The following is a 115,343-nucleotide window of genomic DNA, read 5'->3' as shown; positions in this document are numbered from 1 at the left end:
TCATTTTTAATTTGCCTAAATAATGATGGCGCGCTTCCTAATGAAGGTTGAACTGGCTGTGGATTTCGAAAACGTTCTAAAAGCGAAGGCCTACGCGTAGCCGCTTCAGAGACTGGGGGATGCTTGATAACCCATTCTTGTATTAGATCTTGCAAATTGCGGTTTGGAATAAGAGCTGTATTTTTTAATTCTACTCCGGTTGCAGGATCAGTTATCGGTCTACCGGCTGTTTTGCATCGAGAAAACCACTCCTCGATGGCTTCCCGCTCATAAGTTTGCCCTGTAACTGTTGTAACGGGATCTTTCATGAGTTCACCCGTATTTATCATGCAATAAAACTCTTCTGGTGGATTTTCTACCCTGCTCCGATTTTGTTGTGCATTTTTTTTCACTTTCAAGATGGAGCCTTGGACAGAACCCAGTTGAGAACCAAGAAAACTATTACCTTGATTTAGATGAGGTAGAGGATAAAATTTAATACCGTCTGCTTTAAAAGGGCTGTAGAGGCCAATTTCCACCTGTTCGAATTGGCTCAAATCAATTGGCTCACCCTTTTGAGGTATGGAAGCAGTAGGATCCGTGATTTTATATACCACATAGCCTTCATGCTTCTTAAGTGTCACATTTCTTCCATAGAAAAGATCAGCAATCTTATCTTCTTCTTGGACAATACCGATAATCTCTTTAGGGTTTAAGGGATTCATCTCCTCTTTTGAGCGAGTAACTATATAAAAAGCAGGGGTTTGTCTGCCTAAGGCCGAATTGACAAGGTTCATTTTCAGATCGAAAGATAAGTCATAGGCTTCACGAATTATGGCAAGATCTGCATCACCACCAACATTGGTCATGTCCCCATAGAAAGAGGATAAATCAAAAGGAACAATCGAATCAAAAGCAATGCCGCTTCTTCGCTCACCGTCAAGTTCCTGCAATAGCTCTAATTTGTGTGCCCTTTTGTTAATGGAATAGATAGTTGCACCAAAGCTACCCTTTCCCATCGGTTGATACTTAATATAAAGGTTTCCTAATTTTACACCCATCTCAATTCTGCCACTCTCGTAAGGATCGCCAGTAACATTGACTGTAAAATCTTCACTATCATAAAGATGCTCTTCCAAGTCCTTGAAAGGAATTTTTTGTAATTGTCGAATGTTAAAATTATTGTATTGCTCATCAAAGACTTCTATAGCAAATTTAGCAGGATGGTTTGCTTGAGTGGGAACTGTTACTCCACTCGGCTGGGAACGGGGCAAAGGGGTTTTAAAAATTATCATTGGGCATAAATAAAAAATCATATGCCGTTCTTTCTCAGTTACTTCACTAGTGTCAGCCCCTGCCTTAACAAGTTTATTAAGAATCGTGTAATAGCTGCGTAACTTATTGCGATCGTTCTCTTTTAATATACGTTCTTTTACAAGAGTGAAGGGTGTTTTTCCCTTTTCTTGCGCATTGACATTTGTGTCGCTCAATAGTCGATCAACAGCTGAAGGATAACCCAGACTCACAGCCTCATGTAAGCTGCTAACCTTATTTTCTAGCTCTTTTCGAGCTTGCTCCTGGTTCTGAATCAAAGCGGCACGTTCTCTTCTTGCTTTTAGCCGCATCTGGTCATTCGGTACTCTTCGCTCTCTCATGGATCCACCATTATGTCTAAATTATGTACGGATAATAATTATAGCAAACTTAATAGGCCATTATATTAAGGGAAAATTAAGGAAGAACCTTGGTTAGGCAGTTGATCTGATTGAATTCGTCATCTCAATTTCCTGACTTAAGAGATTTTTACTATCCGAGGAAAATAACTGAAAAAAGCGACCATATTGCGACATATTCGATGCCATCCTATTGGGTGCCAACCGGCAAAGCAGTGCAGTCAATAAGCAGATAGCCAAACTGACATTGACCTTACGACTCATTAGAAAGGAAAGGAAACCCGTTAACATCCCTAGTACAATACAAGCAGAAGCACTCGTTTTGATAGATTTAGCGGAGCTCTGCTCCTGCCTAACTAGACTTGACTCTGTAGACTGTTGCCGATGAGGCTGGCCAATTAAATAACTCAGGCTGATGGCCATTAAGGGGCTAGGTACCGTTTTTATTTCCCAATCAAAGTTATTATTTTTTAATCCAGAGATAATTTTTCTTAAATCCTTCTCGGAATAAGTGCGTAAATTGGAGACCAAACCATCCCAAAAATAAATAATTGGCACCACAGGAATGGCATAAGTCCAAAATAATCGGGTGAAAGAAAAAGGTTTAATAAAGGGAGTGACGGCCAATAAATGTAAGGTACCTGGGAACATGCAAAATACCCTAAACCAAGTTCGCTCGGTAAATTCCAGGGCTGCGATTGGCTGATTATCATCCAAAGCATTTTGGAGGATTGCCTGGACTTGTTGAGGTTTGAAATGATGTAAAGACGCAAATAAAGTTCTTAAGCCCTTTAATTCTTCTGGAAGCTCAGTTGCATCGATAGATTCAGTTAAATAGCTTACTTCAGCTAAGTTTTTATTTACTTTTTCTGCATTAGCTTGATGAGGAAATTTATCCGTTAAAACCAGAGGAATAGGATAGCCCTTCTCTTTTAGATACTCCCTTAACAAGATCGCTGGCACCCCACTACCGGTACAGAGATCAATGATTTTTTTACAGTTATGGTTCTCTATAACGTCCTTAATGATAGAAAAACTAGGATTATAAATACCCATCTTAGCAATAAAACCTAAATAATCTCTCATGAGATCGTGAAATATATCAGGAATAGCTAAATCGCCGAACTCAAATAAATCAAGACGTGGGATGGAGATATAATCCTCAAATTTGCTTCGCATGTATTTTTCTCTCTGTGATTTGGTATGAGAGAAAAAATACAAAAAATAAGCAAGGAGCAATTAGGGGAATTATCCCCCTATTTCAACTTAGGATTCAAAGATTTTTTCTTTCAGCTGAGCGAGTGAATGACAATCTAATTTTTCGCGAACAGCTTCAAGATAATGTTCAACGGTGCGAGGAGAAAGATGTAAGACTCTAGCGATCTGTTTGATAGACAGTCCCTTCGATAAATAAAAAACACATTCTTTTTGACGTTTTGTAAGCTGGGAAATATGAATTGAATGAGTCAATGAATCCGTCGGAATTTCCATTTGATTAAACTCGATGGCGATCCCTATAATCCCTGTCACTTCGTGGGTTGATGCTGAGCGCAAGGGCAATTTATAACTAATTGCTTTACCTAGATCGCCATTCATTAATTTACCCGTTTCGATAATTATTTTAGGTTTTTCATTTTTAATAACCTGTAAATCATTTAAACGAAAAATTGAGGCAGAATCGGCCCAACATAAATCAAAATCGGTGCATCCAAGAATCTTTTGGCTCTTATCAAAGCCTACACGCTCAGCGAAGGAATCATTGCATCCTAAATATTCCCCTTTTTTGTCCTTCCAAAAAAAGAGAGTAGAGAAATTGGCTAGCCCCTCATACTTCCAATCATAAAGTTGTTCTGGATCAACGACTGTCATGAATTGTTGAAACAGCATTAACATAGTATCTATCTCCTTATAGCGAAGGTCTAAATTTTTAAGTTAAAACTGACGAATTTGCCAGCAAATAGGATTATTATAATTCTAGACTAAGACCCAAATACACAAGCTTTTTTTTATGTTATTATGCGCTTTTTTTAACCTATTGGACCTTAAAATGCATGCTAAATTTGAAATTAGAACTCCTTCACATCGGCTCCCAGCCCTTTCTTCCTCTAAGCAAGTTGATAGAGATAATTTTTATTTAGCTAGATATGGTGCAGGAGAAAAAACCCATTTACTTATCAGGAGGTCGACTTCTTTCAATCAAATTAGAGAGCTCCCTGAATCGCAAACAACCGTTGACCTAAGTTATACTGTGCCTCAGAACAAAGTAAGGGAGTTACCTAAAAATATCACTTGTGTAGGTTTTGCAACTAACTATTTCGGTAGAAATATTAATAAACCAGAATTTTGGGAGATTTTGCTTGATACTATCCAAGCTTTACCCAAATCGGTTAAATGGATTGATTTCGGTTTCATCCATCTTTCACAGGAACAGGCAATAGAAATGGAAAAGGTTATTAAACAGATACCAGAACATATAAAAGCTTACTGGCTGGTACTACCGATGTATGAGGCTTCCTGCTCAATTCCAGAATCAACAAAAGAATGTTATGAAATGATTTCAAGAACTTCTCCATTCTCTAATAATAATCCCACAGTGGAAATGGATGAGCGCGTAAGTGTTGAAGAACCTGAGACTCGTGAAAAAGAACCAGAGATTGATGAAAGAGAAGCCAGAATAGTAAGACATCATATGGGTTTCACTTTCTTGCTTTCAAACACTCCCAAGGGTCCCAAGCCTAAAAGGAAAATTGATGAGATTTTATTAAATGGTGAAAAAGAAGTTGAGACTCATGAAAAAGAGGTTGAAATGGGTGAAACAAACACTAAAAAAGCAAAACTCATTGCGCCAATTGGCTCAGAATTAGGTTTAGAGGGCTGTTCTCCCAATGGATGTCCAAGTTCTTTCTTTTATAACAATCAAGGTAAGGAAAATGAGACAACAATCCCAACCATTCCTTTTAGCTTCTCTTAAGTTCGTTTAGAGTATTAGCAAGCCTAGTCTACGTTCTCCTGGGACATAGACTAGGCTCGAAATGACATGTTGTGGTCATGACGCAAAGACTCACGAACTCAAGACAGTCGTTGCGCTAAAAGATAAGCTCATTATTTTTTAAAAATAATCATCTTTTCTTGAGACATGTCTCTCATAGTCCAGGGTATTCCTCCGGTACGATAGCCAGATTGTTTTTGTCCAGCAAAAGGCATCCAATCAGTACGGAAGGCGGTGTGATCGTTAATAAGAACAGTTGAAGCATTGAGATATTCTGCAGCTCTCAGTGCCGGTGTCAAATTCTCAGAAAAGACGCTGGCTTGAAAGGCCGTGGGCAAAGAATTTGCAATTTCAATGGCCTTATCAATCTCTTCAAATTCATAAACACAGGTTACAGGGCCAAAGATTTCCAATTGTGAGACCTTGGCATCAATAGGTGGATTTAGTAATACAGCAGGGATTAAAGTCGTTTCAGAAAGGCGGCCGCCACCAAACAGCTTTGCCCCACCTGCTACTGCCTCATCAATCCACGCACTAACGCGCCCTGCTTCTCGTGGATGAATCAGGGGGCCAACTTCCGTTTCTTTTAAGAGTGGATCACCGACCTGTAGGGCTTTCACCCGTTTAACATATTCCTCCATAAAGTGAGCGGCAATCTTTTTATGAACAAAGACCCGCTGGACTGAAACACAGACTTGCCCTGCATGGTAATAACCACCTTTGACAATGGATGGAATAGTTTTAGATAAATCGACGCTTTGGTCGACAATCACTGGCGCTGCACCACCATGTTCAAGGGCGCAACGAGTGCCTGGAGCCAGTTTAGAGCGTAAATACCAGCCAACCTTAGCAGAGCCAATAAAACTCAAGAAAGCGATACGGCTATCAGTTGCGAGCTGCTCAGCCAAGGCATTGTCCTCTGTAATAAGAGTTTGACACCAACCTTCTGCTAAACCTGCCTGCCGGAGTAATTTAACGAGTTCTATGCAAGATAAAGGAGTGACTGGCGCAGGCTTAATAATCACCGGACATCCTACAGCAATTGCTGGAGCTATTTGATGAGTAATTAAATTCAATGGATGGTTAAAGGCCGAAATAGCTGCCACAACGCCAATGGGTTCTTTAATAGTAAAAGCCCAACGCCGCTCACTTGCAGCGGTCAGTCCCATTGGAATTTCTTTGCCGGCAAATTGGCGTAATTCCTCGGCCGCATCATTTAAGCTATCTATAGCTCGAGTTACCTCAATTGCCGCATCAGTGTAAGGTTTTCCGCCTTCTCTAGCTATAAGCTTAACAAATTTGTCTTGGTCATCTGTTAATAATTGAGCAGCACGTTTAAGAATGGCCATACGCTCATGAGGCTTAAGCCAGTTCGCTCGATCTCCAAGAGTTAGGCTAGCTGCCTTTAGCTTTTCTTCCAGTGCTTTAACATCATCAGCAGGGATTTCTGCAATCAAAGTGCGATCAAAAGCTTGTACAACTTGCAGTTTTTTTTCCATCATTCCCCCTTCCTTGGCGGTAATCGCTGTTGCAATTCATCGACAAGAACACGTTTGTTTTCTGAATAATCAATTGGGAAAATAACAAGATGAACTCCCCCAGCATTGAAAGCGTTTTCCAGAATAGGTCGAAAGCTTTCAATCGTTTCAACCCTTACACCCTGTGCGCCATAAGCTTCAGCATATTTTATGAAATCAGGGTTAGTAAACGTCATACCAAAGTCTGGGAAATGATCAACTGCCTGTTTCCACCGTATCATTCCGAAAGCATTATCCTCGATAATAAGTATTACCAAATTTAGTTTTAATCTAACCGCAGTTTCTAATTCTTGGCTATTCATCATAAAACCCCCATCCCCACAAATCGCCATTACTCGACGATCAGGATATAGCAAGGCAGCCATATTGGCTGAAGGGAGGCCGGCACCCATGGTGGCAAGCGCATTATCAAGCAACAACGTATTAGCCATTTGGGTCCGATAATTTCGAGCAAACCAAATTTTATACATGCCGTTATCAAGCGCGAGAATTCCATCGGCTGGCATCACTTGTCGAACGTCATGAACTAAACGTTGTGGCGTAAAACGATCTTCAGTAGCCCTAGCCGTAATTTTACTCAAAATACCCTCTCTTAAATGAAGGAGAGCACCGGCACGAGGAAGCTTGCCCTCAAGCTTATCAGCAAGCAATTGTAATGAAGGGCCCAAATCACCAATAACTTCTGCTTGGGGAAAATAAATTTGCTCTACCGTAGCAGAGACATATCCGACATGTACCACTTTTAGTTTGGATGTGCTCATGATAAACGGTGGTTTTTCTACCGTACTATGGCCAATAGTTATAATGAGATCGGCTTTTTCGATCGCTTCATGAACATAATCTCGAGCTGAGAGTGCTGCCGTTCCCATATAATATTCGGTTGCTCCAGAAATAGTTCCCTTACCCATCTGAGTCGTAAAATACGGAAGTTTTGTACGTAAAATAAATTCGGAAAGATGATTAGTGGCTCTTGGCCGCGATGCTGCGGCACCTAGCATAACTAAGGGGCGCTTAGCTTTTTTAATCAGGTCGGCGGCATAATTTAAAGCTTGCTCACTGGCTATGGGGTATTCAATTGAATGCGATGGAATAAGTGCAACTTTTTTATTTTTCTCAGCGGCTATATCTTCAGGCAATTCCAAATGAACGGGTCCAGGATTTTCTTCTTGTGCGAGATGGAAAGCCTCTCGCACTATAGTCGGGATCATTGCAGGCGAAACAATTTGGCGCGACATTTTGGTGAGAGGCTGCATGGTAGCAACCGTATTGACCATCTGAAATCTCGCCTGATGCGATGATAAAACTCCCTTCTGGCCGGTAATCATGATGAGAGGCATTGCTCCAAGAAGCGCATAAGCAGCACCAGTGGTAAGATTAAGCGCGCCAGGGCCTAGTGTTGTAATACAAACCCCCGGTTTACCAGTCAATCGACCATAAGTAGCAGCCATAAAAGCCGCCGCTTGCTCATGTCGAGTTAACACTAGTTCGATTGATGAGTTGCGAATTGCTTCGATAACATCAAGATTTTCTTCACCGGGAATACCAAAAATGTGGTTGACGCCTTCATTTTCCAAAGCAGCAACCAAGAGTTCAGCGCCTTTCATTGCTTGTCCCTCACCTATGTTAGAATAGCTCTCCTTCTTTCAATTATAATCAAAACTTGCTTAGATTGTTTGTCTTAAATGGAGATTGGGAAGGCTTAACTTCAATCAGACGATGTTCAAGCTGCACAATTGTAGAGGAGCAACTGTCATTTATTTAGCATAATACTGACGCATAATGGTCAGTGCGTGCTTGAGGCGCTCCATTCGTGGCTCAGCGTTAATAGTCGGTTCTGCATGGGGATCAGTAATGGTAATATCCCCGGATACTTGTAAAGTGGTCAGACGATCTTGCTCAACCACGCCCATATTTATATAACTGCCTGAGATAAAAAATGGCAACCGTCCTTTTTCAACCAATAAATCTTGGCCAATACTGTAGTCATGCACCGAATTATCACAATTAAACAAATGCTGCACTAAAGTTGGAACAATATCATAGCTTGTTGTCAGGTATTCAATTGACCGTGATGACTGGCCAGGCCAATGAATAAAAAGTGGCACATGAATTTGTGCTTGGGTGAAGTTTCCAGCATGGCCCCAATAGTTTTGTTTATTATCGTTAAATTCCTGTCCATGGTCAGCAGTGAAAATAACGACACTATTTTCTAAATACCCTTGCTGTTCAATAGTATCTAATACCTTCGCAATCTCCTGGTCGTCAAAATTAACCGCGTTCAAATAACGATTGTAAAATGGCATAGGGTCAATGTCATTAGTTAGGTTTATACGCGAACACTCCTCTTCGATTGGCTGATAAGGTGCTGCGAACTTTTGTTGGCGACAAAAACCATGAGGTGCATCATAGAAAAGATAAAGAAAAAACGGCGTTTTATGATTTTTATTGTTTAAAAAATCAATCGCTTTTTGCGTGATATCTCTATCTTTATCCCCAACATTATCTTTATGTGAACCATTGATATCGAGGTCATTAAACCCAGTAAAAATGGTCTTATCAAAAGGAGGATTGTATAAAACACTCGACCAAAAAACTTGGGTTGAATACCCGTATTTAATTAGTAAATCCGTCAAAACTGCTGGAACTTGTTGCTTTAAGGCAGCGGTCCAATAGCTGCTCGGTATCGAATAAAATATTGAAAACAACCCTGGTTGTGTGGAATTTCCACCACTCATATGGTTTTGGAACTGCCAAGTTTTTTTAGCAAATCGAGCGACATTTGGCATATATCCTTTTTCTAAACTATCAAAACGGAGTGAGTCCACCATGATTAAAATAATATTATAAGGATGAGCCTGTTTATCACAACTCAATGGGTGGAGGGGGTAATTTAATTTGTCATTAGAAAAAATAGGTTGCGCAAAGTTACTTTCACTGTAACGATTTAAAATTTGCTTGGCATTTTTATCGGGAATTATAGAACTAATAATTTGATTGTAAAGCGGTAAATTAGGGATTTGCTGACTAAAAAGATTATTATAATTCGAGATAGATAACACCAAAGTAAAGTAGCTAAATAAAAAACTGCCCAACCAAATATAAGCAATTGAATAGCCAATCTTTAAACGTTCAGCCAAAACGATTTTCTTCCACACCAACCAGGCGAGACAAATTTCTATAAGACAAAATCCAGCAATGAGCAACCCACAAGAAGTTAATTCTTGTGCAGAAAAATCAAAAACTTCAGTCCATTGGGTATGAAAAACCAACGACAGGATCAAGAAGTTAAGATGAAATTTGAACATCAAGTAGATACGCGTATCTGCAATCAAAAACACAATACTCGCTGTACCGAGTAAGATACTTAAAGACCAGATAAGCCATCTATTTGGTAAAAAATAAGCAATCAAAAATAAAACAATAGCAGGAATAAATGCTAGTAACATCATGTAGCTTAAGTAATTTATGATCGCGAAAAAAATGACGAAGCTTTTACCGCCTATACCAGTAAAATTTGCCACTGTATTAATAAATAAGGTTTTTGATAATAAAATAGCTTTTAGATATTCAGATCCTAACAACCAAAAAAGGAGTGTATTAACGAGAAAAAACCAACCTATAAAACGAAAAATCGCTTTTCTATTATTACAATTCATGAGCAAAATTATTAAAGTATTTTAAAAATAATATGTGATTATCAAGAATCTTGCAAAGTTGAGTGGTCATTTCCATCAAATTATTTGCCCCACCCACTTTCCGTTCGTTAATAGCAACTTCATTATTTTAGTTTAATATATATAAAAAAAACATAAAGTTAACATCAATCGATCATGCATCCTCAAATTAAAATAAAACTGATCGACCTCTATTTAAGGTACAAATTTGGTGGAGCCTATAACCAGTCTTGGTTAGCCAATGAGCAAGACCATGTCCTCATTGATGAGGCTATCGAGCGCATTCATGATTGGGGACCTGAATTCTTAAATTTAGAGCAAATTGAGCCTACAACACCAGAGCTTAGAGTTTTTCTTGCTATTTTGGATAAGGCGTTGCGTTTTTCAAAGAAAATACCACCTGTCTGTACCCATTATGATGAGTCTAAATTAGACGAGCATATGGAATTAGAAGACAAGCTTTGGCATGGGCTCCCTAATGCTAACTACAGTCAACGAGTGGTAGATTTTCCAATAGATGTAGATGCTGAATTTCAACAATTAAAAGAAGATGGGTTAGGAAAATTACTCAATCTTGTAAGAAAACAAATGCCTTCTCTTAAGCTAGTATCACTGTCTGATCTGGCCCAGGCTATTCAAGAACATGAAAATCAGTTAAAGAAAGGAAAAGATCCAGTCATACAAAAGAAACTCCGTGCCGAATTAAACTTATTAATTGACCTCAACAAAATTGTCCGTCTCAGATTTTCTGACCAAACTACCGGAACAAAGCGCAATCCATTTTAACTCTCAAACCAATATCCATTCTTTCTTCTCTAGAGAGCTAGCTGCTGATTAAGGACAGGCTGACCTGCCTTCATCCGGCCACATTCTGAACTGAATGATTGCCACACATTTTTTCTTTCCAATACGCTCTTCAAGGGTATTGGAGAGAAAAAAGTGCTAACAAAATTTCTCCCTTAATCTAAAATTTGCTAGACTTGATTTTTTACTTAAATGATGAGGCATTAATGGACCAATTGCTACATACTATCGATGCGGATAACTTGAATTCATTAAGCGCAGACAGCAAAAAACTTGCGCTAGCCTCATTAGAATTAGGAAAAGTTCTATATTTGCCCTCCTACCCTTTTCATTTAGAAGCCAATGAAAAAACTGAATTACTTTCCGATAAAATTCTTGACGGCAAACATAAAAATGTCAGTTTCGACTATCGCACTAATCGTTTAGGTGGTTTTCAAACTAACGCTAATTTAGAGCACACCCTGAAAGCCTTCATGCTGCGCTATGCCGAATTTGCGAGAGAACTAATTGACAGCGTTTTACCACAATATCAAGATGGTTTACTTTGGGGTAGGACCAGTTATCGCCCTGCAGAAATCAAAGGGCGTGTAAGCTCAAAACGTAAAGATGATACGCGTCTTCATGTTGACTCTTTTCCAGCAACGCCTGTGAATGGAAGACGGATTCTACGTGTTTTTTCTAATGTTAATCCTTTTAATGAGCCTCGAGTTTGGCATTTAGGAGAACCTTTTCATCAGGTACTCCAACGCTTTGCTCCCGGCATTCCAAGCTATAACTATGCCCGTGCAAAATTATTACATTTAATTAAAGCCACGAAAACACTGCGTTCTGCTTATGACCATTATCAACTCAATTTACACGACAATATGAAATTGAGTGATGACTATCAACAAACTGTCAAAAAGCAACGCATTGATTTTCCAGCTCAATGTACTTGGATTGTATTTACTGACCAAGTCTCGCATGCTGCTTTAAGCGGGCAATTTCTTATGGAGCAAACTTTTTATTTACCCGTTAATGCTATGGCTAATCCCGAGTTTTCGCCTTTAAAACAGTGGGAACAGGAGAGATTGGCCACGTTACCAATCTAAAACCCAACTATAATTTAGCTAAATGTAGTTATCCATGGAAGGCTTGAATAGGTGTTAGATGAAAACCGAAGATCTCATTGATGCATATAAAACAGTGCGTCAGCAAACTGAAAGCTTATGTAAACCATTGGCGACGGAAGACTATGTCATTCAAAGTATTGAAGATGTAAGCCCACCGAAATGGCATCTAGCACACAGTAGTTGGTTTTTTGAAACGTTCATACTTTCTCATTATTTAAAAAGCTACAAACCATTTCACGTTTCTTTTCATCATTTATTTAACTCTTACTACCAGGGAATAGGCAATCCTTATCCACGTGCGAAACGAGGTCTGTTGTCACGCCCAACAGTCGAAGAAATTTATGCCTATCGCAAGCATATTGATAGTTGTATGCAGGATTTGTTGAGTGAAGTTGCCGAAACTCAATTTGAGGCAATAAACACGCTCCTAACACTCGGGCTCCATCACGAACAGCAACATCAAGAACTCTTGCTAATGGATATTAAACATAATTTTTCCTTCAACCCCAATTTTCCGCTCTATAAGACTCAAACCATAGAAACACCTTCTGCGCTTGCATCAGAATTAACTTTTATCGATGTGGAAGGCGGCGTTGTGGAAATCGGTTACCGAGGTAAAGACTTTTGTTTTGATAATGAGTTACCAAACCATAAAAAATTTCTAATTCCTTATGCAATCGCCTCGCGCTTAGTCACCAATGCAGAATATTTAGAATTTATCGAAGCCGGTGGCTACAAAGAACCTTGCTGGTGGCTTGCAGATGGTTGGGACTGCGTGCTTAAGAATAATTGGCAAGCTCCACTCTACTGGCAAAATCAAAATAATGAATGGCACATTTTTAGCTTACACGGACTAATACCATTAAGTCCCACAGAACCTGTTAGCCATATTAGTTTTTATGAAGCAGATGCCTATGCAAGATGGCGTGGGGCACGATTAGCTTCGGAAGAAGAGTGGGAGCATTTTGTCGTTACCACAGGGCTAACACCTAACGGCAATTTTATGGAGAAAGGTCTACACCATCCTGAACCCGCTTCGACTCAAAACTCGCTACAGCCGCAACAATTTTTTGGCGATCTTTGGGAATGGACGGCTAGTCCTTATACGCCCTATCCGGGATTTAGGCCGCTTAAAGGCGCATTAGGTGAGTACAATGGAAAATTTATGACGAATCAAATGGTGCTTCGAGGCGGCTGTTGCGCCACTCCGAAATCACATATTAGAACAAGTTATCGTAATTTTTTTCAACCAGAAAAGCGCTGGCAGTTTAGCGGAATTCGCTTAGCGAGAACCAATTAAGAGGGGAAGGAATCATGGCTGCAAAATTTAAGACTCCAGCATTAGATAAGGTCAAGGTTAGCTCTGATGAAAAACAGGAATTTATTAGCGATATTCTTCATGGTCTTTCTAAAACAAATAAAGAGGTTAACTCGAAGTATTTCTATGATGAATATGGTAGTGAATTGTTTAATCGAATTACTCGTCATCCAGATTACTATCTGACGGGTTGTGAGTTAGAAATTTTAGATCATTATAAAAAGGACTTGGCCGATTTACTAAAAGATGAAAATTTTAATCTCATTGAACTGGGTCCAGGTGAAGGGATAAAAACGCGACTACTTATTGATCATTTTTTGGATGATAATTTATCATTTAGTTATTATACAATTGATATTTCGAGAAAATATCTTACCCAAATTATTGATCAATTTAATGAACAATTACCCAATCTCGAAACCGTTGCTTTAAATGTAGATTATTTAAACGGCATAAAATGGATAGGGTCGACTTCTAAAAAACGTAATTTCGTTATGTTTTTAGGCTCAAGTATTGGCAATTTTGATTTAAATTCTACTAAAGAATTTCTAGGAATGATGAAAAGTTTTCTTCATCCAGGGGATTATTTATTTATAGGTTTTGATTTGCTCAAAAATATAGATGTATTAATGAGGGCTTATAATGACCGAGATGGAATTACCCGTGAATTCAATTTAAATCTTCTAAGGCGCATGAATAATGAGCTAGGAGCCAATTTCAATATTGATTCCTTTTATCATTACGGAACTTACAATGTGTATTTGAAGGCAATGGAAAGTTATTTGATTAGTAATAAAGCTCAAATTATCTATATTGATGCGTTGAAAAAATCATTCAACTTTAAAGAATTCGAAGCAATTCATGCCGAATCATCACATAAATATACTTTTTCCCAAGTCGCCCAATTGGCACAGGCGACCGGTTTTGAGATTGTCAGGAATTTTACCGATTCGAAGCAATATTTTCTCGATTCTTTATGGCGTGTGGTTTAGAAATTTTATTTCACCCAGGGCATGGTTGAATTGTGGGTTTCCGTTCGGGTTCCGAGATATCCCCACGAAATGAGCATCGAAGGAATTTGTATTAACTTTATCCCGTTCAGCCTGGGGAGCACGCATCGCATGCGTCTCGAAGGCCTGTCCTGAGGCTCCCGAAGGGCCTGTCCTGACGCTCTCGAAGGAAGCTTTTTGCGACACTTCGAGACAGCGCTGCGCGTCCTGAGTACGGACGGGATAAATATAACGATCAGAGACTTAGAGAATTATCTCTTCTTCCGGCTCCGGCAATTCAAACTGAATTTGATCCATGTGAACAGCCACTTTTTCAAAAAAAGATTGTTCTGCGCTTGGTTTTAGATTGATCTCAATTTCTGAGTTTCGTAAATACCTTTTTGCATCCGATTTTTCTGACAACGACATATAAAAAGTTTCCTTGGATTATTAAAATACACTACTATAACATATTTAGTGCATTTTGTTCATTTAACCAACATAAAACTTAGCTTATCCACTTGTAAATCCTATTATCTCCTACAGTTCATACTGAAATCGCTCTACATAACTGGTACTTACGCAAAGACGTTGCATTTTAATTTAATTCACAATGCGCAAAAATAAAAAGTAGCAATCGATCTAACTAAACACACTCAAGATTGAATGCTCAGCTTTGACTGTGATTCTCTATCGATTAGGTAGCATGAATTTATACTATCAAAGGCTAATCTTTTAGGGCCGAAAATAAGTTCATTAACAATTGCTTTAAAGATCTGAGCTGCAACCTGAGAACCAGGGCATTTTCTTGTATGCCCTGGTACGGAAAAATTACTTGAGAAAGCGACATCCTTTTCTTCTGCTGCTGCACTTCCTAATTCAAAAAATAGAAATGAATTCGCTGGAATCTCAACCTCATCACCGGTTTTCTTGTTTTTTAGCCTAACTGGGTTTTTATTATAACGGCCTATTACATTAGAAGTAGCAAGTGCTTTTAGTGCTTGGTGATAATAAGTATCCAAGTTTTGCAACTCTCTCAGTTCTTTTCTAGTTAAATTGCTTCCTTCTCTTACTTTATCAGGAAATTTCATTTCACCCTCTTGTTGAATAGCCCCTAGCATAGAAGGTTGTGATTTCGCTGATGCTGTTGTGAGGTATAACTTTTTTATAAATTCAACCACAACCGCCGAAACGTTATCAGCTAATATTAAAATGGATGGGAAAGAAGTCATATCATCTAAATAATGAATAATTTCTTGCTCATCTAAATTTTTTAAATAACGCTTTAATGCTTTCTTGTCTTTAGCTAAAGAGGGGTAGTTTTCTTTAACCTGCTGTATTATCAGATCAACAAATAGATTTTCTCCCTTAAGCTCTGGATCAAAACAATCGGATTGGAATCTGTCAAAAATCAAATGAACCTGGGTACTCATTAATTCTTTAGCAAATTTTTTATACTGTTGTTTTGCCTTTCGATGTTTACTATCAAAAAAAGATAATTGAGAGCAGGTAGAAAAAGAGAGACTAAACGCCGTAGAGGCGAACAATTTCATTATTTCAATTGTATCTTCAGGTAATTGATCACTAGCAAAAAAAAGTTTCATCAATATTTTAAGAATAATTGTTCGTATAAATTGTTCAGGGCTCATTTTTGTTGTATCAGTCTTTTCCCTAGTTTCCGTGAGAACTTGTTGAGTAATTTTATCAATATGTTCTAAGTCTTTTAAATAATAGATAAGCAAGCTTCGAATTTTTATTGCATCAGGACTAGTATCAGCTAATAAGTGCGTACCATCTGTTAGCGTATTAAATTTACTATAAGCTTTTCGTCCCTCGTGTTGCTGATCTAATTCATCCAATATGGGCCCAATGTCATAAGCAAAATCATGCGGTTTACTTTCTCTACTAGGGTTTGGATTAATTTTATAGACCTTACCAGTTAATAATTTTTTAATACCGGGATCAACTTCAGTCACACCCGGAGCAAGTACCCGAGTCTTCTCTTGCCAACTATTAGAAATATAGCCACTAATCCTTTGCCAGTAGCTATTAAGCATAGTTTGTAAATTATAAAAAGCTTCGTTTTTTTCTTTCATTTTAACTCAAATATTTAACAAAATGTTTCGTATTATAACTACCAATTCTTACCAAAAACTTAGGAACTCAACCCTCTTAAGAGGGCGACAAGAAATAACGCTTGCTGCAAAGCAATCTGTGCTAAAAAGATAAAACAATTATAGAAATACTGATATTCTTTGCGTTTCGAAATTAGCATTATCAAGGATTTTTATGACTTCAAATAAAACCTATTCCTTTCTACAAGGAATTTGTTTTCTTATTCTTGCACAAACGATGGTAGGCCTTAACATTGTTTTTTCCAAATGCCTAGTCTCCTCGCTGCCACTTTTATTTATGCTAACTCTTCGTTTTGGTTTAGCCGCTTTAATTCTGCTCCCTTTGCATTGGCTCACTCCGGCAAAACAATTTAGTCTACGTCATTATTTCTTAGAACTCACCCAACGCGATTGGTATTTTATTATTGCTCAAGCTCTCACTGCCGGTGTTTTATTCAATTGTCTTATGCTTTTAGGATTGCATTACACGGATGCCAATGTGGCAGGTATTATTACGAGCGCCTTGCCTGCCATTATTGCTCTGATGTCTTGGGTGATTCTTAGAGAGAAAATCTCCAAGAAAAAAGGACTTTGTATCCTTTTTGCGACTCTCGGGCTGGTGGTGATAGCCTGGGACAAATGGCAGGGCCTTGGCGCCAGTCATTCCTTTTTTGGTGATGTGATTGTTTTATTATCACTACTCCCAGAAGCAACTTACTATATTTTATGTAAACTCCATTCAAACAAACTGCCGGTCTTTTTAATCTCTTCTTTAATTAATGGGATCAATGCCTTAATTCTGCTTCCTTTTAATAATTTTGCCTCTTTAAATTCTTTAACACTAACCCCTTGGATATGGTTAATATTAGTGACTTTGGGACTAAGCTCAGGCTTATTTTATGTGTTTTGGTATTTTGGTGTACGGCAAGTTGATGGGATCATGGCGTCACTTTCAACAGCGGTCATGCCAGTAGCGACTGTCATTCTAGCTTGGTTAATTCTCGGAGAACAACTCTCAGCGTTGCAATGCACCGGTATGGGGCTTGTTATTTTATCGATTGCTATTTATGCGAGACGCGCGTAGAAAACCCTAAGGTAGTTGTTGGGTCTCGGCCTACTATTTTTCATGTGCGTTAAAAATAAAAAACCCGCCAACAGGCGGGTTTTTTTGAACAGCGGGGAAAGGCTTACATCATGCCCATACCGCCCATGCCGCCCATTCCACCCATGCCGCCCATGTCGCCAGCGCCAGCCATACCTTCATCTTTCTTAGGTAGGTCAGCAACCATGCACTCAGTGGTCAACATTAAGCTAGCAACAGACGCCGCATTTTGTAATGCAGTACGAGTTACTTTAGTTGGATCAAGAATACCCATGTCAACCATGTCACCGTATTCGCCAGTAGCTGCGTTGAAACCAAAGTTATCTTTGTTTTCAGAAACTTTATTAACGATTACAGAAGACTCATAACCAGCGTTAGCTACGATTTGACGGAGTGGAGACTCGATCGCACGACGTAGGATATTAATACCCATGTCTTGGTCAGCGTTGTCGCCTTTCAAACCATCTAAGGCTTTTTGAGCACGGATTAGCGCAACACCACCACCAGCAACGATACCTTCTTCAACTGCAGCACGAGTTGCGTGAAGAGCATCTTCTACACGAGCTTTTTTCTCTTTCATTTCGATTTCAGTAGCAGCACCCACTTTGATTACTGCAACACCACCAGCTAGTTTAGCAACACGCTCTTGTAGTTTTTCACGATCATAATCAGAAGTTGTTTCTTCCATTTGCGCGCGAATTTGTGCAATACGTGAGTTGATTTCAGTTGCTTTACCTTCACCATCGATAATTGTGGTGTTTTCTTTGGTAACAACAACGCGTTTTGCAGTACCTAAACTATCCAGAGTAGCGCCTTCTAAGCTAGTACCTACTTCTTCAGAAATCACTTCACCGTTAGTAAGGATAGCGATATCTTGTAGCATTGCTTTACGACGATCGCCGAAACCAGGTGCTTTAACAGCACATACTTTCACGATTCCGCGCATATTGTTAACCACTAGAGTCGCTAACGCTTCGCCTTCAACGTCTTCAGCAATAATTAATAAAGGACGGCCTGATTTAGCAACCGCTTCTAGAACAGTTAACATGTCACGAATTGTAGCAATCTTTTTGTCAACCAAGAGGATGAAAGGATGCTCAAGCTCGGCACTCATGTTTTGTTGGTTGTTGATGAAGTATGGGGAAATGTAACCACGATCAAATTGCATACCTTCAACAACAGATAATTCGTTTTCAAGACCATTACCATCTTCAACAGTGATAACGCCTTCTTTACCTACTTTTTCCATCGCTTCAGCAATGATAGAACCGATTGCTTCGTCAGAGTTAGCAGAAATAGTACCAACTTGTGCAATTGATTTACCATCTTTGCAAGGCTTAGACATTGATTGCAATTTCTTAGTCACCGCAGCAACCGCTTTATCAATACCGCGTTTCAAGTCCATTGGATTCATGCCAGCAGCAACTGCTTTGTGGCCTTCAACAACAATAGAACGAGCTAGGACAGTAGCAGTAGTAGTACCATCACCCGCAGTGTCAGAAGTTTTAGCAGCAACTTCTTTAACCATTTGTGCGCCCATGTTTTTGAAGCGGTTTTCAAATTCAATTTCTTTTGCTACAGAAACACCATCTTTAGTTACAGTGGGTGCACCAAAAGATCGTTCTAGAACAACGTTACGTCCACTTGGACCCATCGTTGCTTTCACTGCATCAGCTAATGCATTCACACCAGCAAGCATTTGTTGGCGAGCATCGTCACCAAAACGTAATTCTTTAGCCATTCTCACTATCTCCTTTAATCTAAATTACTTCTCAATAACGCCCATGATGTCGTCTTCACGCATCACAACTAATTCTTGGCCTGCTATCTTAACTTCTGTACCTGAGTACTTACCAAACAGAACCACATCACCTATTTTAACTGCTAAGGCACGAACATCACCATTATCTAACACTTTACCAGCGCCAACCGCAATAATTTCACCACGCATTGGCTTTTCAGTAGCGCTATCTGGAATCACAATACCACCTGCTGTGGTACGTTCCTCTTCCAAACGACGAACAACCACACGATCGTGTAAAGGACGAATTTTCATACTCTTCTCTCCTGATTTAATTAATCGCCTATAATTTTCAGAGTAAGCTCTGACTTTTTTAGCCCTGCATAATCTCAAGACGATGCATTGCTGATGACTGACAGATGGGGACAACAAAAAAACTTTCAAGGGTAAAAGCAAAAAAAATTTTGGCTTTTTTTGGACTAGAACTTACAATGGTCTACAATTTTACAGACGAGATGGGCATAGCATGAAGAAATGTTTTTTATTTACAATATTATGGCTTGCATCCTTCATGAGCTTTGCCATTCCGTTGCCAGCATCTGAAATCTTTCAGGTAGGAACAAAACAAGTCGATCCCAATACTTTTGTTATCAATTGGCAAGTCAAACCTGGTTATTATCTTTACAGTGATCGCATCAAATTATCCGAACCCTCCAATAACAATCTCCGCTTGGGGACCATTCTTTTCCCTCCGGCAACAAAAAAAACAGATAAGCAAGGGCGGCTCTATTCCGTTTATCGCGACCACTTAGCTCTCCCCGTCGCTATTCTCGGCGAAGAACCAGGAGAAAGTTTGCTTGACGTCCAATTTCAGGGCTGTTCTGATGATGGTTTTTGCTACCCACCTGAAACTCGACAAATTAAGTTAACCATTGACAAGAATTTGGCCTTAAGCGAAGTCAATATGGAGACAAAAACACCAGACACAGCTCCACTAGCAGTGCAGGAACAACAGGAAAAACCAGTTGATAAAGTCGAAGCCGTTTTTGTTAATCACCATTGGGCCATGGTCATTCTCAGTTTCTTTGGTTTTGGCCTACTACTCTCCTTTACCCCCTGTATCTTGCCTATGGTTCCTGTGTTATCTGGAATTATTGTTGGCCATGGAAAAAATCTTTCTACCCGGAAAGCATTTTTCCTTTCCTTAAGTTATGTTTTGAGTATGTCTATTACTTATGCCCTCGTCGGCGCATTGGTGGCTAAAGTGGGCAGCAATTTGCAAGTTCTTATGCAAACACCCTGGGTAATCGGATTTTTTAGCTTTATTTTTGTCCTATTAGCGCTATCCATGTTCGGCTTTTATGAATTACGCTTACCTACATCTTGGCAAGCAAAACTAGCTAATGCCAATCGAAGTCAAGCCAGCGGGCACTATCTGAGTGCAGCAATTATGGGTTGCTTATCCACACTTATTTTATCTCCTTGTGTGACCGCCCCCTTAATCGGTGCCTTAGGTTATATCGCCCATACCGGCAATATTGCTTTAGGCAGCTCGGCCTTATTTTTCCTAGGTCTAGGCATGGGAACCCCCTTGATTCTCATTGGCATGTCGGCTGGAAAATGGTTACCGAAAGCCGGGAAATGGATGAACGTAGTCAAAGCTTTTTTCGGTGTCTTACTCCTGGCAGTGGCTATTTTCCTCTTAGAACGAATTTTACCAGGCCCCTTAGTGATGGCCTTATGGGCAAGTTTACTGATTTTCTCTGGCGTGTATTGTGGAGCCTTAACTTGTTCACTCAATAATATCGATAAATTTCGCCAAGGTTTTGGCATTATTTTGCTGGTCTATGGTTTATTGGTTTTAATCGGTGCGAGTATGGGAACCACTAATCCTTTACAACCGCTTGCTGCCTTACAGATAGTCAAATCCACAACACCAACCGAAGAAAAAACGGTTAAAACACTCCGCGGTCTACAAAGAGTAATAGCCAATGCTAAAGGTAAGCCGGTTATGTTGGATTTTTATGCGGATTGGTGTACTTCTTGTAAGTTTATGGAGGCAACGGTGTTTAAAGATCCCCGAGTCACAGAAGCACTTAAAGATTTTGTCGTTGTAAAAGTGGATATCACTGGCAATAAAGCGCAGGAAAGAGCCCTTCTAAGCCAATTTAATGTTGTTGCGCCGCCTACCTTTTTATTTCTCGACAAGCTGGGGGATGAGCAAACTCACTTACGCTTAGTGGGGGAAACGTCAACTAAGGAATTTTTAAACCAATTAGAGCAAGCTACGGGAATAACCGCTGTTACGAATTAGACAGGGTCATAATCGACTTCCAAGATGACTTTCTGGCACCATACTCTGATGCAGAATAGCAATAACTATTATTAGGTCAGGCAGAGTAAGGCAATAGATTGTATGGCTGCCATATAAAAACCGGTAAATGTCTTTCCCTAAATCATCAGCGCAATTTTTTCCCATTAGTGGCATTGCTGAAAGTAGCTCCACTGTTTTTTTTAATTCTTTCAAATAAATTAGGGACTGTTTAGATCCCCACTGCTTTAGAGTAAAACGTCGAATCTGAATGAGATCTTGATGTGCCTGAGATGTAAATTGATACCGGCTCATTATTAATCAAATTTTCCCTTTAATAAATCATCAAAAAATACATCTCCATCAGCAATTCGGCCAGAGGCAATATCTTCTTTTGCTTGTTCTACACGTTTTTTTAGATATTGCATTTTAAGAGACTCTAAATTTAAATAGTCATCAACAGACAATACGACTGCAACAGCTTTGCCATTTCGATTAATTTGAACTGGTTCACGTTGTACTTTAAGAAGCAACTCTCCAAAATGCGTTTTTGCTTCATTAGCTGATAATGATTCCATAATAAAACTCCAATCATTTCGTTCGATACAACCATTGTAGTCGAATTAATCAATGATTTCACGTCATAAAAAATACCGCTTTGATATCTTGCTCTGAATTAGACAACTTAACCCCAGAAGCGTTATAATTCGCCCACTTTTTTTACAGATAAGAGATTATGAATCATAGAGTGGGCTTTGTCAGCTTGGGGTGTCCTAAAGCGTTAGTTGATTCGGAGCGAATCATTACCCAATTACGAGCGCAAGGGTACGATTTAGTATCAAGCTATCAAGATGCGGGTATTGTTGTAGTCAACACTTGTGGTTTTATTGATGCTGCAGTGACCGAATCATTAGATACGATTAAAGAAGCGATGGCTGAAAATGGTCGTGTTATTGTGACGGGCTGTTTGGGTGCAAAGGCAGATCTTATCCGCGAAGCCTGCCCTGAGGTTTTACATATTAGTGGCGCTCATGCTTACGAAGAAGTGGTGCGAGCCGTCCATCAACATCTACCGCCACCAGCCAATCCCTTTACGCAACTTGTCCCTCCTCAAGGAATTAAATTAACACCCAGACACTATGCCTATTTAAAAATTTCTGAGGGATGTAATCAAAAATGTACTTTCTGCATCATCCCTACCATGCGCGGTAAACTACAAAGTTATCCGCTTGCACAAGTCTTAACTGAGGCGAAACGCTTGAAAGAGGCAGGCGTCCAAGAATTATTAGTTATCTCGCAAGATACCAGCGCTTATGGCGTCGATACACGTTATCAACCCGTTGAATGGCAAGGTAAAACCATCAAAACGCAATTTTATGATCTTTGCCAACAGCTAGGAGAACTTGGCATTTGGGTCCGTTTACATTATGTCTATCCCTATCCTCATGTTGATGAAATCATTCCATTGATGCGTGACGAACTTATCCTTCCTTATCTGGATATCCCCTTACAACATGCTAATTCAAGAGTTTTAAAAGCAATGAAACGTCCTGCAAGCAGCGAAAATACCTTAGCTCGTATTGCGGAGTGGCGGGAAATCTGTCCAGATATTACCCTCCGCTCTACCTTCATTGTTGGTTTTCCGGGTGAAACGGAAGAAGAGTTTGAAGAGCTACTTGATTTTCTGCAAGACGCCCGCTTAGATCGAGTAGGTTGTTTTCAGTATTCTCCTGTTGCAGGGGCTAAAGCCAATGAATTAGCTGATCCAGTTCCTGAAGCAGTAAAGGAAGAACGTTATCATCGCTTTATGCAAATTCAAGCCGAAATTAGTCGTGATAAATTAGCAGCAAAAATTGGCTCCCGACAAACTGTTCTCATTGATGAAATTAATAATGAGCAAATTATTGCACGCAGCAAAAGTGACGCACCAGAAATAGATGGTTTAGTCTTTTTGCCTCCCACTAAAAATATTAAAGTAGGAGAGCGAATTGAAGTTGTCATTACAGATAGTGATGATTATGATTTATATGCCGAGATCGAAAATTAATTGAGCCTTGGCTTAACAAACCCTGTAATTAGGGGATAAGACCTCATGCTGCTACCTAAGGATAAAAATCCCTTCCCCCTTAGTCCCGACCTATCCCCAAAAATAACACCATGACATTGATGAGATTTCCATTAAAATCGCAGCATTGGAAATCTCAAAATGAAAAAACGTTACAGCGACCCTCTATTAACCCGGCTTGTTGAAATTGATAAACTATTCAGGAAAATATTTTTCAAATACGACTTTTTTAAAGCTCTGTTTAATCCGACTGAGACTTGCATGGTGAGGAGGTTTATAGCGGATGGTTTATCCACCAAACCAACGATAGACAATATTGTAACAAATTTCATCAATTAGATTTCTTATAGATTTTATCGAATACAGATAACTCAAAAGAATCATCCTAAAATACAATTCTGGGACAATCGATAGCCGACCATTGTTAGGACAATATAAGCCTTCCGTTATTCTAGTTATAAAAGTTAGCTCAACTACTTTATTAACTTTCTTTAGAAAATGTTCTTCAGGAATTAGCGCCTCTAAGCTGAAATAATTAGCATTGTTTTCTTTAGGATAGAGTCAATAATAGTTTTTTTTGTAAACAAATTTACCATCTTTTACAACAGGCCGGTACGTTATCTATCTCAAAATAATAATTTTCAATCTGACTCTGTTTCTTATTGAGAGTCAGAAAATTTAAAAATTAGGGCAGCATTAATGCGAGCAATAGTAAAATATATTGCTGATAAAAATTGACGCAATCTCAAGCAGCAAAATTAACGCATGTATCACAGCCGCGAATCAGTGATTTGATTCTTGGTAAAATTCATCTTTTTACTATTGATATGCTCGTGAACATGCTGGCATGTACCCATGCATCCATTTTACTTGTTGTTAATGAACAAGTAGCCGCATGAATGGGAGCGATCAAAACCGTGAGGACTTCAAACCCCGAAGCCGGTTTTTGAAGCAGAATTTGACGGTTGTCCAAGAGCTGAGAACCACTTCTCCCTTCTGTTAAAGGGTCTATAATTAAAATATTACTATTGAAAGGTTGTTTATATGCTAAACATAGAGCCGCAAAAAATTAGACATATCCTTACCAAAATATCTAGTTTCAAGGGAAAAATTGATAAATATCCCAAAATAACTAAAGAAAAGGACACACCTTACATTTTATCTGACCCTAAGTATAAAAATATTCTTTCTACTATAAATAACTTGCCATCTGAGCAACAAGCAATTTTAGTTGCATTAATGTATTTAGGTCACGGCGATTTTAAAAAAAATGAATGGGATCAAGCTCTTAATATTGCCGAAGGCCAGCTGACAAAACACATTGGGGAATACTTATTATCGCGACCTAATGTAGTAAATTGTATTGAAAATGGACTCAATATTTTAGGTTTCACAAAAAAAGACTCCGTTGCAAAAACAAAAAGTAGATAATAATGGGTTAAATTACCGATCGAGAGCATCATAAAAATATAAGTTATGCTTTACTTAAATAACATTGATTAATATTATCAACTGCTATGTAGTTTATAAAGCAGATGCCAGATGAATGAAATCGATATCTTAAAATTTTTTTATGACGAAATAAAAGCACGTGGTAAAACTCGCGAGGATGTTTTTCTAAGTATTGATGAAGATGCCACTGAAGTCCTTTCACTCAAATTAGGGCAACCTATTAGTCTAGAACAAGCCCAAAAATTAACTGATATTTGCATCGCTAACGAATGGATTGAACGGACCACGGCCGACCCAAATTACCATTACCTTTCTTTAACTGAAGCGGGACTGCAAGTCGTTTTAGGCAATTTATATTCTTAGAAATTGCTTCGATTCCTAGCCAGATTCTCGACAACCGCGTCTGCCTGTTCTGAGCGCTTCACAATCCGAACTGCACCCGGTCTTAATGATTGAGAGAAAAAGCGATGACTCATCATCTGACTGTTTTGCTTTTTACTGTAATCCTCAAAAAAATCATTCCAGAGTAATTTATACAGATTATTGGAAATTTTAATAGCACAGGATGAAGCGGGGCCCTCACCCGTTTTTTCAAGCCTTACCCCTGGCATTTGAACTCTCCCTCCAAGGTATTTTTTAAACGCTTCAAACCAAGTTTGTACTTCTTTGTTTGTGCCTTTAATTTCTAGTGGCTCCAACATTCTGATTCTATCTTGTACCCTTGATAAAGCGCTTCGTACTGCAAGAGCAAGAGCATAGGCATTATGCCGCTGCACAAAAAGATTAAAAAGACTATAAAGTTCATGCCCTAAAAAAATCTTTTGCCAGCTTTTTAGTGTAAAAGCTGGGCAGCTCCCCTCTTCCTGTATAAAGCCTCTTTGATTGTAGACAACACGCTGATAGCAGAACTGAAGATTAATAGGATCACGAACATAATATTTAACGGGTAAAGAATAGGAGAAACCACTGAGAAGCTTTCTTAACCCAAATAGCCTAGACCATTCATCAGCTTCTTTCTTATTTTGAGGCGAGGTAGTGTCATCCCGTCCCTCTAGACGATAAAATATAATTTCTCGCTCAACTCTAATTAATTCGCGTATAGCCACTTCCATAGCAGCTTGATAATACACAGGCTGAGTAAAGGGATTTACATTTAAAGGAACCAGGTTCCTCTTAGAATCATAGGTAAAGGGAGTTAATTTAGTCACAAAAGTCCCCCAGCCTGTTTTTGTTGCCATATCGATGCCAGGACATTGAGAACCTAGGTTATATTCTACTTTGTAATAATCATAATGATGGGGTATATCATCGGGCCCCGCCGCTTGACCATTTTCGAGAGTCGCCACTTTTATAATACTAAATAAAGCAAAATGACCTCTATGCACACCTCCTCGAATTAAGATCTCGTCAGTCTCAAGATGATGATTTTGCTGATTGGGAAGAAAACATAAGCTAACAAACTTATGCTTTTTATTCAGCACTGCATCAGGATTACCTTCGAGCAGATCCCCAATATTATTCTGAATTAACTCTGGTATCTGCTTGTCAAAAGGCGGAGGTAGTTCATGAAACAAAGGATTCTCATCCTTATTATCTGGTATTTCCAGTCTAGCTTGCGTATAAAGCTGATTTCTAATGTAATCAGAAAATTCAAGCTCGGTAATAAGACTTTGATGATAAACGCCCTGCTCATCACGCGCTACTAAAAATTTTGAGGCGGCTAATAAGGCTTGATAATCTGCTGTTGATAAATTATCACGATTGATCTCTGCAAAAACTCTTAAGGCGAGTGCATAAGCTTCACAAGCCTGACGATTAGTAAGTATAAGATCGCCGGTATTATCATAATCCAATGATAATTTATTAATCCCATTCAAAATAAATCTATTTCGACTAATTTCTTGTAATAATTGTTTTAGAGCTGCTTCTTGTGCTTTTAATTGAGCAAGATCAGTAGTGCAGTGAATTTCTGCGAAAAAGCTTTGATAATAAGATACATATAAATCATCCAAAAAATAGAAAGGCATTTCAACAACATTAGTTTTCGTTAGGGGATCTAACTTTAATTGGGGGTTATATTTTGCGAAATGATTGGTAAATACTATTCTCAGAAACTCATTGCTAAAAGTTAATTGGATATTAGAAGGTTGTTTATATTTGACTGACTTTTTATTATCTAATCCCCGTCTAGATAGATAAATATCTCTAAATTTTTCGAAATTATATGGAGTAATAATTTCAGTATATTCTGAATAAATCTGAGAAATCAAATGATCATAATTTTCCTTAGAAATAACCAAACCAAGAATATTATTAAGCGTAATTAGATAACCATTATTATTGGCAACAAACTCTGGATTTATTGTGCGATAAATGAGTGGAATAAATACTCTGTTTAGTGTTTTAGCTTCTAAAAAATTTACAATTCCATATTGGCTCAAACACCAATCTTTAAAATGCATGTTTACCTCGTTTTACTCTATATTTAGCTTTTCAGAGCTGATATATACTCATGATTTGTTGTCATCCCCTGCGCAGGCAGGGTAACAAGGGGTAAATGTAGGTTCATCTAAACGTACCGCTCAGAGAGCCTCGCTCCTCTGGTTGCTTCGCAATAGGAAGGGAACGCGGGACCATAAATGAAGAGAAAAAGCGATTCGCATTCATCAGATTATCCCGACTTGTGCCTTTAATTTCTAGTGGGTCCAACTCTCTTATTCTACCCTGTACCCTCGATAAAGCGGCTTGTAATGCTCTAGCCTGCTCATTTGCATTATGTTGTTGCATAAAATGATTAAGAAGACTATTGAGACTATGCCCAAGAGTACTCGCTAACCAACTTTTTAGTGTGAAAGCTGGACAACTCCCATCTTCTTGGACAAAACCTCTCTGATTAGAGACAAAACGCTCATGTTGTTTGTGTGAATTAATAGGATCTTGGACATAATACTTAACGGATAATGGGTAAAAATAGCCGCTCAGACGCTGTCTTAACTCAAATAACCTTACCCATTCATCAGCTTCTTTAGTATTTTGAGGCTCTTTCGAGTTGAGAACATCGCGTCCATTTTGGCGATAAAATACAATTTCTCGCTCAACTCTAATTAATTCTCGCAAAGTAATTTCCATAGAAGCTTGATAAAGCTCCGGCTGAGTAAAGGGGCCCACATTGGAAGCAGCTAGGTTCCCTTGAGAATCGTAGGTAAAAGGAGTTAATTTAGTTATAAAAGTTCCCCAGCCTGTTTTGGTTTTTACATCCACACCAGGGCACATAAAACCTAGATTATTCTCTACTTTGTAATACTCATAATGGTGAGGCTTCTCACCCGGCTCAGCCATCTGGCCATTTTCGAGAAGACCCACTTTTATAATTCTAAACAAAGCAAAATGATGTTTTTGTGCTCCACCCCGGATTAAGATCTCATCAGTGCCAGTTTGAGAAGGATTTTGTTGATCAGGAAGAAAACGCCGGCTAATAAATTTAGAATACCTGTTCATGAGTGCCCAAGAATTACCCTCAAGTAGATCTCGAACATTATTCTTGATTAATTCGGGGATACGCTTGTCATAAGGCGGAGGTAGTTCATGAAATAAAGGATTCTCATCCTTAACCCCTGGTATTTGCGTCCTTGCATGCTCATAAAGCTGATCTCTGATGTAACTCGCAAACTCTAGCTCAGCACCAAGACTTTGGCAGATCTTTCCGAATTCATCACGCGCCACTAAAAATGTCGAGGCATTTATTAAGGCTTGATAATTTGCTGTTGATAAATTATCACGATTTGCTTCTGCAAACACCCTTAAAGAGAGCGCATAAGCCTCACAAGCTTGGCGATTGGAAAGTGGATGATCGCCGAAATTATCATAATCCAATGTTAATTTATTAATGCTATCCAAAATTAACTTATTTTGATTAACTTCTTGTAATAATTTTTTTAGCGTTGCCTCTTGTGCTTTTAATTGAGCAAGATCCGTAGTACGACTAATTTCTGCAGCAGGACTTTGATAATACAACTGATATATATCACCCATAAAATAGGGAGGCATTTCGACAACTTGGGCATAGGTTAAAGGATCTAATTTTAATTGCGGATTATATTTTACGAATTGCTTAGTAAATGCTGTTTTTAGAGAGTCATCGCTGAAAGTCACGCGAATATTAGAAGGTTGCTTGTATTTAGTTAACCCTCTACGATTTAGCCCCAGTTTAAATAAAGAAATATCGCTAAATTTTTCGAAATCATTTGGATCATTAACACCAGGATAGGTCTGCTGAAATTCTAAATAGATACGGAAAATCAACAGATCATAATTTTCTTTAGGAATAACTAAACCAAGGTGATTATTATGAGTAGTTAGATAGCCATTGTGCTCAGCAACAAATTGCGCATCAATACTGGAATAGATAAGCGGAATAAACACTCTATTTAGTGTTTTAGCTTCTAAAAAATTTACAATACCATATTGACTCAAACACCAATCTTTAAAATGCATTATTGCCTCATTCTCTACATTTAAATGCCTATACCGCATGCTAAATGGCATTTACTCTCTGAGATTAGAATGGGCGCTTATTATACATAGTGATTTTATTTTTTCAATTGCCTGGCGGATTTGGGTCTTGACTGGATTAATGCAGCAGCAACAATTTACGATACTTAGCCTATCTAATTGACAATAAATAAACATTTTAGTTAAATACAAAAATACAAAATACGAGATTCAAAATGATGTTCTCCTTTTTCGAAAGCAGTTCACCTATAGGCTTACAAACTCATCGTATTACCAATCAATTATTGCAAATAAAAAGTCAATTATTAGAAAAAGAAAGTAGCGCCAAGAGTTATTATGCGAAAGCAAGCCGTGATATCGATTATGTAGTCGATTACTATACTTATAAACTCATCTCCTCCAATAATATTGCTTTCAAAAAAACCTTGGTTGAAGAATACGAAACGCTCGTTCAGCATCTTGAGCGGCTGGTAAACAATACCAGTTCGGATAAATTTGATCAGCCTTTTAGTTCAGAACTATTAAAACTGAATTACCGCAAACATGGAATCTCAACCTTAATCTGGGGATGTATCTTATTTGTGGTTTCAGCACTTTCGCTTTTGCTGAGTACAGCTACTTCTATCGTCAATCCCTTCGTTGGCGTCCCTTTACTGCTAGCTATCATTTTCACGGGGTTAAAACTACTCGATAAGGCAATGCAATGGTGGGAACATAGAAAATATATTAACGAGCAAAACGTTGCACTTAGAGGCGAAGTTAATTCTTTGATTTTAAACCTTAAAAATGCTTTTTCTATTGAACATGATGAACATTACGAACCAGAAACTTTGGTCTATCATCCAATAGGTTCGACAGATCCCCAGACTCCCTGCTCTTACACCTTAGCCTCAGTATCCATGTAATTAGTTTTCCCTTTTAATCAAATTTCATTGATGCTTCTGTTTGATTTTCCCATTGACTTTGAGTTGAATAAGATTCGTTTTTATCATGCGACGATAATTGGCTTTTTCCTTTTTTTAATTCTTTCAGTAGTTGCCGTCGAAAAGAAGGATAATCCACCTCTAAGGCATGCCTAACATTTGCTTTAAATCGTGAGCGAGATTTCTTAATTTCTTTTTTGATTTTATTAGCTAAGTTGGGTGGGCGCTCTAAATCACCTGCAATGATCTTAGCAGCAATTTTAGCCTGAAAATCAGCAAGGGGCCAAATACAACCCTGCGGCTGAAACAAACCAATAAAATAGAGATTTTTAAAATCAGCATGCATCATCTTGCGATACAGAGGTACATTAACGAGCGAGCTGAAATCAATGAGTTTTTTATCAAAAAATGGAAAGCTTATTTGATATCCTGTGGCTAAGATAATAACATCAAACTCATCTTGACGACCATCCACAAAATGCACGGTGTTACCTTCTAAGCGATCAATACCTCTACGCGGTAAAATTTTACCGTGCCTTATAAAATAAAGGAGTTCGGAATTAATCGTTGGATGAATTTCCTGAGGTCTACATTTGGGTTTTTCCAGATGATATTTGGGATATCGGCCTTGAATTATTCGGATGATTGCTGCTGCCAATAGCTGCTTCGGCCAGTAAGGCATCCAATTGACTAATGCAAACATAATATCGGTAGGTTTCCCAAAAATAAATTTTGGAAAAATATGTTGGCCGCGACGCATACTGACACAAGTTTTCGGCGAGAGGCGTGAAGTTTCTACAGCAATATCACAGGCTGAATTCCCCCCCCCCACTACAAGTACTCTTTTATCCTTAAAGGGTGTCGCTTTTTTGTATTGATGAGAGTGAATTATTTGACCTTTAAATTCCCCACTAAATTTGGGGATTATTGGGTCCCAATGATGGCCATTGGCAACTAAAACATAGTTAAAAATTTCTTCGTGCCGACCTGTTTCATTTTCATAAATCACTTGCCATTCATCGTCGGATAGGGGGACGACTTGTTCAACATGAGTATTAAATTGAATATACTCATTCACTCCAAAATGCTGTGCATAATCTTCAAAATAGCTGAGTATTTTTGCGTGAGACGGATAATCAGGATACTCAAAAGGCATCGGATAATCTTCGTACTGTGATAGGCGTTTAGAGCTAATAATATGCGTTGTTTCATAAACACTGGAATGTTCATTATTTTCATCAAAAACCCAATTACCACCTAAACGATGATTTTTTTCAAATACCTTAAAGTTGGTTAATCCTTGTTGTAATAAATTTTTTGCTGTAGTGATGCCGCAGGGACCAGCACCAATAACACAAATTTTTGGCGAATAATTAGGGGATTTTTTCATAATAAATACACTTTTACCTGAACCTAAACAGATTTTCTTAGAAAATTTTATTGCTTTTATCAACGCTCGCTTTTCAATTAAGATACTGTTTCTCTGAATTACTTATAGCAGCCAATGAGCGATTAACCATTAAATCCTGAACTTCTTCGTTTTTATCAATAGTGAAATGATTTACAGCGACTCTTTTAAAGCGGTCTACATTAATATTTTCAATGGTTGTCCGACGCGGATCGACAGCCTTTACTCGCAAACCACTAAACATTGGCACAAAAGATGGTTTGTAGATATTAAGCACATGCCTGACATTAGAAGGCACTTCGAGAGGCGAAACTGCATCAATAGTAATTAATAGCTCCACAGGAATATTCACTTTAGCAAGGTTTTTAGCGACTTTTATCTGTTCATTAGCCCCTAATGAATGCCCTGCTAAAATAATTGGCCCAGGTAATTCTTTGGTACCATAGTTCTTGACAATATATTTAGTTAATTGATCAACTTTATACCAAACAGTGCTTTCTGCCCTAATTCTATATTTTCTTTCTAGGGTACTTTGCAACTGGTTCATACCCGTACTAAAGACCCCCCCTAAGCCGCCTCTCATGACGAAAACTCGTGCATGACTTTTAAATAAGTAATTTTTATCTTTAGAAAGACTTTGGGTCGCGGCTAGGTCAATGCATCCGCTGAGATGCATGCTGGAGAGCAACAAGAACAAATAAAAAATTGGCTTGCAGAATTTATTAGAGCAGCGAGATCGCATGTTTCACTTGTTTCCTTTTTTATTATTCGGCTGATTTTACATAAAATCTGTAAGGGATAAAACCCAATTAATTAGATCTAATCCAAGTTTATTGAGAACATCTACTAGATTCTGCGAATGGGAAGTACGACTGGAAGAATTTTCGCTCTTTTGTTGTTCTTGCTGCGCTTTGGTTGCCTGTCATCCTCTGCTTTCGTAGGGATTGACAGACAACATTGCAAAAAAACCACTTATCTTCCGCCACTTCCACCCGCACCACCACCGCCGTGGCCGCCACCACTTCCACCGGCACCACCATAGCCTTTACCCTTGTGGATTGAGGTATCATCTGCATTTTTTTGGCATGCGCTTAATAGACCGACGGTACCAACCGCAACTAATAGAGCAAGAATTGTGGCTATCCCTGTTTTCATTAAAAGACTCCTTTTTTTCAATACGTACTTTCAAGACTATCATAAGATTTTGAGGGATATCCAGTTATAAATCGCATAAATAAACTTATAAATCATAGATCTATTTAAGGGATGGGAAATTTAGTTCTATATTTAAATCGCGGTAAATTTTTTTTGAGCAATTGCCATCTAAACTTAAACCCAGTTTGACAGATAAATAATCGTCTACTAGCTTAATAATTACCAGCTAAATTTCATCTAAATTCAAACGATTAGTTGCTTAATTCTAATACAAGGAGGTTATTATGTATTTAAGCAAACTCGGTTTTTTTAGGGAAAAAACAAGTATTGAACAACAGCAACTGATTAAATATTTAAATTTTTTCACCAACAACCTAAAAAATAACAGTCTAAAACTCCAAATTTGCTATTGGCAACAAGAGCTTAGTCTTCTTAATTTATTAAATATATCGCGGCAAAAAGCAAAAAGACAACAATTTTCAGGAAAATTAAAATCCATTGTGCGCAAACGTAGAGCAAAAAAATATTTCCTTTTAAAGAAAACTCGAGTACAATCATTACATCTTAAACAGCAAAAGCTAAAAATTACGCCGCAATTTCCAGCATTTCCAGAACTTATGATCAATAAGAGCCCTTCAAATAAATTAAAAGGTAATGCTAGTATAAAATTGCATTAAAATTTGTCCTTAATTGTTACTGGTTTTTTCAATGTGGTATTACAAACTTCTTTGTGCCTTGCTTTTTAAAGTTGAAAAAAAGGAACGCTTGGCAGCCAACTCTTTTTTAATCACTATTCTTTCAGAAGTTGACGATATTTTTGAAGCCTCGCGAACAGAACCAGTGCCTCCACAAGTATACTTGGCACTGGTTGATAAAATGTATAAAAAATTTAAGGAAGTTGCAGATGGGTCTGTAACGCTTATAGAATTTGCTCGCGAGTTATTTACTTTAGCCCTCATTTTATCTAAAGCCGCCGATGACGAGCATATCTATCTTGATAATTTTGAAAACATTATCAAAGACCGAAATAAATTAGGTGCCCTTGGAATTTTCACAATTGAGCCTATGGCTATGCTTAATAGTTTAGAAAAAGAACAACTAATGAAAATGAATTACAATGTTTCCCCTGATTTGGATCATATATTAAGAATTTTGCATCAGCAAAAAGATTTAAATATACATTTGGGACTCATTAATTATTATGAACCACTAGCCTCTATAAGCGATCTATTTGATGATTTTATAAACAAGGTTAATGTGCAATATCAGATAAAATCAAAAGCAGCTATCCCAGCAGCCTGCCCAACCGAAAATAGAAAACGAAAAGCCTTCGCTTTGGAGAATAAACCTAAACAGGAAAGAGAAGAACCGAAAGAGCAGCTACGCAAAGAAGTTTGCTTACTCAAAAAACCGCGGCTCTCGATTGTTGGGGTAAATTCTCAATCAACACCCATCCAATATGAGCAAGAACCACACAAGCATTATTTATCCAAAGCAGAATTTATCCAACTTTCCCCCTTTGGTTTTTTTGCGTCACAGTTTCATGGCCAGAATCAAATATCTCAAGTCTCTTTTGAGTGCTTAACGAGAAAATGTTAGGAGTTAACTCGCTCTAGTTCTTTTAATGCTCCCTGAGATTGATGGAGATTCTCCATTGGAGTTCGGCCAAAGCGCATAGCCGTCGGTTAAGAGGATTTATCTGCCCCGTTCGAGCTGAGTCTTTCGAGATCCCTCAGGACAGGCTTCGAGACGCACGCCATGCGTGCCCCTCAGGCTGAACGGAATAAAATGAATGCAAATTCCTTAAGGGTTCCCAAAATATCTCTTAGCGTCACCTACCGATAAGAATAAAGATTGCGGCAAGCAAGGCAACTATTCCGGTCAGAACTGATGGGATAGGAACCCCAGGAACAAGTGCAGAAATTGCAATTAAGATTAAAAAAATAGCTAGAAGAATAAATCCAATGTTATTAGTCAAGCGCATAGTAATAATCCTTAAAATAACTCATTAAGAGAGCATCCCAGAAGCAAGGTAACCTAAATGTTTAGCCCAAGCTTACCAAGCTTACCAAGCTTACCGATTTCACCGATTTCACCGATTTCACCGATTTCACCGATTTCACCGATTTCACCGATTTCACCGATTTCACCGATTTCAGCTTATCCTGTTTTAAATGGCGGTGTAAAGGGTTAGTTAAAGAGTATCAAAGCCTTGATAATCTTCCCAAGGCAAATCGGTACGCGTAGACTCAGTTACGTTTGCTAATGCCGGTCCTTGTTTTAGCCAATCATAAAAAAGCTGTAGCTGCCCTTCATCGCCGCAAGCAAAAACCTCCACCCTTCCATCAGCTAAATTTCGTGCCCATCCATTGACTCCAAGATGATTTGCTTGCTCCTTTGCCGAAGCTCTAAACCAAACACCCTGAACTTTTCCTGAAACATAACAGCGCATACATAGTTGCTTAACCATAAATTTCCAATTTATTGGTGAACTAATTAAGTCTATCTCTAAGATTTATTAAAAGCACGGGTTGTTTAGCGAATCTATCCTAAAGTATACTTTTTTTGATATCGCTAAAAAGGAATAAGCATGAATAACCGAAACAAGTACAAGAGTTTTGTGTTTATTTTAGGTTTAGTTCTAGGCTCTGCTTGCGTCGCTTGGGAAGGAGGCGGACGGGTAACCAATAAGAATGGCTATCCTATGGGTGACTCTTTTGGAAATTCTGAAGAAATGTATAGTGGCGCCAGTTGCCGTCCTGATGTAACCGTCGTAGGAAGCGCGAAAATTTATGTTAGGAGTTGTCAGGATAGTAATGTATGCCCAGGATGGTTCCGACGATACATCATCAATCCAATTCACGGCGCATTGCGTACCACTTTTGATTAATGTTGCCTCGCTTAACTCCATCACTACGTCCCGCGACTTGTTCGCGGGATCCAGAAATCTCAATAAGAAGAAAGATCATGGGTACCACAGACAAGCCACGGCACCTAGGCTACGAAAGTATCTGCAACTACTCTGGACCTAGGGAGGGGGTACATCTAGTCAAAAAATTCTTAATGCAGCGCCATTAGGCCTTGGTCCAATCTATTCCCTGCAACTTGAAGGACGATATTGTTTTTTTAGCGTCCCAGTATTACAAGTCCAAGTTAATTCACCACTTGTCTGTAAAGTTGGAACAAGTAGGAAGGTCCCATCTCCAGCAAGTTTGGTAAAGCTGATAGTAATAACACCTTGAGGTCCAATGACAATGGATTGAACATTTTCGGTGGGTGCGGGACTTTTATAACCTGTCGCTTCTTGCGAAGAAGGCAAAGCATGGTTATCGATTGTGAATTCAGTGACAGCAAGTTTCGCCGTTTGAGCTAACTGTAACCCCTCTGCCACCCGAGCTCTTACGGTATAATCTTGATAAGCCGGAATGGCAATTGAAATAAAAATACCTAAGATCGCGACAACGATCATTAATTCGATTAGAGTTAATCCTTTCTGTTTCATACTCATCTCCCGAGGCTCAAGAGACGGAAGTATGCCATAAAATTCAGTCTAGACCTAAGGAAACTTGTAAAGGCTGAACTACACTTAAGCTATTAAGGAGCAGATTATGGCAATTATTACCGGTTTATCTGGCAACGAAATCTTTTGCTTAGCTGAAAAAGGCTACGAACCTGGCAATATTATTGTTGGTAATAGCGTCCATTCGCTTGGCATCATTGGTAATGTCGGTTCAGGATTAAAATCCTTACTGGGTGGAGAATTAAAACAAATTACGCAGCTCATTGCTGACGGTAGGGAAACGGCCTATCAGCGTATGCTGCAAGAAGCAAACTCACTCAATGCAACAGGAATTACTGGTGTTGATAGCCAACTCATTTTTCATGGTGGAAACGTTGAGTTTTTAGCCCTCGGCTCAGCCATACATGCTGGCCGATCTACGCCTTTAAATAAATTTTCAACCTCTGCTGATGGACAGGAATTGTACGCCCAATTGGATGCAGGTTATCGACCTATTTGTTTTGCCTTTGGCAATGTCGCTTATGCCATGGGCGTAGGTCGCGGGATTCTTGGTGGTTTGAAAACGTTAAAACGAGGTGAAATCAAAGAATACTCTAGTATTTTTAATCAAACTCGCCATTTAGCATTAAGCCGCATCGTCGCCCATGCAAGCTCCCATAATGCAAATGCTGTATTAGGAATTCGCACCACTATTCTCCCCTTTAGCGGGGTCAATGAAATGTTAATGATTGGTACTGCTTCTCACAATCCTCAACTTTCTGCTGATAATGTGAATGGTCCTTATACAGGGATTGTTAGTAGCGATATGACCAATATTGAGATGTGGAATATGGCGAGTTTGGGTTACTCACCCTTACGCTTATTGTTAGGCACTTCCGTCTATTCTTTAGGTTTTGTTGGTGGCGTTACTTCGGTAATAAAATCCTTTGTCCGTGGTGAAATTAATGAATTAACAAAGCTAATTTATGATGCTCGCGAAAATGCTTTAGCCATCATTAATGATGAAGCAAAAGCAATTGGTGCTGACGATGTCGTTGGCGTCAAAACTTATATTTACCAATTAGGGAACGGTTTGATTGAGTTTTTAGCGATTGGTACTGCAGTTAAAAAAACAACTGCTATAAAAACGGCCTCATCCCAACTACCTCCACAAGCCATTATTGTTGATCGCGATACGTTTTATGACTCTATTATTCCTAATAACGTTAATGTCGATGTTAATAAAGGTGAAAAACCGATTAGTCAAGGCTTCGTATCTTGGGTGGTCATTATTTTCATCTTTTTTATTTTTTATCAGGTACTTAAACGTATTTTCTTTTAATACAAGCTGGATCATGTTCCAACGAATTCTTTAACTTTGTTTAGCTTTTTAGTCTAAAAATTAACCGTTCTGGCTCTGAGGTATCCCCACAAAATGAGTATCTAAGGAATTTGTATTCATTTTATGCCGTTCAACCTGAGGAGCACGCATGGCGTCTGTCTCGAAGCTTGTCTTGAGGCTCTCAAAGGCCTGTCCTGAGGTTCTCGAAGGTGAGGGGCCTTTTGCGACACTTCGCGACAGCGCTGCGCGCTGCCTCAGTGCGAACGGGATAAACAAAACAATCAATGAATTAAATAGGCTATTTAATTTCGTGGGGATAACTCAGCTCGGGCTGAGGAAGCCGGAGGCTGTCTCGAAACCTCTCCCGCTCCTTCTCTCTCCGTGCAATATCCCCTTTGCCCAAAAAATATCGCCTAATCAATTTTTAGTAAATGAATTCCCATCCTTAGCTCCCTCTTCTTCAGTACTATGAGACACTCCTGAATTCCAACGATATCGATTCGTAGTAATTATTTGACTTCTGGGAACGATTCCACTTCCGCCACCCACCCTATTCTTTTCTTCTTCTACATTTATCTTTGGGCGATTGATTGCTATACCGGCACGCCTTATCTGTGATCCTGATTCACGAACAGTAACCGCGTAAATCTGTGATTCACGAGTAGGAACAGCGGAAAAAGGTTCGTCTTCATGATCGCTATCAGCACGCGGGGTATAGCCACTTTCATCCCCAGTAGTTTCAGTACGCGGTGTATAGCCGCTTTCATCCCCAGTAGTTAAAGATTCCGTATCCGTTGATGTAACTCTCATTAAATGACTGCCAAAAACAGGATGGTCGAAAGATAATTTTTCAAGATGCTCTTCCTTTTCAGTATTAGACGTTTCTTCTGTTATTTCGTCAAAGAGTTCTTTTTCCATGCCATAGGTAAGTTCTTCTTCTTTTTCTTTCTCAGAAAATTCTTCTTTTATACTATAAGTAGATTCAGTGGTTTCTCTATCAGAAAACTCCTCTTTCGTACTAAAAGAAGGCTCTTCTTTTTCCGTTTGGGGTCGCAGTAAAGCATCTATTTCTTCATTAGGGCCAAAATCATGTCTAACTTCTTGTGGTCTAAGTAATTCTAATATCTTTAAAAAATTTTTTAACCCTTTTCGAGTATAGCCAAATTCATCAGGGCGACTATTATTACTTAAGTCTAATTTTTTAAGTTGTTTAGGATGTTTATCCTTAGCTGATTTTTTAGCTTGCTTAGTCTGTTTTTTTCCTTTCGACTTTTTAGCTTGCTTAGTCTGTTTTTTTTCTTCTAATTTACGTTGTCTAATCTCTTTTGTTTTTTCTGAGCTAAGTTGTTTAACCTGTTTATCAAGTTCTCGAGCCAAACACTCCAAAGCTCCATCGGTAAGATTAGCCCCTTGTAAGGTGACTTTTTGCAGCTTTTTCTTACGTATTAGCAGGTAAGCTATATCAGCCATATCTGTCTCAAACAGAACCTGGCCTAGAAGCTCTAATTCTTGCAAATGCTCCAACTCCTTTAACGATGCAAAAAATCGAGTTTTGCTTTCTTGCGTTTCAGCATTACCAATGATTTCCATAGTTTTTAGTTCTTCAAAAGCAGGAGTGGATAAGGAGTCAGCAAATTCTACTCCATTTAACAAGCGTGAATTTAAGTTGAATAATTCCAAGCTAGTGACTGTGGGTAAACTCGAGAGTAATTTAGGTAGGTTATCTGCAACAATCGCTTCTTGTAGAGATTTTCCACCGCAATAATTACAGTGTAAAGAAACATTACAATTTCCTACATTCGATTTAGCATCATAGGTGTAGGAAAATTCATTAATAGAATCAAGCTTGGTATTAATCTCCAGCGATAAATTCTGACTTTTTGCGAACTTGGCGATTTCAATTAAATAATCGAATATAATCCGAGAGTTTATTAAGGCTGATTTTTCAATTGCATCACTATCCTCTATTTCTTTAAAAGACTTTGCCTGTTTTACGATTAATTTTTCTTCCTCATCAGTAAAAGAAACGACTAAGGAGGCATTATCAAATAAGGGAACAACGAATTCCTTAGCCTTTTCCTTTTCACCAATTAAAGCGAGGAGGGAAGCACTATCAAATGAGGAAATAACTAATTCTTTAGAGCTTTCTTTTTTACCCCTTAAACCACTCGAGTCATCCCTGCTTATCTCTAGATGAAAAGGATTTCTCTCTAGATCTTTAATATCAAGTAGTAGGGAAGAATTTCTATGCTCTAAACTATCGATTAATGGATCCAAAGGTAGGGTCTTCAAATCATAGGAATGTTTGGTGTCTATTACTGTAAATTTTATCGAATGATTTTGTTTCGGCATATTTGCTATTTTAGCAAGTAATAGCTGCATTGAACTATTAATGTCAGTGGAAACAACAGAACAGTCGATAAATTCAATTGCTTCATAAGCTTCGTATTTTCCCAACTCCAAAAGTAATCGACTTAATGGAAACGCCTCAAATGTGCATTGTCTAAAAATTAACTTGGATCGCGGCGATTTTTTTAAAGCCTTTATCCATAACGCTCTGTCTTTAAACACTAAATTCTCTTCACGAAGTTCAATACTTGTATTTTCCTTATGAAGTTTTGGCATAACTTTCTTCCTTGATCCATATAAGATCAGAAAGGTTAACAAATACACTGAAATATGACAAGAGGGCAATCAAAAGGTATACTTTAAAAACCTTAGACTAATAAATGGCTTTCCATGTCTCGGCAAGAACGTATTAATCAACTGCTTACGCAAAAGTTCTCTCCCCAATTTTTAGACGTTGTCAATGAGTCAAATCGGCACCAGGTCCCTGAGGGAGCTGAAACCCATTTCAAAGTTTCGGTCGTTACTGAAAAATTCGATGGCCTAACAAAAATTGCGCGTCATCGCCTTGTCAATAATTTATTAGCAGAAGAATTGAAAACGGGGATGCACGCCCTGACTATGCATTTATACACACCTGAAGAATGGCAAAAAAGCGGTGGAACCCTCCCCACTTCGCCAGCTTGCCGCGATGGATACCGTCATGGATAAACGATCTCCGATTTATTGGCAAAATCTTTGCAATGTATCAAGAAAATCACGTGGTTTTCATCTGATTACTCCTGAGATACAACAAAGTTTAGTTACTATGCCAACTATCCAAACTGGCTTAGCCAACCTCTTTTTACAGCACACTTCTGCTTCACTCGCCATTAGCGAAAACACTTGCAGCGATGTACCCCTCGATTTGGAAGCCTATTTTAATGGCGCCATTCCAGACGATGAGAGACTGTATCACCATATTTTAGAAGGCGAAGATGATATGCCGGCTCATATTAAAAATGTCATTCTTGGAGCTAGCCTGACAATCCCGATAAGCAACGGACGGTTGGCGCTTGGACAATGGCAAGGAATTTATTTGTGCGAACATCGAAATCATGCTCCTGAGCGTCATATTGTCATTACTGTGCATGGGATTTAAGCGAGCTTTCAACATAATCCACAATCTTATTCTTAATGGAAAAAAAATGCTTTTCATGGATTCAATCATTCCCTTATAATGCATATCTTTTTGCCAAAATGGCGCTTTGGAACTGTCAACTATGAAAGCCTGGTCTTCTGAAAAAATTTCAGTTTTTGCATTAGTATTATTAATTACTGGGGCTATCGACAGTATACGTAATTTACCTGCTACTGCGCTGTTTGGTTCTTCACTCATTTTTTTCTTTATTTTTTCGGCTATTATTTTCCTGATCCCTGTCGCATTAGTTTCAGCTGAATTATCTTCGACCTGGTCTGAGGAGGAAGGCGGCGTTTATAGCTGGGTAAAGCACGCTTTTGGTGAATCTGCGGCCTTTTTTACGATCTGGCTTCAATGGATCAATACCATGGTTTGGTACCCTACCATCCTTTCTTTCATCGCAGGGACCCTAGCTTATCTCATTAATCCAGAATTAGCACAAAATAAATATTATTTGATCAGCGTCATTCTAATCGTTTTTTGGTCACTGACTTTCTTAGGACTTGCGGGCTTACGCGCCTCTGCAGCCTTTGCTAGTTTTTGTGCGGTAGTTGGTATGATTTTACCGATGGCCTTTATTATTTTACTTGCCGCTATTTGGCTTATTAAAGGAAATCCTATTGCGATTGATCTCCATTTCAATCATTTAATACCCCATTGGGGTGATACTCAATCTTGGGTATCACTGACAGCAATAATGACTTCCTTTTTGGGTATGGAATTAGCTGCTGTGCACGTGCGAAATGTGCGCAATCCCCAGCATAATTTCCCTCGTGCTATGTTGATGTCAGTTATCCTCATTTTGACTACTATGATTTTTGGCTCTCTCGCTATTGCTTTCGTTCTTCCGCAGGAAAAAATTAGTCTGGTGGATGGCGTCATGCGTGCTTTTACCAATTTCTTTCACGCTTATCACCTCACAGCATTGATGCCAGTGATTGTTATTTTGCTGTTGCTTGGTAGCTTAGGAAGCATGGTGAATTGGATTATTTCTCCCGCAAAGGGCCTATTATTAGCTGCGGACAATGGTTTCTTACCCCATTGGCTTTACCGCTTAAACCATCGTGGCATTGCTTCACGCATCTTAATTCTGCAAGCAATATTAGTGACTTTGTTATGTAGCGGATTCTTACTTTTTCCAAGTATTAATGCGATTTATTGGTTATTTACCGCGCTGAGTACTGAATTATATATTTTAATGTATGTACTGATGTTCATTGCCGCCTGGCGTTTAAAAACCAAATTTGCCAATTTACCTCGTCCTTTTGTTATTCCAGGCGGCCACTTTGGTTATTACTTAACTTGCGCACTCGGCTTAGCAGGCTGCGCTATTACTTTATTTATTGGTTTTATTCCTCCCGAAAGCAGTATGGATATAGGAGGTGCTACTCATTTTCGTCTTGTTTTTGGTAGTGGCATTTTAATTATGATCCTTCCTGCGTTTTTGTTGTATTTACGTAAAAAAAAGCAAGATGCTAGGGCCTTAAAAAAATAGCCCGATATTGGCATTTCGTTTTATTATTGCACATGCTATTCTGGCTATCTGCCCTTTTAGTAACAAAGGATCAGCCCGGCTATGACTGAAGATGCACTAAAAAAAATACGTAATAAAATCGATAAAATCGATAAGCGGCTATTTAACCTTTTGAGCAAGCGTGCAGAGCTTGCAGCAGAAGTTGCCAAAATCAAAAAATTACAACATAGCCCCATTTATTATCGACCTGAACGAGAAGCGCAAATTCTACGTTCGATTGTTGCCAATAATACTAGCCTCTTACCTGATGGCGAAATCGCCCGTATTTTTCGTGACATCATGAGTGCTTGCCTTGCTTTGCAAGAGCCTTTATCAATTGCTTATTTAGGTCCAGAAGGCACTTTTTCGGAACAAGCAGTGATTAAGCATTTTGGTGAAAGCGTAAATCTCATACCTGAGCCCTCCATTACTGAAGTATTTAAACTGGTCGAAAATGGTAATGTTCATTATGGTGTCGTACCTATTGAAAATAGTACTGAAGGGGTGGTGAATATTACCCTCGATAATCTAATCAGTTCCGACGTACAAATTTGTGGCGAAATTTCCTTACGTATCCGCCATCATTTTGCGCGCATCGATCCCGACAAGCCTTTAATAACGATTTATGCACAACAACAGACCTTATCGCAATGTCGGCATTGGTTAGCGGTTCATTATCCAAAAGCTACTTTGCAAGAAGTCGCATCAAATGGTTTTGCCGCACAGCTTGCAGCAAACGATCCCAATTCTGCTGCTATTTGCGGGGATAATGCTGCGGAAATACATAAATTACAAATTTTGCATCAGCATATTGAAGATTATCCTAATAATACAACTCGCTTTATTATTTTAGGAAAACAACTTCCTGCTCCTAGTGGTAGTGATAAAACATCAATCATTATTTCCACACCTCATGAACCGGGTACTTTATTGAATTTACTGTCTCCCTTTGAAAAATACAAAATCAATATGACTTCAATTGCGTCTCGCCCTTATCGCCATCGCAATTGGACCTACCTCTTTTTTATTGATTTTGAAGGCCATCAATCCGAGCCGCCTATTCAACTTGCCTTGAATGAAATCACTTCTATGTCGGTTATGATGACTTTACTGGGCTCCTATCCGCAAGCCATGGGATAGGCTCCACTTTCTTTACGCAGTTGATACATATCTTTAAGATTTTCTTAAGCTTCGAATGATACCTTTGTCGCACCTAAAACTCGAATAATCATTTTATGAGGTGTGCTTCATGGGTAAAGAGAATGAAAAAATTTTGCTGAGCTTACAAACAATAGAAAACCAAATTGCAAAATTAGAAAGTCTTGTTGATTTACCAGAAAAATTGAGTACTTCTCTTAAACAAAAGATTGATGATTTAAGATCTGGTGAGGAGAAAGAACAGGATATTAGGTTCGACCTGGCGGCATTTGAAGCAGATATAGCAGACCAATGCGAATCATTTATGAAGTTCATAGCCAATAAAGAAGGGCTCGATTGGAGACCTTCCTTGTACAGTCAAAGCAGCAGTCCTAGTAAACACCAACCTCTCGAGCGCTTGACGATACAGATACACCATTTCAAAAAAGTTGTTGAGGAAACTAACAAAACCCTTTTAGCTGATCTCCACAAACTCAGAATTAGGTGGGAAACTAAAGTTGATAAAAGAAGAGAAGAAAAACTGGGTAAAATCGCGCAATATAAGGAAGAAATTTCTCAAAATCCATCCAAACTCTGTGTAACCAGAGAATTAATTGCACCTCTGTATAAAGGCTCTGGCCTTAAAGCGCCTACTATTTTAGAGACTAATGAGAACTCTTTATCCGCAGAAGAAAGAGATAAGATTGCACTTAGCGAGGTTATCAAGAAGCAGCAAAATAAATTTAATAACCTTGCCGCCTTACAAGAAAGGTTTTATATAGAAACCAAGGAACTTATTGAGCTGGCTCAGTATGATCCACAGCTCAAGAACGGGTTAAATGAACTTAGAAAACTTAATCAGTCAGCCTCACAATTGATTAAAAAAACAATTCCGCTTCTTAACCATTTTCTAGCTGAGATGGAGATTCAGGCTCAACTTAATGAAGCCATCTTGCAGATGACAAACCTAAACCAAACGCAAGAGCGATTACGAATAAAGATTTTGGAAAGACAGGCAATGCTGCAATCGAATGCTGGCAACCCAGAGGAATTAAAAAAGGAATTAGATTTAGCCAAAAACAAGCTAAAAATAGCACTTGAATGCTTTCTACTAACCTTCTCTACCATTAACTTAGGTGACAAAAAAGACCGAGACACCCTCTTTTTTACCAAACAACTTACAGAGTTTATAGAAGAAATTATCACTGATTTACAGGCAAAAGATCTGTCTTTAAACACTCAAGAAATTCAGGGTTTCCGAATTCAATTACTTCAACATCTAGGCGAAAAAGCGCATTGGTATAGCGTTAATGCCCCTGAAATACAGCCCGTTGATAAAGCTAACATTGATGAATTTTTAACTGAATTATTTAAACCAGTGCCTGCAACAGTTATTGCACCAACTCGAACAGATATCACAGCTAACCTCGCTTTCATCAAGGATGCAAAAAAGTTGTTCGATGACTTTATAAATACTAATCCTGCTGAAGGCTCTGAGACATTAAATAAAAAACAGCTCATCATGCTTCGCAGTCTAGCTGACAAGCTAACTTCTTTTCAAATTAAGCAAATAAAAAACTATCATATTTTAAAAGATATTCAGGTCGCGCAAGAAGAAAAAATCAACGACTTATTTGATCATTTAACTGGCAAGATTTTTTATAATAAGAATCTCTTACAACTTAAATTAATGCTATTTTCTAATGAATATGGCTCCTCTTCAGAAGTTAGAGAAGCCTATGGAATTATTGCTCAGCTGATCGGATTAGAAACTTCTTTAAAAGCAGAGTTTTCAAAATTCCAACAAGAAAAAGAGAAATTAAAACAGCTTGATTCACCACTAGATCGCTTGTCGCAACTTACCGATTTACAACAAGCTATTCTTAATCAATTTTCACAAATAGATAGAGAATTCATGGGATCTAATGGCCTTGAGCAAGTGACATCAAGACAAATCTCAACTTTAGAGCGGACCTACAACTTAGACAAATATAGCTTACTCCGTACGCTTGAAGCCGAAATTAAAGAGACTCAAGCCATCTTAGCTCTTTGCTATCAACCTAAACAAGTCACCGAAATTCTCAATATTTACAGTAGTAAACTTCAAGAATTATGGCAGAGCAACGAACAACAGACAGAGCTCCACCTTGTTCGACATACGGTTGAAAAATTGCTAACTGGTTTAAAGGGTCATAAGCAAGAAGCATGGCAGTTATTAAACCGTATCTACGAAATAAAATTGTCTAATTTAGTGGGCCGCCGTCCTCCTCTTGGCACTCGATTAAGTGAAATTAATCCGTTTATAATTGAACTCAATCAATATAATCAGGAAGTCGTTAAAGCGATTGATGAAGTTATAACGAGACATCAACTCACCAATAGCATCGAAGCCTCCCAAATGAAAGCTCACCTTCGTTTTTTAGACGATGAGATTCGCATTGCCAATGAGCTCATCAATGCTCGGGCTCAAGTGTTTGACAATGCGATGATCATAGAGACTCGACTAAAATCACCCGCTTATCAAAAATCGCTTTATGTGATTGAAACAATGGAAAAAGAGTATAAGCGTATACTTGATAAATACATTGATAGAACAATTGAAACCAATCCCGATGAAGAGGATGAAAATACAGAAGACGACCAAGAACTAAAAGAAAAGCTTAAAGAATTAAAAGCAATCCCCGGGACAGCGGCAAACTATGCAAGACTCGTTGAGTATAAAGATTATTTAAATAAGGTCGACCTGCGGTTATTTAAATTATTAGAAATGCAATTAAAGTTTGATGAAATTAATAAACTGTATATCAACAGCGAATTACTCGGAATGCTCACAGAAGAAGAACAACAAGAAGTTACGGGTAGGGTCATCATTAATCCCCAAGCAACTCATGGGCGTTTGCTTGATTATGCTGATAAAAAATATGCATTGCTACAAATCGACATGGCTAACCAAACTATCCATCATACTAAAATGGAAAGTTTATCTGAGGGTGTGATTCCAGAATTTATTCAATGGATTCGTGTTTATATTTTAAAACCATTGCAAACGTTCAAACATCAAGCCTTAGACTATTTAAAAGGGGAACCCAAAGAAAAAGCTCGCTTTTTCCCGACACCTAAAACACCTTGGGCTAGTCAAACTGAGACACTATTGCGAGAAATGGGTAATGAAGTTCTTCCGGTCTTTGCAGCGGCGGCTGCGGCGACGGCTGCTTGATACCTGGTTGTTGAGGGGAGGGTCAAGGAATCGACCTTAACCTCACAATCCCTCAGCAAACCCTATCATTCAGCAACTTGCGCGCTAAAAGCAGGTCATCCCGAGTATTAATATCCTGCAAAGGTTCCCTACACGCTTCATCAACTCTAATTTTGTACCCGGCCCAAAGCGCTCGTAATTGCTCTAGGGCTTCACAAGCCTCCAGTTCACAGACTGGCCAGCTTACAAAATCAAGAAGAAAAGCGGCTCGATAAGCATATAAACCAATATGACGAAAAACTTGGGCAATATTTTTAGGATTATCGCGATGCATAGGAATTGCAGATCTTGAGAAATAAAGCGCATCATTCTGTTGATCTCGCACCACTTTCACTACATTAGGATTATGCAATTGCTCAATACTTTCAATCGGCCAACATAAGCTCGCCATCGAATGGGGGGAATTGTAGAGGCTATGCACGACCTGCAAGATTAACTCGGGCGCTATTAAAGGCTCATCACCTTGCACATTCACAATAATATCCTGTCCAGTAAATTGGCCTTTCGCAACGACTTCCGCAATGCGATCGGTCCCTGTTTGATGACTAACTGCAGTCATTTCAACTTGCGCACCAAAATCAGTAGCATGATTTGCAATCTCTAAACTATCGGTAGCGATTGTAATGGATTTAGGTTTAGCCTTAAGCACTTGGCGGTAGACTCGCTCAATCACTGTCTTTCCTTCTAACTCCATCAATAACTTACCTGGTAATCGAGAAGATTGATAACGAGCCGGAATAACTACATGAAAATCGATACTCATAATTGCTCTTTTTCCTCTAAGGGCACCAATCGTGCCTCTTGCTCCAACATGACAGGGATGCCCTCACGAATCGGATAAGCGAGACGATCGAAGCGGCAAATTAATTCATTCTCCTTGAGCAATAATTTACCTTTACAAAGTGGGCATACTAAAATTTCAAACAACCGATTATCCACGCGGTTCTCCTTGAGTTATTTGATTGCGAACATAAACAGGTAAAGCATCTGCCGCGCTAACAGCCTCTATTTTTCCGGTTAAAACAAGGCGAATCATCGCTTCAGCCTTTGGAAAAATAGTAAGCATTTTATAGCATCTCTTTTGCATAGCAGGAGAAAATTGCGACAAATAGGATTCATAACCCACTCCCGCTAAAATGAAAGGTTTCTCATCTGCCAAAGCAAGATCAGCCACCGAAGAAACTTGTTCTTCAACCTGGTCGAATTGCGCATTAAAATAAGCCCAATAGAGCTGATTCATACGCGCATCGACTACAGCAAGCACGGCAGCGTCCTGAGGATTAGTTCCTTGCTGCAAGGCTTCATTCGCAATAGCCGCGAGACTACTGACAGGATAGAGGGGCAGGTCTTGCGCGTAAGCTAGACCTTTTGCTACGCTGCAGGCTATGCGAAGACCAGTAAAACTACCAGGTCCGCGGCCATAAACAAGACCATCCAATTGGCTCAAGCTCAACTCAGCCTCGGCCAACAAATTCTCCACCATAGGTAAAATTAAACGGGCGTGATTGCGCTGTGCGCCTTGCTCTTCGGAGCGTAGCTCCCCCTTTTGCAGTAAAGCGACGGAAGCAGTTTCGGTTGAAGTATCAATTGCTAACAGGTTCATTTCTTAAAGCCAAACTATCTATAAAATTTAATACGGTTTGTTCATCACGCGTTTTACGCAGTGCTGGTAGACTAGCAAAAATATGGCGGCCATACTCTCTTCCCGTTAAACGAGGATCCGCAATCATTAAAACACCTCGATCACTAGCATCACGAATCAAACGACCCACACCCTGCTTTAAAGCTAAGACGGCATTGGGTAGCGATAATTCGTCGAAACCAGACAAGCCACGCGATTGCAAATAAGCCATCTTTCCGCGAGTAACAGGATCCGCAGGATTTGCAAAAGGTAATTTATCAATAATGACGCAGGATAAGGCCTCCCCCTTCACATCAACCCCTTCCCAAAAGGTTGCGGTGCCCAATAGCACTGCATTGCCGAGTTGACGAAAACGGGCTAATAAAATAGGTTTTGCTTCATCACCTTGAATTAACAGCGGGTAGTTTAAAGTATTGGCCAGTAGATGAGCAACCAATTTTAAAGCCCGATGACTGGTGAATAAGAAAAAACAACGCCCTCCACAAGCTTCAATAACAGGTAAAGCCCGTTCAACCAATAATTCATAATAATTTGCCTGTTTAGGATCAGGCAAACGGCGTGGTAAATAAAGCAGAGCCTGCTGTTGATAATCAAAGGGACTGGGCAAAGCTAAGGTTTGTGCTTTAAATAAACCCAAGGGTTTAATAAAGCAATCAAAAGAAGAGGCCATCGTTAAAGTAGCTGAGGTAAAGACATAGGCGGCTTGCTGGCGCAGCAATAACTGACTAAAGGCATCAGCAATTTCAAACGGTGTCGCATGAAAAACCAAACTATGCTTAAAGCGCTCTACCCAACGGATTTGCTTACTATCTGCTTGTTCAAAATTACGTAGCTGTGTTTTTAATTCATCCAATCGCTTTTGGCAGCGAGCTAGACCTGAAGTCGCTTCGATGCTTGCTGAGTCGACACAATTTGAAAGTTTATCGACTAGGTCAAGCAAACCCTTCCAAGCTGCATCAAAGCTTTTAAAGCGTTTCAGTTCCTCCCAAGCAAGTCGTTCTTCGCTGGTTGTTAAGGCTAGTAATAATTGATCAATAATTTGATCCATCTGCAAACTTAATTGATTTAAGGGCTGATTGGCTAAATCAAGTATTGGCCATTCCCGCAATAAATCATCGATTAAATCACGAAATTGTCTTGTTCCAACGCGTTGGCCATGAAAATTTGCTGCAATTTCTGTAAGTTGGTGGGCTTCATCAAAAATAACCACATCAACACCTGGTAAAAGCTCACCAAACCCTTCTTCTTTTAAGCGCGAATCAGCAAAAAATAAATGATGATTAATTACCACGACATCCGCATCCAATGCCCGTTTGCGTGCTTTGACTAAAAAGCAGGTTTGATGATATTCGCAGTCCCCTCCGAGGCAATTATCCACTGTAGAAGTCACATAGGGCCAAACGGGAGAATCTTCGTTAATTTCAGGTAATTCCGAGCGCTATCCTTCGGTCAATTGCGCTAATTTTTCGCGGACATGCAAAATTTCATGGGCACATTGAGGACTAACAAACCGTCCTTCCTCGGCATGCAAATGCACGCGATAACGACAAAGATAATTCGCTCGGCCTTTAAGATTTTGGACACGTACCGACAAACCAAGCGCCCGGACAAGCATAGGTAAATCTTTTTGAAATAGTTGATCCTGGAGTGTTTTTGTAGCAGTTGAGATGAGCGCTTTTTTGCCATTTAAGAGGCTAGGAAGCAAGTAAGCAAAGGTTTTTCCGGTACCGGTTCCAGCTTCTGCAACTAAGGTGGAACGCTTAGCAATAGTTTGGGCTATGGCTACTGATAATTCAATCTGCGCCTGACGCGCCACAAAACCAGGGAGAGCCGTGGCAAGTCTTCCTTTGTCGCTTAAGACACGCTGACAATGCGCAACGACATCATCAACGAGCTCTGTTACTTCTCCCACTCTTTTTGCAAATATTGCAGTTTATCTTTGACGGTGTCCCATTCTTTGGCATCCTCTGGAGCATCCTTTTTAGACGTAATATTGGGCCAGGTTTTGGAGAGTTCAGCATTGATCTCTTTGAATTGCTTCTGATCTTCCGTCAAATCATCTTCAGAGACAATGGCTTGAACAGGGCATTCAGGTTCACATAAAGCACAGTCGATGCACTCATCAGGATGGATAACTAAGAAATTTGGACCTTCATAAAAACAATCGACCGGGCAAACTTCCACACAATCAGTGTATTTGCATTTAATGCAACTTTCGGTAATCACAAAAGTCATAATAAAACTCTATATTCTCAAGGAGTATTCTCTTATTAAAGCATAAATACCAGGCTTCTAGCTAGCTTTCGAAGATATTGTATTTTGTCGAGCCAAGGCCTAATGGCGCTATCTTAAAGGTTTTTTTAACCACATTTAACCGCCCCCCTACGTACCGCGGGACTTAGGTAGGCAGAAGGGTTTTTATCCTTAAGGCAGCGCCATTGGACCCTGGCCCGACACTATCGTTAGTATGGACTTGACGGCCTCTACAATTACGCTGATGACAACTCTACCAAAGCCCGATCTAAGGTTTCAAGCATAAAATTGACTTCTTCTCGATTAATCGTCAAAGGCGGTGCTATTCGCAAAACAGAGCCCCACTGCCCTCCCTTGCCAATCAATAAGCCTTTGTCTTTACAGAGCTCCATTAGCTGCGCAGTTTCCTCCGTTGCCGGTGTTTTGGTGTTGCGATCCTTAACCAGTTCAACTCCTAACAACAGGCCACGACCACGAACGTCGCCGATAAGAGCATGTTTTTTCGCTAGCTGATTCAAACCATCTTTTAGAAGCTCACCCATGGTGCGGGCATTCTCAACCAACTGTTCTTCTTTAATAATTTCCATGGTCAACTTTGCTTGGATCATTTGTAGAGGATCACCTGCAAAGGTATTGAAATAGGTTTTGCCCGCCATGCTTTCCGCCACCTCTGTTTTCATCAATACCGCGCCTACGGCTGCACCGTTACCGAAACCTTTAGCCATAGTCACTATATCTGCATCGATGCCCAGTGTTTTTGTGAGTAAAAAATCACCGCCACAACGACCAGCACCGGTTTGCACTTCGTCACTGATGTATTTACCACCGTAGTTATGAACAATGCGCGCAACCTCAGAAAAATAAGCCTCAGGCGGAGTAATAAAACCGCCTACCCCCATTATTGGTTCAAGTATAAAAGCGGCAATTTTGCCATGGGTTGAATTTTGGATTGTCGTTTCTACATTCTTTGCGCATTCTAGAGCGCAACTTTCAGGTTTTTGTTTAAACGGGCAACGGTAACAATAGGGCTCAAGAGCAGAAGTGACAGCGGTCACTGGCTGCGCTTTGAATCGCCAGATGGAAAGACCACAGGAAGCGAGGGTTGCAGAAGTACCGCCATGATAAGAATGACGCACATTCACCACCATCGTTTCGCCAGTTGCGTGACGCGCAGCCATGATAGCAAGTTCATTCGCTTCTGAACCCGAATTGGTAAATGATACTCGGTCCATCCCCTTCGGCGCGTCCTCAAGCAAATGCTTCGCGGTTTCGACGGGTGCTTGATGCAAATAAAGTAAACTTGTGTGTTGGATACTGTCATTTTCTATTGCATTAATAAGCGCTTTCTTGATCTTTGGATGATTGTGGCCAGCAGATATGCAAACAATGCCACCGATAGCATCCAGATAACGTTTTCCTTCTGCGTCCCAAGCATAAACGCCCTGTGCTTTGGTTAGTTGCACTGGTTTTTTATAGTAAAGTGCAGCCGTGGGTAGGAAATGATTTTTTCGGAAGTTAATAAGAGCTGAATCGTTGTTCTCATGCATGAGAGTTATTTCCTTATATTATGGTGTTAATCTTTGAGGCTTTAAAACTTAAGCTCAGGACCCAAAGGGACAATTTGCGTCGGGTTAATCATTTTATGACTGTAATAATAATGCTGTTTAATGTGGGTCAAATTGACTGTCTCACTGACTCCAGGATGGTCATATAAGCGCAGTAAATACGATTGCAGAGCTGGATAATCACTAATTCTTCGCTTATTTGTTTTGAAATGACCAAAATAAACCGCATCAAAACGTACTAAAGTGGTAAACAAACGCCAATCTGCTTCAGTTAACTGATCACCGACTAAATACTGATTGTTACTTAAATGTTTTTCTAGTTCATCTAAGGTTGCAAAAAGCGCATTGAATGCTTCTTCATAAGCAATTTGAGTGACAGCAAAACCACATTTGTAAACCCCATTATTAACCGTATTATAAATTTTAGCGTTTATCGCATCGATTTCTTCCGCCAAGGCTTTAGGATAAAAATCCTGCTTGTCACCAGTTAGATGATTAAAGGCTTGATTAAATTGACGAATAATTTCTGATGATTCATTAGAGACGATCGTTTTTGTTTTTTTATCCCACAAAACGGGTACAGTCACTCTACCACTGTAGTGTTGATCCGCTTTGCAGTAAAGTTGATAAAGATAAGCTAAATCATAAAGCTTATCTCCCGTTGCCCCCATTCCCCTTTTAAATTCCCAGCCCTTTTCTAACATATGGGGATGGACGATCGAGATATCAATGAAATCATCTAGCTTCTTTAATTTGCGAAAAATCAACGTGCGATGTGCCCATGGGCAGGCCAGGGACACGTATAAATGATATCGTCCTTTTTCTGCGGGAAAATCGGCCTTCGGGTTCTCAGATAGGGCATGGTGAAATTGGGCAGATTCCCTTTTAAAGGCCCCTTTTTTGCTTGTATCATAGGCCTTATCAGTCCATTCGCCTTCAACTAACAACCCCATGCCATTTCTCCCTGAAATAAATCTAGGTTAAAAGAAAACGGAAATTCTTTTGAATTTCACTAAGGCTAAATTTATTAAGAAACAGCGAAAAACTCATCCATGCTCCAAGAGCAGCCAGATCACGGAATGGTGGGGGCAAATAAACGGGAGAAGAAATTACTCCACGCTCTTGTAATTCACCCAACAAAGGCAAATCGTCCAAGACTATTTTGCCAGAGAATAATAAAGGAATTGTTTCGATACGACGCTGGCTAATCGCAAAGCGCATAAAATTGTAAATCAACAAAAATCCTTTAGCGTAAGAAAGATCTTTAGTAAAAGGCCCCCCCTCAGGTGTGCTACCCCGGAAAACGCGTACCGCTTGATTATAGCTAACCTCTTCCGGTAAACCACAGTCTACAAAATATCGATAGATATCAAGAAAATTGGCACCTTGCCTGACTTTTTCAAGCGCAATTACTCTATTAGTGATTTTTTGTACCCGTGCAGGATAGGACGAAAAAGTGACTATTTCGGTAATTACTGCCAACCCTTCTTGCATTACCGAACTTGAAGGTGAACCTTTAGATAAGAAGAAACAGTAGGGCTGCATCGAACCATTTAAGGTAGTACCTACATGCACCCAACCCTCGTGTACTTCAAGATATTTTAAATCGCGATCACTAAACATTGCTGTTTGGCTGAGCTTGATTGTATCCGCACCTGCTGCAGCATCGGCGACCATGTCATCACTCACTTGCACAGTCACTTTGCCCGGATGCTGATCAAAAAATTGACTTAAACGTTCCTGTAATATTTCTTGGGCTTGTTTTGGAGCATAACGTTTGACATCCGCTTCTGATTTTAATTGCACATCGAGCGCGTTGAGCACATCAAAAAGGAGGGTACCCAACTCTGATAACCGTGGTCCTCCGGAATAGAAAACATCATTCGGACTACCGTACAACTCCATTGATAACTCACTGAAAGCTGGCGTCCCACGTACATCCAGCATATGTGCTGCTCGTGAATATTCTTCACACTGGCGCTTTATCAACCGGGTGATTGGCGTATATTGCCCAAGATGGTTTTGCGCATCGCGCAAAATTAAACGAAACTCTTCTTGCTTTTCATGAGCATCAAAAGGGAGTGGTCTTTTTTGATAGTATGATTCATCAACAGCGGGTAAACGTTTTCCTTTATGCTTAAAAAAATCCTGCTTTACCGACTCGTCCCATTTTATACTATCTAGAATACGTATCTGACTTTGAGCCTCTACGATACGTCGCGATAAGTCCTGGATAACCGCTAAGCCGTCTTCTTCTGTTGACATAATCATCCCGTATGTAAACTAGCTACCTTTACGTTCTGGATCTGATGGTGGTGTTATGCTCACCTGAGCACTTTGGTTTTGCTGCGGCAGATCGTAAAAATGGCTAATATTCGAATCTGTTAAGGGCGGAGGCACCACGACCTTAGCCCCATTCCTACTCTGTAAATATTGCTTCTCTCCATTACTAGTATAGGCCGAACAAGCCGCTAAAAGCAGCGGCAATATAAAAAGAACCACATTTTTTTTCACTACAGCTATCCTCTCTTCTATATAAGTTGCAAAGTACGAAGTACTTGCTCTAATGCCTGATGGTGTTCTTGAGCTAAGGATGTCATTGGTAATCGCAACTCATCACTCATCAAACCCATTTTACTCAGTGCCCATTTTGCCGGAATAGGATTAGATTCTACAAATAATAGCTGATGTAAGGGCATCAATTGCTCATTAATTCGTAAACAACCTGCATGATCATCATCCAAAGCGGCATCACACAATTTTGCCATTTGTCGAGCTGCAACATTCGCTGTGACGGAAATTACCCCTTTTGCACCCGCTAACATCCACTGGGCTGCAGTCAAATCATCACCACTATAGACATCAATGCTTCCTTCACAGGCACGTAAGATCTGTTGTAATCGAGACATTTGGCCAGTTGACTCTTTGATCCCGATTATATTTGAAATCTTAGCCAGTCTTGCCACCGTATCAGGCAATAAATCGCAGGCGGTTCGGCTTGGTACATTATATACAATAATGGGTATTGCTACGGAATTCGCAATTGCACTGTAATGTTGGTAAAGCCCTTCTTGCGTCGGTTTAATATAAGCTGGCGTCATAATAAGAGCCGCATGCGCACCACATTCCATTGCTTCTTTTGTTAATTCAATACAATATTTGGTCGCATTCATTGCGGTACCTGCAATGACTGGAATACGTTCGCGGGTTTGTTCTATTACCGTTTTTATAACTAAAAGTTTCTCCGCATTAGACAGGGTTCCAGCTTCTCCAGTAGTACCGGCAGCCACAATAGCATGCGTACCTGCTGTGATATGAAACTCCACTAATTCGCGTAACTTAGCCTCATCCACTTTATCATCACGCATTGGGGTTACCAATGCCACTATGCTTCCTCGAAACATTACACCCTCTTTTTCCTAACGATAAAGCCAATACTACTGGGGGATGAATAATTTCTCAAGCCCAAAAATTTATCTTTGCAATCAGAATGCTAAAACCCTTTCCCAGTAAGGGTTAACCCTTTTTTTGAATCTCATTAAAAAATTTTTTTGCTCTTTTATTAAACATTTTGTTTGGTTTTGTACTAATATGTTTTTTGAGGGAAACAACAATACTAACAAAAGGAAAAGAACTATGAAAAAAACAATCATCTCTACTTTAATTTTTGCTAGTTTATCGACTATCACTCTAAGCTCTTGTACTAATACTCAGGTTGGAACTGTTGCCGGTGCAGCTACTGGGGCTGGAGTTGGTTATGCTGTTGGTCGTGGAGGCGGTGCAATTATCGGTGCTGGCGTTGGTGGTCTAATTGGCAACCAAATTGGTCAGGCTCAAGACAGAAGATATTATTATAGAAATCCATGGAGAACAGGCTATTACAACACCTACTATGGTAATGGTTATGGTTACCGTAATAGTTGGGGCTATGGTAACGGCTATTGGAGAAATGGCGTTTTCTTTAACTACTAATAGCTAACCACCAATAGCTGTTGAAGTTTAAAACCCTGGTTTTTGCGTTTTCTCAACTCATATTGAGTTTCAAAGCGCAAAACCAGGGTTGTTATTTAGAAATCATTGATAAATTAACGACTAAGTACTAAAGCAAAATAGAAAACTCGCTGCTATACTGGTAAAACAATAACTAAACAGGGACGTAATCATGCGATTAAAAGATAAAGTAGCCATTGTAACAGGCGCAGCCAGTGGAATAGGTAAAGAGATAGCCCTACTTTATGCAAGTGAAGGCGCAAAAGTAGCCATTGCCGATCTTAATCTTCAACAAGCCCAAGTCGTTGTTGACGAAATTAAAGCTAAAAAAGGTCAAGCAATGGCTGTGCAAATGAATGTAATTGACGAAGAACAGGTGAATACCGGCGTCGATGCAGTCGCCAAACAATTTGGTGGCATTGATGTCCTTGTCAGTAATGCAGGAATTCAAATTATCGATCCGATAAACGAACTAGCTTATGCTGATTGGAAAAAATTACTTTCTATTCATTTAGACGGTGCGTTTTTAACCACTAAAGCTTGTCTAAAACACATGTACGCAGCTAAAAAAGGCGGCAGTATTATTTATATGGGTTCTGTACATTCCAAATTAGCTTCTAAACTAAAAGCCCCTTATGTTACGGCGAAACATGGATTATTAGGTTTATGTAAAGTAGTTGCTAAAGAAGCGGGTGAATATGGCATTCATGCCAATGTCATTTGTCCTGGTTTTGTACGCACTCCTTTGGTAGACAAACAAATTCCTGAACAAGCAAAAGAGTTGGGAATTAGTGAAGATGACGTGGTTAAAAATGTCATGCTAAAAGATACCGTGGATGTAAAATTCACCACCGTCGAGGATGTTGCGCAAACTGCTCTATTTTTTGCAGCATTTCCATCCAATGCATTAACAGGTCAATCCTTAGTGGTGAGTCATGGTTGGTTTATGGAGTAATTGTACTAACTAATAATCAACTTAATGCTCCTAGGAGAATTAAAATGGATGAAGCACAAATTAAGAAGGATGCGTTTGCAATGCCTTTTTCATGCCCCTCTTACCCCCGGGGGCCCTATCAGTTTAATAATAGAGAGTACTTCATTATTACCTACGAAACTGATATTGATTTACTGCGCGAAATTGTACCTGCACCTTTAGAAGTGGTTGAGCCGCACGTCAATTTTGAAGTCATTCGGATGCCTGATTCAACTGGCTTTGGTGATTATACTGAATCCGGTCAAGTTATCCCTGTGCGTTATAAGGGAAAAACAGGCTCTTATACTCATGCTATGTATTTAGATGACCAGCCTCCTATCTCTGGGGGACGAGAAATTTGGGGCTTTCCCAAAAAACTAGCACAGCCCAGTCTGAAAGTTGAAAAAGAAACGCTGGTTGGAATTTTGGATTATGGTTGTTGTCGAGTAGCGACAGCAACTATGGGTTTCAAATATGAAAAACTCGATGGAGAGGCTGTAAAAAAAGCCATGTCTGGACCTAATTATTTACTAAAGATAATTCCCCATGTTGATGGAACCACTCGCATTTGTGAATTGGTGGAATATCATTTGGAAAATTTAGTCATCAAAGGTGCCTGGACAGGGCCTGCGCGCTTGGATTTAAACTATCATGCCTTAGCGCCAATTGCCTTCCTACCGGTAAAAAATATTGTTAAAGCGACACATGTTATCACTGATCTAGTTTTACCCTATGGTCGGGTCGTACATGATTATCTAAAATAGTCGTCAATTGATCTGTCCTTCAATGGGGCAGATCAGATAGTAATTAATAGGGAATATTACTTTTTTAGGGACATTACATGCTTATCTTGATTGGCTATGTTGTAATTTTATTATCAGTTTTTGGTGGATTTGCCCTAGCTGGGGGCCATTTGAAAGCAATCATTCAACCTATTGAATTATTAATTATCGCCGGGGCAGCAATTGGCTCTTTAATTGTCGGTAATCAGTCTAGTGTTTTAAAAGCCATTCTCAAAGCCTTACCTACTGCTTTTAAAGGTCAAAAATCAACCAAGCTACTTTATATGGATTTATTAGGTTTGCTTTACACTTTGCTGAACAAAGGACGCCAAGAAGGGATGATGGCTTTAGAAAATGATATTGATGATCCTGAGAACAGTGCGATTTTTTCTAACTACCCGCGCCTCTTAACCAAAAAGCATGTCATTGAATTCATTTGTGATTATTTTCGCTTAATTATCACCTCCAATATGCAGCCCTTCCAATTGGAATCACTCATGGATAGTGAAATAGCCACTTATCACCAAGAAGAACTTATTCCAGTGAATGCCATTACCAAACTCGCCGATGGTATGCCTGCTTTTGGTATCGTGGCAGCAGTCTTGGGAGTTGTGCACACAATGGAGTCCATCAATCTGCCTCCGGCGGAGCTTGGGATTTTAGTCGCTCAAGCATTAGTAGGAACTTTCCTTGGAATTTTATTAGGCTATGGCTTCATTGGGCCAATAGCAACGGCCATTGAACAACGTTCAGGTGAAGCCTTACTGATGATGAATTGTATTAAAGTCACGCTTTTAGCAAGTGTAAACGGGAATCCACCCCTTATCGCCACTGAATTTGGCCGAAAAGTCTTGTTTTCAACCGCAAGACCATCATTCAATGAACTTAACGAAGGAATTAAACCAGTAAAAGCAGATACTGCCGATGCCGATGCCAATGCCGCTTAACAATAATCAACGACGATTGTATGCAAAATGCATCTTCAGGGCTTAACTTTTACTTGATGGAGTTATTATGGCTGAAAGTAAAGCAGAAAGTAAAAACATTGTTGTCATTAAACGAAAAGCCGGTGAATCTCACCCTCACCATGGCGGCTCATGGAAAATTGCTTACGCCGATTTTGTCACGGCAATGATGGCCTTTTTCTTATTGATGTGGTTAATCGCTTCTTTAAATAAAGCACAAAAGGATGGCATCAGTGAATATTTCAAACAACCGCTGCGCATTGCCTTAATCGGCGGCGATAGCATGGGGTCGCGGACAAACATCATTAAAGGTGGTGGGGATCAATTAGACAAGCATGATGGACAAGTCTCTGCTGAGCAAACAGCCGATGGACAGAAACAAGATCATCAAAAAGACAAACAAAAAGAGATGAAGAAACTTGAAGAATTAAAATCAAATATCTTGCTTACCGTGAATAAAGATCCTGCACTCACCGAATTAAAAGATCGTTTATTGATGGACGAAGTATCGGAGGGCTTACGTATTCAGCTTATTGATAATAAGAATAAGCCTATGTTCCCCATGGGCTCTGATCAAATGAGTCCAGAAATGCAGCCCATTCTCGATAAGATTGCCAAGCTTTTAAGCACGGTCCCCAACAAAATCAGTATCCAAGGTCATACTGATGCAAATCCTTACAACAACCCTGAGGATTTGACCCAATCTAACTGGGAATTATCTACACAACGAGCCAACTCAGCAAGACGAGTCCTTATTAAAGCGGGTTTACAAGAAAATAAAGTTATGGAGGTTACAGGCTTTGCTTCCTCGGTTTTATTGGATAAAACTAATCCCTTAAATCCCAATAACCGCCGTATTTCAATTATTGTGATGAAAAAAGAAGTTGCAGAGAAGTTGATAAAGAATAAGTGATTTTTAAACAGCCCATGATGCTCCAACTGTTATTATTGCGAGGACGAATAAATTACTGGGTCTAAAATGAGTTTCAAAACACACCAAGGACCTAATTAGGGATCCAATTTAGTCTAGAGAAAATTGGACTATTATTAGCTAATATACCTGAAGGGGATATCAAGGTGAAAACAAGACCAGTTTATATTGCAGGAGGCATTAGGACACCCTTTGTAAAGTCCATGACTAGCTATAATAAAATCTCAACTCAAGATTTGATGCTTGCTTCTTTACAAGAGCTCGTCAAAAAAATGCATCTTGAAAATAGGCTGTTGGGTGACGTGGGTCTTGGCGCCGTGATGCATAGCTCTTTTGATTGGAATCTCGCACGGGAATGTGTGCTTGGCTCCGCCCTCAATCCTCACACACCTGGATATTCACTGCAAAGAGCTTGTGGAACGAGTCTAGAAACTACATTGCAAATCGCCCTCAAAATTGCAAACTACCAAATTGATGACGGCATTGCCGGCGGTGTCGATACAAACAGTGATATTCCAATTATGTTCAAGCGCTCCTTTGCACAAAAATTAGTTGCTTTAAATCAAGCAAGAGATTTTGCCAGCAAATTAAAATTATTATTTTCTTTTCGCCCAAGCGATATAAAGCCACAATTTCCAGCAGTTGTGGAGCCTAGAACCGGCTTATCAATGGGGGAACATACTGAGAAAATGGTGAAAGAATGGCATATTACTCGGCATGCCCAAGATGAATTGGCTTTTTTAAGTCATCAAAATGCAGCTAGGGCTTATGATGAAGGGTTTTATGATGATTTGGTTTTTGAATTTCAAGGCTTAAAACGCGACAGTATTTTGCGCAGAGACACGACGATAGAAAAATTAGCCAAGTTAAAACCCTCCTTTGATTTTAGCGGTTCCGGCACTTTAACTGCAGGTAACTCAACACCCCTCACTGATGGCTCTTCAGCGGTTTATTTGGTAAGCGAAGAGATAGCCACAAAATTCAATTATCCCTTACTTGCCCGTTTTGTTGACGCTCAAGTCGCAGCAGTCGATTACGTCCATGGTGAAGGCTTATTAATGGCCCCAACCCTTGCTGTGAGTGAACTTTTAAAACGTAATAAATTAACACTGCAAGATTTCGATTTTTATGAAATTCATGAAGCGTTTGAAGGACAAGTTTTATGTACTTTAAAAGCTTGGGAATCAGAGGATTATTGCAAACAAGTCCTTCATCGGGACACAGCCTTAGGAACCATCGATCGCTCAAAATTGAATATCAAGGGAGGATCGGTTGCCCTAGGGCACCCTTTCGCTGCAACAGGCAGCCGTATTGTTGCAAGTCTTGCCAAAATGTTACACCAAAATGGCAGCGGCCGAGGTTTAATTTCTATTTGTACGGCAGGTGGTATGGGGGTCACTGCTATTTTAGAAGCAGTTTAAATTAGAGAAATAAATGGGGGCATTTCTTCTTGAGAATTAAGAATGACCGTCTCAGCGCCAATATCCGTCTCAGAGTTACAGAAAAAGAAAGAAAAGCAAGAGAAAAAGCAACTGGGATTTAAACGATTTAACTCTTGATTGATTAATCCATTGAGTTCACTTTGGGTTGAAGTTACTCCGAATAGGCCTCTGATTTTACGAATGATCCATAAATGACTTCGTAGCTGACGAATAAATTGTAGTTGTGGTGCAGGAGGTTTTTTATAGCCGTTTAAAGCTTCCTTGATCTCTAATAATGTTTTTTCATAGTTTGAATCATTTCTATGCGCTCTTATATAATCTTTCAGGCAGATAACAGAAAGCTCTTTTTTCATTTTAAGGCTAAAACTATGATCTTCACCAATGGCTTGCATAAGCGCTAATAATTCGTCAGTAGAACTCGCTTCAGTCGCATGAGTCCTATGAATAGAATTTAAAGAATAATTTTTAATTTTTCTCCTTAACTCTTTACTTAATTCTTTATAAGAAGCTGTTTTTTGCACCCCTTCTTTTAGCAGAGCTTGAATGATAAGAAAAGGATTTTTTCTTACCTCATTGTGAGAATGGGGATCACTATTTTTAATTGCTGCTACAGCGACATCTAAAGGTTTTTCACCTCGGCTATTTTCTTGTGCAGCAAACTCACTGAACGATTGCCAAGTTTCTTGATAACGATAATCCCCTAGTCGAATTGCCAGGTGTAAGGGCGTATCACCATCAACATATTCATTGGCACAAAAGGAATTATAGTGCTCCATATTTCTATCAATATCAGGAATTATATTTTCTTGAATTGATGGGTCGATGTCTCTCACAATTTCATCCTGAATTGATTGGGCGTCTCTTTCTTTCAGGGTCATCACAAAATCACGAAATTGAGGAATGGCAAACAGTACTGCCCTTAGCTTAGCTTGCCTTGCTAGCACTGCATGAGTAATTAAAGCAATTTGTGCCCTGTCTTCTGGGGAATTTTTATCAAGAACTTCTTCTAAATCTTGTTCAATAATGGCTTGGGGAATAAGAATATGTTTATAAAACTCTCGCCATTTTTCTCGTTGAAATTCAGGATCTTTACCTAATTCAATAAATGCAAGGGCATCATCTTCATCTGAATAGTCTTTGTTACCGATTGGATTTGCAAACAAACGTAAATAAGTAGGCCAATAAAAATTTTTTGAATCAGAAAGATTTGGAAAATCAATGAGATCCCGCATTGTTATTTCAAAAGCATGCTCGTTATGAAGCCAGCTAGTCATGCGGGCATTGCAACGCGACATCATACTATCCACCAACATCAGATCATTATCAATTTTGAAAAATACAACTTGAAATTTTTCTTCGCCTTTTATTAATTTTTTTACGATATAAAAACCTAAATTCCCTTTATGGAGATCATCTTCTTCCAAGCTATAAGATCCAGCTAATACACTAGCTAGTGAAGCCACATCAAAATCAATTTGTCCGGTGCTTCTCAATTGCCATAACACATTAAAAAAACCAGGATCATATTGATCTAGAAATGCGATCGGAATTTGTTCGGGTTCACTGACAGTTCTGTAAGTAATACAGTACTGCGTTGACGGTCTTTTCAAATTATTAGCTTGCGAATCCCTCGCGGGTTTGGGCCTATCATCTTTGGCTATTGATGCAAAAACACCTAAGCCCTCACGCCGTTGAGCCGTATAAGAAAAATACTCTGATGCGAGTCCAACAATTTCTTGCCCTTGGTTTTTTACTAAGGCCTGTTTTGGAGTTAAATCAGGCCGTAAAAAACGCCTCGCTAAGGCTGTAAAAGCCACTTCAAAAACAGATAATTGAGGATTGCCCTTTTTATTTTTTTTATAAACAATTTTTCTTAAAAAACCCTCTAGGTCGAGATACTTAGCCTCTTTAAAAAAAGTATGGCCCGCTCGAGTCGGCTCTCCTGGAATGATGCGATTGCTTTTATAAAAAAAAGACATGTATTTCAACAAAATGACTTAATGACTATTATTTTACCAAAAAGATAATTCTATTCAACTCCTTATGGCCGTTATTTTTAATTATAGGCGAAAAAAGCCCCGCACTTGGTCTAATATTATATTGTTAAGGGATTTTAAATAAGCATGTAGATCTCTGCTTATCAATCATGTTTGTTTGGAGGATCTAATGGAAAAGGATGATGAAGCTTTATCAATTTCAAACCCTCGCTTGCTCTCTGCAGTTTATTTTGGCTTATTGTCAATTGTAGCAACCGTTATTATTGATGCCATTTTTTACGCCTTCGGGGTACAGCAGATCTTACCTGCTTTCCAAGCCATTTTACTGGCAGTAATCATAGCCAGTTGTTTTGGTGCTATTTTTGGCAGGCTAATTATCCATTCTCAAAAACCCTACCGGCGCAGAGCGTTTCTCTGGGGTTTTGTCATGGTTCTTGCTGCTTTACCAATTTATGCTTTAATTTTCCTATACTTATTTAAGACTCATCACCCTGAAGCCTTTGCAGACTTGGGCTTCAATAATCTGTTTGTCACTTATTTATTTATATTACTCTATTGTTTTCTTGTCGCAGGTTTGTGGCTGGCTATTGCTGCCGGTTTAGCAGCAATGTATTTACGCGGGCATCTAGTTTACGACATACTACACTCTAAACATGAAAAACTAAAACCATTGAAAGAAAATCCAATGGAAAGCAAAGATAAGACTAAATTAGTAAAACCCGTGGATGCGGAGCAAAGCAAAGAACATATAACCACTAAGTGACAAGATTATGAATGTAAACGCTAACAATTATTCTCCATTAAGCCCCAGATTTGCTGGGGCCATTTTTTTTGCTATTTATTCTCTGCTTTTTACCTTATTTACTAAATACACCCTTTTATCCTTAAGAGACAAAGGGCTTTTACCTCTATTACCTTCTATCTTCGTTGCCCTCATTATTGGTGCTTTAGTTGGTGGTTTTTTAGGAAAGGTTTTAGCTAAAAAAGCGCATTGGTTACGGCCTTTTTTAATTGGTATTTTACTCGCGTTCCTGATACTTATTCTTGGAAGTTTAGCGATTCTCGCTCATTACTATTTTTCTGATCCAATCTTTGTCAGTCACTTGCAACATATGAAAGATTATTTTGTGGTTTATGGTGCAATCTTAGCTTCCCTTAGCTTGACGATAGGACTGTGGTTTATTCCTCTTTCCGGCCTTGTAGCGATTTATTTCAACAAACATTTTTTACCTGGTTTAATTGCCGCTGATCAACAACGCATAGAAACCAAAGACCACAGTGATGCAGCGAATGATGAATGATAAATCCCATCTGTTTGAATTGATGGAAAATGGCGCTACGGTTATTACTCCGAATAATCGTTTAAGCAATGAATTAATACATGATTTTTCTAAAACCCGTCATCAATCCGTGCATGATAAACCTCGTTGCCTACCCTATTCTGCTTTTTTGCAAATTCAATTCAAGCTCTTAACCCACCACGACCCAAAACAGTCACATCCTATTGTTCTGACCACTGCACAATTTCATTATCTTTGCCGCAAGATTCTTAAAATTCATAGCCCGCATTTGAACGAGGGTTTATTAGGAGCGGTGATAGATGCTTGGGTTCGTTGCCAATTTTGGCAAATTGATTTTGATCATCCTTCTTTTTTGTCAACGCCACAAACACGGCAATTCCAGCTCTGGGCTTTAGAATTAGAGCAGGAACTCAACAAAATAGAGGCTATTACGGAGGCTCAATTAGCCAACTATTTGAGCTTGCAAAAAAAATTTGTCAACCAAGAAACCTTTGTGTGGGCTTGTTTTGATGATTACACACCGCAACAACGTGCATTACAAAAGCATTTCAGCGAGCAAGGTTGCCAGCTTTATCACTATGATTTAAAAGCCACGGCAAGCCAACTTCATCTTTATGCCGCTCAGGACGAACAGGATGAGTATCAACAGTTAATACCTTGGATAAAAACCTGCCTTGCCAAAGGTGAAAAACGCATTGCGGTTGTTGTTCCTGGTTTACAAACTCAATCTCAGTCCTTGCAACGGCTTTTGCAGAAACAGTTTACCCCAGAACAATTTAATATTTCTCTTGGCCAAGCCTTGTCCGATTATCCGCTCGTTTCCCATGCACTTTGCTGGATTCAGCTCAACGGCAAGCACCTCAATATTCATCAAGCCCGTTTATTGCTTCATTCGCCTTATCTAGCCTATTCACAAACTGAAATGCTTGCTCGCGCTCAACTCCTAGAAGAAAGCAAAATACTGCAGGAATTTCAATTTGAACAAGACGCGTTACTTAAAGAGCTAGAACAAACAGCACCTCGATTAGCTGAGCGGGTGAAAACCATCACAGCTTATCCTCAAAGCGGTTCGCCCACTGAATGGGTGAACGCGTTTAAAAATCGTCTGTTAGCCTTAGGCTTTCCTGGCGAATATTCTCTAAATTCTGCTAATTATCAATGCTATCAACGATTTTTAGCCCTATTTGACGAATTTAAACAACTTAATTTACTTACTGTGGAACTATCCCAAGAAGAGGCATTTTCCGCCTTCGCCTATTTGGCAAAATCAACTATTTTCCAAGCTAAAAAAGCAGAAGCAGCCATTCAAATTCTTGGCTTATTAGAAGCAGGAGGCTGTTCTTTTGATAGCCTCTGGTTTACCGGTTTAACTGACCAAGCTTTGCCGCAAAAGGCTAGGCTTTCTGCCTTTATTCCACTTTCCCTGCAACGTGATCATGGTATGCCGCATGCATCGCCTGAGCGTGAATTGCATTTAGCTAAAAAGATCGTGCAACGTTTTGCCAATAGCAGCTCTCAAGTAGTTTATAGCTATCCTCGTTTAAGCGATGATAAACCCAATCTACCTAGTCCCTTGGTTGCTCATTTAGCCGCTTTTCCTACAAGCGAGATTAACAAACCAAATAGAAACTCTCTGACCGTTCCTTTTGCCGAAAATTATCAAATTCCTTTGATTGATGGTGAAAAAACAGCTGGAGGCACAGCGATCTTAGCCAATCAGGCCAAATGCCCTTTCCGTGCTTTCGCTGAGCATCGATTGCATGCTAGAACCACTTTAGACACCACAGAAGGACCGGATGCCAAAGAGCGGGGACAAGTAATTCATAAGGTCATGGAATTACTCTGGCAAGCATTAGGCAATCAAAAAACCTTATTAGGACTAAAAGACGACGAATTAGAACTCAAGATTGAGCAAGCCATTCGCTCTGCTTTAGAGCCTTTAATTGATAAACGAACCCACTCGTTTTCTTCTCTGTTCCAAGAAGTTGAATTAGCAAGACTTAAGCGTTTAGTCCATGCCTGTCTGCAGTGGGAACGGCAACGTCCGGCTTTTGAAGTTGAAGCCCTAGAGCAAGCCTTTACAATCCATTTGGCAGGAATTGATTTTCGTGTTCGCGTGGATAGACTTGACCGGGTTGAGCAAGAACAAAAATGGGTGATTGATTATAAAAGCAGCTTGCCACAAAGTTTGCCCTGGAAAGAAGAGCGCCCTAAAGAACCGCAATTATTACTCTATGCCTTGCTCGACCAAACGATCAATGGGCTCGTCTTTGCTCAATTAAAAGCCGGGCAATTTGTCTGTAAAGGGTTGAGTGCAGAAAATCATTCTTTACCCGGTTTAGCGGCCATAAAAAAAGATGAAAATTGGTCTGATTATCGACAACATTGGGAAGCGCAATTAACTGAATTGGCAGAAGAATTCATTCAAGGTCACTGCCCACCACAACCGCTCAACGCCTCAATTTGTCAACAATGCCATTTTCAAAATTTGTGTCGTTTTGAGTAAAACGGGACGTTGTTGCGTAACCTTTAAGCAAGATACAGTCTTAAATCTACAGGTTACGCGCTATATGATGGCTGATCTCCCTCAAAAGAATTATCCTCTTGAATAGCACAAGAATTATCTAACATGATTCTTTCAAGCTCATTATAAAAATTTCTATTTCGAATAAGGTATTCTGCTACAGCCATCCAGTAAAGAGCCATATTAGGTAAGTCTAATTGGTCTTTAGTCGATTCGGTACTCTGGGCAGATTTATTGAAAAAAAATCTCTCAAAATCCTTTTTAATTTTTTCATCCATGATATTGCGATTAATGAGGTCAACTAAGGCGAGGTTTGTATTTATTTTTCTCGTGGAATTAGTTGAACAATACCAGGGCAAAGTTTGACAGGAGATTGCTAATTCTAAGGAATTATCTCCTGAAACCCCAGCTATAAAAGCTTGTCTATAGGTGGCCTGATAACTCTCTTTATCCAAGAAATAGCCATAGAAAACACGAATTTTTCTACTACCCTCCGGGTTAATTCTTAAAACCACAGGCTGCTTTCCATTCTCAATTAATTCAACTTTGTTGATACTAGTCTCTTTGAGAATACTGGAATCGATACGAAACCAAAAAGCAAAGTCGCTTAGATCGTTTAATTTAGGCTCCCTTTTTTTAAGCTCTTTTTCGAAGGACTCACCGTATTCTTTTTCACGCAGTCCAGCACCCGATACAAAAACTGCAAGGTCTTTATTAACCAAACCCGTTTTATTCGCCCCCAATAAATACAAAAAACTAAGAAAATCTCTCATCTTATTAAAATAGGCAGGAATAAGAATATTTTTGTCGACGAACTCTTTAATATCTTTCGATTCGGTGTTTTCTAAAAGTATATTTGGGAAATCAGATCCTGCTTTTTGCATGCCAGCCATAGCTTCATAAGGAGTTAAGCGACTGATTGCTTTTAGTTTAACTCCCAGACAATCGGACCCTAAACCAAGTGAGTACACAGCACCCTTGCTACCAGGCCGAGAAAAATTTCCAAACTCATGTTCTGGGATAAATTTATAGCTGGCCTTTTTATTTAAATTTAGGTATTCCTCTATGGAAGGAAAATTACTATATGAAATTTGCAATATCTGCTCAGCTTCCGAAAAATGCTTAACTATTTTTTCATTTTTTAGGAATTCCTCTCTAAAACTTGACCAAAGGCCAAGAACATAATGATCGGGGTTAATTTGGAGTTCATCAAGTTGTTTTTTAATAGAAGTATATTGATGAGGATAACAAGCAATAAGGCAAATGAACTCATAGTCATCAAATTTTGGATTGGTTTTTAAAGCCGTATAGATGTCCACGAAATGGTAAAAATCGCCCATACCATCATCATTTACACCATTTAAAAAAATAATTTTAGGCATGGATTATTTCTCTTTGGTCTTACAGATAAGCATTTAATTTGTTGATTATTTAATTATCAAAATTAGTTAATTTTATGGTTGATGGTTGTTTTTTGACAAGATAACAAATTAATTTGTCTTCTTGAAAGGAAAAATAAGGAAAGTACTTTCCTTAACTGGAATGAAAAGTACTCTAAGCTAGCATATTGTCCTATTTGGGTAAAAATATATGAATTCGCTCCGTGGTCCACGTTGGCATTCCTAAAGCGAAAAAATCCTTATCCTCCGTCCAGATCGGGCAATCTAGTACTAATCTTGTGGCTACAATAGGTCCAAAACAATAGAGGAGAAAACAGCGAAAACAATGCTTATAATCGTTCTAAACATCCTCAACATCCTTATATATATATATCGACAGTTTTAAGTGATCGATACGTTAAACAAAGTTCTAATAGAATTGCAACAACGCCGCTATTCTGATAGTTTGCCAAGAGGTATTAAAGGAGTAAGCATGAATTTATTGATAGCAGGAGCCTCAGGCTTTATCGGACATCACTTAGTCAGCGTCCTACAGTTAAAACATAAGATTACTGTTGTTGGCCGCAACAAAGAACTATTACAAAAACGTTTTCCGCAGAAAAAAATAAAAACCTGCACTTGGGATAAATTAGCGGGTTTAGATGCCAACTCCTACGATGCAATTATCAATCTCTGTGGCTACAGTATTGGTGCATCACGCTGGACTGAGAAAGTAAAACGTCTCCTGATTGATTCGCGCGTCAACACTACTACCGATTTGATTAATTGGGCTATAAACCAAAAAGCCAAACCCCATTTTTACTGTGCCAATGCAGTTGGAATTTATGGAACGCAAAAAAATGGTGACCCTCAAGCTTTCGATGAAACAAGTCCGATCGACTTTAATCATCCTGATTTCCTCAGTGAAATAGGCATTCGCTGGCAAAGCGCACTGCAACCTGCTGTCGATTTTGGCATGCCTGTGACGACCACTCGTTTTGGTATCGTACTCAAAAAAGGGGAAGGCATGCTGAAAAAACTGAGCCCTAGTTTTTATGTGGGTTTAGGAGCAATTATCGGCGATGGTAAACAAATCCTCTCCTGGGTACACCTTGATGATGTAGTGGGTACTTATTTATTCCTACTCGACAATCCTGAGATGACAGGAGCCTTCAATGTAACCGCCCCTATTCCAGTCAGTCAAACACAATTTGCACGCACTCTGGCCAGGGCGATGCATCGTCCCTTATTTTTAAAAATGCCGGCTTTTGTTGTAAAAACTTTATTCGGTGAAATGGGAGAGTATTTACTGCTCAAAGGACAACGTGTAGTGCCTAAACGGTTAGTGGAAGCTGGATATCAATTTCATTATCCAGAGTTAACTACTGCCTTAACTCATGAGTTCAATAATCACTAAAGTACTGAACCCACAGAACAGGTTAAACAAGAAACTATAAAAAAATCGCCTAAATTAACAGAGCAAGGTGCGCCAAATTCTTAATCTTCCACCGGAAGATTGGGCCTGTTTACACACATTAAGCAAACAGTAATAGACTTGACCGACTCGAATATAGAAAAGAGCCAACACAAAGCATCTCAGCTCTAACATTGTAGGTCAGGTTAAAAATTTTCTATCTCTAATTGAAAAATAATAGTACAATCGTTCATTTTAATGAGCAATTAGCGAAGAACTATATGAAAGATAAGAACTTTTTTACTCAAAAAACAATCCCCTCTGAACTACAAGAAACATCCCCCTCTGAACCACAAGAAAATATCGAATTACCCCCCGAACTTTGGTTGCATATTTTCTCATTTCTTGATCCTAAATCCCTCCTAAGCGGGGTGCAATTGACTAGTAAACTTTTTTACCAACTAGCAAACGACCCTTGGGTTAGCTGGAAAAATTTATTTCAACGCTTTTTCCCCCATGAGCTACCCGAACCTTTACCACCCCGTTTTGACTGGCAAACCGCGTTCAAAACCCTTTTTTTGGGACACTATGGTACTTTATCGCCGCAACAGCAAAAATCCATTTTTTTAATTGCCACAGGGGCTATCGAAGAGATTCGTGCTGCGAAAATTTCTTTGCAGGATTTACAAGCCGACCAGTTTATCCTCATTAAAACAGCAGCCCAATTTAAGCAGCAAGCAATCTTAGATCTTTTTTACGCTAAGGTGGTCGACCAAATACTCAGTTATAAAGACTACCTGTATTGGGCTACCTTGTGTAATCAACCTAACGTTGTTGATCATCTTATAAAAGAACAGCCTAGTTTAATCAACAAAGTGATTTTTGAGGAAGATATAACAATAACCCTGCTCGCTGGCCTCGTAGGTCATTTAGACTTAATGAAAAAATTAATGATTCAACCGAACAATGACCTTCTGGCTCAGGGATTTTCAGATCTTTACCATTGTATCGTCCGCAATGGACAACTCTATATGTTCAATGGCTTTCACTCGTTCATAAAAGAGCATGAAGCGGACACCTCTTCTCGACTTTCAGCTAGAGTCAAAACTGCAGCAACGGGTTTACCAAGTACTTTTTCTCTTGGGGCTAGATACGGTTCTCTTGCTGTGGTTAAAGCAGCGCTTAATCCCTTACACCAAAAATGCCTTCAATTGCGAGAAATTGAATCCTTGCCCAACAGCTCTACGGCCAATACAGGCCAGGGTGAAACTGAGCCTCCACAATTAGCTATTGAGGCAGAAGATAAAACCAAGCCGACTCCCAGTGAATCTTATGAGGAAGCAAAATCGACTTTTGATCTGACAATACGAACAATGATGATAAAGGCTTCAGAACATGGCCAGGTGAATATTGTAAAATATGTATTAGAGAATCACTTTTTCGAGATAGATCAATCACTCATACGTCAACAAACGCTATTGTATCGAGCAGCTGAACATAATCATTTGGAATTGGTGAAATTTTTATTAAAAAACCAAGCGGATCCCGAATCCACACTCACCATGCTACTGAATAAGCCCTTTGACTCAAAAAACAAAGCGTATTGTGAAATTCTATCCCTGCTGGTAGACGCCATTGAAGAAAGAAAAAAATTGAGCAGTCCCAAATTAATAAAAGCCGTAATTCGCAGCAATAGAGTTGATATTCTTGAACGCTTATTTGCTATAAACCCGAAAATGATCACGAAAACCCTTCATAGCCTATTAAGCCAACAAAGCAATATCACTGATCTTAGAAATCTATTTGATATTCATGATCAGCTGTTGAAACTTGGCCCAATTGATAAAAATCGGGTATTAAGCCTAATAAAGGAGAAAAAACAAAAATTGCTTGCTAAAGAATTGCACATCGAAATTGAATTAGAAAAAAAAGCAAACTTGAGAGCAAGCTCTCTGAGCAGTGAAGAGTTAACCCTGGCGCAATTAAAAATACAGATAAGGGCAACAGGTATACGAAGAGGTATTGAGTATGCTGCTCATCATAGAACAAACAATAGCGAAAAATCTGCGCACCCACTCATAAGATTTCCCTGCTCATTATTCGAGAATTTAAATGCTTTTAAACGTTTAACTGCCTCCAACCCCAAAAAAGTGCTTGCATTGAAATGTCAATTGAGGGAAATCTATTTTCAAAGCTATGAAGAAGGCTTAGCTAAAGGAAATGCGAAACCGGCTGAAGTAAAATCATCGAAAAGAAAATGGGAGTATCCTGAAAAAAAACACCCTTCTAAAAAAGGACATATTGAAACTAGTCAAAATAGAGAAGAAAAACAGGAGCAGAACGAAAAAGAAACTGAGAAACAATTATCGGTTAAGCGAAAACGTTCTGAGCAAGAGAACAAGGGTACACACGAAACCAAAAGAAGATTAGAGTCCCCTGCAGGAAGGTTTGGCTTATTTGCAAACTCAAATCGAGATACAGGCTTGAATGTAGAAGAGCAGCGACCACAAACTCCTTCGACTGTAACGCGGAATGACCCAGCTCAGTATTTTGCGGCTCAACAATCAAGTTCTCCAGATTCGGAAACAAAGTACACGGATCTTTCACCGTAGGATAAGTTACAGGGAGTTCCTACGACAATCGAGAGAACTAGTACGTCAATCCGGGCTAGGTATCCTCACGAAGCATTACCATCCCTGCCAGACAGGGATGGCGTGGATCAAAACTATCCTCAGAATTACTTCTAAGGCTATATATTATAAATTATTCTATTTCTTAATTAAAAATTAGCAGTACAATCACTCACTATAATGAGCAGCTGCGAAGAACCATGCAAGATAAAAACTTTTTGACCTATAAAACAGTCTCCTCTAAATCATCAGAAAGTATTGAATTAGCCAGCGAACTTTGGCTACATATTTTTTCGTTTCTCGATCCTAAGTCCCTCCTAAGCGGGGTGCAATTGACTAATAAACTTTTTTATCAACTAGCAAACGACCCTTGGGTTAGCTGGAAAAATTTATTTCAACGCTTTTTCCTCCATGAGCTACCTGATCCTGTACCACCCCGTTTTGACTGGCAAACCGCGTTCAAAACCCTTTTTTTAGCACACTATGGTTCTTTTTCGCCACGACAGCAAAAATACATTTTTTTAATTGCCACAGGGGCTATCGAAGCGATTCGCGCTGCGAAAATTCCTTTGCATGATTTACAAGCCGACCAATTTATCCTCATTAAAACAGCAGCCCAATTTAAGCAGCAAGCGATCTTAGATCTTTTTTACGCTGAGGCGGTGGATCAAATCCACAGTGATAAAGACCACCTGTATTGGGCTACCTTGTGTAATCAACATGCAACTGTTGATTTGCTTTTAGGAGAACAGCCCGATTTAATCAACGAAGCGATTTTTGCAGAAAACAAAACAGTAACCTTGCTCGCTGCCCTAGTTGGTCATTTAGAACTAATGAAAAAATTAATTACTGTTGAGAACAATGCTCTTCTCGATCGAGGATTTGAAGAACTTTATCATTATATAGTTCGCAGTGGACAACACTATATGGTAGATGGCTTTAACTTGTTTATAAAAGAGCATGCAGAGATTTCAACGGCCTTGCTAGGGGAAATGGATCTTCAAGGAGAGCTTTCGTCTAGGATCACAACTGCGGCAATCAATTTGCCAACTACCATTTCTCTTGCGGCGAGTTATGGTGCTGCTGCTATTTTTAAAGTAGAGATTAATTCCTTGCATCAAAGATGCATTCAATTGCGAGAGCGTTTAGAAAGTGAATCATTACCTAGCAGCTCTTTGGCCAATACTGACCAGGATAAAACTGAACTTCCGCAATTAGCTATTGAGACAGAGAGTAAAACCAACCCGAGTCTCAGTGAATCTTATGAAGAAGCAAAATCGGTTTTTGCTTGGGCAATACGAACAGCGTTGATGGCGGCCTCAGAACAGGGTCATGTGAATATCGTAAAATATGTCTTAGAGAATCACTTTTTTGCAATTGATCAACCTCTCATCAGTCAACAAACTCTGTTATACCGAGCCGCTGAACGTAATCATTTGAAGCTGGTGAAATTTTTATTAGAAAATCAAGCGGATCCCGAATTAACACTAACTATGTTACTTTACAGCATCATTGGTTTAGAAAATATTGATTATTCCGCAACTCTAGCCCTTCTTGTCGAAGCTATGGAGAAAAAAAACAAGTTTAGTGAGTCCCTATTAGCAGAGACCAACCTGAATCAAGCGATGCCAGACCGATTAAGCCAAGAATGCCAACCAGAGGCCAAAAACCGATTAATAGCTAAGCGAAAACGTCCTGCACAAGAGGGTAAACAGGCTTCAGACCCTAAACGAAAATGGCCAAGATTAGAACCTTCTACAGCAGGCTTCAGCTTATTTACCAATCCAAACGGAGATATAGCGACAACTACGATCGACTCGAATGTAGAAAAACAGCAAATGCAAACCACGGATGTTTTAGTTCCGAGAAGCCCAACTCATTTTTTTGCGCTTCCCCAATCAACCGCGTTAAAATCAAAAACCGAGGATACGAAGAATACAGATTTTGCGCCCTAACCCTGAACGGTCTCAAAATGCCCCATTTCATTTTTGGAAAATAATAGTACAATTGCTCGTTTTAATGAGCAACAATAAAGAACCATGAAAAATAAGACTCAAGTCCCCTCTTCTGGTCTGAAAGAAAATATCGAATTAGCCGATGAACTTTGGCTAGGTATTTTTTCATTGATTGATCCTGAATCCCTCTTAAGCATGCTGCCATTAGTTAGCAAGAAATTTTATCAACTGGCCAGCGACCATTTGCTCTGGAAAAAATTATTTGAAACCTTATTCTCCGAAGATCTGCCCCATCCTTTACAATCATCCAACTTTGATTGGCGAACTGAGTTCATCACCCTTTATAGAAAGCATTATGGTTCTTTAACAGCTCAAGCACGAAGATGCGTTTTTTTAATTACCCTAGGTGCTACCCAAGAGATTTGTGCTGCTAAGTTTTCTATACAGGACTTAGAAGCGGGTCAATTTAGCTTAATTAAAACAGCGGCCCAATTTAAGCAACAAGCTATCTTAGATCATTTTTACGCGGAAGCTCAGCAACAATTAGAAAAACACGATTATAAAGGGCAACTGTATTGGGCTACCTTGTGTAATCAATCTAAAATTGTTGCTTCCCTTTTAGCAGAACATCCTAAGTTAATTAACAAAGCGATTTTTGAAGGAAATAAAACAGTGACCATGCTCGCTGCCCTAGTTGGTCATTTAGAATTAATGAAAGAATTAATTGCTCATCCGAGCAATAATCTTCTACAACTTAAAAAGGGATTTAAAAAACTCCATCAATGTATTATCCGCAGTGGACAGCTATCGACAGTCAATGGCTTCCACTCATTTATAGAAGAGCAAGAAGGGATAAATACTTCTCCCTTTTCAGCCGATTCACTAGAACCCAGTGATCTCAAAAAAAGAAGCTTAGCGTTTAGCATCCTCAATGCAGCAGCGAATTTGCCAAGCAGCATCACACTTGCAGCGAGATACAATTCTGTCACTGTTTTTAAAACAGTGACTAAACAATTACAGCAAAAATGCATTCAATTGCGAGAGTGCGGAGCAGCGGAACCCTCGCCTAACTGCAACTCAGCCAGTGCAGAGCAGGATGAAAATGAACTTCTTCAATTAATTGCCCTGAGCGAAGCCGAACAGGCTTATAAGATTGCACTTTCCAATTTTGATTGGGAAATACACCAAGCAATGCTAGAAGCCGCTCAATTTGGACATGTGGATATCATAAAATATGCATTAGAGAATAATTTTTTTACGATTGATAGACCTTTATTAGTCGAGCAACAAACCTTGTTATATCGGGCAGTTCTATCTAAACAAACCGCGTTGGTGAATTTTTTATTAAACAAACAAGCGGATCCCGAAGTAGCATTAACAATGTTACTCAGCGAACTCTCTCGCTTACAAAGCGATGGTTATTCCGAAATGATAGCTCTCCTACGAGAAGCGGTTAAAGAGAAAAACACCCTTAGCAATCCTAACTTAGTAGCAACCGTTATTGACAGAGAAGCAACATTGAGGGTAACTTCCCCTAAGACTAAAGAAGAGTCAGCTAAAAGAAAATTTGAGCAGCCTGAAAAACCTGAAAAAAAGGAATCTGAAAGAAAATCCTCTAAATTAACAGAAAATGATTCGCCAAATTCCGCGCAAAGGTATCGCTTGTTTGCAAATTCAAACCAAACAAAAAGCGAGTTTATCCTATCTCCTCAATCGCGTTCTCCAAACTCAGCAACGAAAGAAACTGAAATAAAAGATAAGAATGATTCAGCTACTTATTCCTCTTGGGGATGATTTTTCAATGCGATACCGAACAATAGATCCCATCTACTTGTATCGGAAGGGAATCTACGAGTGGCTCACCCTGGTAAAATTGCCCTGTATCATTTGAATTCAATAAATTGGCAAACTCGTCGATTTCTTTAAGTTGAGTTTCCTTATAAAAACGATAATTCTTATAGGCATTATGAGCCGATATACCTGCGATAAAACAACCTACTAAACTCAATCCAACCGTAAAAGCTAGCCAACCCCAGGGTCCAGATGCTAAAAGAAAGGTGCTGCCAGCCAGTGTTAGAATAGTTTGGTAGCTGCCGATTAATCCCAAGGTTGTAAGTGTGACACCAAGACCTGTAAACGCAGAGTTGAGTAAAAAATTATACCCCCCCGTCCAAGGTTTTAGATTTTCCTGTGCCTTTATTTTGGTTTTTAGGGTCTCAATGCAACTAGGTAGTTGACTTGGATCAGCCGAAGAATGGTTTAGAATTTCTATTGCATTGTCCAATATTCCATCTAACAATTTTTCATTTTCGGGAATTAATAAAGTTCTTAATTCCTCAACACTTTTTAAAAATTTTTTTGCTTTGAGAAGAAACTGATTTTGTTTGAAATTTTCAGGTTTAAAAAAACGCTTATCATAAGCAGATTCTTCATAATATTTATCGATAGCCAATAAAAATTGCCTTTCTTTTACTTTCCAAGACATTCTAATTCCAATCAGGTATTAAATAATTGAACAGCGGAGATTATGATATTAATTAGAGTTTGCTTCAAGTGTTCATAATTTGTCATTCTGCAACTAATTATCTCACGTGCAGGAAGACTTACGCCCGAGCAAAATCAAAAGACAAGGCATTTGCAATTGACGGTTGCTTTAATGCCAGGGTCAAAAGTCTATCAATCCCCAAAGCCACCCCGCTGCAAGGGGGTAAACCATGGGCTAAAGCTTGTAATAAATATTCATCAGGAACGGGTTCAGCTAAGCCTTTTAAGCGTCGTGTTTCTAAATCTTGTTGAAATCGTGCTGCTTGCGCATTGGCATCCGTAAGCTCATGAAAGCCATTCGCCAATTCCACACCTTGGACATAAATTTCAAAACGCTCTGCCACACCCTGATTTACTTTAGCAAGCGCTGCCTGCGAAATAGGAAAATCATAGACGGCAACCGGTATTGGATCTTTCCCCAGCGCTGGTTCCACCACATGACTCATGAGCAAAAATAAATATTGATCCGGATCTTGTTCACCCGGTGTTAATACCCTATCTAACTCAAATCGCTCTAGCGTTTTTTGCAGTTCAGCCACACTGGCAGTCAGAGGATCTAACTCGCAAATTTCTAAAAAAACTTGCTGATAGGTTTTTCTGTACATCGGAGGGCAGTGCAGAATAGTTTGCAATAAAGCGTCCATTTCATCCATCAGCCCATGGTGGTCAATATTTAATTGATACCATTCCAGCATGGTGAATTCTGGATTATGCCAGCGACCCAGCTCATCATCACGAAATACTTTTGCTAATTGAAAAATCGGCCCGCTACCAGCGGCTAATAATCGCTTCATATGGTATTCTGGTGAGGTTTGCAAGCAATAAGGTTGGCCTCTGAAGGTGGCGATAATATTGGTTAGATAAACATCGGTGATACCAAAACGCGACATAGCCGGTGTTTCTACTTCCAAATAACCTCGTTCATTAAAAAAGCGGCGAATTTTTGCTAATAACTGTGCGCGCTGACGTAAGCTATCGATGGTTGCGGAAGGACGCCACAGAGACTCTTCATTCATCAATAAAAGATTCCCAGTTCAAGTCGCGCAGCTTCTGTCATTCGCTCTTGACTCCAAGGTGGATCCCAAACTAATTCAACCGTGCAGTCATTCACCCATTCTAGTTGATTGACTGCCTGCTCTACTGTACCTGGAAAGGTTTGTGCGACAGGACAACCCGGGGTTGTCAGTGTCATTTGCAGATGGACCTGCCTATCGTCGTTAATAGCGATGTCGTAAATCAAACCCAAATCATAAATATTGACTGGAATCTCAGGATCAAAGACGGTTCGCAATTGAGCAATTACAGAGTTTTTTAAGGTTTCATTATCCTGCTTTTTTTTCAAGCCAAACATAATAATTACTCCGTACTTACAGTGACCGCTTCTTTATGAAGCGCAGCTTCTAAAGTATGCCAAGCTAAAGTCGCGCATTTCACGCGAGCGGGATAAGCTTTCACACCAGCTAGAACTGTCAGCTTATCGAGAGAAAACGCTTGAGTCTCGTCATCCGAAGTAAGCATGCTATGGAAACGCTGAAACAACTCATGCGCTTCTTGCACCGTTTTACCAAGCATGGCTTCAGTCATCAGTGACGCAGATGCCTGCGAAATCGCACAACCACAACCGACAAAACTTACCTCAATGATTTTATTCGCTTCAACTTTTAAATAAACCGTTAATTTATCGCCACAGAGCGGATTGAAGCCATTTGCCTGCGCTGTCGCATCCGCCATTGCATGATGGTTTCGCGGGTTGCGGTTATGATCAATGATGATTTCTTGATAAAGCTCACGTAACTCCATCATCATGCAAATACCTCTTTTACTTTTTGCAGCGCTTGTACACAGCGATCGATTTCTTCTGTTGTATTATAGAACGACATTGAAATGCGGGTTGTCGCAGCAACATCTAAGAAATCCATTAGCGGCATCGCGCAATGATGACCACTACGAATCGCAATACCTTCACTATCTAGAATAGTACCAATATCGTGAGCATGAATTTTACCGTGGACAAAGGATACAATTGGCACTTTGTGTTTCGCCGTGCCAATGATATTAAAGCCTTTTACTGACTCTACCGCATTCGTTGCATACTCCAGCAAATGTGCTTCATAAGCAGCAATCGCTTCCATATCTAAAGACCAGAGATAATCCATGGCAGCACCCAAAGCAATCGCACCGGAAATGTTGGGAGTGCCTGCTTCAAATTTATGGGGTAAAGAAGCGTATTCGGTAGCTTCGAGGGACACGTAATTGATCATCTCGCCCCCACCTTGATAAGGCATCATATCATCTAGGAGATGTTCCCTCCCCCACAAAATACCAATCCCTGTCGGTGCATACATTTTATGCCCGGAAAAGGCATAAAAATCACAATCCAGAGCTTGTACATCAACAGGTAAGTGAGCTGTCGCCTGGGCACCATCCAACAACACCAAGGCACCATAGGAGTGTGCCATCTCAATCATTTGTTTGACAGGATTAATTGTTCCTAGCGCATTAGAGGCATAAGAGATAGCTACAAATTTGGTATTTTCATTCAAGCATTTTTCAAATTCATCTAAAAGCACTTCACCTTCAAAAGAAATAGGTGCAACTTTTAAGTGAGCGCCAGTTTTTTTACAAACCATTTGCCAGGGCACAATGTTTGAATGATGCTCCATATGAGTAATAAGAATTTCTTCACCAGGTAGAATTCGAGGTGCCACAAAGCTCTGGGCAACCAAATTAATCCCTTCCGTTGTTCCCCGAACAAAAATACATTCTCGTGCTGATTTCGCATGAATAAAGCGCTGTACTTTGTTACGAGCCGCTTCATATTGCTGAGTCGCACGAACACTTAAAGCATGAACCCCGCGATGAACATTGGAATTATCAAAGGAATAATAGCGTGTAATCGCATCAATGACTGCTTGTGGTTTTTGCGTTGTCGCCGCGTTATCCAAATAAGTCAATGGGTAATCATTTATTTTCTGATTAAGCACTGGAAAATCTTGACGAATTACCTCGACATCCAAGGTTTCAATTAAGGCTGGTACTGTACTCATCGTTATTTACCTCAATTGCTCATTTAATAAATTAGCCATCCAATCAGCCAAAGCTGGATTGGACACCAGACCTATATTATCAGCAGCGAAAGCACGGATAAGATAGCTCGTTGCTTCGCGGCGATCGATTCCACGCGTTGCTAAATAAAATAAAGCCTCCTCATCCAACTGTCCTACTGTTGCACCATGAGAACAAATGACATCGTCCGCAAAAATTTCCAATTGCGGTTTTGTATCTATTTCTGCTTGCGCTGATAAAAGTAGGTTTTTATTTTGCTGATGGGCTTGAGTATGCTGTGCATCTTTGGCAACAAAAACCTTACCATTAAACACAGCTCGGGAACGGCCGTTTAAGATACCTTTATAATTTTGTTCACTATGGCAATTCGGAACAAGATGATGAATCGTCGTATGCTGGTCCATATGCTGCCCATCAGTGGGCACATAGATACCATTCAATAAACAACGGGCATTTTCTTCTTGTAAATGGAGATCAATGTCGCTGCGCACCAATTTACCGCCTAAGCTCAGCAAATGACTATCAATTTGGCTGGCACTGTCCTGTTTCACAGAAAGATGGCCAATATGATACGCCGATTTAGATTCACGCTGAATTTTGTAATGCACTAAATTCGCATTTTTAGCAACAAACGCTTCAGTCACCGTATTCGTAAAATACTGACAAGCCTCAGCCCCCTGATAATCTTCAATAATTGTCGCCTGGCTACCTTCTTCGGCAATAATCAAATAGCGATTGTGAACCGCTTGATTTTCTTGATCTTGCCAATGTGAAAGGACAATCGGCTGTTCTACACGAACTCCGGCAGCTAAATAAACCACCACACCACAGCGCAACATCGCGGTGTTTAAGGCTTGAAACCCATGTTCATGGCGTAAAACTTGCCCTAAATAGGGTTTTATTTTATCCGCATGTTGTTCTAAAGCCGTTGCTAAGGATTGAATCAATACACCCTTGGGTAAATGGCTCGCCAACTCATTTTCATTGAAGACTTGGCCATTTTGCAGGGTCAAATATAGGTCGGATTGAAATTCAGGTTTAATTCGGCTTGTCTGATTTTGCCTCTGCTGGATAAATCGTTGCTGCAAAAGCGTATCCACCACCGTATATTTCCAATCCTCATGATGACGCGTTGGAAAGCCACGACGCAAGAATTCATGCAAGCCTTTTGTCTGTAACTCGGCTAACCAAGGAATCGTTGATAATTCTTGTTTTGCTTGCTGTTGATAAAAATCAATCACTTCGCTCATGCTTGCTCCGTCTCCTCAAGCCAGCTATAACCTTTTTTCTCTAACTCAAGTGCCAGTGATTTATCGCCTGATTTAATGATTCGACCCTCAGCCAACACATGAACAAAATCAGGTTCAATATAATCCAATAGGCGTTGATAGTGAGTAACTAAAATAATAGCCCGCTCTGGTGAACGCATGGCATTGACGCCTTGGGCAATGATGCGTAGCGCATCGATATCTAAACCTGAATCCGTTTCATCGAGAATAGCAAGTTTGGGCTCAAGTGCTATCATTTGTAAAATTTCATTACGTTTTTTCTCACCACCAGAAAAGCCTTCATTGATGCCACGGTATAGAAAGCTCTCATCCATATCCAAAAGCTGGCATTTCTCTCGGATAAAACTTAAAAACTCAATCGCATCAAGTGTTTGTCTATTCTGTCCTTTACGTACCGCATTCACCGACGCTTTGAGAAAATTAATATTGGTCACCCCCGGAACTTCTACCGGATATTGAAAGGACATAAAAATACCTGCTTGGGCGCGCTCTTCCGGTGCCAATGGCAACAGATCTTGGCCTAAATAGTTGATCTGGCCACTCGTTACCTCATAGGCAGGATGTCCGGTCAACACTTTTGACAAAGTACTTTTTCCAGAACCATTTGGGCCCATGATTGCATGCACCTCACCTGGATTTACCTGCAGATTAATGCCCTTTAAAATAGGTTGCGCATTAATTGCGACATTTAATTGATTGATTGTTAACATATTAACCTACCGCCCCTTCCAAACTGATACCTAGTAATTTCGTTGCTTCAACCGCAAATTCCATAGGTAATTCTTTTAATACTTGTTTACAGAAACCATTGACGATCATCGATACGGCATCTTCCATATCAATACCACGTTGCTGACAATAAAATAATTGTTCTTCACTAATTTTTGAGGTCGTTGCCTCATGTTCAATTTGTGCAGTTGGATTTTTTACTTCGATATAGGGAAAAGTATGAGCTGAGCATTCTGAACCCATCAACATCGAATCGCATTGCGTATAATTACGAGCATTCGTCGCGGTTGGTGCAATGCGTACTAAGCCACGATAGGCATTGTGTGCCCGACCTGCACTAATTCCTTTAGAAATAATGGTTGAACGAGTATTTTTACCCAGATGAATCATTTTCGTACCTGTATCCGCTTGCTGGAAATGATTGGTCAGTGCCACGGAATAAAACTCGCCGACTGAATCATCGCCTTGCAAAATAACACTGGGGTATTTCCAAGTAATCGCCGAACCTGTTTCGATTTGTGTCCAAGAAATCTTTGAGCGCTTACCACGGCAAGCACCGCGTTTGGTGACGAAATTGTAAATACCACCTTTGCCTTCTTTGTCGCCTGGATACCAGTTTTGTACTGTTGAATATTTGATTTGCGCACCATCTAGAGCAACCAATTCAACAACCGCCGCATGCAATTGATTTTCATCTCGCATAGGGGCTGTGCAACCTTCTAAATAAGACACATAACTATCATTATCAGCAACGATGAGCGTGCGTTCAAATTGTCCGGTTGATGCCGCATTGATACGGAAATAGGTCGATAATTCCATCGGGCAACGCACCCCTTTCGGAATATAGACAAAGGAACCATCGCTAAAGACAGCCGAATTGAGCGCCGCATAAAAATTATCACGATAAGGAACAACCGAGCCTAAATATTGACGCAATAAATCAGGATATTTATGAACTGCTTCCGAAAAAGGACAGAAAATCACACCGACTTCAGCCAATTTCGCCTTGAAGGTTGTCGCTACAGAAACGCTATCAAAGACTGCATCAACTGCAACACCGGCTAACATTTCCTGTTCTTTGAGTGGGATACCTAATTTTTCATAGGTGCGTAATAATTCCGGATCCACTTCATCAAGGCTTTTAGGCGCATCTTTCTTTGATTTTGGAGCAGAATAATAAGAGATCGCTTGGTAATCCACCGGCGGGTAATGTACGCTAGACCATTCAGGATGCGGCATAGTAAGCCAATGTCGAAATGCTTTTAAACGCCATTCCAGTAAAAATTCGGGCTCACCTTTTATGGCTGATAAACGACGAATGACGTCTTCGTCTAAACCAGGTTCAAAGGTTTCTACTTCAATGTCGGTCACAAAACCATGTTGGTATTCCCTTTCAAGGAGGGAATTAATTTGCTCACTGCTTTTAGCCATGACTAGCTCCGCTTGCTAACTGCTTGATGCGGTCAGTATTTACCGCCGGGAGGGATGTTTTCGCCAGCACTTCTAAACTCACACTATCCAGTGCGGCTTCAATCGCTTGGCTGATTAACCGCCAATTGCCTTGAATATGACAAACCTCTTGTAAAGAACAGGTATTGGGGTGCACACTACATTCGGTTAATCCAAGCTGCGCTTCTTCGAGAGCAGAAATGATTTGCGCTACTGAAATCTCAGCAGCCGAACGTTGTAGGCGATACCCACCGCTAACGCCGCGCACCGAAGTTAATAACCCCGCGGCAGTTAACCGTTTTAATAACTTGCTGACCGTGGGCACCGTAAGATGGGTATGCAAAGCAATGTCACGCGCATTACAAAGTATTTGCCCGCGTTTTGCGAGATACACCATAACAACTGTTCCATAATCGGCCAATTTGCTGAGGCGCAGCATATCACCCCCATATCAAATTATCTAGTACCAGATAGGTCTTAATTAAATCAGCTCCTAATTACTTGTCATTTCTAGGAAATTAAGTCTCTATCCATTAATATAGTACCAAATTGGTTCTATTTAAAGCAAAAGACGAATGATACCTTATTTTGCAGTTTGGATCCAATGGTCTTGGCGGAGTTTTGTAGCCACTGAATGCTAGTTTTGGATAAGTCCCCTCATTATCACGAACCGTTCGGGCTCTGAAGTATCCGCATTAATTTTATCCCGTTCAGCCTGGGGAGCACTCATGGTATGCGTCTCGAAGGGCCCATCCTGAGGCTATCGAAGGAGAGGGCTTTTCGCGGCACTTCGAGACAGCGCTGCGCGCTTCCTCAGTGCGAACGGTATAAACATAACGATCAATGAACTAAATAGTCTATTTAATTTCATGGGGATATCTCAAAGCCCAGGGGACAGTTTAATTTCATGGGGATATCTCAAAGCCCGAACGGCTCCAGAGGGGCATTCAAACATTGAACCCGAATTGACTGACCATTTTTTCTCGTTATAATGCCCCATTTATTCCTTTACCGGTTTATTGATGAAAAAACTGTCTTTTAGAGCTATCTCCCTAGGCATCGCTCTCTTCCTAACTTCTCTTGCTTATGCTGAACCGCCTAATCTCGGTATTTTGAAAAAGGAACTGATGACCTACCATGACTCTGGTCTTTACCTAAAAGAAATATCCTGCGTTGTGGCGAAGGCTCAGTCTTATATTTTGCAACAAGCGGCTCTTAATGAGCGCCAGGGTAATAAGAAGAAATTAGCTATTGTTCTTGATATCGATGAAACGACACTAAGTAATTATAAAACAATTGCGCAACATCGTTTCAGCGCGACTCGCAAACAAATTGTTCAAGATATTTTGGCAGCCGATGCGCCAGCAATTCAACCGATGTTAGCTTTATATAGCAATGCCCGTAAACACGGTATTGAAGTATTTTTTGTGACAGGTCGCTCGATGGCTCTCATGAAGGCGACAAGGAAAAATCTATTAAGCGCCGGTTATAACCATTGGGCTGGACTTTATTTGCGCCCTGATGATTATAAACAATCCTCAATTATCCCTTTCAAATCACGAGCTAGAAAATCCATTACTCAGCAAGGGTATACGATTGTTGCTTCGATTGGTGATCAATATAGTGATTTTAAGGGGGGCTACGCGCAAAAAGGGTTTAAATTGCCTAATCCATATTATTATTTGCCTTAGAAGAACCTAGGCTCGGCTTTGGATAGACGCTGCTTTAAGCTTTTCGCCGAAATACCGCGGCTTGTACGGTATTGTTACAAACCTTACACTCGTCCCTACCTACCCCGGTTTGTCCGCGGTATCCAGGCGATCTTATTTCATACTGGGATCTCTTAATCCCGCGAACAAGCCGCGGGAGATAGGGGGAGAGTTCAACCATGCAGCAACGCCGGACAAGCCGCGGGACGTAGAGATGGGGTAAATCTAGTTAAGGCAGCATAGAACTTAGCGTTCTACTCCTGCGTATAATTAACCTCAATAATCTCATATTCAACCATACCACCCGGTGTTTGCACAACGACGGTATCATCGACTTGTTTGCCAATCAAAGCACGGCCGATAGGGGAACTATATGAAATTTTATTTATTTTAATATCCGCTTCATCTTCGCCAACAATTTGGTAACTAATTTCTGCCTCATTTTGTAAGTGCAATAAGCGGACTGTGGCGCCAAAAACGACTTTTCCATTATTCGCTAACTTAGAGATATCGACTATCTGACAGTGTGATAGCTTTGCTTCTAATTCTTTAATACGGCCTTCGTTAAAACTTTGTTGCTCACGAGCAGCATGGTATTCAGCATTTTCCTTCAAATCGCCATGTGCACGCGCTGTAGCTATCGCCTCTATAATGCGTGGCCGTTCAACCGTTTTTAGACGATGTAATTCTGTTTTAAGTGCCTCTGCCCCTTGAATCGTCATAGGATGCTTTTGCATATCCACCTCTAGTGTAAATCTTGTAAACGGGTGACCGTTTCCCGGTCTTCGTATTTCATTGCCAAGCAAGCCGCCTCGGCACCTGATAAAGTTGTAGTATAGCTAACCTTATGCTGCAATGCATTGCGTCTAATAGCAAAAGAATCAGCCGTTGCCTGTTTTCCTTCCGTGGTGTTTACAATAAAATCAATTTCATTGTTTTTGATAAAATCAACAATATGGGGTCGCCCTTCAGCTACCTTAAATACGCGACGGCAATCAATCCCCGCCGCTTGAAGTACTAAAGCGGTTCCGCGCGTTGCTATAATTTCAAAACCCAATTGAATAAGTCGCTTTGCAATTTCGCCAATTCGTGTTTTGTCTGCATCACGCACTGAAACGAAAGCACGTCTTCTTTTGACAATATTACAACCCGCACCCAACTGCGCTTTAGCATAAGCCTGTCCAAAACGTCTCGCAATACCCATCACTTCGCCCGTCGACTTCATTTCAGGCCCTAAAATAGAATCAACCCCAGAAAACTTGATGAAGGGGAATACGGGTAACTTTATTGAATAAAAAGCAGGCATTGGATAATGCTGACTTAAACCTTGTTGCCTCAGGCTTTGGCCCACTTTACAACGAGCAGCAATTTTGGCTAAAGGATAACCCGTCGCCTTAGAAACAAAGGGAACGGTACGTGAGGCACGCGGGTTTACTTCAAGTACGTAAATATCATCCGCTTGAATAGCAAATTGAGCATTAATTAATCCCACCACACCTAACTTCAACGACAATTGCCGAATTTGTTCGATTAAATCCTGCTGTACCACAACGCTTAGGCTAAAAGGAGGTAGAGTACAGGCTGAATCCCCCGAATGGATACCTGCCTGCTCAATATGCTCCATGATCGCACCAATCATCACCTCTTCGCCATCACAAACCGCATCGATATCAACCTCAATCGCATCATTCAAAAACTTATCTAAAAGAACAGGAGAATCGTTAGACACTGCGACCGCATGGGCTAAATAGTGACGCAGATCTTCTTCCTGATAGACCACCTCCATTGCACGTCCACCCAAAACATAAGAGGGTCTGACAACTAGGGGATAGCCAATTTGTTTAGCAAGTTCAATCGCTTCTTCTTCGCTGCGTACTGTGCCATTTGCTGGTTGATGTAAATCCAATTCCGTGACTAATTTTTGAAAGCGCTCTCGATCTTCTGCTTGATCAATCGCATCGGGAGAAGTACCAATAATGTTGACCCCATTCGCCTCCAACAGCCGCGCTAATTTAAGCGGCGTTTGACCACCATAATGGACAATCACCCCTTCTGGTTTTTCTACCTCTACAATCGATAAAACATCTTCAAGTGTTAATGGTTCAAAATAAAGACGGTCAGAGGTATCAAAATCCGTAGAAACTGTTTCAGGATTGCAATTGACCATAATCGTTTGATAACCCGCTTCTCTTAATGCCATAGCAGCATGAACACAGCAATAATCAAACTCGATTCCTTGGCCAATACGATTGGGGCCGCCTCCCAAAATCATTATTTTTTTCTTATCCGTTTCGGGTCGTGCTTCACAAGCGCTTTCATAACAAGAATAAAGATAGGCTGTATCGCTAGGAAATTCTCCAGCACAGGAATCAATACGCTTATAGACTGGTTTAATACCTAGTTCCAAACGACGTGCTCGCACTTGCCCTTCGCTGCAATAAAATAATCTAGCTAAATAAGCGTCGGCAAATCCTCGCCGCTTCAACTGATGCATAGTGAGCTTATCGATTTCAAGGATTGACTTACCCATGACCGTTTTCTCGATAAGGACTAACTCTTGAATTTGGGCAAGAAACCAGGGATCAACTTTGGTTTCTTGATGGATTTCTTCCAAGGACAGATCGAGACGGAAAGCATCCGCAATATACCACAATCTATCGGGGGTTGGCTCAAGCAAATGCCCACGTAAGCGTTTCAGGTCTTCGCCTTCTCTGAACAAAGAGTCGAGACCCGAGCGACCAATTTCTAAACCGCGGATAGCTTTTTGCAGCGACTCTTGAAAATTAGCACCAATGGCCATCACCTCACCCACTGATTTCATCTGCGTCGTCAATGTCTTGGGGGTTTGGGGAAATTTGTCAAAGTTAAACCGTGGAATCTTCGTCACAACATAATCAATACTTGGTTCAAACGAGGCTGGAGTCTTGCCGCCAGTAATTTCGTTATCCAACTCATCCAAGGTATAGCCTACCGCAAGCTTAGCCGCTACTTTAGCAATAGGAAAACCAGTCGCTTTAGATGCTAAAGCAGAGCTTCTAGATACGCGGGGATTCATTTCAACAACGAGCATGCGGCCATCTTCTGGATTAATCGCAAACTGAACATTCGAGCCGCCGGTATCAACACCCACAGCGCGCAAGACTTTGATGGCTGCATCGCGCATGCGTTGGAACTCTTTATCAGTTAAGGTTTGCGCTGGTGCAACGGTAATGGAATCGCCGGTATGAACGCCCATTGGGTCGAAGTTTTCGATCGTACAGACGATAATGCAGTTATCATTTTTATCGCGCACAACCTCCATTTCAAACTCTTTCCAACCTAGGACGGATTCATCAATAAGCAATTCTCTTGTCGGTGATAAATCTAACCCACGAGAACAGATCTCTTCGAATTCTTCACGGTTATAAGCGATCCCCCCGCCACTACCGCCCATGGTAAAAGAAGGGCGTATGATGGCTGGATATCCCAATTGTGCTTGCACTTGAAACGCTTCTTCTAAACTATGCGCAATGGCCGAGCGCGGCATTTCTAAACCAATTTTTTTCATCAATTGACGAAATTTATCGCGGTCTTCTGCTTTATCAATGGCTTCGCGGGTAGCCCCGATCATTTCGACAGAATATTTTTCTAAAACCCCTTCCCGGACCAAATCTAAAGCACAGTTCAGTGCAGTTTGCCCGCCCATCGTGGGCAGTAAGGCGTCAGGACGCTCTTTTTCAATAATGCGTGCAACTTCCTGCCATTGTACGGGTTCGATATAAGTTGCGTCAACAAGCTCGGGATCCGTCATAATCGTGGCTGGATTTGAATTAACAAGAATGACTCGATACCCTTCTTCTTTTAAAGCTCTTAGAGCTTGTGTACCGGAATAATCAAATTCGCAGGCTTGGCCGATAACAATTGGACCTGCACCGAGGATAAGGATAGATTGGATATCAGTACGTTTTGGCATGATTACGACAGAGAAAAAGTCAAATGCCTTATTTTACCCAATTTTACCTTGAGATTATACCTATACTTTTTTTATTTTGATTTTATTGCTTGCTGGTAACCTATGCTCGTCAACGGAGTACCCCCGGCGTGCGTCTCGAAGGCCTGTCCTGAGGCGCTCGAAGAACAAACTCAGCCCCGAAGGGAGCCAGATAAAATAATAACAGTAGCGGAACTTCAGCTCACTTAAAATCCTGATGCATCTTCGCCCAAATTCTTCCCAATAACTCATGCATTGCCAAGCTTAAATAAAAGAGATTTTGGGGGGTAGGTAAGTAACGTTTAGCCCAACGCTCATCATTCCAATAAAGAGTGAAATCTGTCGGGGCAGCAATGGGGTGTAAGCCCTGTGCCCAACAAAGTTGCATAGCACGGGGCATATGAAGCGCAGAAGTTACTAAATAAAAAGGCTCATTATGAACGAGCAATTTAATCGCTTTCACTTGATCTGCTGTATTTATTGAACCTGTTTCTAATACGATATTGCTCGGCGGTATAGCAAACCATGCAGCAACTTGTGATAAATTGTTTGCTTCTGGCACCTCAAATCCATAACCCCCACCTGATAAAAGTAGTTTAGCAGCGGGTAATTGCCGATATAAACGCAGACCTTCAATCAAACGTTTGATGCTTACTGTGGATAGAAGAGAATTGGGTGGCATAGATTCTTTTTCAGCCTGGCCGCCGCTTAACACAACCACCCAATGAATTTTTGGATCCGGTGCCATAATCGGTAAATAATCATCCTCAAGGCTGCGAGTTAGGCTTTCAGCGAGCCAGCCTGTGCTGAAAAAAATGAGTAAAAGAAAAACAAATAGCAGTCCGCCGCGAACAATTAGTCCATCTCCCATTAGCCAAAGCCCTAGTAAAAAAACAGCAAAAAACAGCATACTAAGGAAAAAGGGATTTAAAATTACTTCAAATAAATGACGATAAATAGCCACTATCTCATCCTGTGCATTAAATAAAGTCCTAAAATAGCAAACAAACAGGTGGGAGCAATCGCTGCGATTTCAGGAGGCCATTGCATGACCTGACTTACTGGACCAAAAAATCGATTGATAATATGAAAACCAAACCCGACTGTTGCACCTGTCAATAATTTGGAACCCATAGTGGATGAACGCAGGGGTCCAAAAATAAAAGGGATCGCAAGCATCATCATGACCATCGTCGTCAACGGTTGAATCAGGCGCTGCCAAAACGCTAAGCGATAATTTAATGCATTTTGATAGCTCATTTTTTGCGCACGCAGAAATTGATTCAATTGATGCAAGGTCATTTCATCGGGTTCATTAGAGCTTACGCTGAGAATTTTCGGCTTGACATTCACATCCCAAACCATCGAAGGAATATAGCGCGACTCAGTATTTCCATTATTAATGGTTGTTTCAGCAATCGCATAAGCAACCCAGTGATTATTCACTAAATTGATTTTGTTAATCATTCTTGACATTCGCAGATGATGTTTTTCATCAAAACGATATTGATAAACGAGTACCAAATTATTGTGCGGTAAGATAGCACCAATAAAAATAAAATCATTTTGATGACGCATCCAAACACCTGCCGCTGTTCGCAAAGTTTGTCCAGAACTGAGCGCTTGAGCTTTTTGATCATTGGCTAAATGGGATAACCTTGGAACGATGGTTTCACCTACTAGAGTAACAATAACAATCACGATCATCGCTGCTTTCAGCACAGCCAAGGTAATTCGCCCAATCGACATACCAGCCGCTCGCATCACGATCAGTTCGCGATGATTAGCCATAATGCCTAAGCCAATTAAACAGCCCAATAAACTAGCCATTGGAAAGAACAAATAAACTTGATAAGGCATTTGTAAAAAAACGTAGACTGCAGCTTGGATAATGCCATAGTCGGCTTTGCCTATATCATCCAATTGATTAACAAAAAGAATAAAAATTTCTAAGCCTGCCAACATCAAAGTCACTAATGAGATGGCGGCAAGTACTGTTTTTGCGATATAGCGATCAAGTAATTTCACGATAATTTCACCCGATTACGCCAAATCAAGGCCAAGCCTATTAAAGCAACTAAGAGATGTAGCCACCAAACACCTATCCACCAAGGCACTTTTCCAGCGGCTAACCAATCACGCGCCACAAAGATAAAATTCGCATAGATAATATAAAGAACTAGGGCAGGTAATAATTTTGCATATTTACCCGACCTTGGGTTCACTCGACTAAGAGGCACAGCAACTAAGGTTAGAACCAAGACCATAATAGGCACTGATAAGCGCCATTGTAATTCGGCAACTTTCGCTTTATCGCTATTATTCAGAGGCAACAAACTTCCAAAGCTTGCTGTACGTAGATCTTTATTCAAATCATCAATCTTAGGGTGCGGTAAACGCATTTTGAATTGTGCAAATTCGGCTGTTTGATAAGTGTTTAACCCAGGAGCCCCCTCATAGGCATGCCCTCCCTGAAAAACAATATAATCTTCATAGGTTTTGGGATCGGTTTCAGCAAAAGCGCTTTCCGCCCAGAGAATATCCCATTGTGGTGTATTATTTTTCATAACATGACGAGCTAGAAAAATATTCTTTGCTTTTGAGTGATCACGATTCATTGATTCGACATAAAAGATCTTTTTACCACTCGATTCCGCGCGAAAGCGACCGGGAACAATGAGCTGTACCAATGTTTGCACGCCTGAAGTCCGCAGCAAGATAGTGCGTTGAGTATTGATGATAGGACTAGCCCATGTCATGAGAATAGTCACTACAACAAAAATTAAGGCAGCCATAACCATGGTGTGTTTGAGTAATTGATTAGGTCCATAGCCACAGGCTTGCAAGACTGGCATTTCGCTTTCTGCATACAAACGCCCATAAGCAACTAAAATCGCCACATAAAAGCCCAGCGGCAATAATAAAGCCATTAAATTAGGCATTTCCAACATCATTACCTTCATGATGATCATGCCAGGAATCTGCCCGCTTGCTGCGCGATCCAAATAGTGCACAAACTGATTCGACATGAAAATCAGCATTAGTATGCTGGTTAAAGCCACTAAAGTAACGAAAACTTCTTTGGCTAAATAACGAAAAATCAACACGACCTATTTCTCTACCTTTATTAGCAAGCGCTTCATGCGCAAATTCATACAAGTCCAATTTGGTATCACATTATACCCTTTGAAATTCACTTTGCCTAAGATCTTGGAAATTTACTGTCAAAGAGTCACAAATAAATAATGGAAAGGTGCATATAAAGAGAGAACAATAAGAGGATACTATCATTAGAGTGAAAGAGCACCCTAAGCATTTTATCCATTGCATTGGAAATAATTAACATTGAGTTGAGTAAGCATTGGTTGAAAACAAGACCCTCCTCAATGCTCCAAAATAAAATTGAGGCACCAATATAATCTTTTGCAAAAGAATAAAAATTATAAAAACGATAAATACTCCTCGTCTTTAGATGAATCAAAGTTGATCATTCCTACGCAAAGCGCCAGCTCCTACCTGGTGTATCACTTTTGCAACAGAACCCTTAACTGTTGTAAACATTTATTGCTTAATTTGACTGCAACCATATTTTGTTCTAATTGTTACTAATTGGAGCAGTTTATTTCAATATATCTTTACGTAACCAGGTTTTGTAGTTATGCCAGAATTGTTGAAAGACTTAAGATTTAGAATTGATGAATTGGACCGAGCTTTAATTACACTCTTATCCGAGCGCTTAGAAGTAGTCAATAGATTAACTGAGGTAAAAAAACAACAAGGATTACCTCTATATTGTCTTAGCCGTGAAGCCTCAATGTTAGCCGCTAGGCAGAAAGAAGCTACAGAGCAGGGGGTATCGCCGCAATTTATAAATGATATATTGCGTCGTATTATTCGAGAGTCTTATGCCCAAGAAAATAATCTAGGTTTTACTTGCACAAACCCACAAGCGAATAAAATTATTATCGTAGGTGGCTATGGTAAAATGGGGAGTATTTTTTCTGAATTATTCAGTCTTTCTAATTATGAGGTTCTTAATTTAGGTGAAATGGATTGGCCCTTTTCAGCTCAACAATTTGAAGATGCTAGCCTGGTATTATTAGCCGTACCTATAGATAAAACCTCCCTTATTATCAGTGAATTACCTCCATTGCCGTCCACCTGTATTCTAGCAGATATCACTAGTATCAAGAGCAAACCAATTGCTGAGATGCTCAAGGTACATTCTGGTGCCGTGGTTGGACTTCATCCTATGTTCGGGCCTCATATTAAAAACCTAGCAAAGCAAGTAATTATCCATTGTAATGGTAGAAACCCCCATGATTATGAGTGGTTATTAGAACAGCTGCGCATTTGGGGCGCCCAATTACAGCCATCAACTCCTGAACAACACGATAAAATGATGCGTTTTATCCAGGTACTTAAGCATTTTACAAGTTTTACCTATGGAGTCTATTTACATTCAGAAGAAGCAGATATTGGAGAATTGCTCAATTTTAGCTCGCCCACTTACCGTTTCGAGTTAGCCATGGTAGGGCGTTTACTGACGCAATCACCAGAATTATACGCTGAAATTATTCTTTCATCGCCAGAGAATATAGCAATGCTCCGGCGTTATCATGAAATGTTTGGATTTCTTTTACAAGAGATAGAACAAAAAGGCTCTTCCAGCTTTATAAATTACTTCGAAGAAACAAAGGCTTTTTTTGATCAATATACCTCTCAACTTCTTAGTGAAAGTAATCAGATTTTAGCTCATGTAAATGATGTCAAAAAGGACTGTTAATAAGATTTTTCACACTTAATGACCCAAGTTGAATGAATCATTGTTGTGGAGGTGGCAAATGCCTGATGTTGCAGATTATATAACAGAGACCTTAGTTCAATTAGGGGTAGAATATGTATTCGGTATTCCAGGAGGAGCTATAGAGCCGATGTTTAATGCGTTAGGGCGCGCCCGAAATAAAATAACATTAGTTACTTCTATGCATGAATGTGCTGCAGGATATATGGCCCAGGGCTATTATTTAAAAACAGGAAAATTGGGGGTTTGCTGTGTTACCACTGGTCCAGGCGTCACTAATCTTGTGACCAGTATTGCTAGTGCCAATGAGGATAATGTCCCCTTGTTAATTATTTCACCTCAAATTCCACTACCTTATTTTGAGCGTGGAGGTCTACAGGAATCATTTAACAGAACCAATACAATTGATTTACTTAAATCAATTACTACCTACAGCAACATAGTTATGCATCCAAAGCAAATATTTTTCATATTGCGGTCGGCAATATTACGAGCTCTTACAGAACGAAAACCGGTGCATATCAGCATTCCATCGGATGTTTTAACCACGAAACTTACCTATGACACAATTTCCATACAAGAATATATACTACCTAAATATTGTGTAGATAACGAATATATATTTCGTTTAAAAGACCTCTTATTAGATGCAGAAAAAATAGCCATTCTTGTAGGTAGAGATTGTGTAGAAGCCGCAGAAAGTATAGAGGAATTCGCAAACTTTATAGGTGCGTATATTATATCAACCCCCCCAGGGAAACTTTGTGTTAATGCCCAAAATCCAAATTATTGCGGTGTTTTTGGATTAGCAGGTCATGAAAGTGCTATTGAATTATTAAAAGATCCTACCATTGATGTGTTACTATCTATCGGAACCAACCATGATGTTTTTTCTACTAATAATTGGTCTGAACATTTGCTTCATCATAAAGCCTTGGTCAACATCTGTGAACATATAGAAATAGAATCAATCATTCGAACTTCAAAAGCTAAATTGCAGTTGCAAGGAAATATAAAGCAAATTGTTCAGGCTCTTCATGATGCTTTAATATTGCACAAACAAAATCTAGATGATGGAGAAAATAGAGTTCCTCTAATTCCACGTACTGTGAATGAATATCCTCTTACTTATATGGATAATAATCATTTATATGATTCTAATCCTATTAAGCCACAACGACTTTTTTATTTGCTGAGTCAATTGTTTCCCACTGGTACTGTTTTTTTGAGTGACATCGGTAACAGCTTTGTCTGGGGAAGTCATTACGTGCAAACCCCTTTACACTGCTATTATTCATCTTATACCTTTGCCCCTATGACTTGGGCGATTGGCACATCTATTGGGATGGCGCTAGCCTCCCCTAATGAAGTTTATGTTGCCTTTGTTGGCGATGGGGCTTTTCTAATGGATGGCTTTGAAATAAGTGTAGCGCAAAAATATAAATTAAAAATTGTTTTTGTTATATTAAACGATAGTGCTTATGGAATGGTGGCACATGGCCAAAAACTTAATAATGCTGAACGATTAGGCTGGGAATTACCAACAGTGAGGTTTAATACAATTGCAGAATGCTTAGGGTTAAAAGCTTATGAAATCAATTCAGCTGAGGATTTAAAAGCCCTCAACATTTATTCAGCAGAAGATTTAGATGGCCCTGTATTATTAGATGTGAATATTGATAAACAAGCAGTGCCTCCAATGGGTGTTCGATTAATTAATTTAAATCAAAAGAATTAATAAAAAATATCTGTGCGCAAGGATTGGATACATCTTTCTCTCCTGCGCCAGATAGAGTTAAGTATCAGTGGGCTTGAGAGGCACTGAGCCCTTCTACTGAGGCTTTCCACGCCATTCCATGGGTTTGGGTTAAGGGTTCTTACAACTCGCGCTGCTGGCAAAGATAAATCGACCTCGATAGCAAGGCCTTCACGGTGAAATCATCAATAACATTTAATAAGCGGTAAGTGCGACCAATCCTCTGCCAATCAATCTTTTTTTCATGAGGTTTGGCCATCGTTATGCCCCACAATTTCGGGTTACCTTAATTGTAATGCAACAGGTATTAAGATCATCTTTAGCTATTAAAGTTGACAGATCACACGGAGAAAGATAAAATGCAATCCTAACTGATAAAAATAAGAGCAATATGAATAATAAAGACACCATTTCAGCAGATAGATTAATCCCAGCACAACGAAGCAATAAGGATGAGCTTTCACTAACTAATTTAACCCAAAATGAACAACAACTAATGCCACGAGATGAGGGGGATTCTTCCGCCAGTAGTGAAGACAATAAACTGTATTATGGAATGTTTTCTGCTTTGTATTAAAGAATTCAATCTTGCAGAAAAAGCTAAATAGCCAGCAAACAGTTAAGCAAATCAAAAAACTATCGCTAAAAACAACCCATTATAAGTAATTACTCTACTAATAATAGCAAATATTGCCGCAACAGATGTCCTTGGTGAATGAAAATAGCCGGTTGGTTACTCTCTGCAAAACCAATGGCGCTATTTTAATGAACACATCTCTGCCAACTGTAATAGAAAGGACTCCGTTTCCTCCCAACCTAAACAGGGATCTGTAATCGACAACCCATCTAAATCAATCGCGGTAGGATTTTCTGCATCCACAGTCTGATTCCCTGATTTTAAAAAGCTTTCAACCATAAAGCCTTTCACCAAAGGTCTTAAATCCTGTCGATTTCTTAAGCTATTAACAACCTCAAAAATAATTTTCGGTTGTAACCGGTGATCTTTTTTTCCGTCTATAAGACAATTATCATGGCTCGCATCAATCACGACAGAGGGGTTTTTTATGTGATGTTTCTCCATCTGTTGCATCACTTCCTCCAGATGAGACACTGAGTAATTTGGCGCAAGATTAGAACCGCGTAATACTAAATGAGCATGCTGATTACCGTGTGTTTGCACTTCATCACCATCGAAAACAGCAACATGCTGGTATTGAGCTGCAACAATACTATTGACGCCAATGGCTAATGAACCATGCGTTGGATTTTTCATACCAACTGCACAATCCAATGCAGAAGCAAAAATTCGATGCTCTTGGTCTTCTGAGCTACGAGCACCTATTGCAACCCAAGAGAGCAACTCTGCAAATCCTTTTGAATTATGAGTAAATAAGGCTTCATCAGCGATAGGGAGTCCCATTTCAATGATTTTAACCATCATATCTCGTGTATACCTAACACCTGCTGCGATATCGGGAATAGAAAAAACATCAGGTTGGTTAACTGGACCTGTCCATCCTTTTGTTGTTCGTGGCTTTTGTATGTAGACACGCATCACTAGTTTCAGAGCATGTTTCACTCTTTCATTCAATTTTAAGAGTCGCTCAGCATACTCCAATACCGCCTCTGTGGGCCAGGCTGAACAAGGTCCAATAATCATTAAAAAACGTTTATCCCTACCTTCTAAAATAGCTTTTACTTCTTGCCTGTCTTGCAGAATTCGCTTAAGTGCATTCACTGATAACGGAAATGTTTGAATAATCTCTTCAACTGGCGGTAGTTTTTTTAAAAAAGTGTAGTTCATGATTACCTCTACAATTACTAATTTAGAGTATATGCATAAGGATCCGGTCTACTGCTGAAACAAGTAAGCCGTTATTTTCAATCGATAAATCCGCTAGTTTTTTATAAATTTCATCTCGTTCATTCCATAAACGATTAAACGAAACAAGTGGCGACTCCTCTATGGAATAAAATGCTGGTCGGCCTTGAATCATAATTCTTTCAAATACCACTCCTCGAGGCGCTTCTATATGTACTACAACACCAGCTTTAATCAATTGTTGGTTTTCTTTGTTTATAGGCGTTCCCCCTCCAAGGGAGATAATAGAAGTGTTGGATTGGATACTTTGTGCCAACCCCCTTTTTTCTAAATCCCTAAAATAAGATTGACCGTGTGCTTTCATGATCTGCTGACAAGTCCTTTTTTCCTTATTCTCACTTGCAAACATACGTTCAATCTCTTCATCAAGATCAATAAAAGGCAGCTCTAGCCGAGAAGCCAGTTCTCGACCAATCACCGTTTTCCCCACCTGTTTAAACCCAATTAAAATAATAGGGTTAAGAAACTGTTTCATCGGTCACCTCCACCTTTGCACCTAGTGACTACACAATATTGGTTAAGGCTGGAAAAAAATGCTCTATCTTCGGCCGTGCTGCCATCGATTAATAGGCCAGCAATAGCCAAAACCATCGTATGAAGATTCATAGTATCTCTCACTCAAGCACTTTGAAGTTTACTTTGATAGACAGTCATTCCCCCCCGGAGTATTTCTCCCATCTTGAGCTACGGTAGTTGCACAAAAGCCAAGAATGATTATTTATTATAGAACTGCTCATCCTCTGTACTTCCGTTTAATGCCGTGGTAGTACTTCTTCCCTCCATAATCGTATTTTGTACCTCATCAAAATAACCAGTCCCAACAAAAGCCTGGTGTTTAGTTGCCCTAAACCCATTTTGTTCTTGTGCCATTTCGCGCTGCTGCATTTGAGAATAGGCATACATACCTTCCTGGTTGTAAGCCCTGGCGATTTCAAACATGCTCAAATTTAGAGCATGCCAACCTGCTAAAGTAATAAACTGATATTTATATCCCATCGCAAATAGTTCTTCTCTAAACGATTTCAACTCTTTCTCATTCAAATGAGCTTGCCAGTTAAAGGAGGGAGAGCAGTTATAGCATAGTGTTTTCCCCGGATTTTTTTCATGAATTGCTTGCGCAAAATCGCGTGCTTCAGCAAGATTAGGCTTCGAAGTCTCACACCAAAGTATGTCAGCATAAGGAGCATAAGCTAGCCCACGGCTAATGGCTTGCTCTATGCCTTGTTTTACATAATAGAAACCTTCCGCTGAACGTTTCCCCGTTAAAAATACTTTATCGTTGTAATCAATTTCACTGGTAATTAAATTAGCAGCATTTGCATCCGTTCGAGCGATAATAAGGGTAGGTACACCGAGTACATCAGCTGCTAGTCTTGCTGCAATCAATTTATGGATAGCTTCACTAGTTGGAACGAGCACTTTACCCCCCATGTGTCCACATTTTTTAGCAGAGGATAATTGATCTTCAAAGTGTACAGCTGCAGCACCGGCACGAATCATATGTTTCATCAGTTCATAAGCATTTAGATTGCCGCCAAATCCAGCTTCGGCATCTGCAATGATAGGTGCATACCAGTCAATTGAGTAATCGTTGTTCAGACAATGAATCTCATCGGTGCGTTGGAGCGCATTATTGATTATTTCTACAAGTTTTGGCACTGAGTCAACAGGGTATAGGCTTTGATCGGGGTAGACTTGTCCAGAGGTATTATGATCACCGGCCACCTGCCAACCTGAACAATAGATTAATTTTAAGCCTGCTTGTACAGCCTGTATAGCTTGATTACCTGTTAAACATCCTAAGGCGGTAATGGGTTCATTTTTTTGTAACAAATTCCATAACTTAGTAGCCCCCCTGCTTGCGAGAGTGTATTCAATTTTAACTGAAGGTCTTAGTTTCACTACGTCTTCTACCCTATAAGACCGCTTTATGCCTTTCCACCGGGGATTTTCTTTCCAGTCATTAGCTAACTCATTGATTTGTTCCTGAATATTCATTTTACACTCCTATTTCAGTTAGATAGAAATAAGCAGGGGTGGTTATAGGATGATTAGAATTGGAATTAATCTCTTTGTTTCAAATAATTCGTGGGTAACCGTTTCGTCGTCATAAGAAAAATTATTGCATACTCGCTAAAAACAACTCACAGATTTTAACTTACCATTTATTTGATACTAATTACTATTCAATTATCTTATTACCACTTAGTATTTTTGCTGCAGTGCAAAAATTTCTATATTAACTAATAGTAGAATCTGTGTAATTTCGCAATTTTTTTTGTTAATTATTCATGATTAAATCTTATATTTTATTGAAAATAATCATTTATTTTAATCCAATACTTTAATGATATAGGAGTGATGGAGATACACTTGAAAATCAAAACTCGAGACTACCTGATGATTATGGACAAGTTCCCAAACAGTAGAATTGCGGACAAAGCCGAGGTAAACTACCGCTTTTGGTTAGAGAAAGCAAAATGCATTACAGTCTTCTGGATAGGCCCACCCTAAAAACCAGCGAGTGTCTCGTTCTTGGCCTCTTTGCTGACAATGAGTTTCCTGATTTTGTTAAAACCCTGGATCAGCAGCACAACAAACTGATTACACGCCTCTTTGCCAAACTCAGCGAGGAAGGGGATTCGGTGTGGCAAGCGGATATTGAGGGCCATAGCTTAGTGCTTGTTCATTGCGGCAAAAAAGCTTCATTTAAAATGAAACAATTGCGCAAAACCTTGAATGACCTTGTTCCAGGACTCATCAAACAACGAATTAGCTCTGCTAGTTTTTGTCTCCCGCAAATTGCTGAGCATGATGCGGACTGGCAATTAGAGCAAATGCTTTTACAAATTGATTCACAACTTTACCAGCTATCCGAATTCAAAACTAAAAATAATAAACAACCCAGGCTGGAGACGGTCCATTTTTATTTAGCCGAAGCGTCCAACAAGACTATTCAATCCGCAGAAGCCATCGCTCAAGGGATTAAATTTACGCGTACCTTGGCCGATTTACCTGCGAATATCTGTACTCCAACTTATCTGGGCGAACAAGCTGCGGCTTTAGCTCAAGCCCATGAAAACCTCTCAGCTAACGTGATGGGGCCTGAAGATATGCGCGACCTAAACATGGGAGCCTTGCTTGCTGTAGGCCAAGGAAGTCAGCAAGAGCCCCGTTTTATTGAACTTCATTACTGTGGTGGCGGCGATACTGCCCCTGTTGTTTTAGTCGGTAAGGGAATAACTTTCGACTCCGGTGGTTTGTCGATAAAACCTGCCAACACAATGGATGAGATGAAATATGATATGGCCGGTGCTGCCTCTGTCTTTGGGATCTTGAAAGCCTGCGCAATGATGAAACTCCCGATCAATCTGATTGGTTTGATCCCCAGCGCGGAAAACATGCCGAGTGGCACAGCAGTTAAACCAGGTGACATTGTCACTAGTATGTCTGGACAAACGATTGAAATACTAAACACCGATGCCGAAGGTCGGTTAATATTAGCCGATGCCCTCACTTATGCAGAACGTTTTAAACCCAAATTAGTCATTGACTTAGCCACCTTGACTGGCGCTATCATCGTTGCTCTAGGTTATGCTACCTCAGGTTTTATGACGGAAGATGAGGAACTCGCCGAGCTGATTCTTCGCGCAGGAAAAGAAGCGGATGATAAGATTTGGCGCATGCCTTTGGATGAGGTTTATCAAGAAGCGCTTGATAGCCCACTCGCTGATATGATTAATGCCTCCTTCGACCGTAGTGCCGGAGCCATTACTGCAGCTTGTTTTCTGTCCCGCTTTACTAAAAAATATCGTTGGGCACACATCGATATTGCTGGTACTGCCTGGATCTCGGGTAAAAAACGTATCGCAACCGGCCGACCTGTCTCATTACTCATTCAACTCTTACGCCATGTCATCGATTCGCGTTGATTTTTATTTATTAGCTAATAATGATGAGCAAGCCAAATGCTTGCTTGCTTGCCGTTTATTGGAAAAAGCCTATTTACGAGGCCATCGTGTATTTGTTTACTGTAATAATCAGCAAGAGGCAGAAACCTTGGATGAATTATTATGGACTTTTAAAGACAACAGTTTCATCCCGCATAATCTGCAAGGAGAGGGTCCTGAACCACCTCCTCCCATACAAATTGGTTATCGTGATGAGCCACGTGGCTTTAATGATATTCTTCTCAATTTAGCCACTGAAATTCCGGGGTTTTACCCACGTTTTCGGCGAGTAATAGAAATTGTCAGCAACGATGAAGCAGCTAAAGAGTTGAGCCGAGCTCATTATCGGGAATATCGCGCTAAACACTGTGAATTACAAACGCATGAGATCATTTAATTTTTATCAGCTTTAACTCTTGTTTTACTTCAATAAATTGACCAAAAGTAACTTAAAGATTTAATACTTATTTCAAATTAATTCGAAAAATATAATGCAATTTAATATTTAGTTAATACTAAAATTTTACAATATAACAATTAAGCATATTAATTTAAGGCTATTGGAATGCGAAGTAAAAAAGAAATTCAAAAAGATACAGAATCTTTTATAGAGATTTTTAATTCTTCTGAAGAGATACTTACTCTTCTTCTAATACAGCAAGATCCTTCTGACCAAGAACCGTTAGGGTTTCTATCGGAAATGATAAATACAGTTAAAAATCATTTAACAAATATTGATAAAAACACCACTGAGGAATTAAAAAAATTAGATGAAGAACTCTTTTCGCCTTTAATAAGAGACATTCAAAGTGAAATTTTATGGCGGATGGAAAACCAAGTTAAAATTAGCAATCATCCTGATGCAGCAAATCTACAAAAAAAATTAGAAATCTTGAAGACTCCCTTATCAATCAATGAATTCTCTTCTTTGGTAAAAGAATTTAATAAGCTTCTACCTCTAGATCTAAAAGTGCTGAGGGATGTAAAACTTATTATTGACGATGGGCAAAAATGTATTGATCTTTTTAGCGAGCTCCCCAATGATCTATCTTATTCTGTTTCTGATACCCTTAAAGAAATAGATAAACAAATTGAGAAGTTAAAAGAGCTTAAAGACATCACTAAATTAAAAGATGCGCACACACAACTTTCTCTTCTAATTAGAACAGTTCAAACTGAGATGCTGAGGTATTTTTTAAAGCAGGCTGAGGAAAGTAAAGCACCAAGATACCTTGAGAAATTGAAAAAATATGAAGTTATGTTTTCTGAGAAACCCCGTATTCGCTTATCCCCAGAAACCATGACTTCGCTCATTGATGGTTTTAAAGAAATAGCTCTTTATGCAATGCCTAAAAAAACAGCTAAGATGAACGCAGCCCCTTCTGCAACTGTTTCAGACGCTCATAATAGCCCTGCTCCAACTTCTAAAGGAAAAAAAACTAAAAAAGGAAGAACTAAAAGGGTAGTCGCAATTGCAGATCCTGCGCAGCCAGAGAGTCTTATATCAGAGAAGTCTATAGCACGTAAGTCTAGGTTTATGCCTTATCAAGAACAAGTTGCCGAAATCGATAAAAGCATAAGAGCTGTCAACCAAACCCTGCTAGAGTTGGGCACTCAAAGTAACATCAAGGGTGAACCCCTCAAAAGTCAACCGCATAACATCAAGAAAACTCTGGAGATGATAGATAAATTAAATCAAGAAAGAGCCCCATACAAACTTTTTCTAACAAGCTGTCTATCCGATTTTTCTAGAAAACCTGAGGAAGAAGAAAGGAACAATACTAAAGAGTCTATTTTTTCACAGTTTGGAAATAAGCTGAAATCTGTACTTCCTGTTCAGCCAGAAGTCTTGTCGAACCCTTCTAAACTTTTAGATGGCGCTAAATCGAAGAATGATGTTAAGCGTGAATTTGAAGCCTTAGACAGGGGAACTACCCTGCGAGCTTTAATTGCAAAAGAAAAGGAATACTTGGAAAGTCTAACTCAACTTGCCAATGAAATAAAATATCAAGACATCTTTTCCCCAGATAAAGCTGTCCAAGCTAAGTATAAAGAAAAATATAGAGCCGTCTGCGAGAAAAATGCGATACAAGTTAAAGCTGCAGAGAGTTATAACGCGCTGTTCGAGCGAAAAATTTCACTAACCAAAGCTCAAGAAGAAAAACTTAAAGAGCTCAACAAGCAAGAAGTCGCACTAACTCGCGCTGAAGAAAAATATAAGCTCTTATCCACGCAAAAAGCTGATGTTGAAGAAGAACATCAAGCACTCCGCAAGTTGCAAGATAGCTTTGCTAAAGCTAAAGAAGAATATAAAGCACTCGGCAAAGAAATAGATACGGTAACTGAGGATGAACACGAAAGTAGAGCATTCTATGAGCGACAGGTTCTAACTAGGGATGAACAGGATTTCAAAACCTTATATGAGCAAAAAACCGCATTAGTTCAAGCTAAAGACGAATATAACGCACTCTGTATGGAGTTTGACGAAATCTATAAGCACTGCAAAGAACCGCCATCGGCTCCTATGGGAACTGAGTTAACCAAATTGACTTCAACACTTAGCAACATAAAAGCAGAACAAGATGAGGCTGTTAACAATGTAGTTAGAATTATTAAAGAAATTAATGATGCAAAAATCTTACAGATAGCTGCTATTAAAGGGCAAACTTCAATACTCCAACATGAAATTAGTTTATTAAAAAGTAGACATCTCATGCTTAGCGCTACTGTAGTGAAATACAATGATACAGTTGACGCCGTTAAAAAAGAGAGAGTGCAATTTAATAAAGATTGTAAGGATGCGCTCCAGTCCGTCAAAGATTTATTTGCAAAATTGGAAGCCCAAGCCAAGGTTTATAATTTATCTGATAACTATTTAGCCGAGATAAGATTACAAATTCACAAAGCAGAAAGCGGTATGAGATTAGTTCTAAATCAATATAATTCATGCCCCCATTCTGTATGGAATACTAAAAAGCAAGACCAATTGGATCGCCTAGCCATGATTCAATCCAGTTTGGAAACAAAGATAAAAGCAGGGAATGAGGATTTTCTCGAAAGTACGCGTGAAATAAAAAGAAACGTAGAGAGTTTAAGAGACCACATTACACAAAACGCCAGTTTACTTAGAACCGTGTACACTCCTGAGGAATTAGCTGAGGTCAACAATAAATTAGATTTGATAATGCTTGCACTGAAGAATGTAACTAAACCTCAACTGAAAGATTTATCAAAACCTATCTCCCTAAACGCCGAACCATTAGCGCTGTTAAAGCGACGTGTTTCTGAGCAACAGGTAGCAATCGATAGGGCTATTGAAAATGCAAAAGCTCTAAAAAAAGCTGCTGCGGCAAAAAGTAGGGCTACAGCACAAGCAGAAGCTCCCAAACCAGAACCTACTTTTCTAGAAAGCTTGGCTCAAGTTGCCTCAGGGTTTACAAAAAATCCCAAAAAAGAAAACTCGAGGCAACAAGCTCAAAATAAAAAGCCACAAGCACCTATTCATAGACCAGTTAGAACTCTTCATCCAGCCAACATTAGAAGTGAGTCTGCAGAACTAATACAAGCAAGCGCAAACCAGTTATTTGAAAAAGAGACTGAAAAGCCAAAGAGTCAAGGCTCTTCTCCAACGGCGCCTACTAAAAATACTCAAAGTTTATTTGGTAATGAACCTCAAGTAGCAGATGATAGTAACAGCATAAAAGATACCAAAGAACCTCCCAGAATTCTTGAAGAAAAAATCCCCCCTCATTCTGTTGCTCAAACCATGGAAGAATCTACTAATAGCGATACTACAGGGGTAGCTAATAAGGAAAAACAAGAACCGCAAAATATACAAGTCCCATCGACAGAAACTCCGCTTGATTCTTCAACCTCACTACTCAGCAAAGCTAGCTCTGATAATCCGACACCAGATCCAGATGAAGAAATTCACCACTCTGATGAAGTACCACAAGCCACTATTACTAATACTGATATTAAAGAAGATAATAATACGTCTACAGATAAATCAAACTCTAAAGAAGTTCAAATTATTAAGACAATGAGAGCTAAAATTCAGGCTGAAATTGACCGTATCCGTACTACTCATAAAAAAGAAGATGAAACCGAAGATCCTCGTATTAACATTCTGAACAATATGGATATTCGTCTAAACCAGAATCTAGGTTGTTATTTACTGCCTATATCAACTACTACTCCCGCTGATTTTATTAATTCATCCATACTGTCAATAAGTGAAGCGCTAAGGGAGGGGGATTCCAACTATCACAGCTTAACTACTGAGGTGTCAAATTCCTTTATTAACTTCATCAATACCCTTTTGCGGCCACTAACTTGGGGTTTTAAAACATGGAACGGTGAAAATTATAGAGCTCGATTCTTCCCCAATGAAACAGAAGTTATGATTGCTTCTGCTGCAGAAGAAGCCCATAAAGGTTTGATCAAGTTACAGCAGGAATTAACTATATTAGATGAGCCCGATCACGGCACTTTGAATGCCGGAGATAACCCGAGCGTTTAGAAATACAAGGTTAGGCCTTGCTTTTGGCCTAACCCTACCTCAATTTATAAAAAAAAACAGTCCACAATTCTTTATAGCTCCTAACTTAATAATGACATAAGCCTCTTATGCTATTCTTATCATAATGTTTAAAAAAAGAAAAATTTATATTAATTTTGACCATGTCGAGATTGAGATACTATGTCAAAAAGTCCATACCATGCAATGTTAGCTTATAACGAATCTTTGAAGAGAAAATTCGTATTGCATGGAGCCGATGATTCAAAGATGGTTTTATTAACCCCTTTTCGTGCAATTGCTACTCCAGCAGGCTCTGTTTTACCTTCATTAAGTGAACTCAGTGAAATTACCACACCAAGCATTTTAGAAAAGAAAAAAGTTTATTCCAATGGCCAAGCCACCCTCTCGATAGTCAATCAAGATGATAGCTATCAAACTACTGTCTATGTCACTACAGCAGAAAAAATAAGAAGCGCTTTACGGAATGGTGTCTTTGATGCCAGTGGTATTCAAGATCCTCTTGCTAAGATGATTGCACAAATCGGTGAATATAAACGCACCGTATTCGAACGCTCCACTGAATTAGGTATAAAAGTCAGAAAAAATGAAGAAAGATTAGCTGTTGCCGATGGTGCACAAACCTTTATTGAGGCTCTACAACCGCTGAATCGCTCTGTTAATCGTTACCAGTCCGTCAAAACACCTAAAGAAAATCTAGAAGTTATCATTAAAAAACTCGCAAAATTCCGGGAAAATATGCGAAATGAAAGAAGGGCTATGGAAGCCAAAATGGGAGAGAAAACAGATCTAGAGCCTTATTCTACTCTAATCCATGGCGCAAAGACCCTCGGCTACGCGGCCTACCAATATGAACAATCGCTCATAGCCATAAAAGATCAAAATCCTACCCAAGAACAAGTCAGAGCAATTTTAGGCAGCTATGGCGGCAGTGATAGTTTATTAAAATATTTTTTACAACAGCAGATTAATACGATCACGCAAACAGCGATCGATGCGAGTTACAGCGTTAGCGGCTTATATCAAGACGGTAGTGGTTTATCTCAAGCTTTACTTGATGCCCAATTCACCGGAGAAGGCTATTCTAGTCAAATGACGGATTATCATAATCCAGTCACTAAAGCCCATAGCTTAGATTTTTCTGCCAAAGACCAATCGGAATTAGTGACTGTTGATTTAGCGGAATATGGTTTTAATCCTAAATCGCAGGTTGATTTAGCAAAGCGAATTGCGTTAATCAAACGGAACGAGGAAGGCGGAGAGCTCTATCAATCCAGCGATGACACGGTCATGCTAATTAATTTCAGGGGGGAAAAAGGAAAAATACCAGGCTACACTGCCGCCAAAAGAGGCTTATTTGTCCTAGTTAATTCTGGCATCGATGTGGTTTCTTTTGGTCTTGATCTCTTGTACTCAGGTTTCTTTGCAGCAACAGGTATAGTGAATCTTAGTCTGAGAGCCTTCGATCGCGAGCCTTTCAAGATTCCGGCCTTTCCTAGCCAACAGGCTTTTTTACAAAAATGGGATATTGCTGAAGAAAAGTATAAAACGCTGGAAGAAACTCGAGAACTTTTTCGTGACAAGCCCCCTACCCAAGTGACCAATGGTGGTCTTTTTGTAACAGGTATGCAATTTCTCGGTCAGCAAGTGGCTAATTTTAGCCTGAATCCCTTAGGTGAAGTGATTAAAGGCATCACGGTTCATTTTTGGGAAGGTATGAAAGATATTTACTATGATATCTCTATTGGTAGAAATTCAATCAGCGATAATGAACTCATGCTCCTACTCGATTCGCGTCTGAAGGACGATGAAAGAGCTACTCGTCTCCATACGCAAAAAATTGAGGACTTACATCGTACTTATAAAGAGAAACTCCCATCCGATAGCGAAGTATTGAAGCAATTATCCTATAGTGACATGTTTTTTGATCATCATGTTGAAGCAACAGCCGCATATCGTTTAAATCCAGATAATCCAGAAGATTTTGTATCCTGGGCCTCGAATGATTTCACCCGCAGTATCGTTGAAGTATTCACCAAAGAAATTTATCGCGCACATCCAATCGGCGGTGTCGCCTTTACTTTAGCAGCCTGTACTGCAGCGCCAATGGCTATGCCCTTCTTAACAAAGCTCTCTTTCCTTCATTTTATTTACGCGAAAATGAATATCCCTATAGCAAAAACGTTGGTGGGTCAAACACAGGGACTCATGTCTTCTTTTTCTACCGCCATGATTAATGGGAAAGCCGCTTTTCTATTCTTCGATTTAACGAGCGGCAAAAATAGTCTTGCTATCCGTGGTGTAGAAATGCTCATTGAAAATCCCGTGTTAGCCACCGTTGTTGGCCTGGCAACTGTCGGCTTGGGTTTTGAAATTGCCTTTCACGCCGATATTCCTTGGTTGAGTAGTTCAATAGCAGAAGAAGCGGGACACGCGACTTTTCCGTATTTGGAGCTTGGCGTATCAGGCGCAAAATTAGCTGCCATTGTTATCGAAAGTGGTATTCGCTATGACTGGGAAGAAGAAGAGTCTGAACAAGATCATGAAAGTGATGCCGAGGCCAAAAAGTCTAAATCTGCCCAATCACCTAATGCTAAAGCTATTCGTCAGGCTCAAGCCAAGATGGAAGCGTTACGCCCCGAAGTTAGGGCAGCGATTGCGGTAGGTTATATAAAAGCACAAAAAAATGGAGCGCACGAATTAACTCCAGAAGAAGAAAAGCAGATTGATCAACAAACAACAGAATATCTCAATGCATTCAAAGATGCTTTACACCCTGACTACTCTGATTCGACAGTTAATTTGCTTGAAAAGGCGATTACAAACTATGTTCTAGAAAATACCCAAGTTTCCGAAGAAACAGAGACCAAAATCATTCCCAAATTGCAAGAAAGCTCTAAGCGAGCTCGCATACGCCAGCAAATTTTGCAACTTGAACCAGATAATTTACCGCAGGATGAAAAATATAAAATAATGCATTATGTCAACACCCATTATGCAGACAACCCAGAATATATTGCTGCAGTGAAATATAAATTAATCGGTGGGCGTGAAAGAATTGGAGGATTAGCCGGTTCCCTAAAAATGACTCTTGCATATATTCCTGCTATCACACGAGCAAGTGTGGCTCTAATTTTAATTTCAGGTTTAGCTATTGCTTCCTTTATTAATCCCAAGCTCGGTGAAAGCAGGCGTTTTAGCTTTCAACCGGTACAGGATTTGTTGGATAAGGCAAGAGTTGACTTTGGATTAATCGTACGGGCAACCGCTAATGTGGTAAGAATAAGTTGGGAATTAGTAGGCGCTGTCCTTCGGGTTCCTATTGTCCTTTTTTATACCCTAGTTGCTAGTCCATTACTTATCGGCCAATACCTCGCTTCTTCTCATTATTTTCCAACCCCTAACGAAATGAATTCGGTGTTATCGGAGCTGATATTTGCACCCGGCAAAATCAGTCAACTTTTTAATGCGGCGATTGGTTTTTTCCGCGCAGGCGCTTCCGCAAAACATTTAGAAGTAGCAACAAAAGAGATGCTGTTACAAGAAATCGGCGAAAATATTTCGCAGCTTCAACCCTTAATCCTGGGGAAAATGGCCACTCAAAAGAACGTAGAAGAAAAGCAGAGGGAATTATTGGATAGTACAAGAATAATGATGCGTGAGTTCGAAGCACATGCTCCAAAAGAAGAGGAACAAGATACTCAGCTTGTTAGGGTTGTTGCGGAATCTAGGGACGGGATTAGGGTAGTAAACATAGAAGAAACACCTCCATTAGAAGAAGCTACTGGGGCTGCCACAGAGCCGAAATCCCTATAAATAATCCCGTACGTCATCCCCTTTTCTTTATTCAATTATGGCTATATCTTTTCTTTAAATAATGCATCAATGCCCGCAGGGTCATCGCCTCTCCACCTTCAGGTTTGCCAGGTTTAGACGCGAGATTCCAAGCCATAAGATCAAAATGGACCCAGGATAAAGACTTGGGTATAAAGCGCTGTAAGAATAAAGCAGCTGTAATTGCCCCCGCATAGGGCGAAGGACTGGAATTCACTAAATCAGCCACCGTGGAATTAAGCAGTTCTTCATAGCCAGAAAACAAGGGTAAGCGCCATACTGGATCATTAACTGCCAAAGCAGATTCACTAATAGCCTGCGCTAATTGGTCATCATTAGAGAACATAGCCGCAATATCCGTACCTACCGCGACTCGCGCTGCTCCCGTCAGCGTTGCAAAATCAATCAATAAATCGGGCAAATCTTCGCAAGCCTTGGAAATTGCATCGGCTAATACTAAGCGCCCCTCCGCATCGGTATTATCAATTTCCACCGTTAAACCATTATGCATTTTGATAATATCACCTGGCCTGAATGAATTAGGACCTACTGAATTTTCAACAGCAGGAATAAACAAGCGCAAATAAATAGGTAATTGTTGCTCCATAATCCATTGTGCCAAACCTATTGCATGAGCAGCCCCGCCCATGTCTTTTTTCATCAAGCGCATTGCAGCAGAAGGTTTAAGATCCAAGCCCCCGCTGTCAAAACAAACCCCTTTACCAATTAAGGTGACCTTCGGATGATTCTCATTACCCCAGCTCAGTGTTGATAAGCGTGGTGGTGTTGCTGCAGCTTTACCTACGGTATAGATAGCATTCAAGTTTGAATTGACTAATTGCTCACCAAGCCATCTTTTGAAATGGGCTTTATATTTTACAGAAATCCTCGATACCTCCATGGACAACTCCTGTGGTCCTAAGGAGTTCGTCGGTCTGTTTATCAAATCACGAACCAAAAAAATAGCCTCGGCTTCAGCTAAAACTCCTGGTAATTCTTCTTTATTCACTAATAAAGTACGAGCCGAGCATTCTTGTTTTTTATATTCACTAAAACGATATTGCGCCAGAGACCAGTTAACCTTTGCACTATGCGACAAAACTTCCTGAGCAACATAGCAACCTGCAGGTAACTGAGTTGCCGCATTAGCTAACGCTAACATCTGATCACCATTCGCTGCACCAATGTAAGCCTTGCTCAGATGACCTTCAGCGGTATGAATCAGACAGAAATCACCCAATTTGCCAGTGAATTCTCGACTTAGAAGACAATTCCTCTCTGCGGGAGTTAATGCTTCCAGTCGTTGTTCCCAATGAGTTTCGGTCACTAAAAATAGGGGGATTGCTTTTTCAGACTGAATTTCATAAAACATGTCAGCAGGCATTATTGCTCCTTCATTTGGCCACGAAATTGCGCTATACGAACGCCGGTTAATACTAAACACAATAAATAAATAAGGACTGCAACCGATACATGAAACATGAGCAGAACTAAACGCATTAAAGCAGATTGGTCTAACCAATGCTGCACAGAACCAACCATCAGGTATAAATATAGGGCAATAGCAGCATTAGCAATCAATAATTGCATGAGAAATTTTATCCATCCTGCCGAGGGTTTATAAACCCCTCGGCGTCTCAGCAAGAATAACAACATCCCGCAATTGACATAGCCGGCCAAGGCAGAAGCGAGCGCAAGACCTGCATGCGCCAAAGGCCAAACGAATATAGCGCAAAGAATTGAATTGGCAACCATCGCCCAAGCCCCTACTTTTACAGGAGTTTTTATATCTTGGCGAGCATAAAAACCAGAGGCCAAAACCTTCACCATCATAAAAGCCGGTACACCGGAAGCAAGGGCAATAAGACTTTTTTGCGTTTGTATTAGATCATTGGGGGAAAATTTACCATATGTGAAACAACTGGCGATAAGCGGCATAGAAAACATAGCTAAGCCCAAACCAGAGGGTATGCCGATTAACAACAAGGAGCGTAAACCCCAATCCAAGGTCTTAGAAAATTTCTCACTACCTTGCTCAGCATGCCGTCTAGACAAATGCGGCAAAATAACGGTGGCTATAGCCACGCCAAAAACACCCAAAGGAAAATCAGTCAGTCTGTCGGTATAGTACAACCAGGTTACACTACCCACTTTAAGGAAGGAGGCAAAAATAGAATCAATCATCAGATTAATTTGCGCGATAGACACCCCAAATAAGGCCGGAACCATTAGCTTTAAAACGCGCCTCACGCCAGGATCGCTCCAAGCCATGCGTGGTTTTACTAGTAATCGACGATTATAAAGAAAAGGAATTTGGAAGCAGAATTGCACTATCCCAGCCACTAACACACCCCAAGCTAAGCCCACTACAGGTTGCTGCAGATGTGGACTCAAATAAATAGCAGCGACAATCATACAAATATTCAGAAGCACCGGAGTAAAGGCCGGAACACCAAAATACCCATAGGTGTTCAGAATCGCTCCTGCCATTGCCGTCATCGACACCAACATTAAAAACGGAAAAGTGATACGTAGCATTTCTGTAGCCAGTATAGAGCGCGTACTTCCCTCACCAAATCCTGGTGCAAAAAGAAAAATAATAAACGGCGCCGCAATAACACCAATCACCGTGACGAAAGTGAGCACAGCCCCTAATTGCCCTGCTATTCGCGCAATAAAAAGCCGTACATCATCGAAAGGACGTGTTTGTTGATACTCAGCAAGGACGGGCACAAAGGCTTGCGAAAAAGCCCCTTCAGCAAAGAGACGACGCATAAAATTAGGAATTCTGAACGCAACGTAGAAGGCATCCATTCCTGCTTGTGCACCAAATAATTGGGCAATTACCATATCACGTACAAAGCCAACCATACGTGAGATTAAAGTCATTAGCGATACAAGAGAGGTGGAACGTAATAGACTTTGCCGTTTAGGTACCATGGTTTCAATCGCTGACATAATCCGAATTAATTCACAAAACAAGCTTCTATGATATACCCTATTAAGAATAATTTGAGAGATTTTTAAAAAGTTTTTTCGAAAAGGCCAAATAATAAATAAGTTCGCACTTGAAAAAGGATGTCTTGATGAACCCACCAATTTCTAGCATTGCGCTCTACTCACTTCTCCCAGCTTTTACGATGATCATAGGAGGTACCGTAGCCAGCTTTTATCAACCCAGTAATAAATTGACTAGCGCCACCCAGCATTTTGCGGCGGGGGTAGTTTTTGCTGCGGTTGCCAAAGAGTTATTACCCAAATTAGGGGCAGATAATAGCCCCATCGCTTTAATTGTGGGTTTTAGTTTAGGGGTCATTTTAATGCTTCTGTTGAAAGCACTTACCAACAAACTGAATAAGCAAGAAGAGCAGTCCACAGGAGTATCTTTGGGCTTAGTTTCCTCGGTGGGAATTGATGTATTTATCGATGGTATCCTCATCGGCATTGCTTTTTTGACTGGTAAACAAGGCGGCATGTTGATTGCAATCGCCCTAGCTTTGGAAATTCTCTTTTTAGGTTTATCCACTTCCTCAACCTTAGGTATACGTTCGGTAAGTATAAAAACAAGGCTAGTACTTAGTTTTGGCCTAGCTTTACTCATTCCTCTGGGAAGTGTTTTGGGCGCAACCCTGTTATCTCAACTTCCACTCGCCATAACAGATGGCCTACTCTCCTTTGGTGTTGCTGCTTTACTCTATCTCGTTACTGAAGAATTATTGACTGAAGCCCATGAACATGAAATTGAGGAAACACCGTTAATTACGGCGAGTTTTTTTATGGGCTTTTTAGGAATTTTGATTCTTGAGAATCTTGCTGGTTAACAGGATCATCTCGAGCTGATGTATCCCCGCGAAATGAGTATCTAAGAGTAGTATTCATTTTATCCCATCATAGGAGCACGCATCGAGTGCGTCTCACAGCCTGTCCTGAGGCTCTCGAAGGAGAGGGCCTTTTCGCGGCACTTCGAGACAGCGCTGCGCGCTTCCTCAGTGCGAACGGTATGAACAAAAGGAACACTTTTTTGCGTGGCCATTTTACTTTGCTCTTTCCAGACCTATGAATCAAGCAAGCAAAAAATTTTGTTCAATAAGTTAATCAGCCATGATTCATTTTTTTATTCTGCAAGACTTCACTCTCTGATTATAACTTGTTAATCTCATTGCATTTTTATCATAGTGCCAATAAAAATATCATGTTGTTTCTTGAGTGCTTGATTTCGCCTGAGAGACATCAATAAACATCTCTATAAGGAAAATTTATGCCCAAAATTTATGCTGTAGCAGGTCTTTCGGGAAGTGGAAAAACCAAGGTTGCAGATGCATTAGTAAAACATTTTCAACTTCAGGGAAAGCGTTGCGTTAAATTATCAATAGATGATTATTATCGCGCAAATCCACAACCAGGCACTAACTTCGACGACCCTGCTTCTGTCGAGCTCGAGTTATTCGCCGAGCATCTTAAAGCCCTAAAAAACGATCAGGCTATTGAGGTACCAACCTATTCTTTTCACAAAGAAAATCGCTTAGCTGAAACAAAACCTATCATTCCAGATGAACACACGATCATCATTGTTGAAGGCATTTTTGCGTTAAATAAAGAACTCTGCGATACAAACAGCTATGATTCCACAATCTATGTAGATACCCGTTCAGATGAGTGTCTTGCTAGGCGCCTTCTTAGGGATGAAACAGAGCGAGGCAAGCCTATAAAGGAGAATCTGGAGTATTTTATGAAAAATATGCTCTCTAATTTGCATTTTATTGAAGACACCAAAAAATATGCTGATCATGTACTCTGCAACAGCAACCCAGAAGACATAGAGCAATTAATCGAAAAAATAGACCCGCAAACCCAGCAATCCGCTGAACCTGCTCCACTTTCTGCACCTGTAAAAGGATTTTTTGTGCCAGTATCAGCGAGAAAAAATACCGAGGTTCCACCAGAAT

98 protein-coding genes and 2 pseudogenes (2 of these 100 cut by a window edge) are annotated in these 115,343 nt (G+C 39.8%); 45 read left to right on the top strand and 55 right to left on the bottom strand.

The genetic code is table 11. The annotated features are described in order from the left end of the window. The 3 genes from Lnau_RS12825 to Lnau_RS12815 all read right to left on the bottom strand — a co-directional run. Positions 1–1,634, bottom strand: partial view of a U-box domain-containing protein gene (locus Lnau_RS12825; protein WP_058505544.1) — the 5' portion only. The gene continues 355 nt to the left of window position 1, outside the view; the window shows 1,634 of its 1,989 coding nt (coding positions 1–1,634); the start codon lies at positions 1,632–1,634; its stop codon lies off the left edge, out of view. Positions 1,635–1,727: 93 nt separating this feature from the next. Further along, positions 1,728–2,831 carry a hypothetical protein gene (locus Lnau_RS12820; protein WP_058505543.1) on the bottom strand — a complete coding sequence of 368 codons (1,104 nt, stop codon included), beginning with the start codon at positions 2,829–2,831 and terminating at the stop codon, positions 1,728–1,730. Between the two features lie 87 nt (positions 2,832–2,918). Beyond that, positions 2,919–3,545, bottom strand: a complete 627-nt coding sequence (locus Lnau_RS12815; RefSeq protein WP_058505542.1) for a helix-turn-helix transcriptional regulator — start codon at positions 3,543–3,545, stop codon at positions 2,919–2,921. A gap of 355 nt (positions 3,546–3,900) precedes the next feature. Here Lnau_RS12815 and Lnau_RS12810 point away from each other — a divergent pair, with 355 nt between their 5' ends. Next, positions 3,901–4,623, top strand: a complete 723-nt coding sequence (locus Lnau_RS12810) for a hypothetical protein (RefSeq protein WP_133134866.1) — start codon at positions 3,901–3,903, stop codon at positions 4,621–4,623. A 131-nt stretch (positions 4,624–4,754) separates the two neighbouring features. On the opposite strand, the gene Lnau_RS12805 is transcribed toward Lnau_RS12810, so the two are convergent. The 3 genes from Lnau_RS12805 to Lnau_RS12795 form a co-directional block, all read right to left on the bottom strand. Then, complete coding sequence (locus tag Lnau_RS12805; protein WP_238585978.1) at positions 4,755–6,143, bottom strand: aldehyde dehydrogenase family protein; 1,389 nt, start codon at positions 6,141–6,143, stop codon at positions 4,755–4,757. Beyond that, on the bottom strand, positions 6,140–7,783 hold the full coding sequence (locus tag Lnau_RS12800; RefSeq protein ID WP_058505540.1) for an acetolactate synthase large subunit: 1,644 nt from the start codon (positions 7,781–7,783) through the stop codon (positions 6,140–6,142). The genes Lnau_RS12805 and Lnau_RS12800 overlap by 4 nt, the downstream gene beginning before the upstream one ends. Positions 7,784–7,933: 150 nt before the next feature. Beyond that, positions 7,934–9,835, bottom strand: a complete 1,902-nt coding sequence (locus Lnau_RS12795) for a DUF3413 domain-containing protein (RefSeq protein ID WP_058505539.1) — start codon at positions 9,833–9,835, stop codon at positions 7,934–7,936. A 174-nt stretch (positions 9,836–10,009) separates the two neighbouring features. Between Lnau_RS12795 and Lnau_RS12790 the strand changes: the two genes are divergently transcribed. The 4 genes from Lnau_RS12790 to egtD all read left to right on the top strand — a co-directional run bounded on the left by Lnau_RS12790 (position 10,010) and on the right by egtD (position 14,079). Next, positions 10,010–10,639, top strand: coding sequence for a hypothetical protein (locus tag Lnau_RS12790; protein WP_058505538.1), 630 nt, complete (start codon positions 10,010–10,012; stop codon positions 10,637–10,639). Positions 10,640–10,863: 224 nt separating this feature from the next. Next, on the top strand, positions 10,864–11,748 hold the full coding sequence (locus tag Lnau_RS12785; protein WP_058505537.1) for a Kdo hydroxylase KdoO: 885 nt from the start codon (positions 10,864–10,866) through the stop codon (positions 11,746–11,748). Between the two features lie 58 nt (positions 11,749–11,806). Then, positions 11,807–13,069, top strand: a complete 1,263-nt coding sequence (gene egtB, locus Lnau_RS12780) for an ergothioneine biosynthesis protein EgtB (protein ID WP_058505536.1) — start codon at positions 11,807–11,809, stop codon at positions 13,067–13,069. Positions 13,070–13,083: 14 nt separating this feature from the next. Continuing rightward, positions 13,084–14,079: an L-histidine N(alpha)-methyltransferase gene (egtD, locus tag Lnau_RS12775; RefSeq protein WP_058505535.1), complete on the top strand. Its 996-nt coding sequence runs from the start codon at positions 13,084–13,086 to the stop codon at positions 14,077–14,079. A gap of 261 nt (positions 14,080–14,340) precedes the next feature. Here egtD and Lnau_RS16480 read toward each other — a convergent pair whose 3' ends face one another. Continuing rightward, positions 14,341–14,505 carry a hypothetical protein gene (locus Lnau_RS16480; protein ID WP_157070660.1) on the bottom strand — a complete coding sequence of 55 codons (165 nt, stop codon included), beginning with the start codon at positions 14,503–14,505 and terminating at the stop codon, positions 14,341–14,343. Positions 14,506–14,732: 227 nt separating this feature from the next. After that, positions 14,733–16,172 carry a hypothetical protein gene (locus Lnau_RS12770; RefSeq protein WP_058505534.1) on the bottom strand — a complete coding sequence of 480 codons (1,440 nt, stop codon included), beginning with the start codon at positions 16,170–16,172 and terminating at the stop codon, positions 14,733–14,735. 193 nt (positions 16,173–16,365) lie between these two features. Here Lnau_RS12770 and Lnau_RS12765 point away from each other — a divergent pair, with 193 nt between their 5' ends. Continuing rightward, positions 16,366–17,274, top strand: coding sequence for a DMT family transporter (locus Lnau_RS12765; protein WP_058505533.1), 909 nt, complete (start codon positions 16,366–16,368; stop codon positions 17,272–17,274). A gap of 103 nt (positions 17,275–17,377) precedes the next feature. Here Lnau_RS12765 and groL read toward each other — a convergent pair whose 3' ends face one another. Both groL and groES read right to left on the bottom strand, forming a co-directional pair. Then, entirely contained in the window at positions 17,378–19,033 is a 1,656-nt protein-coding gene (gene groL, locus Lnau_RS12760; RefSeq protein ID WP_058505532.1) for a chaperonin GroEL, read from the bottom strand. A gap of 24 nt (positions 19,034–19,057) precedes the next feature. Beyond that, the gene (groES, locus tag Lnau_RS12755) at positions 19,058–19,348 is read right to left on the bottom strand and encodes a co-chaperone GroES (RefSeq protein WP_058505531.1); all 291 of its coding nucleotides are present in this window, start codon (positions 19,346–19,348) and stop codon (positions 19,058–19,060) included. 211 nt (positions 19,349–19,559) lie between these two features. Here groES and dsbD point away from each other — a divergent pair, with 211 nt between their 5' ends. Then, on the top strand, positions 19,560–21,347 hold the full coding sequence (gene dsbD / locus Lnau_RS12750; protein ID WP_058505530.1) for a protein-disulfide reductase DsbD: 1,788 nt from the start codon (positions 19,560–19,562) through the stop codon (positions 21,345–21,347). A 6-nt stretch (positions 21,348–21,353) separates the two neighbouring features. Here the strand turns inward: dsbD and Lnau_RS12745 are convergent, their stop codons facing one another. Together Lnau_RS12745 and Lnau_RS12740 are read right to left on the bottom strand one after the other, a co-directional pair. After that, positions 21,354–21,659 (bottom strand): type II toxin-antitoxin system RelE/ParE family toxin, encoded by a 306-nt coding sequence (locus Lnau_RS12745; RefSeq protein ID WP_058505529.1) that lies wholly within the window; start codon positions 21,657–21,659, stop codon positions 21,354–21,356. A 2-nt stretch (positions 21,660–21,661) separates the two neighbouring features. Further along, positions 21,662–21,922, bottom strand: a complete 261-nt coding sequence (locus Lnau_RS12740; protein WP_058505528.1) for a type II toxin-antitoxin system Phd/YefM family antitoxin — start codon at positions 21,920–21,922, stop codon at positions 21,662–21,664. Positions 21,923–22,080: 158 nt separating this feature from the next. Here Lnau_RS12740 and rimO point away from each other — a divergent pair, with 158 nt between their 5' ends. Continuing rightward, positions 22,081–23,391, top strand: a complete 1,311-nt coding sequence (gene rimO, locus Lnau_RS12735) for a 30S ribosomal protein S12 methylthiotransferase RimO (protein WP_058505527.1) — start codon at positions 22,081–22,083, stop codon at positions 23,389–23,391. Positions 23,392–23,697: 306 nt separating this feature from the next. Here rimO and Lnau_RS17035 read toward each other — a convergent pair. Continuing rightward, positions 23,698–23,925, bottom strand: a pseudogene (locus Lnau_RS17035) (transposase); the annotation flags it as partial. A gap of 218 nt (positions 23,926–24,143) precedes the next feature. On the opposite strand from Lnau_RS17035, the gene Lnau_RS16215 reads away from it, so the two are divergent. The 3 genes from Lnau_RS16215 to Lnau_RS12720 all read left to right on the top strand — a co-directional run bounded on the left by Lnau_RS16215 (position 24,144) and on the right by Lnau_RS12720 (position 25,224). Then, positions 24,144–24,308: an XRE family transcriptional regulator gene (locus tag Lnau_RS16215; protein WP_202972583.1), complete on the top strand. Its 165-nt coding sequence runs from the start codon at positions 24,144–24,146 to the stop codon at positions 24,306–24,308. A 145-nt stretch (positions 24,309–24,453) separates the two neighbouring features. Beyond that, the gene (locus tag Lnau_RS12725) at positions 24,454–24,840 is read left to right on the top strand and encodes a DUF3775 domain-containing protein (RefSeq protein ID WP_058505525.1); all 387 of its coding nucleotides are present in this window, start codon (positions 24,454–24,456) and stop codon (positions 24,838–24,840) included. Positions 24,841–24,951: 111 nt separating this feature from the next. Next, positions 24,952–25,224, top strand: coding sequence for a hypothetical protein (locus Lnau_RS12720; protein ID WP_058505524.1), 273 nt, complete (start codon positions 24,952–24,954; stop codon positions 25,222–25,224). Here the strand turns inward: Lnau_RS12720 and Lnau_RS12715 are convergent. Together Lnau_RS12715 and Lnau_RS12710 are read right to left on the bottom strand one after the other, a co-directional pair. Further along, positions 25,221–27,323, bottom strand: coding sequence for a hypothetical protein (locus tag Lnau_RS12715; protein WP_058505523.1), 2,103 nt, complete (start codon positions 27,321–27,323; stop codon positions 25,221–25,223). The two genes, Lnau_RS12720 and Lnau_RS12715, sit on opposite strands and share 4 nt — an antisense overlap. 103 nt (positions 27,324–27,426) lie before the next feature. Continuing rightward, a complete protein-coding gene (locus Lnau_RS12710) occupies positions 27,427–29,355 on the bottom strand; it encodes a hypothetical protein (RefSeq protein ID WP_058505522.1) in 1,929 nt (642 codons plus the stop codon). A gap of 233 nt (positions 29,356–29,588) precedes the next feature. On the opposite strand from Lnau_RS12710, the gene Lnau_RS12705 reads away from it, so the two are divergent. After that, positions 29,589–30,278 carry a hypothetical protein gene (locus Lnau_RS12705; protein ID WP_058505521.1) on the top strand — a complete coding sequence of 230 codons (690 nt, stop codon included), beginning with the start codon at positions 29,589–29,591 and terminating at the stop codon, positions 30,276–30,278. A gap of 13 nt (positions 30,279–30,291) precedes the next feature. Here the strand turns inward: Lnau_RS12705 and Lnau_RS12700 are convergent, their stop codons facing one another. The 3 genes from Lnau_RS12700 to Lnau_RS12690 all read right to left on the bottom strand — a co-directional run bounded on the left by Lnau_RS12700 (position 30,292) and on the right by Lnau_RS12690 (position 32,859). Then, complete coding sequence (locus Lnau_RS12700) at positions 30,292–31,686, bottom strand: flavin-containing monooxygenase (RefSeq protein WP_065240305.1); 1,395 nt, start codon at positions 31,684–31,686, stop codon at positions 30,292–30,294. Positions 31,687–31,759: 73 nt separating this feature from the next. Continuing rightward, positions 31,760–32,446, bottom strand: a complete 687-nt coding sequence (locus Lnau_RS12695; RefSeq protein WP_065240304.1) for a hypothetical protein — start codon at positions 32,444–32,446, stop codon at positions 31,760–31,762. A gap of 230 nt (positions 32,447–32,676) precedes the next feature. Continuing rightward, positions 32,677–32,859 carry a hypothetical protein gene (locus Lnau_RS12690; protein ID WP_058505519.1) on the bottom strand — a complete coding sequence of 61 codons (183 nt, stop codon included), beginning with the start codon at positions 32,857–32,859 and terminating at the stop codon, positions 32,677–32,679. 284 nt (positions 32,860–33,143) lie between these two features. On the opposite strand from Lnau_RS12690, the gene Lnau_RS12685 reads away from it, so the two are divergent. The 3 genes from Lnau_RS12685 to Lnau_RS16475 all read left to right on the top strand — a co-directional run bounded on the left by Lnau_RS12685 (position 33,144) and on the right by Lnau_RS16475 (position 35,053). After that, positions 33,144–33,536, top strand: a complete 393-nt coding sequence (locus Lnau_RS12685; RefSeq protein WP_058505518.1) for a hypothetical protein — start codon at positions 33,144–33,146, stop codon at positions 33,534–33,536. Positions 33,537–33,567: 31 nt separating this feature from the next. Then, positions 33,568–34,458 (top strand): hypothetical protein, encoded by an 891-nt coding sequence (locus Lnau_RS12680; RefSeq protein ID WP_058505517.1) that lies wholly within the window; start codon positions 33,568–33,570, stop codon positions 34,456–34,458. Between the two features lie 442 nt (positions 34,459–34,900). Beyond that, on the top strand, positions 34,901–35,053 hold the full coding sequence (locus tag Lnau_RS16475; protein WP_157070659.1) for a hypothetical protein: 153 nt from the start codon (positions 34,901–34,903) through the stop codon (positions 35,051–35,053). On the opposite strand, the gene Lnau_RS12675 is transcribed toward Lnau_RS16475, so the two are convergent. Next, entirely contained in the window at positions 35,054–35,329 is a 276-nt protein-coding gene (locus Lnau_RS12675) for an acylphosphatase (protein WP_058505516.1), read from the bottom strand. A 120-nt stretch (positions 35,330–35,449) separates the two neighbouring features. Here Lnau_RS12675 and Lnau_RS12670 point away from each other — a divergent pair, with 120 nt between their 5' ends. Beyond that, on the top strand, positions 35,450–35,749 hold the full coding sequence (locus Lnau_RS12670; protein WP_058505515.1) for a hypothetical protein: 300 nt from the start codon (positions 35,450–35,452) through the stop codon (positions 35,747–35,749). A 201-nt stretch (positions 35,750–35,950) separates the two neighbouring features. Here Lnau_RS12670 and Lnau_RS12665 read toward each other — a convergent pair whose 3' ends face one another. Next, positions 35,951–36,361: a pilin gene (locus Lnau_RS12665; RefSeq protein WP_058505514.1), complete on the bottom strand. Its 411-nt coding sequence runs from the start codon at positions 36,359–36,361 to the stop codon at positions 35,951–35,953. 106 nt (positions 36,362–36,467) lie between these two features. Between Lnau_RS12665 and Lnau_RS12660 the strand changes: the two genes are divergently transcribed. Then, positions 36,468–37,700: a heavy metal-binding domain-containing protein gene (locus Lnau_RS12660; protein ID WP_058505513.1), complete on the top strand. Its 1,233-nt coding sequence runs from the start codon at positions 36,468–36,470 to the stop codon at positions 37,698–37,700. 417 nt (positions 37,701–38,117) lie between these two features. On the opposite strand, the gene Lnau_RS12655 is transcribed toward Lnau_RS12660, so the two are convergent. Beyond that, on the bottom strand, positions 38,118–40,325 hold the full coding sequence (locus tag Lnau_RS12655; protein ID WP_058505512.1) for a hypothetical protein: 2,208 nt from the start codon (positions 40,323–40,325) through the stop codon (positions 38,118–38,120). Between the two features lie 114 nt (positions 40,326–40,439). Between Lnau_RS12655 and Lnau_RS12650 the strand changes: the two genes are divergently transcribed. The 5 genes from Lnau_RS12650 to Lnau_RS12630 all read left to right on the top strand — a co-directional run bounded on the left by Lnau_RS12650 (position 40,440) and on the right by Lnau_RS12630 (position 47,093). After that, positions 40,440–40,757, top strand: coding sequence for a BolA family protein (locus Lnau_RS12650; protein ID WP_058505511.1), 318 nt, complete (start codon positions 40,440–40,442; stop codon positions 40,755–40,757). Then, on the top strand, positions 40,750–41,187 hold the full coding sequence (locus Lnau_RS12645) for a secondary thiamine-phosphate synthase enzyme YjbQ (RefSeq protein WP_193786819.1): 438 nt from the start codon (positions 40,750–40,752) through the stop codon (positions 41,185–41,187). The genes Lnau_RS12650 and Lnau_RS12645 overlap by 8 nt, the downstream gene beginning before the upstream one ends. Before the next feature lie 121 nt (positions 41,188–41,308). Further along, on the top strand, positions 41,309–42,721 hold the full coding sequence (locus Lnau_RS12640) for an amino acid permease (RefSeq protein ID WP_058505510.1): 1,413 nt from the start codon (positions 41,309–41,311) through the stop codon (positions 42,719–42,721). 81 nt (positions 42,722–42,802) lie between these two features. After that, positions 42,803–43,879 carry a prephenate dehydratase gene (gene pheA / locus Lnau_RS12635; protein ID WP_058505509.1) on the top strand — a complete coding sequence of 359 codons (1,077 nt, stop codon included), beginning with the start codon at positions 42,803–42,805 and terminating at the stop codon, positions 43,877–43,879. A 109-nt stretch (positions 43,880–43,988) separates the two neighbouring features. Next, the gene (locus tag Lnau_RS12630; protein ID WP_058505508.1) at positions 43,989–47,093 is read left to right on the top strand and encodes a hypothetical protein; all 3,105 of its coding nucleotides are present in this window, start codon (positions 43,989–43,991) and stop codon (positions 47,091–47,093) included. A 52-nt stretch (positions 47,094–47,145) separates the two neighbouring features. Here Lnau_RS12630 and kdsB read toward each other — a convergent pair whose 3' ends face one another. From kdsB to dapA, 11 genes are all read right to left on the bottom strand, one after another. After that, on the bottom strand, positions 47,146–47,895 hold the full coding sequence (kdsB, locus tag Lnau_RS12625) for a 3-deoxy-manno-octulosonate cytidylyltransferase (protein ID WP_058505507.1): 750 nt from the start codon (positions 47,893–47,895) through the stop codon (positions 47,146–47,148). Continuing rightward, positions 47,892–48,071: a Trm112 family protein gene (locus tag Lnau_RS12620; protein ID WP_058505506.1), complete on the bottom strand. Its 180-nt coding sequence runs from the start codon at positions 48,069–48,071 to the stop codon at positions 47,892–47,894. The genes kdsB and Lnau_RS12620 overlap by 4 nt, the downstream gene beginning before the upstream one ends. Then, positions 48,064–48,735 (bottom strand): tRNA (adenosine(37)-N6)-threonylcarbamoyltransferase complex dimerization subunit type 1 TsaB, encoded by a 672-nt coding sequence (tsaB, locus tag Lnau_RS12615; protein ID WP_058505505.1) that lies wholly within the window; start codon positions 48,733–48,735, stop codon positions 48,064–48,066. Before tsaB ends, Lnau_RS12620 begins: the two co-directional genes overlap by 8 nt. Then, positions 48,716–50,152, bottom strand: a complete 1,437-nt coding sequence (locus tag Lnau_RS12610; protein ID WP_476630071.1) for an ATP-dependent DNA helicase — start codon at positions 50,150–50,152, stop codon at positions 48,716–48,718. Before Lnau_RS12610 ends, tsaB begins: the two co-directional genes overlap by 20 nt. Before the next feature lie 60 nt (positions 50,153–50,212). Continuing rightward, on the bottom strand, positions 50,213–50,686 hold the full coding sequence (locus tag Lnau_RS17030; RefSeq protein ID WP_476630070.1) for a DEAD/DEAH box helicase: 474 nt from the start codon (positions 50,684–50,686) through the stop codon (positions 50,213–50,215). Further along, positions 50,674–51,009: a ferredoxin FdxA gene (gene fdxA, locus Lnau_RS12605; protein WP_058505504.1), complete on the bottom strand. Its 336-nt coding sequence runs from the start codon at positions 51,007–51,009 to the stop codon at positions 50,674–50,676. Before fdxA ends, Lnau_RS17030 begins: the two co-directional genes overlap by 13 nt. 254 nt (positions 51,010–51,263) lie before the next feature. Continuing rightward, positions 51,264–52,574 (bottom strand): aspartate aminotransferase family protein, encoded by a 1,311-nt coding sequence (locus tag Lnau_RS12600; RefSeq protein WP_058505503.1) that lies wholly within the window; start codon positions 52,572–52,574, stop codon positions 51,264–51,266. Positions 52,575–52,615: 41 nt separating this feature from the next. After that, positions 52,616–53,545, bottom strand: coding sequence for a glutathione S-transferase family protein (locus Lnau_RS12595; protein WP_058505502.1), 930 nt, complete (start codon positions 53,543–53,545; stop codon positions 52,616–52,618). Between the two features lie 22 nt (positions 53,546–53,567). Then, on the bottom strand, positions 53,568–54,857 hold the full coding sequence (locus Lnau_RS12590) for a flavohemoglobin expression-modulating QEGLA motif protein (RefSeq protein WP_058505501.1): 1,290 nt from the start codon (positions 54,855–54,857) through the stop codon (positions 53,568–53,570). Positions 54,858–54,875: 18 nt separating this feature from the next. Continuing rightward, entirely contained in the window at positions 54,876–55,106 is a 231-nt protein-coding gene (locus Lnau_RS12585) for a hypothetical protein (RefSeq protein WP_058505500.1), read from the bottom strand. Between the two features lie 17 nt (positions 55,107–55,123). Further along, positions 55,124–55,996 (bottom strand): 4-hydroxy-tetrahydrodipicolinate synthase, encoded by an 873-nt coding sequence (gene dapA / locus Lnau_RS12580; RefSeq protein ID WP_058505499.1) that lies wholly within the window; start codon positions 55,994–55,996, stop codon positions 55,124–55,126. 232 nt (positions 55,997–56,228) lie between these two features. On the opposite strand from dapA, the gene Lnau_RS12575 reads away from it, so the two are divergent. The 6 genes from Lnau_RS12575 to Lnau_RS12550 all read left to right on the top strand — a co-directional run bounded on the left by Lnau_RS12575 (position 56,229) and on the right by Lnau_RS12550 (position 61,654). After that, on the top strand, positions 56,229–56,564 hold the full coding sequence (locus Lnau_RS12575) for a glycine zipper domain-containing protein (protein ID WP_065240303.1): 336 nt from the start codon (positions 56,229–56,231) through the stop codon (positions 56,562–56,564). A 190-nt stretch (positions 56,565–56,754) separates the two neighbouring features. Next, entirely contained in the window at positions 56,755–57,537 is a 783-nt protein-coding gene (locus Lnau_RS12570) for a 3-hydroxybutyrate dehydrogenase (protein WP_058505498.1), read from the top strand. A gap of 44 nt (positions 57,538–57,581) precedes the next feature. Further along, entirely contained in the window at positions 57,582–58,319 is a 738-nt protein-coding gene (locus Lnau_RS12565; protein WP_058505497.1) for an acetoacetate decarboxylase, read from the top strand. Positions 58,320–58,396: 77 nt separating this feature from the next. Continuing rightward, positions 58,397–59,284 (top strand): flagellar motor stator protein MotA, encoded by an 888-nt coding sequence (gene motA / locus Lnau_RS12560; protein WP_058505496.1) that lies wholly within the window; start codon positions 58,397–58,399, stop codon positions 59,282–59,284. A 67-nt stretch (positions 59,285–59,351) separates the two neighbouring features. Beyond that, positions 59,352–60,215 (top strand): flagellar motor protein MotB, encoded by an 864-nt coding sequence (motB, locus tag Lnau_RS12555; protein WP_058505495.1) that lies wholly within the window; start codon positions 59,352–59,354, stop codon positions 60,213–60,215. Positions 60,216–60,379: 164 nt separating this feature from the next. Beyond that, positions 60,380–61,654, top strand: a complete 1,275-nt coding sequence (locus Lnau_RS12550; protein WP_083503840.1) for an acetyl-CoA C-acetyltransferase — start codon at positions 60,380–60,382, stop codon at positions 61,652–61,654. Here Lnau_RS12550 and ankK read toward each other — a convergent pair. After that, positions 61,651–63,654 (bottom strand): Dot/Icm T4SS effector AnkK/LegA5, encoded by a 2,004-nt coding sequence (gene ankK, locus Lnau_RS12545; RefSeq protein ID WP_058505493.1) that lies wholly within the window; start codon positions 63,652–63,654, stop codon positions 61,651–61,653. The genes Lnau_RS12550 and ankK overlap by 4 nt on opposite strands. Before the next feature lie 187 nt (positions 63,655–63,841). Here ankK and Lnau_RS12540 point away from each other — a divergent pair, with 187 nt between their 5' ends. Genes Lnau_RS12540 through Lnau_RS12530 form a run of 3 tightly spaced genes read left to right on the top strand, consistent with a single transcriptional unit; the run spans position 63,842 to position 67,479 of the window. Further along, positions 63,842–64,435 carry an MFS transporter gene (locus Lnau_RS12540; protein WP_058505492.1) on the top strand — a complete coding sequence of 198 codons (594 nt, stop codon included), beginning with the start codon at positions 63,842–63,844 and terminating at the stop codon, positions 64,433–64,435. A 7-nt stretch (positions 64,436–64,442) separates the two neighbouring features. After that, the gene (locus Lnau_RS12535) at positions 64,443–64,973 is read left to right on the top strand and encodes a hypothetical protein (RefSeq protein ID WP_058505491.1); all 531 of its coding nucleotides are present in this window, start codon (positions 64,443–64,445) and stop codon (positions 64,971–64,973) included. Next, positions 64,963–67,479 carry a PD-(D/E)XK nuclease family protein gene (locus Lnau_RS12530; protein WP_058506005.1) on the top strand — a complete coding sequence of 839 codons (2,517 nt, stop codon included), beginning with the start codon at positions 64,963–64,965 and terminating at the stop codon, positions 67,477–67,479. The genes Lnau_RS12535 and Lnau_RS12530 overlap by 11 nt, the downstream gene beginning before the upstream one ends. A gap of 53 nt (positions 67,480–67,532) precedes the next feature. Here the strand turns inward: Lnau_RS12530 and Lnau_RS12525 are convergent, their stop codons facing one another. Further along, on the bottom strand, positions 67,533–68,879 hold the full coding sequence (locus tag Lnau_RS12525) for a hypothetical protein (RefSeq protein WP_058505490.1): 1,347 nt from the start codon (positions 68,877–68,879) through the stop codon (positions 67,533–67,535). A 190-nt stretch (positions 68,880–69,069) separates the two neighbouring features. Continuing rightward, positions 69,070–69,186, bottom strand: coding sequence for a PIN domain-containing protein (locus Lnau_RS16210; protein ID WP_083503856.1), 117 nt, complete (start codon positions 69,184–69,186; stop codon positions 69,070–69,072). Between the two features lie 183 nt (positions 69,187–69,369). Here Lnau_RS16210 and Lnau_RS12520 point away from each other — a divergent pair, with 183 nt between their 5' ends. From Lnau_RS12520 to Lnau_RS12505, 4 genes are all read left to right on the top strand, one after another. Further along, on the top strand, positions 69,370–70,293 hold the full coding sequence (locus Lnau_RS12520; RefSeq protein WP_058505489.1) for a TIGR01777 family oxidoreductase: 924 nt from the start codon (positions 69,370–69,372) through the stop codon (positions 70,291–70,293). A gap of 278 nt (positions 70,294–70,571) precedes the next feature. Beyond that, positions 70,572–72,902, top strand: a complete 2,331-nt coding sequence (locus tag Lnau_RS12515; protein WP_058505488.1) for an F-box-like domain-containing protein — start codon at positions 70,572–70,574, stop codon at positions 72,900–72,902. A gap of 218 nt (positions 72,903–73,120) precedes the next feature. Beyond that, a complete protein-coding gene (locus tag Lnau_RS12510; RefSeq protein ID WP_058505487.1) occupies positions 73,121–74,875 on the top strand; it encodes an ankyrin repeat domain-containing F-box protein in 1,755 nt (584 codons plus the stop codon). Positions 74,876–74,959: 84 nt separating this feature from the next. Beyond that, entirely contained in the window at positions 74,960–76,669 is a 1,710-nt protein-coding gene (locus tag Lnau_RS12505; RefSeq protein WP_058505486.1) for an ankyrin repeat domain-containing protein, read from the top strand. A 4-nt stretch (positions 76,670–76,673) separates the two neighbouring features. Here the strand turns inward: Lnau_RS12505 and Lnau_RS12500 are convergent, their stop codons facing one another. From Lnau_RS12500 to Lnau_RS12460, 9 genes are all read right to left on the bottom strand, one after another. After that, entirely contained in the window at positions 76,674–77,360 is a 687-nt protein-coding gene (locus Lnau_RS12500) for a hypothetical protein (protein WP_058505485.1), read from the bottom strand. A 118-nt stretch (positions 77,361–77,478) separates the two neighbouring features. Then, positions 77,479–78,435, bottom strand: a complete 957-nt coding sequence (gene epmA / locus Lnau_RS12495) for an elongation factor P--(R)-beta-lysine ligase (protein WP_058505484.1) — start codon at positions 78,433–78,435, stop codon at positions 77,479–77,481. After that, positions 78,435–78,770: an SUF system Fe-S cluster assembly protein gene (locus Lnau_RS12490; protein ID WP_058505483.1), complete on the bottom strand. Its 336-nt coding sequence runs from the start codon at positions 78,768–78,770 to the stop codon at positions 78,435–78,437. Before Lnau_RS12490 ends, epmA begins: the two co-directional genes overlap by 1 nt. 5 nt (positions 78,771–78,775) lie before the next feature. Next, complete coding sequence (sufU, locus tag Lnau_RS12485) at positions 78,776–79,225, bottom strand: Fe-S cluster assembly sulfur transfer protein SufU (RefSeq protein WP_058505482.1); 450 nt, start codon at positions 79,223–79,225, stop codon at positions 78,776–78,778. Next, entirely contained in the window at positions 79,222–80,466 is a 1,245-nt protein-coding gene (locus tag Lnau_RS12480) for an aminotransferase class V-fold PLP-dependent enzyme (RefSeq protein ID WP_133134862.1), read from the bottom strand. Before Lnau_RS12480 ends, sufU begins: the two co-directional genes overlap by 4 nt. Before the next feature lie 6 nt (positions 80,467–80,472). Further along, positions 80,473–81,735 carry a Fe-S cluster assembly protein SufD gene (gene sufD, locus Lnau_RS12475; protein ID WP_058505481.1) on the bottom strand — a complete coding sequence of 421 codons (1,263 nt, stop codon included), beginning with the start codon at positions 81,733–81,735 and terminating at the stop codon, positions 80,473–80,475. After that, positions 81,732–82,484, bottom strand: coding sequence for a Fe-S cluster assembly ATPase SufC (sufC, locus tag Lnau_RS12470; RefSeq protein WP_058505480.1), 753 nt, complete (start codon positions 82,482–82,484; stop codon positions 81,732–81,734). Before sufC ends, sufD begins: the two co-directional genes overlap by 4 nt. Position 82,485: 1 nt before the next feature. Then, positions 82,486–83,934 (bottom strand): Fe-S cluster assembly protein SufB, encoded by a 1,449-nt coding sequence (gene sufB / locus Lnau_RS12465; RefSeq protein ID WP_058505479.1) that lies wholly within the window; start codon positions 83,932–83,934, stop codon positions 82,486–82,488. After that, positions 83,927–84,391 (bottom strand): SUF system Fe-S cluster assembly regulator, encoded by a 465-nt coding sequence (locus Lnau_RS12460; RefSeq protein WP_058505478.1) that lies wholly within the window; start codon positions 84,389–84,391, stop codon positions 83,927–83,929. The genes sufB and Lnau_RS12460 overlap by 8 nt, the downstream gene beginning before the upstream one ends. Before the next feature lie 583 nt (positions 84,392–84,974). Between Lnau_RS12460 and Lnau_RS12455 the strand changes: the two genes are divergently transcribed. Continuing rightward, on the top strand, positions 84,975–85,643 hold the full coding sequence (locus Lnau_RS12455) for an HAD family acid phosphatase (protein WP_058505477.1): 669 nt from the start codon (positions 84,975–84,977) through the stop codon (positions 85,641–85,643). Between the two features lie 272 nt (positions 85,644–85,915). Here the strand turns inward: Lnau_RS12455 and greA are convergent, their stop codons facing one another. The 5 genes from greA to lptF form a co-directional block, all read right to left on the bottom strand. Continuing rightward, positions 85,916–86,398: a transcription elongation factor GreA gene (gene greA, locus Lnau_RS12450; RefSeq protein WP_058505476.1), complete on the bottom strand. Its 483-nt coding sequence runs from the start codon at positions 86,396–86,398 to the stop codon at positions 85,916–85,918. Between the two features lie 8 nt (positions 86,399–86,406). Beyond that, a complete protein-coding gene (gene carB / locus Lnau_RS12445) occupies positions 86,407–89,613 on the bottom strand; it encodes a carbamoyl-phosphate synthase large subunit (protein WP_058505475.1) in 3,207 nt (1,068 codons plus the stop codon). A gap of 220 nt (positions 89,614–89,833) precedes the next feature. Continuing rightward, complete coding sequence (locus tag Lnau_RS12440; RefSeq protein WP_058505474.1) at positions 89,834–90,595, bottom strand: YdcF family protein; 762 nt, start codon at positions 90,593–90,595, stop codon at positions 89,834–89,836. Further along, positions 90,595–91,665: an LPS export ABC transporter permease LptG gene (gene lptG / locus Lnau_RS12435; protein WP_058505473.1), complete on the bottom strand. Its 1,071-nt coding sequence runs from the start codon at positions 91,663–91,665 to the stop codon at positions 90,595–90,597. Before lptG ends, Lnau_RS12440 begins: the two co-directional genes overlap by 1 nt. Further along, entirely contained in the window at positions 91,656–92,738 is a 1,083-nt protein-coding gene (gene lptF / locus Lnau_RS12430; protein ID WP_058505472.1) for an LPS export ABC transporter permease LptF, read from the bottom strand. Before lptF ends, lptG begins: the two co-directional genes overlap by 10 nt. 551 nt (positions 92,739–93,289) lie before the next feature. On the opposite strand from lptF, the gene tyrA reads away from it, so the two are divergent. Then, a complete protein-coding gene (gene tyrA, locus Lnau_RS12420) occupies positions 93,290–94,417 on the top strand; it encodes a bifunctional chorismate mutase/prephenate dehydrogenase (RefSeq protein ID WP_058505470.1) in 1,128 nt (375 codons plus the stop codon). 58 nt (positions 94,418–94,475) lie between these two features. Further along, entirely contained in the window at positions 94,476–96,173 is a 1,698-nt protein-coding gene (locus Lnau_RS12415; RefSeq protein ID WP_058505469.1) for a thiamine pyrophosphate-binding protein, read from the top strand. 99 nt (positions 96,174–96,272) lie between these two features. Here Lnau_RS12415 and Lnau_RS16805 read toward each other — a convergent pair. Then, positions 96,273–96,408, bottom strand: a pseudogene (locus Lnau_RS16805) (IS3 family transposase); the annotation flags it as partial. Between the two features lie 174 nt (positions 96,409–96,582). Here Lnau_RS16805 and Lnau_RS12410 point away from each other — a divergent pair. Further along, positions 96,583–96,768, top strand: coding sequence for a hypothetical protein (locus Lnau_RS12410; RefSeq protein WP_058505468.1), 186 nt, complete (start codon positions 96,583–96,585; stop codon positions 96,766–96,768). Positions 96,769–96,948: 180 nt separating this feature from the next. Here the strand turns inward: Lnau_RS12410 and Lnau_RS12405 are convergent, their stop codons facing one another. From Lnau_RS12405 to aceA, 3 genes are all read right to left on the bottom strand, one after another. After that, a complete protein-coding gene (locus Lnau_RS12405; RefSeq protein WP_058505467.1) occupies positions 96,949–97,995 on the bottom strand; it encodes a 3-deoxy-7-phosphoheptulonate synthase in 1,047 nt (348 codons plus the stop codon). 22 nt (positions 97,996–98,017) lie between these two features. After that, on the bottom strand, positions 98,018–98,548 hold the full coding sequence (locus Lnau_RS12400) for a shikimate kinase (RefSeq protein WP_058505466.1): 531 nt from the start codon (positions 98,546–98,548) through the stop codon (positions 98,018–98,020). Positions 98,549–98,787: 239 nt separating this feature from the next. Continuing rightward, positions 98,788–100,071 carry an isocitrate lyase gene (gene aceA, locus Lnau_RS12395; RefSeq protein ID WP_058505465.1) on the bottom strand — a complete coding sequence of 428 codons (1,284 nt, stop codon included), beginning with the start codon at positions 100,069–100,071 and terminating at the stop codon, positions 98,788–98,790. A gap of 482 nt (positions 100,072–100,553) precedes the next feature. On the opposite strand from aceA, the gene Lnau_RS12390 reads away from it, so the two are divergent. The 4 genes from Lnau_RS12390 to Lnau_RS12375 all read left to right on the top strand — a co-directional run bounded on the left by Lnau_RS12390 (position 100,554) and on the right by Lnau_RS12375 (position 110,379). After that, positions 100,554–102,005, top strand: coding sequence for a leucyl aminopeptidase (locus Lnau_RS12390; protein WP_058505464.1), 1,452 nt, complete (start codon positions 100,554–100,556; stop codon positions 102,003–102,005). After that, positions 101,986–102,420, top strand: coding sequence for a DNA polymerase III subunit chi (locus Lnau_RS12385; RefSeq protein WP_058505463.1), 435 nt, complete (start codon positions 101,986–101,988; stop codon positions 102,418–102,420). Before Lnau_RS12390 ends, Lnau_RS12385 begins: the two co-directional genes overlap by 20 nt. Positions 102,421–102,588: 168 nt before the next feature. Beyond that, entirely contained in the window at positions 102,589–106,545 is a 3,957-nt protein-coding gene (locus tag Lnau_RS12380; RefSeq protein ID WP_058505462.1) for a hypothetical protein, read from the top strand. Between the two features lie 180 nt (positions 106,546–106,725). Continuing rightward, the gene (locus Lnau_RS12375) at positions 106,726–110,379 is read left to right on the top strand and encodes a hypothetical protein (RefSeq protein ID WP_058505461.1); all 3,654 of its coding nucleotides are present in this window, start codon (positions 106,726–106,728) and stop codon (positions 110,377–110,379) included. A gap of 31 nt (positions 110,380–110,410) precedes the next feature. On the opposite strand, the gene Lnau_RS12370 is transcribed toward Lnau_RS12375, so the two are convergent. Beyond that, positions 110,411–111,781, bottom strand: a complete 1,371-nt coding sequence (locus Lnau_RS12370; protein ID WP_058505460.1) for a leucyl aminopeptidase family protein — start codon at positions 111,779–111,781, stop codon at positions 110,411–110,413. Further along, complete coding sequence (gene murJ, locus Lnau_RS12365) at positions 111,781–113,355, bottom strand: murein biosynthesis integral membrane protein MurJ (protein WP_058505459.1); 1,575 nt, start codon at positions 113,353–113,355, stop codon at positions 111,781–111,783. The genes Lnau_RS12370 and murJ overlap by 1 nt, the downstream gene beginning before the upstream one ends. A gap of 128 nt (positions 113,356–113,483) precedes the next feature. Between murJ and Lnau_RS12360 the strand changes: the two genes are divergently transcribed. Then, positions 113,484–114,218 carry a ZIP family metal transporter gene (locus Lnau_RS12360; RefSeq protein ID WP_058505458.1) on the top strand — a complete coding sequence of 245 codons (735 nt, stop codon included), beginning with the start codon at positions 113,484–113,486 and terminating at the stop codon, positions 114,216–114,218. A 437-nt stretch (positions 114,219–114,655) separates the two neighbouring features. Beyond that, on the top strand, positions 114,656–115,343 hold the 5' portion of the coding sequence (locus Lnau_RS12355) for a uridine kinase family protein (RefSeq protein WP_058505457.1). Its footprint extends 59 nt past the window's final position; the window shows 688 of its 747 coding nt (coding positions 1–688); the start codon lies at positions 114,656–114,658; the stop codon falls past the right edge of the window.

The organism is Legionella nautarum (assembly GCF_001467895.1).
GTDB classification, from domain to species: Bacteria; Pseudomonadota; Gammaproteobacteria; order Legionellales; family Legionellaceae; genus Tatlockia; species Tatlockia nautarum.
This window is presented reverse-complemented; position numbering and strand designations above follow the sequence as displayed.

Excerpts from the sequence above, each read along its gene's own strand:
- Lnau_RS12820 (WP_058505543.1), bottom strand. The coding sequence starts at position 2,831 with ATGCGAAGCAAATTTGAGGATTATATCTCCATCCCACGTCTTGATTTA.
- Lnau_RS12815 (WP_058505542.1), bottom strand. The coding sequence starts at position 3,545 with ATGTTAATGCTGTTTCAACAATTCATGACAGTCGTTGATCCAGAACAA.
- Lnau_RS12805 (WP_238585978.1), bottom strand. The coding sequence starts at position 6,143 with ATGATGGAAAAAAAACTGCAAGTTGTACAAGCTTTTGATCGCACTTTG.
- Lnau_RS12800 (WP_058505540.1), bottom strand. The coding sequence starts at position 7,783 with ATGAAAGGCGCTGAACTCTTGGTTGCTGCTTTGGAAAATGAAGGCGTC.
- Lnau_RS12795 (WP_058505539.1), bottom strand. The coding sequence starts at position 9,835 with ATGAATTGTAATAATAGAAAAGCGATTTTTCGTTTTATAGGTTGGTTT.
- Lnau_RS12790 (WP_058505538.1), top strand. The coding sequence starts at position 10,010 with ATGCATCCTCAAATTAAAATAAAACTGATCGACCTCTATTTAAGGTAC.
- Lnau_RS12785 (WP_058505537.1), top strand. The coding sequence starts at position 10,864 with ATGGACCAATTGCTACATACTATCGATGCGGATAACTTGAATTCATTA.
- egtB (WP_058505536.1), top strand. The coding sequence starts at position 11,807 with ATGAAAACCGAAGATCTCATTGATGCATATAAAACAGTGCGTCAGCAA.
- egtD (WP_058505535.1), top strand. The coding sequence starts at position 13,084 with ATGGCTGCAAAATTTAAGACTCCAGCATTAGATAAGGTCAAGGTTAGC.
- Lnau_RS16480 (WP_157070660.1), bottom strand. The coding sequence starts at position 14,505 with ATGTCGTTGTCAGAAAAATCGGATGCAAAAAGGTATTTACGAAACTCA.
- Lnau_RS12770 (WP_058505534.1), bottom strand. The coding sequence starts at position 16,172 with ATGAAAGAAAAAAACGAAGCTTTTTATAATTTACAAACTATGCTTAAT.
- Lnau_RS12765 (WP_058505533.1), top strand. The coding sequence starts at position 16,366 with ATGACTTCAAATAAAACCTATTCCTTTCTACAAGGAATTTGTTTTCTT.
- groL (WP_058505532.1), bottom strand. The coding sequence starts at position 19,033 with ATGGCTAAAGAATTACGTTTTGGTGACGATGCTCGCCAACAAATGCTT.
- groES (WP_058505531.1), bottom strand. The coding sequence starts at position 19,348 with ATGAAAATTCGTCCTTTACACGATCGTGTGGTTGTTCGTCGTTTGGAA.
- dsbD (WP_058505530.1), top strand. The coding sequence starts at position 19,560 with ATGAAGAAATGTTTTTTATTTACAATATTATGGCTTGCATCCTTCATG.
- Lnau_RS12745 (WP_058505529.1), bottom strand. The coding sequence starts at position 21,659 with ATGAGCCGGTATCAATTTACATCTCAGGCACATCAAGATCTCATTCAG.
- Lnau_RS12740 (WP_058505528.1), bottom strand. The coding sequence starts at position 21,922 with ATGGAATCATTATCAGCTAATGAAGCAAAAACGCATTTTGGAGAGTTG.
- rimO (WP_058505527.1), top strand. The coding sequence starts at position 22,081 with ATGAATCATAGAGTGGGCTTTGTCAGCTTGGGGTGTCCTAAAGCGTTA.
- Lnau_RS12725 (WP_058505525.1), top strand. The coding sequence starts at position 24,454 with ATGCTAAACATAGAGCCGCAAAAAATTAGACATATCCTTACCAAAATA.
- Lnau_RS12720 (WP_058505524.1), top strand. The coding sequence starts at position 24,952 with ATGAATGAAATCGATATCTTAAAATTTTTTTATGACGAAATAAAAGCA.
- Lnau_RS12715 (WP_058505523.1), bottom strand. The coding sequence starts at position 27,323 with ATGCATTTTAAAGATTGGTGTTTGAGCCAATATGGAATTGTAAATTTT.
- Lnau_RS12710 (WP_058505522.1), bottom strand. The coding sequence starts at position 29,355 with ATGCATTTTAAAGATTGGTGTTTGAGTCAATATGGTATTGTAAATTTT.
- Lnau_RS12705 (WP_058505521.1), top strand. The coding sequence starts at position 29,589 with ATGATGTTCTCCTTTTTCGAAAGCAGTTCACCTATAGGCTTACAAACT.
- Lnau_RS12700 (WP_065240305.1), bottom strand. The coding sequence starts at position 31,686 with ATGAAAAAATCCCCTAATTATTCGCCAAAAATTTGTGTTATTGGTGCT.
- Lnau_RS12695 (WP_065240304.1), bottom strand. The coding sequence starts at position 32,446 with ATGCGATCTCGCTGCTCTAATAAATTCTGCAAGCCAATTTTTTATTTG.
- Lnau_RS12690 (WP_058505519.1), bottom strand. The coding sequence starts at position 32,859 with ATGAAAACAGGGATAGCCACAATTCTTGCTCTATTAGTTGCGGTTGGT.
- Lnau_RS12685 (WP_058505518.1), top strand. The coding sequence starts at position 33,144 with ATGTATTTAAGCAAACTCGGTTTTTTTAGGGAAAAAACAAGTATTGAA.
- Lnau_RS12680 (WP_058505517.1), top strand. The coding sequence starts at position 33,568 with ATGTGGTATTACAAACTTCTTTGTGCCTTGCTTTTTAAAGTTGAAAAA.
- Lnau_RS16475 (WP_157070659.1), top strand. The coding sequence starts at position 34,901 with ATGTTTAGCCCAAGCTTACCAAGCTTACCAAGCTTACCGATTTCACCG.
- Lnau_RS12675 (WP_058505516.1), bottom strand. The coding sequence starts at position 35,329 with ATGGTTAAGCAACTATGTATGCGCTGTTATGTTTCAGGAAAAGTTCAG.
- Lnau_RS12670 (WP_058505515.1), top strand. The coding sequence starts at position 35,450 with ATGAATAACCGAAACAAGTACAAGAGTTTTGTGTTTATTTTAGGTTTA.
- Lnau_RS12665 (WP_058505514.1), bottom strand. The coding sequence starts at position 36,361 with ATGAAACAGAAAGGATTAACTCTAATCGAATTAATGATCGTTGTCGCG.
- Lnau_RS12660 (WP_058505513.1), top strand. The coding sequence starts at position 36,468 with ATGGCAATTATTACCGGTTTATCTGGCAACGAAATCTTTTGCTTAGCT.
- Lnau_RS12655 (WP_058505512.1), bottom strand. The coding sequence starts at position 40,325 with ATGCCAAAACTTCATAAGGAAAATACAAGTATTGAACTTCGTGAAGAG.
- Lnau_RS12650 (WP_058505511.1), top strand. The coding sequence starts at position 40,440 with ATGTCTCGGCAAGAACGTATTAATCAACTGCTTACGCAAAAGTTCTCT.
- Lnau_RS12645 (WP_193786819.1), top strand. The coding sequence starts at position 40,750 with ATGGATAAACGATCTCCGATTTATTGGCAAAATCTTTGCAATGTATCA.
- Lnau_RS12640 (WP_058505510.1), top strand. The coding sequence starts at position 41,309 with ATGAAAGCCTGGTCTTCTGAAAAAATTTCAGTTTTTGCATTAGTATTA.
- pheA (WP_058505509.1), top strand. The coding sequence starts at position 42,803 with ATGACTGAAGATGCACTAAAAAAAATACGTAATAAAATCGATAAAATC.
- Lnau_RS12630 (WP_058505508.1), top strand. The coding sequence starts at position 43,989 with ATGGGTAAAGAGAATGAAAAAATTTTGCTGAGCTTACAAACAATAGAA.
- kdsB (WP_058505507.1), bottom strand. The coding sequence starts at position 47,895 with ATGAGTATCGATTTTCATGTAGTTATTCCGGCTCGTTATCAATCTTCT.
- tsaB (WP_058505505.1), bottom strand. The coding sequence starts at position 48,735 with ATGAACCTGTTAGCAATTGATACTTCAACCGAAACTGCTTCCGTCGCT.
- fdxA (WP_058505504.1), bottom strand. The coding sequence starts at position 51,009 with ATGACTTTTGTGATTACCGAAAGTTGCATTAAATGCAAATACACTGAT.
- Lnau_RS12600 (WP_058505503.1), bottom strand. The coding sequence starts at position 52,574 with ATGCATGAGAACAACGATTCAGCTCTTATTAACTTCCGAAAAAATCAT.
- Lnau_RS12595 (WP_058505502.1), bottom strand. The coding sequence starts at position 53,545 with ATGGGGTTGTTAGTTGAAGGCGAATGGACTGATAAGGCCTATGATACA.
- Lnau_RS12590 (WP_058505501.1), bottom strand. The coding sequence starts at position 54,857 with ATGTCAACAGAAGAAGACGGCTTAGCGGTTATCCAGGACTTATCGCGA.
- dapA (WP_058505499.1), bottom strand. The coding sequence starts at position 55,996 with ATGTTTCGAGGAAGCATAGTGGCATTGGTAACCCCAATGCGTGATGAT.
- Lnau_RS12575 (WP_065240303.1), top strand. The coding sequence starts at position 56,229 with ATGAAAAAAACAATCATCTCTACTTTAATTTTTGCTAGTTTATCGACT.
- Lnau_RS12570 (WP_058505498.1), top strand. The coding sequence starts at position 56,755 with ATGCGATTAAAAGATAAAGTAGCCATTGTAACAGGCGCAGCCAGTGGA.
- Lnau_RS12565 (WP_058505497.1), top strand. The coding sequence starts at position 57,582 with ATGGATGAAGCACAAATTAAGAAGGATGCGTTTGCAATGCCTTTTTCA.
- motA (WP_058505496.1), top strand. The coding sequence starts at position 58,397 with ATGCTTATCTTGATTGGCTATGTTGTAATTTTATTATCAGTTTTTGGT.
- motB (WP_058505495.1), top strand. The coding sequence starts at position 59,352 with ATGGCTGAAAGTAAAGCAGAAAGTAAAAACATTGTTGTCATTAAACGA.
- ankK (WP_058505493.1), bottom strand. The coding sequence starts at position 63,654 with ATGTCTTTTTTTTATAAAAGCAATCGCATCATTCCAGGAGAGCCGACT.
- Lnau_RS12540 (WP_058505492.1), top strand. The coding sequence starts at position 63,842 with ATGGAAAAGGATGATGAAGCTTTATCAATTTCAAACCCTCGCTTGCTC.
- Lnau_RS12535 (WP_058505491.1), top strand. The coding sequence starts at position 64,443 with ATGAATGTAAACGCTAACAATTATTCTCCATTAAGCCCCAGATTTGCT.
- Lnau_RS12530 (WP_058506005.1), top strand. The coding sequence starts at position 64,963 with ATGATGAATGATAAATCCCATCTGTTTGAATTGATGGAAAATGGCGCT.
- Lnau_RS12525 (WP_058505490.1), bottom strand. The coding sequence starts at position 68,879 with ATGCCTAAAATTATTTTTTTAAATGGTGTAAATGATGATGGTATGGGC.
- Lnau_RS12520 (WP_058505489.1), top strand. The coding sequence starts at position 69,370 with ATGAATTTATTGATAGCAGGAGCCTCAGGCTTTATCGGACATCACTTA.
- Lnau_RS12515 (WP_058505488.1), top strand. The coding sequence starts at position 70,572 with ATGAAAGATAAGAACTTTTTTACTCAAAAAACAATCCCCTCTGAACTA.
- Lnau_RS12510 (WP_058505487.1), top strand. The coding sequence starts at position 73,121 with ATGCAAGATAAAAACTTTTTGACCTATAAAACAGTCTCCTCTAAATCA.
- Lnau_RS12505 (WP_058505486.1), top strand. The coding sequence starts at position 74,960 with ATGAAAAATAAGACTCAAGTCCCCTCTTCTGGTCTGAAAGAAAATATC.
- Lnau_RS12500 (WP_058505485.1), bottom strand. The coding sequence starts at position 77,360 with ATGTCTTGGAAAGTAAAAGAAAGGCAATTTTTATTGGCTATCGATAAA.
- epmA (WP_058505484.1), bottom strand. The coding sequence starts at position 78,435 with ATGAATGAAGAGTCTCTGTGGCGTCCTTCCGCAACCATCGATAGCTTA.
- Lnau_RS12490 (WP_058505483.1), bottom strand. The coding sequence starts at position 78,770 with ATGTTTGGCTTGAAAAAAAAGCAGGATAATGAAACCTTAAAAAACTCT.
- sufU (WP_058505482.1), bottom strand. The coding sequence starts at position 79,225 with ATGATGATGGAGTTACGTGAGCTTTATCAAGAAATCATCATTGATCAT.
- Lnau_RS12480 (WP_133134862.1), bottom strand. The coding sequence starts at position 80,466 with ATGAGTACAGTACCAGCCTTAATTGAAACCTTGGATGTCGAGGTAATT.
- sufD (WP_058505481.1), bottom strand. The coding sequence starts at position 81,735 with ATGAGCGAAGTGATTGATTTTTATCAACAGCAAGCAAAACAAGAATTA.
- sufC (WP_058505480.1), bottom strand. The coding sequence starts at position 82,484 with ATGTTAACAATCAATCAATTAAATGTCGCAATTAATGCGCAACCTATT.
- sufB (WP_058505479.1), bottom strand. The coding sequence starts at position 83,934 with ATGGCTAAAAGCAGTGAGCAAATTAATTCCCTCCTTGAAAGGGAATAC.
- Lnau_RS12460 (WP_058505478.1), bottom strand. The coding sequence starts at position 84,391 with ATGCTGCGCCTCAGCAAATTGGCCGATTATGGAACAGTTGTTATGGTG.
- Lnau_RS12455 (WP_058505477.1), top strand. The coding sequence starts at position 84,975 with ATGAAAAAACTGTCTTTTAGAGCTATCTCCCTAGGCATCGCTCTCTTC.
- greA (WP_058505476.1), bottom strand. The coding sequence starts at position 86,398 with ATGCAAAAGCATCCTATGACGATTCAAGGGGCAGAGGCACTTAAAACA.
- carB (WP_058505475.1), bottom strand. The coding sequence starts at position 89,613 with ATGCCAAAACGTACTGATATCCAATCTATCCTTATCCTCGGTGCAGGT.
- tyrA (WP_058505470.1), top strand. The coding sequence starts at position 93,290 with ATGCCAGAATTGTTGAAAGACTTAAGATTTAGAATTGATGAATTGGAC.
- Lnau_RS12415 (WP_058505469.1), top strand. The coding sequence starts at position 94,476 with ATGCCTGATGTTGCAGATTATATAACAGAGACCTTAGTTCAATTAGGG.
- Lnau_RS12410 (WP_058505468.1), top strand. The coding sequence starts at position 96,583 with ATGAATAATAAAGACACCATTTCAGCAGATAGATTAATCCCAGCACAA.
- Lnau_RS12405 (WP_058505467.1), bottom strand. The coding sequence starts at position 97,995 with ATGAACTACACTTTTTTAAAAAAACTACCGCCAGTTGAAGAGATTATT.
- Lnau_RS12400 (WP_058505466.1), bottom strand. The coding sequence starts at position 98,548 with ATGAAACAGTTTCTTAACCCTATTATTTTAATTGGGTTTAAACAGGTG.
- aceA (WP_058505465.1), bottom strand. The coding sequence starts at position 100,071 with ATGAATATTCAGGAACAAATCAATGAGTTAGCTAATGACTGGAAAGAA.
- Lnau_RS12390 (WP_058505464.1), top strand. The coding sequence starts at position 100,554 with ATGCATTACAGTCTTCTGGATAGGCCCACCCTAAAAACCAGCGAGTGT.
- Lnau_RS12385 (WP_058505463.1), top strand. The coding sequence starts at position 101,986 with ATGTCATCGATTCGCGTTGATTTTTATTTATTAGCTAATAATGATGAG.
- Lnau_RS12380 (WP_058505462.1), top strand. The coding sequence starts at position 102,589 with ATGCGAAGTAAAAAAGAAATTCAAAAAGATACAGAATCTTTTATAGAG.
- Lnau_RS12375 (WP_058505461.1), top strand. The coding sequence starts at position 106,726 with ATGTCAAAAAGTCCATACCATGCAATGTTAGCTTATAACGAATCTTTG.
- Lnau_RS12370 (WP_058505460.1), bottom strand. The coding sequence starts at position 111,781 with ATGCCTGCTGACATGTTTTATGAAATTCAGTCTGAAAAAGCAATCCCC.
- murJ (WP_058505459.1), bottom strand. The coding sequence starts at position 113,355 with ATGTCAGCGATTGAAACCATGGTACCTAAACGGCAAAGTCTATTACGT.
- Lnau_RS12360 (WP_058505458.1), top strand. The coding sequence starts at position 113,484 with ATGAACCCACCAATTTCTAGCATTGCGCTCTACTCACTTCTCCCAGCT.